The following is a 103,313-nucleotide window of genomic DNA, read 5'->3' as shown; positions in this document are numbered from 1 at the left end:
CCTGCTGAGGCAGTGATTACATACTGGAGAATTCCAGGTGCAAAGACTGCTTGGATAGTGTGGTCTGCTGTGACATTGGTGAAGGTGTAGGTGTAAGAACCTGTGGTATTTGTAGTCATACCAACAGGGAATACTATTACACCATCCACAAAAACTTTACTGAGGAAATAACCACGATTAGGTGTAATAGTAAAGGATTGATCATCGCCTTGTATTACTTCAACAACACCTGACGGTGTAATTGAACCATATTGAGGGTTATTTACATTTGCAGTTATGTAATACTTATTTGAGAATACTGCTGAGACTGTTGTATCACCTGTGATTGTAATGTCAAGAGGATTAGCTGTTGAGTCTGTACCATTTATGGTCCACTTAACGAAGTGGTAACCTGTAGATGGTGTTGCAGTGAGGGTAACTTGGGTGCCTGGCAAGTATTTATCACTTGAAGGTATTGCAACTATGGATCCGCTTCCAGAGGAAACAGAAGTACTCAGAGTATAAGTTGTCCCGCCTGAAACTGCCCAGTCATAGGCAAATGCTTTGTAATAATATTCAAAGCCTGCATTAGATTGGATTAGGATACCAAGCTCACGATTTGCACGAGACGCATTTTCAGAGCCATTGATAGAGGAAATATTTACATATCCTTTACCTCCAATTCGAGCAAGGAACATCTTATTATGAATTGGATATGAACCATTGCCAGAAGTAGGATTTCCAAGAAGAACGTGTATATTAGGATTATTAAGGCTATCTAAATAATTCTTTGTAGGTGTATTTGTTGTAGAACTGTTTACACTATCAAGTAGTATATAAACTTGTGCACCACGATTTGCTGCATTGATGAGAGCTTGCAGTCTTGGATTAATGTAGCTATTTGAAGGCCCCCAGTATAGTGTTTCGTATTGATTTTCATCAATTACAATATCACCTTGTTGAGCTTTGTTAATTAAACCAATAATTCCTTCGGTAGCCTTTATTGATGTGTCAGGCGATTGGATAAGTTCAAGCTCTTCGTATTCTGTTACAGTAAGCGGCTGTGGCTGTACTGGTGTATAACCAGATGGATTATCCATTGCAGGTGGTGTATACCCTGAAGGTGGTGCATCAGTTAGAGGATTATAAGGAGAAACATCATAGTAACCTATATTAAAATCATGGTTGAAAATACTTAGAACTCCTTGAACTATAACAGGATCATCTGTAAGTATTGTTGCACCTCTATTTCCTGCTGTTCCATCGGATAAGTTATCGCAAGGCATAGAACTCCGTGTTAAGTTATCAGCAGAAATAAATACCTTACTGTCGTCTATAATTATTGTCTTTATATGAACATTGTTGTATCTATCATGGGGGTATGGAGAGTTGGAAGGATTCCTAAGGAAGTAAGCAGTACCACCTTTATTAACAACCTGAGTCACAAACCATCTTACTTGGTCATATGTTCCACCAGCTGCACCATAAACCTCGCCATCCATAAGTACCTCAACCTTAACACCTGCATCCATTCTGGTAAGGATCTCTTGCATAAGTTCAAGGCTTGTTATTGTATAAAGTTCAATCTTTATTGAAGATTGAGCAGATCTTATTGCATCTCGTAGAGCATAGAATGCATTATCAGGAGAAAGTGCAAATGTTGTTGTAACGACACCTGAGTGTTTAACTGTTCTTGGGAATAAATCCCATGTATCCCATCCTGGATACATTATCTTGCAACCAGAAATCGGGTCGTTAGGGTCCCACGACCAATCAGTTGCCGTATTCGTATCAGAAATGGGTAATCCCGTTTCTTCATCAAGTTTTCTATAGGCAATATCGCCTTCGGGTGAGATATATGAATCAAAGATATATGGATTAATTTTTGCGCCAATCCAACCTGTGTTTGCATAGTCAGATGTACCCCATGCAACAACATCAACGATATTGTTTGATGCATCAAATACTGCACATTCATCACCTGTATTGTCAAATATAGGATACATACCATTAACATCTATTAAGTTCGGGACATTTGGATCCGTATCTTTGCCGTATTCAAAATTAGGTTTAAATCCAAACTCATTATAAAATTCAGTTGATTCTCTTGCAACCCAAATTCTTACATTAGGTGCTATATATGTGCCTTGTGGAAATTTGACAGTACCCTCAAAATCAGTAATAGTGTAATTTGAGATATCAATAGTCGATGAGCCTGTGTTCATAAGGCAAACTGCTTCGCCTTTTTCGTTTATAACTGGTTCAAGCGAATTATACATTATTGCAAAAATCTTCAATGAAGTATCTTGAGAGGTTGCAAACGGTGTTGTAGGAGATGGTGATTGTAATACAACTGTAGAGAATTGGAAGACATAATCACTTCCCATCGGATTGCCATTTGTGTCTTTTATATTCTTTGAAACTATAACTGTAATCCCTGGATCAAATGGAAGATTTGTGTTAGGAGTGAAGGTAAGGGTAAAGTTCGTATTATCATAAGATACAGTCCCAGCGATAATGTTACCATCTGAATCTTTTACAATAATGCTTGAAGTATCAATACTTGCAGGATCAAGAGCTCTGTCAAATGTAACAGAAATAGTGCTATTTAACGGCACTCCTGAAGCACCGTTAGTTGGATTTGTCGAAACAACCTGCGGCTTATTTAAAACAATATCACTTTGATATCTTGGCTGAATTTGATAATTTGCACCGTATTGTCCTAAGAAACCAGTTACTGTAATGCTATCACCAACAAGGATATTAGAAGTATTAATTCCTGTCTGAGAATACACATAAACTTGCCTATCATTTGTGCCATCTGTTATAATAATAGTTATGCTCGTTGTTCCACTCTTTGACTTTACTGTACCAGTCGTTTTTACAAGGCTTCCTTCATAGTTTTCGCCAATCTGGTCAAGGGTAAGAGTAATAGGATCAGGACAAACTCCGGAGTCAATTCGGTTAATGTACGTTACGGGAGAGATTTCAAGCAAATTATTATAGCTATAAAGAGTGCCTTTTACCTCAACGATATCCCCAAGTGAAATTCCTGATGGTGCAGATGAAGGATAAACATAAATTCCGCCTGTTGAATCCTGAATTGCAAAACCTCTATTAAAGGTATTGGGTACAACTGTGACATTGCCTCTCACATAGACTGTAGAACCTACAGGTTTTGCCCGTGCCTCTGCTATTGTTATAGGAAGTTCAACAGTTGTAAATGACCATGAGTAGTCTTGCACCATTGAATATCCTCTCGTATCCTGAATTGTTCCAGAAAGAGTTGCTGTGTAAGTAGTATTTGAAGAAAGTTTTGATGAAGGAGTAAATGTTGCAGTTTTTGTAGTGGAATCATAAGATACTGTTCCAGAAACTAAATTATTGGAAGAGTCCTTCAAGGTAAAAGTGGAGGGTGAAAGAGTTGAACTATCGATATCTCTATCAAATGTTGCAGAAACTGTCGTATCTAGAGGGACATTCGAAGCACCGTTTGTAGGATTTGTTGAAACAACCTGCGGTCCTTGAGGTCGAGTTGTAAAAGAAATTGAATAGTCACTTGCCATTGGGTTTCCCAGTGTATCCTTTACACCAGATAAACCGCCTAAAATCGTAAAAGTATAAGTTGTTGAAAAACTAAGGTATGCTGAAGGTTGAAAAGTCACAGTATTAGTAGATGAATCATAAGATACTGTTCCAGAAACTAAATTATTGGAAGAGTCCTTCAAAATAACTGTGCTTGTATTTATTGTATTTGAATCCATTGCCTTTGTAAATACAGCACTGATTGTAGCATTAACTGGAACATTTACTGCACCATTTGAAGGTGAAGTTGAAAATACTGAGGGTGGATAACTTGTTTGTGTGCCATTTACTATAACATTTGAAGTTGTCTCTCCTGCTTTTACAAAAACATCAGTTGTTGCAACACCAATTTTTGTATTTGTTAAAGGATCCCAAACTTCAACGGTATAGCCCCATCCAACTGGTGCTGGAACTTTGAAGTAGCCTGCTGATGAAGGATAACCTTCATTAACGCTATTATCTTCTGTTAGATATATTCCGATAACTGTCCCAGAAGAATTTTTAACAACAACCGGAGAGTTTGATGCAGGTGTAGTTCCATCGGATTTATAAGCCATTCCTTCAATCCAGCCGCCATCTGTATCAACCCATGAGGGAGGAGTAAAGCCTGAAATATGCATATTCATCATGTGCACACTATTATAAGTTGTAGTTATTTGAGTAGATGTATTGCTTGTCAAATAAAATCTAACTCTAATGTTTGGAATAAGTGTGTAGTCTTTATCTATTCTTGACTTAACAAAAATCCAGCCAGACCAATTACCAGATGCATCTGTTGTTATGACAGGATGACCAGAAGTAGAAGTTGGAGAAGAAGAAGTAGTTGCAATCCATTGTGAAGTTGTAGGATTCCAGATATAAGCTCCAGACGGGTATGTTCCATTGTAAAAGTAAGCATTCACATAATACTGAGTGCTTGGCGTTGCACCCGTCAATGAAACATAATAGGCAATCGGAGTTCCAGAAGTTAATGTTCCATCATAAGGAGCATAGTAATAAATAGGTGAAATAGTAGCAGTAGCTGCTCCTTTCACAACATTTCCAAGCGGGACAATGAGAGATACAACCAGTGCAATCGCCACCAATACCGAAAAAATTTTTCGTTTCATATTACCTCCTTCTTTTTATTTGTGGTACACATTCTACCACAAGAAAATTATAAAACAAAATATACAAAATTAGAACAAATAAAAACAAAAAATTAATAAAACTTAATTAAATTCAGCAAGAATTTTGAATAATATAATAAAATTATTAAAAAATTACAGACAAATTAAAGCGATAAAAAATTTGTAGAAAAGTTATAAAAACAAATGTGAAAGGTTCTGAGCCAATCGAGAGTGTAAAAGCCCCCATCAACCGTTGAAAAGGGGGTGCCCCCTTTCTAACTTATTCCACAAGGCTTTTCTCCAACTTCCCCCAAAAGAGGAGATTTCTCATTTACTCGAAGGGGTAAAAGTCCCCCTTCGAACTACCCCAGAAAGGAGGAGATTTCTCACTTCGTTCGAAATGACTCGTTGTGTCATTCCGAAGGCAATTTTTTGTCATTCCGAAGGCTTTAGCCTGAGGAATCTCCTCTGTTTCGGGGGAGTGTTGAGGGGGGTTGTTGCCCCCTCAAAATGGTTGTCATATCGAGCGAAGCGAGATATCTCCAATATTAGAAAGGGGGTACCCCCTTTCTAACTTACCCCCAAGGAAAAGTTATTATTTGGGGGAGTATTGAGGGGGGTTGTTGCCCCCTCAAGATATGGAGATTTCTCACATTCGTTCGAAATGAAGTTTCAATGTCATTCCGAAGCCGAAGGCGAGGAATCTCCTCAGTCTCGGGGGAGTGTTGAGGGGGGCGGTTTGGTGCCCCCTCAAAATATGGAAATTTCTCACTTCGTTCGAAATGACGTTTCAATGTCATTCCGAAGTGGCGAAGCCACGAGGAATCTCCTCTGTTTTGGGGGAGTGTTGAGGGGGTTGTTGCCCCCTCAAAATAGAGATTTCTCCTCACTACGTTTGTCGAAATGACTGGTTGTGTCATTCCGAAGCCGAAGGCGAGGAATCTCCTCAGTTTGATTATAAATGTGCTGTTTTTTTAACCACTCCAAAATCTAACAAACCTTTTTGCTTAGAATTTAATGAAAAGATTTAAAATACTTTCTTGTAAATTCCTCAAAATAAAGTGTACTTAAAAGATATCTTAAAGGATATTTAATCATTGTTTGATTATTTGTATAATATAGTATGAAAATGTGGAAAGTGCTTGTATTAATGGGTGTCTTGCTTATCATATTTGGGCTTATTGTTATGCTTTTTGAAAATTGGAAGTTTCGACTTCCAGGTGATATTTACGTTAAACGTGATAATTTTGAATTCTATTTTCCCATCACAACTTCAATTTTAATTAGCCTTTTGCTAACTCTAATCTTGAATCTAATCTTTAGAAAATGACTTTTCTTATTTTATATTTGTTTTGCTTAAGGATTTTTGGTTCTTTTAAATGAGATTAGCCATGTAAAGTTTTAAACTAAAGCAATCTTTTGATATTGACTTGAATAAAATTTAATAAAATTTTTCTATAGATATAATGTACTCAAAGTGAAGAAAGGAGGCATTATGGAATTACAAAAGAAAGTATTAGTGACTGTATTAGTTCTGTTGCTATTATCATCCTTGATGAGTTTTTCTTCTGCTCCAGTTAATGCAGTTGAAGCTTCAAAGTTGTCAAAGAGTTTTAACCAAACACAGCTCACAACAAACGACTATGTGAATGTAATTGTGGAATTAAAAGATGATCCTGTAATTATCTATTCCTTGAAGGAAAAAGGTGATTCAACACTTTTGTCTTTTGGAAGGAGTATTTCTGCTAATGATTATGAAAAAATGCTTACGGAGAAACAGCTTGAACTATTCAGACAGATTAAGACCATCTCACCTGACGCTAAACTTGGATATAGATACCAGTATACCTACAATGGTTTTGCTCTTTCCATAAGAGGTATAGATCTCAAGAAAATTTCACAATTAGACCTTGTTAAAAAGATCTATCCAGGCAGAACCTACACAATTTCTGACGATGTGAGTAATTCTGTGATAGGTGCAAATGCCGTTTCACAACAAATAAAAGATGCAAAAGGAAACCCTGTTGATGGCACTGGTATAGTTATTGCCATAATTGATACAGGTGTTGACTACACTCATCCAGATTTGGGCGGGGGATTTGGACCAAATTACAAAGTTATCGGCGGGTATGATTTTGGTGATAAAGATCCAGACCCTATGGATTTAAATGGGCATGGAACACATGTTGCAGGTATTGCAGCGGCAGATGGTAAAATAAAGGGTGTGGCGCCTAAAGCAAAAATTCTTGCATATAAGATCGTTGCAGGTGGTAGCGGAAATGCATCTACTGAGAATATTATTGCGGGAATTGAAAGGGCAGTAAAGGATGGAGCGAATGTTGCGAATCTTTCTTTTGGTTCGGGAAGTCTTGGTACCTCTGACCCTGAAGATCCTGAAAATAAAGCATTTGATACTGCAGCCGACGCTGGGGTTCTATCTTCAATTTCAGCCGGCAATCAGGGAGCAAGATGTCAAACAAAACCATATCCTTTAGGAGCTCCATCGGGTGCAAGGAAAGTGCTTTCAGTTGCAGCATCAGATGATGGTGTTCATCCTGCAATAAACATAATTTCTCCTAATGTTCCCTCAGGCCAAGGTTTGATTCTTGGAAATTATGCTGATCTTTCTCCTGCTTTCCCAAAAGATCAAGAATTTGAAGTAGTTCCATGTGGCTATGGAAGAACTTCCGATTTTGAAGGAGTGAATGTTAAAGGTAAAATTGCCCTCATATCTCGTGGTCCAATTGGTCCAAATGCAATTTATTTTAGAGATAAGGACTTAAATGCTAAAGAAGCAGGAGCGGTTGGTGTCATAATTTATAACAATATGCCTGGTATTGTTTCGCCTACCTTTAATGTATCTCCAGGTGATGAAAAAAAGAGTATATCCCTGCAATTTTTGTAACTCAAAGTGATGGCCTCTTCCTTAAAGATCTTGTAAATAAAGGATTGAAAATTAAATTTAGTGATATCTCAGGTCTTGGTACAATTGCTTCGTTTAGTTCTATGGGTCCTGCGGCTGATTTTTACTTTAAGCCAGAAATTGCAGCACCTGGTGTTGCAATATATTCTTCAATTCCTGGTGGTGCATATGCAAGTTGGAATGGTACCTCAATGGCAGCACCACATGTCGCAGGAGCAATTGCTCTTTTTAAACAGGCACATCCTGGTTTTGCTTCTGAAGATATAAAGGCCGCACTAATGAACACAGCAGTTATACTCAAGAACTATCAAAATAATGAAACTATAACATGGCTTTTACAAGGATCCGGTCGAGTAAATATTGCAAATGCAATAAATACTCCTGCAGTTATTAAGCCGTATGATATTTTAATGAAGACAGATTCGCTTGCCCCTGTTACCCTAACTATTAAAAATGTGAGTGGATCAAGCCAAACGTTCTCAGTTTCTTCAGAATTTACTCTTGGCAATTCTTCTGGATTAACTGTAAATATAGATCCAGCAAAAGTTACAGTTGCTTCTTACGAGTCTTCTACGATTAAAATCACCTTCTCGGTTGATAATACAAAACTTTCAAAAGGCCCACATGAGGGAGTTATTTGGTTTGATAATGGACAGACAAAGTTGCATGTACCATTTATAATCTGGAATGGCGATGTTGAAATTCCGGAAAAACTTTATGATGTTAGTGCTTCTTCAAATGTTCTTAAGATTGGAAGCAACACAATTGATTTTAACTTTGCTTTTGGATCGGGTTCTGTGATACCTCCAACTGAGCCTAACGAAAGACCTGAGAGTTCAAATATCATAGACCAGGTCGAAATAAGAATAAAAGATCTTTACGGAAATACTATTGGGGTAATCTACAATAAATCTTTACTTTTCCTTGGACATTATAAATTTACTTGGGATGGAAGAGATATTTACGGAAATTATTTCTTAAAGAATGGGACATATGTGTGGCAAGTTGCGGTTGTGGAATCTAATAATGATCAACAGAACCCTATAATTGAAGATACCGCAACTGTTGAAGGTAATTTTGAGATTCAGAATGCACCTCAAAACACTTGCTCAGTTTCACTTGATAAACGATCGATAGCTCAGGAGGAAACTTCGAATGCTACTTTAAGTGTTTCTTTAAGCGATGCGATATCTTCTGTCAATACAATAGTATATTTCAATGCCAATATTGTAAAGGCAGAAAATGTTGCACTCAGCAGTTCTTTAAAACCTGATGATGTCGATACTTATTCTTTAAAGGTTGATAATCTTACGGGCGAAATTTTTGTGAACATTAAATTTAAGCAAGGTCATGAATTGAAGGGAAACTCAAGTTTGGTCTCATTTACATTGAGAGGAAAAGTTTTAGGCACAACAAATGTAGGTTTCAAGGAATCCAGTGTAACTGGCATAAACAATAATGGCATCCTATCGGTATTTGTTCCAACGCAAATTACAATAAACAAAGCCGAAAACCCATGGGATCTTAATAGGGATAAAAAGGTTGATGATGTAGATCTTGCACTTTTTAAACAGGCATTTGGAAGTGAACCAAAGGATTCAAATTATTTACCTCTTGCCGATTTTAACATGGATGGAGTTATTGATGGAAAAGATTTAGTAATATTGCTCTCCCATTTTGGGGAGACATACCCATAGGAAGGGGTGAGGACAATGAAGAGGACATTTTCCTTGTTAATAACTATTGCATTACTCTTTACAAGTATATCATTCTCAACTATTACTAAAGCAGATACAAAACCTCTGTATCAGGTTGGACTTGTTGGTATTCTCCCTGATGATTATATTGGTGCTTTTACGCTTCATACCGCAAATACATATGAAAGTGATTACAAAAGCGATCTTTCTTTTCCAATGCAAGGAATGACATTTACTCCTGATGGGAACCTTGTTGTCCTTGATACAAGCTATGGTAGAGTTCATGTTCTCGACAAAAATCTATACAATATCCTAACATTTGGTGATTTAGGATATGGTGGAGGAAGACTCCAATATCCTGCTGATGTTGCAGTCGATAAAGATGGTAATTTTTACATTGCAGACTTCTTTAATAACTACTTTGCAAAATTTGACAAAAACGGAAAATGGATTTTTAATGCAGGATCTGAAGGTTCTGGGAATGGTCAGTTTAATGGTCCTTCTGGTATTGCAGTAGATTCTCTTGGAAATGTATATGTTTCTGATCAATTGAATGGGAGGATTGAAGTATTTGACACCAATGGCAATTTCAAAACAATTCTTCAAACAGACGTTGTTGCGCCCGGTGGAATGTGTGTAGATTCTTCGAACAATCTATATGTAGTTGATATGCGTTCTTCAGTTGTTTTTAAGCTTGACGGTACTGGAAAGACTTTGTTGAAGTTTGGAAGTGCTGGGACTAATGATGGTCAGTTTGTATATCCATTTGATGTTTCTGTTGATAAGCAAGGAAATATTTATGTATTAGACAGAGGATTAGGAAATAAAGAACATGCTTGCGTTCAGAAATTTGATCCAAACGGTAAATTCCTTATGAAATTTGGTGACAATGCAACAAAAATCCCACAGCCGAACGGAACCTTCCTTACTGCTGGCGGTTTCGCAGTTGACGATAATGGCAATGTATTTGTAATTGACTCTGGCTATTTCTACAGCCCTGGAAATCCATTTGGTTATCCTGTTGGGATAAGACTTACACAGTTTGACTCTAAAGGAAATTTTGTAAGTAAAATTGACTTTAGCGAATATTCCAAAGGAAGACTTATTAACCCTTGGGCTGCTTGCGAAGATTCAAAAGGAAACATTTGGGTTACAAGTTGGACCAATTTTAACAATGTAGGCGAAGTTGATATATTTACCCCCGATGGAAAATTCATTAAGTCAATAAAAGGAATAAGCGACAAAGAGCCATTTAAGGCAATTGGAGGTATTGCATCCGACCACAATGGAAGCATTTATGTAGGACTTAGAGATTTTATTGCCAAGTTCGACGAAAACTTCAATTTCGTAGCGAAAATTGGCGCAGGGAAAGTTTCGAATGTTTTTGGTGTTGCGGTTGATTTCTCAGGTAATGTTTGGGCAGCAAGTAACGGAACTCAATCTATTGTAGGTTTTAAGCCTGATGGTACTTTATTGGGTCAGTTTGCACCAGCACATGCTCCAGTTGGCCTTTATATTGATAAGAATGGTAATTTCTACATTACAACAACCGATGATAACAAAGTATATGTATATGATTCCTCTCAAAAACTTAAAGGCTCTTTTGGCGGTGGAGGAAGAGGAAAAGGTAAATTCTGGGTTCCTTACGGCATTATAGTCGATAATTCGGGAAATATAATAGTTTCAGATACTGAAAATGGAAGACTCCAAGCATTTAAGGGAGATACATTTGATCTTATTTGGTCAACTGAAAGAGAATTTTATGAGCCTGCAATGCTAAGCTTTACTAAAGATGGCAAAATTCTTGTTGCTGATTGCTTCCATAATGTTGTAAGAATCCTTTCTTTTACTGCTCCTGAGCTTCCAAAATATGATTTTACTGTTAGGAGTTCATTGTCAAATGTCAAAGCTAAAGCGGGAGATAGTTTCAATTTTAATATAGTGATTAAGAATACCGGAAGCTCTGATGACTCTTACTCATTGAAAGTTGAAAACCATCTTCCGTCTTCTTGGACCTTTGTTATCAATACAAATAATATTTCTGTGAAGTCTAATGAAGCGGTACTTTTACCAGTTTCAGTAACCGTTCCTGTAAGTGCAGCTCCTGAAGAAGGTGGCGAAGTTACTCTGACTTTTACCTCTAATGGTTCCACCAATCTATCAAAATCTATTACAATTTCTATCTTTACACCAGAAATTCCACCGGTTAAGGTTAGTTTTATAGGAGATAAAGTGCCACTTGGGAATACTGGAACGATCGATCTCTCAATTGATAAAGCAGAGGATCTCTATGGATTGGCAATTACAATTTCATACGACAATACAAAACTAAAAGTTTCGAAAGTTGAACCTGTCTTTAATCTTGGAGCAAATGCAGTTTTCTTGGAGAATCACGATAAGGCGGGCACAATTATTGTGGGGTACTCTCTTGTTGGTAAAGTTAGTGGTGTGTCTGCCTCAGGAAGCCTAATAAGAATTACGTTTACAGGAGTTTCTGAAGGTGACACAAATATAGTACCAACAGATGTTACTTTCTACAATAGTAAATTAGGTATCATAAGAACAGAAAGTAATCCAGTTACGCTATCAGTTTACAACCCTGCGCCGCCAACTCTCACTGTTGATTTTGAAAATGGAACTACAGTCAAAGATTCAAGTTTCTATATCACAGGAAAGACTGACCCAGGTTGCATAGTTACAATTAATAATACTAAAGTAAGTGTTGGAAGCGATGGTCGATTTGCTTACAGCATAATTTTAAGAGAAGGTGCCAATACAATAACAATTGTTTCAACAAATAAATATGGAATATCTAGTAAACTTACAAGAACTGTTTATCTTAAAACATCTACGGTCATAACATTGCAGATTGGATCATCTACATTTACAGTTAATGGTATTCCAGGAACACTTGATTCCCCAACAGTTATTAAGAATTCTCGTACACTTGTTCCGATAAGGGCTATTGTTGAAGCAATTGGTGGCTCCATATCTTGGGATGGGGCTACGAGGAAAGTTACCATTGAATTAGGTACAACTACTATTGAGTTATGGATTGGTAAACCACAGGCGAAGGTAAATGGTGTAACAAAGTGGATAGATGATACTAATCATAAGGTAATGCCAGAGATAATTAATGGAAGGACTATGCTACCTCTTAGGTTTGTTGCAGAATCTCTTGGTGCAAAGGTCGAATGGGATGGAACAACCAAGACGATAACGATAACTTATCCAGCACCTTAAAGATTTATTTGTTTTATGTACTGGCAGAAGATTTTCTTCTGCCAGTTTTTAATTCTATTTAAGCCTCGAATAGACCTTTTTCTCTTTTCCTAAAAGCAAAAATTATTAGTCGTGGAAGCATTGAGGGGGCGGTGTTGTGCCCCCTCAAAATAATTGTCATATCGAGCGAAGTAAGATATCTCCTCTGTTTATATTGGAGAGATTTACAAGTCTCCCCTTCGAACTTCCCCAAAAGGAGGAGATTTCTATTACTCGAAGGGGTAAAATTCCCCCATCAACCATTAGAAAGGGGTACCCCCTTTCTAACTTACCCCCAAGGCAAAATTATTATTAGGGGGAGTGTTGAGGGGGCGATTTATTGCCCTCTCAAAATAATTGTCATATCGAGCGAAGCGAGATATCTCCTCTGTTTATATTTTTATATTGGAGAGATTTACAAGTCTCCCCTTCTAACTACCCAGAAAGGAGGAGATTTCTCAGTCGCTTACGCTCCTTCGAAATGACAATCATTGGAAGAGGGCACATCCCCTTCCAACTTTCCCCTTAAAACAAAAAAATAACTTTTCACTTTCATTTGTCATTCCGAAGGCTTTAGCCTGAGGAATCTCCTCTGTTAGAAATTTAGGAAAAACAGAATTATTTGAATTTCTAAATTGGTTAATGAGAAATATCCTTTATTGAATATTTAAAGAATTTTTTGATATAGATCCTCCCAATTTGGATTAAACTCAGTTATAAGTCTAACTTTCTTTTCTCTTCTAAAATCTTTTAGTTGTTTCTCTCTTGTTATTGCATTAATTGGATCATTGAAAATCTCATAGTATACAAGTTTATTAACATTATACTTCTTTGTAAAACCATCAATGAATTTATTCTTATGTTCATATATCCTACGTTTTAAATCATTAGTAATACCAACATATAGAACATTGTTATATTTGTTTGATAGGATATACACATAGAATTTCTTTTCTTCCATTTTAAAGTGATTATATTAAAAACTATTGAAATTGAAAGGGGGAGATTTCTATTACTCGAAGGGGTAAAAGTCCCCCTTCGAACTACCCCAGAAAAGAGGAGATTTCTCCTCACTGCGTTCGTCGAAATGACGTCGCAATGTCATTCCGAAGGCTTTAGCCTGAGGAATCTCCTCTGTTTCTGGGGAGTATTGAGGGGGCGGTGTTGTGCCCCCTAAAATTTCTGAGAATCCTTTTCAATACATCACTGGAGTGAAGGAAAGTCTATTTTTCTTTTATGAAGCTTACAAGGTAAGCAGGATTTAAGGGTTCTTTTGTTGCAAATTCGACAAGGTCATCCCATCTAAGAGATGCGCCTTTCTTGAACACCCTCTCAACAAAAAATTCGCCAACCTGCGGCTTTATAAAGCCATCACCAAAATTAGCCTTTATATATGCACTAAATTGCGATGCAAGTATTTCACCCAAAAGGTAATTGTGATAATAAACAGGTGAAGACCCAAAGTGAATCTTTGATGCCCAATCAGGATAATTGCGTCTTTCGGGTAGATCAACATATTGAAGCTCATGCACTATGTCATACCAAAGGTTATTGAGGTCGCCATCTGGATTCTTATAGAGTTCCTTTTCAAAGAAAACAAAAGTAATAACCCAACGAGTTGTAATCGCAAGCTGGTATCTAAGAAGTTTCATCAAACGCGGTGAAATTTCTGATAGTTTCTCTTCGGGAATATTAAGGATTTTCTCGTAAAATTCAGGATGTCTTGCAAGTCGCCCAAAAAACATTGCAACAGCTTCTGTTGTGAATATATGTGCCGGATCTCTTAAAATAAATGGAAGGGATTTGTCAATGTATTTGTCATAAACAGCATGTCCATACTCGTGAAGAGTTGTTTCAAGCCACTTTACATCATTTCTAATATTCTCAAGTACCCTAACATCTTTCATCTTATCAATTGAAATCGTGAATGCATGCGGATTTTTTCCTTTTCTTTCATATAGATCAGAACGCTCAACTATATCTTTTATATCAAGACCAATTCGAGAATAAACTTCCATAACAAGCTTCACAATGTCCTTATCCTTTAGATATTCGTCGTAGTTGTAATCGTCAATTGATGGCACTTCTTGGAAGAATAGATCTTCATAAAGCCAAGGCTTTACTTCACTTTTTGGGACTCCAAACTTCTTTGCAATCACTGTATCGATGTCATCTTTAATTTCGGTAAATACTTCGTCTGTATCATTCTTAATCTTTGCAAAGAGTGAGCGAATCTCATCAGTTGAAAGCTCTTGAAGCTCCATCATCATATCGTAATAATTTGAAAAGCCAAGAGATTTTGCATTTTCATTTCGTATCTTTATAAGTTCTATTAGTTTTGGTGCAATTACTCCGCCTATTGATTTTGAGGCAAGGTATGCCTTTTTTCTCTCTTCGATATCTTTGCTTGTTTTTAAGATCTCAACAATGTCGTTTGTTGAAACTTCTTTACCATCGATTTGAGGTCTATAATTTGCGTATATAGTTTCAATCTCAACTTCCCTTTTAACAACTTCTTCAATTGCTTCTTTTGGAAGTTGGTTCGGAAGCATTTCATTAAATAGTATTGTTAATTGCCTTTTTTCAAGTGAATCCAGATTATCGCTGTATTTTTCAAGAGATTCCTTTATCATTTCGAAGAGGTCTCTATTCGATAGGTATAATTTTAACTCTACTTCGCTTTGTTCAAGCTCTTTTGCATATTCTTCTTTGCCTGTTGTTGCAAGATTCCAATATGCAATTGCTGAGGCCTTGTAAAGACGCTCAAGGTCGCTATTCACCTTGTTTAGAAGTTCTTTTATATCCATATGTTCACCACCTTTCTAAAACAATATCTTTCTAATTTAGTTTATCATAAAAATCATTTAAAAGAAAATTTTTCAATATAATTAATTCAATGGAAAGCGAAAATCGTGTAAAGTTAATACTTATACTTATTATTGGTGTTATAAGTGTTGGTGTATCATCAATCCTTATAAGGCTTACAGACGCAGAGCCAATTGTTATTGCAACTTACAGGCTTACCCTGAGTGCCCTTATTGTAACACCCCTTTACATCTTTTACTCTAAAAAGATCTCTTTCAAGGACTCTATAGTATTTGTGCCCCTTGCATTATTCTTATCAACTCACTTCGTCTTGTGGATTTACTCTCTTAAATATACAACGGTTGCAAGTTCAACAGTGCTTGTGACTACAAACCCCATTTTCGTGCCAATTTTTAGTTATATTTTCTTTAGAAAAAAGGTGAAAAGGGAGCTTCTTTTAGGTATTGCTATTGCAATATCAGGGAGCATACTTATTGGACTTTCTTCAAAAGGAAGTGTTGCAAAAGCACCCATTTTGGGGGATGTACTTGCATTACTGGGAGCAGTTGCAGTCTCGCTTTATCTAACCTTCACAAATAGAATAAGGCAGAGATTCGAACTCATTCCCTTTATATTCTTTACATACTCTTACACGGCCATTATCCTTATTATTGTTTCGATTATAACAAGACAAAACCTATTTCATTATCAAGCAAACACCTTCCTTATGTTTTTCCTAGTTGCATTTATTCCGCAGATTTTGGGACACACGGCATATAACTACTCCCTCAAATACTTAGACCCATCGTTTATTGCGGTAACAATCCTTGGAGAACCAATTATCGCAACAATTGGCGCATATTTTATCCTCAAAGAAACCCCATCAGTTTTAGAAATAGTAGGTGCAGTGCTTATCTTGTTTGGTATTTACATTTCAGCACGCGTTGAGGTATAATAAGTTGATATGGCAAAAGTAAAGATAAAAATGTATGCAACTATTAGAGAAAAGTTTAAAGAGGGTGAAGTTGAACTTGATGCCGAAACTGTTATTGATGCAATAAGAAAATTGGTTGAAAAATATCCAATTCTAAAAAATGAAGTGCTTGATGAAAACGACTCACTCAAAAATGACTATATATATTTAGTTAACGGAAGAAATGTCGAATTCCTTCAAAAAGGCAACACACCTCTAAAGGACGGCGATAAAATATCGATATTCCCACCTGTTGCAGGTGGATAAATTTTTGGTTTGGGGCTATTTACTCTCATCGCTTTCTTCACCTTCTGCAAGGGCAGTCCACTTTTTTGCAAGTTCATCTCTTCGAGGTTTATAAACCGCTTCATAAAAATACCTTTGAGAAAGTAAAACGCCTTTGTCATAACTTGAAACGATTTTTAATGCCTCCTCCCAAGCCTTGTCGAATTTCCCATTGAAGCGCCTTTCAACTTCCTTTGCAAAGTCTTCTTCTGTTTGAATTTCATTGCCTATGATGTAGTAAGTCTTTCCATCTAATTCCACTGCATAGGCAATCTCATCGCCAAGATTTACCACTTTGTAACTTTCTTGAATCTTTTTTATCTTATCTTCTGGAAGTTCAGTTTTGCCTATGACAACTTTTTCTGGAGGCTTTGCCCCTTTCGTAGCCTTAAATCCCTTTTTGGCTGCCGCATAGAATATAGCTCGGTTAAGCCCAAAACTCTTTGCTTCATGTAATGGTTTTCCCAACACATATGCCCTTGCCGCCTGAAGTGTTGCCATTACTTGAAATCTCCCAACTGCCATTTTTCACCTCCTACAATATTATAATGCGATAATTATTTAGGCTTTATCTTTCGCCACCATTGAGTTGCAATTGGTGCATCTGATCCAATTTCGTATTTTGAAGAAAGTTCTTTTATGACAATCCCCTCGAAACCTTTTGACAGTGATTCCTTAAGATGTTCTTCAAGGTTTTCCACCTTAAAATATGGCAAAATAAAGATAGGCGGTAAGAATTTAACTGAATTAAGAATTTCTTTCCTTTTCGACAATGGAAGATCTTCAAGAGACCTTCCGTTATAGAAGATTACATCAAAAACATATACAATTGGATCAGCCTTGCCATTATTTGCAAAGACAGATGGGACACCTCTTCTTCCGAGAGTTGAGTAAAGTTCAGCATCAAGCATGGATTTATCGGGGAGATTTTTGAAAGATTCATTAGGTATTATCCTATTAAGTTTATCAGTCCAATCTGGATTTTTCTCAAGTCTTCTCCCAAAATAGTAAATTTTTCCGCCGTTTTTTATGATTTGTAGCCTAAAGCCATCAACCTTGTATTCCCAAATCCAATTTCCTTCAAGCCTTTCTCCAAAATATGGGATAGGTTGCATAGGGTATACAGGGCGACCCGTAAACTGTTCAGGTTCATTTAATAGGGATGACTGCACCTTATTTGATTGTGATGTTCTGCTTGTTTTTTCCAAAATGGGGTATGATTTTTTAGAAAGGCTTTTTATAAAATTGAAGAGTTCAGGATCGTTTTTTAGAGGTGTATTGACATACAAAAATCTCGATATTCTATGTGGACGATTTTCTATTTCTTCACCTTTGATGTTTTTTGTCCCGATAACCCGCCCAATGCGAGGAAGATCATACATACTATCCAACCGCACATTGTATTTTTTAAAAAGCTCTTTATATTCAGAGCGAACATATTGCTCAAATGTTTGTAGGAGTTCAGTTATGTAATATCTGTTATCGTCTGTTATTTGAATTGGTTCTATTTTAAAATAAAGTGCAGCACCATTTCCTGTGGTTGCAATATGAGGCTTTAAAAAGCCCATGGAATTAAAACTTTCTGCAATTTCTGTTGCAATAGCAATTGCATTTTTGAGTTCAATATCATTTGAGGGATAATCCTTCTCTCTTATGGGGTCGAAGTCAAGCACAATGATTTGTAATTTTATAATGTCCTCTGCCTTTGCAGAGGTTTTAAGACCAGGTTTCCGCTCACGAAGGACAGTGTAAATGTTTCTCTTTCCGTTGTATTCCCTTGCAACTTGAACGAATTTTTCGATACCTTTTATAATTTTTATTATAGGATATGTACCATAATTTATAAGGCGAATTTCACTTTCATTCTCATGGGAAAGTATTTCGTAAAAGAGTCTTACATCACTTTCTATAAAGTCCTGTTCTTCCATGATTTTCTCCTTCAAAATATTATCGCACATTATAATACAAAAAGGAAATAAGGAGGAGATTCCTCAGGCTAAAGCCTTCGGAATGACAAATGAAAGTGAAAAGTTATTTTTTTGTTTTAAGGGGAAAGTTGGAAGGGGGATGTGCCCCCTTCCAATGATTGTCATTTCGACGAACGCAGTGAGGAGAAATCTCCTCCTTTTGGGGTAGTTCGAATGGGACTTTTACCCCTTCGAGTAATAGAAATCTCCTCCTTTTAGGGTAGTTCGAAGGGGGATTTTACTTCCTCCAATATAAACAGAGGAGATATCTTACTTCGCTCGATATGACAACCAGTTTGAGTGGGCAACAACCCCCTCAATACTCCCCCAAAAACACATCAAAGAATTGTCAATCCGAGGAACGAAGTGACGAGGATTCTCAGCCTTTTTAGGGGGGAGTTAGAGGGGGAGAATTTCAAATCCCCCTCTAAATAAGGTATTCCTCGTGGCTACGCGACTTCGGAATGACAACCATTTTGAGGGGGAAACAACCCCCCTCAATACTCCCCTGAAACAGAGGAGATTCCTCGCCTTCGGCTTCGGAATGACAAATGAAAATTGACTTTGGAATGACAACAAATTGCCTTCGGAATGACAAATGAAAATTGGCTTTGGAATGACAAACCATTGAGTGGAAGAACCGTATCCCCTTCTAAATTTGAAAATCTTCGAACTTCATTCAATAAACACTAAATAAAAACAATTTTAGGTTAATATATAAAGTGGAACCCTTTTCTTCTATTAGTTAATTGGATATTATACCCTTTTACAATCGGGTAATCCTATCTATTTTGATATAAGGATTGTCAAAGCAATTGAACGGAGTTTGGATTCGGCTTTATCTGCACGCGACGGTATCATAATAGGTCTTGAGGCTCCTACAACAGTCACTGCAAGTGGTTTTCCACCAATATACTCAACTGCTTTTCCAAGTATATTTCCTGACACTATATCGGGAGTTATAAGAATATCTGCATCACCTGCAACATCTGAAACAATACCTTTTTTCTCTTTTGCATAAACAGAAAGTGCATTGTCAAGTGCAAGCGGTCCATCAACTATACACCCTTTTATTTGGCCTCTCTCCCACATTTTTCTAAGCATAGCTGCATTCAAGGTTTCAGGCATATCAGGATTTACAACTTCAACTGCACAAAGTAGCGCAACCTTAGGCATAGGGTTTCCAAGTTTATTTGCAACAAAAACAGCATTATCAATTTCCTTAACAAGTGTATCAATGTCAGGGCGAATTAAAACTCCCCCGTCTGATAAGAGTATGATCTTTTCTCTTCCTTCATAATTTGATTCAAATGCTGCAACACTTGTAATAATTCTATCAGTTCTAAGCCCCCAATCTTTATTAAGAACTGCCTTTAAAAGGGTAGCAGTTTTTACTGAACCTTTTAGAAGTATGCCTTCGTTTTTAACAGTTTCAACTGCAATTTTGCACTTTTCTTCATCATCCTTTGAATCAATAACATCTTTTATAAATCCTTTATCTTCAAATTCCTCAAAAATCTTGTCAAACTTCTCCTTGCTTCCTATAAAAATACCAACACCAATTCCAATTTTGTAAGCATCGAATACTGCTTCGACTGCATCTCTATCTTCCCCCACAACAACAATTGGAGTTTTTCCAACGCCTTTGAGATGCTCAATAATTTCCTGGAAATTTTTAAACATAAAAACCTCCTTTTAGTCTTTAATAGGAATTCTTCTCATAAATGTAAGAGAAGCAAACGCCACAATAAAGGCAATCACAGATATAGGGAAAATAACAAATTTTGTCTTAAACGCATCAGCAAAACTACCAGCAAGAACAGGAGCAACGATATTTGCAGTTTGAGAGAAAAGATAATAGAAACCAGTGTATGTGCCTTGTGTTTCAGGTGTCCCAAAATCAATAACTGTTGGAATTGCATTCACAATGAAAAGATCCCACAAAATACCACCAAGTGCAAAAAGATACTTGTGAATAGAGTAATTCTTAACAAAAACAACAACTCCAAACACAAAAACAAGTCCCAAAAGACCAACAAGCATAGGAAGTTTTCTTCGATATTTTTTACCAAGAAAACCTGCAGGGATTGAAAAGGCAATAAATGTAATAAAGAAGATAGAAAGATTTAGTTTCGCCATCTGCTCGCCAACAGTTGGAGAAAGTCCAGATTCCATACTCATAAAAGCGGTGTAAAAAGTTTCAACGGTATTAACTCCAATCCAACCAAACGCAACTGAAAGAAGAAGAAACAAAAGAGAAACATTCTCTTTTTTAAATAAAAGCCCAAATGACTTAAATATACTAAAAGGCTCTTCGCTTTCACCTTCACTTCTATATATGGCATCTCTTTTTTCATTTACGGAAAAGAACACAACAAGTGCTCCAATTACAATAAAGATACTTGCAACGAAAAATCCTAAAAGTCTATTCACCGATGAGATCATTCCCACAACAAGTATTCCGAATATGCCACCAATACCTGTCATTAAGTTCATAATTGAGTTTGCAGGGGCCCTATCCTCTTTTGGGGTAATGTCTGCCATAAGAGCAATTGTCGGAGACCTTTGGACTGACATAGCCGATACGGCAAAAAATATTGCAAAAAATACATACATAAATGGCAACTCAAAATGTGCAAAAAGTGCTATAAGAAAGAAAAAGAAAGCTCCACCTAAAAGGCCACCAAGAATGTAGGGCATCCTTTTTCCGATTCTCGTGTTTGTCCTATCAGAAAGCATTCCTACAAGTGGAAGAAGTACAAGACCAAGAATGTTATCAATGTTCATAACCCAACCTGTAAGGGTATTAGAAAGGTGGTAAATTGTTTGCACAATAATTGGGATATCTGTGTTATAAATACCCCAAAAGAGTTGATCCGAAAATGAACTCATCCCCAAAAGGAATACCTTTTTGAAATTTGCCTTGGGTTTTATTTCAGCAGAATTCGTTTCCATTTTCCCTCCTTAAGATTGTCTTTATGAATTCAACACTTTTATTAAAAATAATCTCCTTGTCAAAATCCTCGGTTGCAACATGATATGAATTTTTAAGATGAACAAGGAAAATTTCATCAGAGCCAACGCTTCTAAGGGTAATTAAAACGCTTTCATATGGAATTACATGATCTTCAAGAGATTTGAAAATAAGAAGAGGTGCGCTTACATTTGGAAGTTCTTCTTTTATAACTTCCATAAGCTTCATAAACTCATAAAGTGCATTCAAAGAAATGTAATCATACGCAAGACCTGTTTTTGATTTATCTTTGATGTCAGACCCTGGATCATAGACAAATTTTATAAAATGCCTCAAAATTGGGACAAGCAACAATTTAAAACTCTTTTTGAGGATAAGCGCATGATTTACAAGGATAAGCCCTTTAATATCCTTAAACTTTGTTTGCAGATGAAGAGCAAGTGCTCCACCCATTGAAAGCCCAAAGGCAAATATTTTATCGGTTTTCTCACTTAACTTTCTATATGAATTTTCAACATCATTAAACCAATCTTCATAATTTACTTTTTCAAGATCCATGTAATTTGAATTATGTCCTGAAAGAGATGGCATTTCTATAATAAATCCATTATTTTCGAACTGATCCTTTAAATAGGATAGAGTTTTAAGATTTCCTGTAAAGCCGTGAATAAGTAAAATCCCTATATTTTTGTGCAAATCCATAATCTCCTCTTTAAGATTATAAATAAATGCAACAAAAAAACAAATATGTGTAAGTCTTTCAAAAAATTTCCTTAAAAAAATTAAAATAGTATCATCGAAGTCTTAAGAAAAACTTTTAATGAACCTTTCTCTTGACAAAAAATTTTTTTCTATTATAATTAAAGTGTAGTTTAGAAAAATTATAAATTAGGAGGTGGGTAAGATGGAAGAAATTAAGAGATTGCCTTTATTAGGAGAGAAATTCCCAGAATTTACTGTTAAAACAACTCATGGTGTTAAGAAATTACCAGATGACTACAAAGGAAAGTGGTTTATACTTTTCAGCCATCCTGCTGATTTTACCCCTGTTTGCACAACCGAGTTTGTAGCATTTGCAAAGAGGTATGAGCAATTTAAGAAACTTAATACTGAGCTTATTGGACTTTCAATTGACCAAGTTTTCTCTCACATTAAATGGGTTGAGTGGATTGAAAACACACTAAAAGTCCAAATCCCATTCCCTATAATTGCAGACGATAGAGGAGCAATTGCAGAAGCACTTGGAATGCTTCATCCAAGCAAGGGCACAAACACTGTTAGGGCTGTATTTGTAGTTGATGACAAAGGCATTTTAAGGACGATGCTCTACTATCCACAGGAACTTGGTAGAAATATGGATGAAATTCTAAGAATCGTTGAAGCACTACAAGTTTCTGACAAAGAAGGCGTAGCAATGCCTGCAAATTGGCCAAATAACGAACTCATTAAAGATGAGGTGATTATACCACCCGCAGATAATGTAGAGGCTGCCTCTAAGAGAATGAAGGAATACACTTGCTACGATTGGTGGTTCTGCCATAAGAAAGTAAAATAAGTCCCGAAAACCGATAAATATAAAAGGCGGGGTAATTACCCCGCCTGTATTTTAAATCCTCCTTTTTCTTATTTAAAGTTAGCTTCCCCTATTTCAAAACCTTTTTCAAATGCCTTAATATTCAAATTTACATACCGCGGCTTAAAACTCTCCTTTATTGCCTCAACAATGAATTCCTTTTTGAGAGGAAAATTTGGAACAGATGCACCTACTCCCAATATGACCATATTAGAAAGGATGCTATCCCCAACTTCTTTTGCAATAGCCTCAGCATTCACAGGAATAACAACCTTAAGATATTTTTTTAATTCAGAAAGATATTCGTCACTTGAAAGATATTCTGAAATTCCAAGTGACGCTGTAAATGGCACAATTTCTCCGGTATTAACAATTGCAAAAGTATTTTCATTTAATTTTGGAAGGGCACGCAAAGCCTCAAGAGGCTCAAAAGATAGAAGTAAATCTGCGCCTCCTTTTTTAATAATGGGGCCATTTACATCGCCTATTCTAACCTCAACTGGAACCACCCCTCCCCTTTGGGACATTCCATGAATTTCGGAGGTTACAACATTTAGGCCTTGTTTTATACAAGCTTGACCTATTACAATTGATGTCTTTACCACTCCCTGACCACCAACGCCTGTAATGTAAATATTATATTGCATCATATCACCTCAAGAATATGATAATAGCAACTTTAAAAATTTCAAAAAAATTTCAAAGTCATCATCTTAAAAGTTTAAATTTCGAGAGATACTTTTATTTATTCTTTAACTCTTTAAGCATCTCCTTTATTTCTTTGAGTTCTTGATAGCTCCTATATGCGTTAAGACTGATGTTATGAAGCCAAACAAATGGCAATACTGCAAGGGCAACTACAAGAATCACATAAATAAACAAAAGTCCTTCCATTTAAAACCTCCTTTTAAAATTTTCACATTAAAATTATAATGGAATGGAGGAAAATATGGAAACAATTCCAACGATTTATAAAAACCTATGTCCAAACTGCGGAAATGATATTGATGACGAAAGGTTAAAATTAGGGCTAACATGTAAAGTATGTCTTGAAAAAATTGTCCCAAAAGAACAAATCTGTAATTACCTTAAAATCGATCAATTTCAGCCTGTTTGTAATTTAAGAACACATATGCAAAGATTCAAAAAGACATTCGAAAACATTACAGGCTTTACACTATCCTCACTTCAGGAGATGTGGGCAACAAGGTTTTTCCTCGATAACTCCTTTGCACTCATTGCCCCAACGGGAATTGGCAAAACAACATTTGGGCTTGCGCTTTCAAAATATATCTCAGAAAATAACATTGGTTTTGTGTATCTAATTTTCCCAACAAACATCCTTGTAAAACTTGCAAAAGAAAAGTTATTAACTTTTGGAATTGAAGAAAACGATATCATCGCGTATGACTCAAATCTCCCCAAAAATACGCTTGAAGTTCTTAAATACCGTATCCAAGAAGGAGATTTTAAAATCCTCATAACAACTACAAACTTTCTATATAAAAACTTTGATATTGTGCCAAAAGGTTTTTACTCCCTTGTACTAATTGACGATGTTGATTCAATACTCAAGAATTCAAAAAATATCGACAAAGTGCTAAAACTCTTGAACTTTAACGATAATGATATAGAAAAAGCACTAAAACTCATTGATCTTAAGAGACTTTCAGTTAAAAATAAGGTTAACCCACAAACATTACAAAGTGCAATTGAAGAAGTAAACAAAATTAAGGAAAAAAAGAAAGGTGTTTTAATCGTTTCATCTGCAACAACAAACCCAAAGTCAAAGAAAGTTTTGCTCTTTAGAGAACTCCTTGACTTTGAAGTAGGGCGCGTTGTCTCAACCTTGAGAAACGTAGTCGATGCGTACAAAATTACACAGGATGACCTTACAAAAGCTGCTCTTTCAGAAATTAAGAAATTAGGAAAGGGTGGTCTTGTATTTTTAAATGCAGATTACACAAAAGAAGATCTTGAAAAATTCGTGCAATTGCTCAATAAAAATGGCGTAAAGGCAGCTTCCTATGAAAACCTTGCAAAAGTCTTAAAGGATTTTAAAGAAGGAAATCTTGATGTACTTGTAGGATTTTCCACTTACAGAAATCCACTTGCAAGAGGCATTGACCTCCCATCAGTTATAAGATATGCACTCTTTTTAGGTGTTCCAAAGATGAAGTTTTCGCTTAGCACAACGGAGGGAAATAGAGGCATATACTATGCAATTCTTTTGCTTATTCCACATATTACAAGAAAGAAAATCCTTCCTGAATCTGAAATGACAAAAATCTTTAGACACCTGAACATTCTTAAAAGATACTCAAATTTTGTTGAAGAGGGTATCGAAAGTCCTTATCAAAAGGCCTATAATGAAGCAATAAATTATTTCAAGGAACTACTTAATAGAGAAGATATTTTAAAAATTGTAGAAGAAACTCCTGATATTGCCCTTCACAGGAAAGGGAATGAACTTTCATTCATAGTTGTCGATATCACAGGCTACATACAGGCATCTGGAAGGACTTCACGCCTCATAGCAACAGGACTTACAAAAGGACTTTCTCTCATTTTGACAAATGATTTCAAAATGCTCTCAGTCTTAAGGAAAAAACTCAAATGGTTTATTGGAGAAGGAGATTTATTACCTTACGAGAGTCTTGACCTTGAAAGCATCCTTAGAGAAATTGATAACGACAGAGCACTTGCACAAAAAATAGAAAGTGGGTTTATCCCAAAAGAAGGTTTGAAGTTTAACACAAAACTCGTAATTGTTGAGTCTCCTAACAAGGCAAGGACAATTGCGTCTTTCTACGGTAAACCAGTAAGAAGGCGCATTTTAAATCTTGATGCATTTGAAATCATCATGAAGGACACAATCCTTACAATTGCTGCATCAAAGGGGCATGTCCTTGACCTTAACAAAACAGAAGGGTATTTCGGAGTTTTAAAGAATGGTGAAACATTCATTCCAATTTTTGAGCCAATTGATGAAGATAGAGAAAACATACTTAAGGCACTTAGGAGATTATCCTTGGAAGTTAATGAAGTTCTTCTTGCATCTGATCCAGATACAGAAGGAGAAAAGATAAGTTATGACCTTTTCCTTAATCTTTCGCCATATGCAAATAACATAAAAAGAATCGAATTTCATGAGATTACAAAGTATGCATTTGAAAATGCAATAAGAAACTCAAGAGAATTAAATATTAAACTTGTTAAGGCACAATTTTTAAGAAGGATTGCAGATAGATTTGTAGGCTTTACAGTTTCTCAATACATCCAGAAAGAAAAGGCTTTAAAAACACTTTCAGCAGGAAGAGTGCAAACGCCAGTCCTTGAATGGATTGTTAAAAGAGGAATTGAGGCATCAAAAAAATACCCTTATTTAAGAGTATTCTTTAATTCGAAGATGATTGAATTCAAGCTTGAAAGACCAATAAATAAAGAAGAGCTTGATAATATTAACGAGATCTCAGTAAAAATCCTTGAGACAAAAGATGAGAGAGTTTTTGTAAAGCCATTTGAAACCTACACGCTCTTAAAGGAGGCATCTAATAAACTAAAACTGCCCGTATACACAACCATGCAACTTGCCCAAGATCTCTTTGAAATGGGATTAATTACCTATCACAGAACTGACAGCATAAGAGTAAGCGATGCAGGTGTTAGAATTGCAAAAGAATACATAGAAGAACATTTTGGAAACGACTTTTTAAGCATCAGAACATACTCACAAATTGGCGGCGCACATGAATGCATTCGTCCCACAAAGGCAATGGATGTAGAAGATTTAAAGTCATACCTTACAATAAACACTATTTTAGGAATCACTCCACTTCACCTAAAACTCTACGATCTCATCTTCAGGCAATTCATTGCATCGCAAATGAAAGAGACGGTTTTGGAAGTTGGAAAAGTCTTGTTCTCACTTACTTTTGATGACCTTGTGCTTCAAAAAGAGGAAGACTTGAATATCAAAATTGTCCATGAAGGTTTTAATAAAATTTTACCTGTTGAGGTATATCCAATTGCCGAGGGAAATATACAAATTACAAATAAAATCCTTATAAGAAGAAGTGAAGTTCCATTTTATACGCATGCAACAATAATTCAAGAGATGCAAGAAAAAGGAATCGGTAGGCCATCCACATATGCGATCACAATTGAAAAGCTCATTGCAAGAAAGTATGTTATAGATAGAAAAGGTTTCTTAATTCCAACAAAACTTGGCATAGAAGTCTTAAACCTTATAAAGAAAAACAAAAAAATCTCACCTTTTGTAAGCGAAGAATACACGAAAGAGCTTGAAAAAAGAATGGATGAAATTGAACTTGGCATTCACGACTATAACAAAGAGATAGAAAAAATTTTCTACGACCTTGAACTTGAAAAATTGAAGGAAACAACAAGCTTAATACTGGAAGATTGAGTAATGTTTACTAAAGTTATGTTATAATTGAGTTATGGAAGAAAAATTTAATGAAATCGCAAATGAGTATGACAAATGGTTTGAAACTCCAGTTGGGCGCATCGTAAAAGAATTGGAATTAAATGCTCTTTTAGAGGCGATGGGAGAAATTAAAGGCAAAAAGATACTTGAAGTTGGTATAGGAACTGGTTTATTTGCTATGGAATTTAGAAAAAGAGGAGCAGATGTAATAGGTATTGATCCTGCGGAAAATATGCTTAAGATTGCAAAGTCTCGCGGTTTTGAAGTAAAGTTTGGTTATGGCGAAGCAATTCCATTTGAGGAAAATTCTTTTGACATTGTCTTGTCTATGACATCAATGGAAAATTCAAAAAACCCTGAAAAATTTGTGGGTGAAATGGTGCGTGTTGCAAAGCCTGAAGGTAAAATTGTTGTTGCAGTCTTGAATGCAATTTCTCTCTATGGCATATCAAGAAGGATAAGAGGATTATTTGATCCGAATGATCTTTTTAAAGGAATGCATTTCTATAATTTTTGGGAACTTAAAAACCTCTTGAAGAAACACTTATGTAATGTGGAAGTAAATTCTTCCGTTTTCTTTAATCCATCACCTCCAAAGTTTATTCTGGATAGGGCAAATGCACTTGAGAAATTTGGAAGAAAATATCTTAAGCCCTTCGGGGCATTGCTTATAGGAGGAGGCATAAAATGCTTATAACTGCACAATTTTCAGTATATCCTTTAAAGGTAGAAAATTACGGCGATTATGTGTATGAAGCAGTTCGTATCGTGAAAAGTTTTGGCCTTGATGTTACAGTTGGGGCAACAAGTTCTGTTACATACGGGGATTCTGAAACAATTTTTAAGGCATTTAATGAAGTTATAAAGCAGTTTGAAGGTAAAGTTCATTTTGTTTTCGTGATAACACTTTCAAATGCGTGCCCTAAACCATAAGTAGGTGCTAAAAATGGTATTTTTCTTTTATCCATCAAGAGAAACTCTTGAAGTAAGTTTAACGGGGACTGCATGTTCTCTTAACTGCAATCACTGTAATGCTCGGTATCTTTCGAGAATGAAAACAAAAGAGCAAATCCTTGAAATTCTTGAAAATCATCCAGGAAGGTTTAAAAGCATTCTCATTTCAGGTGGCTCAACAAAAGATGGAAAGGTGCCTATACTTGAACATATGGACTTTATAAAAAAGGTACACTCTATGGGACTTAAATTAAATTTCCATACAGGACTGCTAAGTGAAGAAGAGATAAGAGCAATAAAACCTTATGTTGAAAGAATATCCTTTGATTTTGTTTATGATGATAGAGTAATTCAAGAGGTATATCATTTAAAGGACAAAACAAAAGAAGATTTTGAAAAAACTTACCTTCTTATGAGAAGAATTATTGGAGGGCGTATTGAAAATGAGGAAGGTCTTCCACAGTCCCGCGTTGTGCCGCATATAACATTGGGAATCAAATGTGGTGAGATTGACGAAGGAGAAGAAGATACAATCGACGAACTTGCATTTATAAAGCCAACACTTATAGTAATAGATGTCTTTATTCCAACAAAAGGAACCCCTTTTGAAAATTGTCCTGTACCAGATTTAGACAAAGTATTAAAAATGGTTGATAAAGCCTATAGAAGGACATCACGCACAACTACACTTTTTTTGGGTTGTATGAGACCATTTGGAGAATATAGAGAACTTCTCGATGTTGAGGCATACAAGTTGGGCGTAAAGGGATTTGTCCTTCCATCAAAATCTTTAAGAGACCTTTTAAAAGAACAGGGGGAAGAAGTGAGGATTTTCAATGAATGTTGTGCCCTTATCTAAGGAAGAGGTACTTAAAAAAGACATAAGAGTTTCAATTGGAAGCCTCGCATTGCTTGGATTAAGGAATGTAAAAGTTTTTGCAAAGCCTACAACTATTTACCTAATGGTTGAGGAACATTGTTTATATAATTGTCTTTACTGTGCACAGGCAAAAGAATCAAAGGCAAACTTTGAAAATCTATCGAGGGTAACCTGGCCTAAAGAAAAATTTGAAAATGTGCTTGATGCACTCATAAAGCACAAAGATGACTACAAGAGGATTTGCTTTCAAGTTGTAAATGGAAAAAACTACTACGAAAATCTTATAGGGTTCTTAAAAGTCTTAAACGATGCAGAATTAAATGTCCCAATCTCAATTTCAATAAGAGAGCCAAATATTAATCGCATAAGAGAGCTTTTTTCTCTGGGAGTAGAACGCATTGGCCTTCCCATTGATGTTGTTTCAAAAGAAGACTTTTCTAAAATTCGAGGGGGAAATTTTGAAAAGACATTTTCCTTTATTCTTGATGTAGGAAAAGAATTTAAAGGAAAAATTACAACTCATATTATTGTTGGATTGAATGAAACAGATTTTGAACTATACGATGCAATGAAAAAGTTCTTTGATGGTAATGTGCTTATATCGTTGTTTTCATTCACACCTGTTAAAGGAACACTGTTAGAAAAACATCAAAAAGTCCCAATCGGACGATACAGGAAGTTCCAATTTATAAGGGCACTGTTTTTTAAGCGTATTCCTTTTGAACCAATTTTTGAAAATGGCATACTAATAGGTGCTAAAATCGATTTCACGAAAGAAAAGATTCTTGAGCTTGTTACGGACCCTTCAAACTACATAACTCAAGGATGTCCAAATTGCAATAGACCATTCTATAACGAAACACCTACAGGACCTCTCTACAATTTTCCTGTGAAGCCAGAGGATACAAGCTTTGTCTTCAATGACTTTGTTAAAGTAGTTATTGATGGAAAAGTCTTCTTCAAGTGATAGTAGAACTGTTAGGAACTTAATACTTCTTCTTGAAAGTGGAACATTCTTACACGACATCGGAAAACTTTCAAGATACTTTATCACATCAAAGGCAAAAGACATAAAAGGACTCGATTTTCACGGACAAATTCTTTACATTGATTTTTCGCTTAAAAGAGTCCCAGAAACCTTGTGGAAATTTCTCAATGTTGAGGTATATGAACTCCTTCAAATTGACCCTCACACTTTGCCATTTGAAACTGATTTTTACCTAATCCATATGATTTGCGCTCATCATGGTTGCAATAGATGTCTCAGAAGCCCTCCGTGTAATCTTAAAGACAAAATTGAGGACTACAAAATTATGGAACTTCTTAAAACTCTTGACCATATGGATGCGTCAAACCCACTTGATTCTCGGAAACAGGGATATAAAGAGGTATTTATTGATAGATTTTTTGAAATGAAAGAAAGAGTTGAAATTGAGAAGCTTGATTCTCTAAGGATTGAACTTTATAATAAACTTAATTCTGCACTTATTGAGGCAGGATTTGGAAGCAAAAATTTTGATATTATTTCCTTTAGAAGGAAGCTCTTTGAATACCTAAAAGAACCTTTCTTAAAAACTCTTTCTGAAACACGCCTTTTTGCAAACGATATAACGTTATTTGATCATTCACTTGCTACTTCAACACTTTTTAAGATGTATCTAAGCGCGTATTTTAAATTCGGCATACCTTTCCCAAAGAATTTTTCAGAAGTGAAATATTCGTTTGCTAAGTGCTATTCAACAAGCAAAACGCTTGTTGAAGAAGATTTTGCATTGTCAAATGTTATCATTGCAAATAACGATTTTATTGTATTTCCATATCCAGGACTTTCAAACAAAAAAATTAAAAAAGGGCTTAAAGAACTTATTAACGATTTTGAAGTGATAAGAGACCCTTACGATCTTTTTCCAAAATATAAGGAATACTTGCTGTCCCTTAAGGTAAAAAATGTAGAGGACATAAAAAAAGACTACACTTATAGTAAGGCAATTAAAGATGTTAAAAAAGTCATATACTTTGCACTCCTTAAAGAAAAGGAAGAGTTGTCAAAAAAGCTTAAAAGCTTTACAAGACACATAAGAAATGTTTCAAATGGCGTTTTGAAAGATAGAATAAATTTTATAAAATTTCTCAAAAAACTTGTAGAATTAAAGCGTCTTAAAAAACACTTAGACGCAAAGCCAACAATCGAGGAAATAAGAAAATTTTTAAAAGTGCATTCATCAAAGGAGATCGAGCCTCAAATTGAAGAGTATTTTGACCTTATCACTTCACCTATAAGACCCCCATCGCCAATTGAGATGTCAAAGATGTTTTTGAGATATTATAGAAAAACTCACTCTTACAAAAAAGTTCTCAATCACTTTGTTATAACAAGACCAATGACTTTAGGAAGGGTAATTGCATTTAACCGCATCATACAAGCTAAACAAACAGAAACGCTTAAGAATTACCCCGCTTCAAATCGTCCCTTTGAGAAGGATAAATTATCATAAAATTGTCTAATTCTTCCTTTGAAAAAGGAAAAACATATGTCAAAATACTTTTTAGGGGAAATGGATACAGAAACTCTTAAAGAAGTGATTTATACAAATTAGAAATGCATAAAAAGGTTGGAAGAAAAAAGAATTCCTAAAGGCAACCCCTTCTGATTTTGAAAATGGCATTCTTACAACCGAAAAAAGGTGATACTGAGACGAAGCTTTTCTGAATTCTTAGCATTGGGGGTTTTAAGGAGTCGAACTTCGCAAAAATTAGTCTGAAAGAAAGATCCTTAAAGAGTATTTTGAGGCGATGTTTTTTAAAGATCTCGTTATAATGGATGAGATGAGAGACACAGCTCTTTTAGATTTGCTTATTAATAATTTCTCTATACTAAAACCTTTTTAAGATATTGTCCTGTATAGGACCTGGGATTATTTGCAATCTCCTCAGGTGTACCTGTTCCCACAATATAGCCACCACGCTCTCCCCCTTCGGGGCCAAGGTCAATAATATAATCTGCCGACTTAATTACATCAAGATTATGCTCGATTATGATAACAGTATTCCCCTGATTAACAAGTCTTTGAAGAACATCAATCAACTTATGAACATCCGCAAAATGCAAGCCTGTTGTGGGCTCATCGAGGAAGTAAACAGTTCTTCCTGTCCCTCTTTTTTGAAGTTCTGCTGCAAGTTTTACACGTTGTGCCTCTCCACCTGAAAGTGTAGTTGCAGATTGCCCCAATTTTATGTAGCCCAAACCTACATCATCAAGAAATTGAAGTTTTCGCTTTATTTCAGGAATATTTTCAAAGAAAGATAATGCTTCTTTAACGCTCATTTCAAGAACATCTGCAATACTTTTTCCCTTGTATTTTATTTCAAGAGTTTCTCTGTTGTATCTTTTTCCGTGGCACACCTCACAAGGCACATAAACATCAGGTAAAAATTGCATTTCAACTTTTATATAGCCATTTCCCTCACAAGCTTCACACCTTCCGCCGGGGATATTAAAACTAAATCTTCCTGCCTTATATCCCCTTGCCTTTGCTTCGGGTAAACTTGCAAAAAGCTCTCTTATGGGAGTAAATGCTCCAGTGTAGGTTGCAGGATTTGAACGGGGTGTTCTCCCAATGGGAGATTGGTCAACCATCACTACCTTGTCAATATATTCAACACCTTCGATTTTGTCATGTTTTCCTGGTTCTTCCTTTGATTTGTAGAGTTTCTTCATAAGCGCCTTGTAAAGAATATCATAAATGAGAGTTGACTTTCCGGAGCCTGAAACACCTGTAACACAAATAAATGTATGAAGAGGAAATTGAACATCAATATTTTTGAGATTATGTTCTCTTGCACCTTTTACAACAAGAAATTCTCCGTTCCCTTTTCTTCTTTCAGTTGGGACTGGAATTTTCAATTCACCTTTCAAATATTGCCCTGTTAAAGATCTTTTTTCATTTATAATATCTTGAAGTGAACCAGTTTTTACGACATAGCCACCCTCTTCGCCTGCCCCAGGACCAATGTCTATGATGTAATCTGCTTCCCTTATTGTTTCTTCGTCGTGTTCAACAACAATTACAGTATTGCCAAGATCCCTTAATTCCTTTAAAGTATTCAAAAGTTTATCAGTATCTCTTGGATGAAGCCCAATTGATGGCTCATCAAGGACATATAAAACTCCCACAAGCTTTGAACCAACTTGTGTTGCAAGACGAATCCTCTGCGCTTCACCTCCTGCAAGAGTTTCCGAAGGTCTATCCAAAGTAAGGTAAGAAAGTCCCACATCAAGCAAAAATTTCAATCTATTTTTAATTTCTTTTATTATTTGATGAGCAATTAATCTCTCCTTTTCTGTGAGTTTCTTTTCAAGGTTTAAGAAAAACCTATACGCATACCCTACAGACATACTCGTTAAATCTGCAATATTTATGCCATCAACTGTCACTGCAAGGGCTTCAGGTTTGAGTCTTTTTCCGTGGCAAACAGGACACTCAACTCGTCTCATAAATTTTTCGTATTCCTCTTTCATACTTTCAGATTCAGTTTCGTTGTATCGCCTTTTAAGGAGATTTACAACTCCTTCAAAATAAGTTGAAAAACTATAAACCTCACCATTTTTTGATGTAATTCTTACGGGCATTTTTCCCTCAGTTCCATAAAAAATCAAGTCAAGCTCATCTTTTGAAAGCTCTTTCAAAGGCTTGTAGGTATCGATGCCGTATCTTTTTGCGGCTTGCAAAAGAATTTGAAAGGTGTATGTATCAAAGCCTCTAAAACCTGGAATCTGTATTGCGCCTTCTTCAAGGGATAAATTCCAATCGCGCACAATCAAATCTGGATCTGGTTCAATTTTAAAGCCAAGTCCCATACACTCTGGACATGCTCCGTACGGTGAATTAAAAGAAAATAATCTTGGCTCAATTTCTTCAATTGAAAACCCACATACAGGACAGGCAAACTTTGAAGAGTATAGATATTCTCTTCCATCTTCATCTCTTACCTTTACAACCCCCTCCCCTTCTTGAAGCGCAAGCTCAATTGAATCCTCGATACGACTTTTTTCTTCAGAAACTACAACAACTCTATCAACAACAAGATCAATATCGTGTTTTTTGTTTTTGTCAAGAGGAATCTCTTCCTGCAAAGAATACATATTTCCATCCACACGCACCCTTACATAACCTTTTTTTAGGTATTTTTCAAAAAGCGCCTTATATTCACCTTTTCTTCCCCTCACAAGCGGTGAAAGAATTTCAATCTTTTTATGCTCAAGATTTTTAAAAATCTGCTCTACAATTTCATCGGGTGTTTGTTTTTTAATTTCAGTGCCATCATTTGGGCAGTGTGGAACACCAATACGTGCATAGAGAAGCCTCAAATAATCATAAATCTCGGTCATTGTGCCAACGGTTGAGCGAGGGTTTTTGCTTGCACTCTTTTGATCTATTGCAATTGCAGGAGAAAGTCCCTCAATTACATCGACATCGGGCTTTTCCATAAGCCCTATAAATTGCCTTGCATAAGCCGAAAGAGATTCTACGTAACGCCTTTGACCTTCTGCGTAAATTGTATCAAAAGCAAGAGAAGATTTTCCCGAGCCAGAAACACCTGTTATAACAATAAGTTTATTTCTAGGGATGGTAAGGGTGATGTTCTTGAGATTATGAACCCTTGCTCCCTTTATAAATATGTCATCTCTCATACTCTGAAATCCAAATAAAGAAATATACGAAAACTATTACTGATATATAATTCAAAATAATAGGAATTATAATTTGGGAACTCGCAATGGCACCAAATACAGAAACTACTGCAACAATAATGGAATAAATGCTTCCAACTGTTGTAGCAGCCCTAAAGTATTTCTTGAAGTCAAAAAGACTCCTTTTAATAGCTTCAAAAAATGGATATTTGGTTAATTCAAAGGGAAGTCTTGCAAAAAGCACCATAGGAATTAACTGGCTTACAAAAATTAGAAGAATGACAACGTGAATATCCTCAAGGCGGTTTAATACAGGGACCATTACGAAGTAGTTAATAATAAACTTCAAGGCAACAATTGTAAGAATTCCATAGAAAGGGGCTATTTGGGAAAAGTTTTCAACAAACGGAATGCTTGCAAGAAATATTGTTTCAATACCAATATAGGTTATCGGAAGAAAAATATTGAAAACCTGTGATAAGAAATCTGGCATAGTTGATGCAAGTAGCCTTAATATAAAAACAATTGAATTTAACAAAAGCGATATTAAGAAAAGCTCTTTCACATCATTCTTTTCAATAAGGGTAATTAAAAGAAGAATTAATGAACTTAAAATATATTGACCTAATATCGTAAGTGTTGAGCCTACAAATGAAATTTCTGTTTTAAAACTCAAATATTGATTTAGAATTGAAGTAAGCGTTGGGATAAGCGCAACAAGCAGCGCCTCAAAAAAAATTCTTTTAGATACCTTAATAGTTTTGTCCATTTTTTAACTCCTGCAAATAATAATTATAAGGTAATTTATACTTTTTACAAGTATTTTTGAAAAATTTTGCTTTGAAAATTTTCGACACTCTTTCCATATTATTAAGTGAGAAAAATTGTTTGAATTGGAAAAATTTCAGAATTTTGTATATTTGTATATAATTATAAAAATTTATTATTTATGGTAAGTTGGGGTGAAAAATGTTAGAAAATATTTTTAGAAAGAAAGGAAAAAATTTATTTATTACAAGTTTTTTTGGCTCAAAGGAGTTTTTGTATTTTTACATTCTTCATCTTCTTAATGAAAGAGATATGTATGGTGAAGAAATTTCTAAGGCAATACTCATTGTTTCAAGAGGTATGTGGTATCCAAACCCGGGCTTCATATACCCAGTGCTAAAAAAATTAAATAGTAGTGGCTTTATAAAGGGCGACTGGATTATAGGGGAGACAAAGCATCCACGCCTTGTTTATAAGATTACCGAGAAAGGTAAAGCTTATTACAGAAATTTGAGAAAGGATTGGAAAGAAGGAATAAAAGAGTTTATCGAAATCCTAAAATTAATTGATGAGGAGGATTTATTATGAAAGTGGGAGTTGTATCAGACATCCATGGCGATTTTTTGTCGCTTAGGGCAGTTTTTTCGGAGTTTGAAAAATTAGATGTAAAACTTGTGCTCGTTTTAGGTGATGTGCTTTACCATGGGCCCAGAAATCCAATGCCTGAGGGATATAATCCAATGGGAGTTTCTGAGCTAATAAACAATGCTCCCTTTAACTTTATCTTTGTTAAAGGCAACTGCGATGCCGATGTAGACCAGCTTGTAATAAAATATCCAATGCTTCAAGAGTTTGCACTTGTGCATATCGAAGGGACTACACTTCTTTTAACGCATGGAGATAAAATTGAAAACTTTGAAGAGTTCATGAAAAAATATAAAGGTATAAAAGCACTTCTAACGGGACATACGCATATACCAGTTGTAGAAGAAAATAAATTTGGGTTGCATATTAATCCAGGCTCAATAAGTTTACCAAAAGATTCTTCTAAAAAGTCCTTTGCAATTCTTGATATCGAAAAGGACAAATTTCTTGTGGAATTTAAGGAGATAACATGATAACGATAACAATTGCAAATCAGAAGGGTGGAGTTGGTAAAACAACAACCGCAGTTAATCTTGCCTCTTTTATTGCAAGAAAAAACTTTAAAACTTTACTTATTGATCTCGATCCACAGGCAAATTCCTCGTTTGTATTTCTTGAGAATCCAACAAATATAAGCACCTATTCAGTTTTTGTAGAGGAGAATACAGATCCTGTGAAAATTATCCACGAAACTTCTGTTCCAAATCTATTTTTAATGCCATCTTCAATTCACCTTGCGAAAGTAGAGCGTGCACTTTCTGGCGTTTTCGATGCACCACTTAAATTAAGAAAAGTTATTAGTAAAATTGCAAATATGTTTAGCTTTGTTATTATTGACACACCCCCTTCTTTAGGACTTCTTACGGTAAACGCCCTTACAACCTCTGATTATGTAATAATTCCAATTACCCCATCGCCTTGGGCACTTGAAGGTGTACAAGACTTTTTGGATACATTTGAAGGCGTCAAAGAAACATTTAATGAAAAGCTAAAAATTTTAGGAGTTTTAATAACCATGTTTGATACAAGGACTACCCTTTCAAAGGATGCCTCTCTAAAAATAAAGGAACTTTTTGGAGATCTTGTTTTTGAAGAACCAATCGGGAGAAGTGTTCGCCTTGAGGAAAGTCCTGCCTTTAGAGAGGATATCTTTGCCTTTGCGCCAGATTCAAAAGGTGCACATGCATATATGCTTTTTGGAGAAAGTGTCTTAAAAAGATTAGGAAAGTAGGTGAAAAATGGAACCAAAAAAGGGTTTACCAAAAGATTTTAATTTACGTTTTGATAAAGGCTATGTTGAAGAACTTGTAAATGAAAAGATTCAGGCAAAAGTAATTGAACTGAATGTTAGAGATATAGTTACAGATCCAAATCAACCAAGAAAAACTTTTAATGAAGAGAGCTTGAAGGAACTTGCCGAAAGCATCGAAAGACATGGCGTTTTAGAGCCAATTCTCGTGCGTAAAGTTGGCACAAAGTATATGATTGTTGCAGGAGAAAGAAGATACAAAGCAACACTTCTTCTAAAAAAAGATACAATACCTGCAATCGTAATTGATCCAAAAAGCGACAGCATCGTAAGGGAAATCCAGATTGTTGAAAATTTACAACGAGAAGATATATCACCCATAGAGAGAGCAAAGGCAATTTACGAATACCTAAAGCCATATGCAAAGGATAAAAATGTTAAAACACTTCTTATTAACTACAGGATGGGAAGAAATGTCCCTGAAGATTTTGCGCTCACTGTGAGCGCACTGTGTAAGGCAATAGGAAAAACACCAATTACACTAATAAGGTGGATAAGTTTGCTTGATTTACCAGAGGACATTCAAAAAAAGATTGATGACCCTAACTCTCCTTTAACTTCAAGGCATGTTGAAAGTCTTCTTAAAGTAAAAGATCTTGATGTTATTAAAAAGGTTGTAAAGATTATTGAGGAAAATGAACTCTCCTCTCACGATGTAGCAAATGTAGTAAGCACCTTTAAGCATTTCAAACCTGCAACGCTTAAAGGTGCAATAAAAAATGTTGAAAATACAATAAATTTAATAGATTTCATTGATGATAAAAATAGAAAAAATTTAAAAGAGGAGCTAAAAACTCTCAAAGATCTGGTAAATGAACTTGAAGACAAATTAGGGGACTGACGGTGGACTTGTGGTTATTTCTGGAGAAATGTTTCCAAAACGCATAAGATACTTTCCATTTGGAAGTTCTGCATAAATAACATAGTTTGAACCATCTTTTGAACCATAGTAAAGCCCCAAGCCAAAAGGATTTTGCATATTCATAAGACTTTCGGGACGGAGAATATACTCTATACCTCCGCTTTCTCCCAGCAAAGTTTTGTTTTCCTTTTTGTTTATAAAAGCGTTTATCCCAAGTAGCTCTCTTGCAAGAAGAGATGTTGGAGCTTTACTATCAACCAAATATCCAAATTGTTCAGCTTGCACAACAGGATAAGGGTAAACACCCCAATCTTGTTTGTAATGTTCAAGGTCTCTTGCAAGGGAATCAAAGTTTGATAAGAGTTGCGCAATACGACCTCTATTTATGATATTTCCAAAAACAGGAACTGCAATCCCAGTAAGGATTATAATAATCGCAATTACAATCATTAATTCAATAAGAGTGAAGCCCTTTTTATTTTTCAAACCGATCATTTTCATAGACATTTGCGCTTCTTGAGTATCCCTTTTTCTCCCAATAACCTGGAATATCCTCTTCCATTACCTCAAACTCAACAACCCATTTTGCATCTTTATACGCATATTTCCCATTAACGACAAGCCTTAAAGGATATCCATTTGCAATATCAAGAGGCTTCCCATCCATTTCATATGCAAGAAATGCATCATTACTCAAAAGAAAATCAAGAGGCAAATCGGTTGAATAACCATCAAGAGTCTTTACCATAACAAATTTTCCACTTGGCAAAATCGAGACATCTTCAAATAAAACTTTGGGATATACACCTGAAAAAACAGGACCGAGATAGCTCCATCCATCAACACAATGAATATCAAATTGAACGCTTTCTTTATTCATATTAAAAATTTCTTTTAGGGAAATTACTTTTTCGCTCTTAATAAGACCAGTAATTTTAACAAAATAATTATCAATGTCAATTTCCTTAGGCTTTCCAAAAATTGAAATTGGATAAAGCCTTGCTGAAGGTTTTTGGCCTGGTGGCATTATAAATTCTCCCATTTTATCACCTCTACATATTATAATGGATTTACAATGTTTTAAAAGAAGGAGCTTAATGTTTTTTGAAAAAATTCATAAAGGAATCATTATCTCTCCGCTTTAAATAAAAGATCCATTTAGCGAGTTATTATAGGGGCTTACAAACCAAATTTTCTTTCTACATATTTAATAAAAGATCCCTTAGCAAGAAAATTCATAGCTATTACATACCTACATTAATTGAAAGAATTTACCCTTCTAACTCCCCCTAAAAGGAGGAGATTTCTCAGTCGCTTTCGCTCCTTCGAAATGACAATCGATGGAAGGAGGAAGTACCCCCTTTAACTTCCCCAAAGGAGGAGATTTCTCACTTTGTTCGAAATGACAATTATTGGAAGAGGGCACATCCCCCTTCCAACTTTCCCCTAAAAACAAAAAGAATAACTTTCCACTTTCATTTGTCATTCCGAAGTGGCGTAGCCACGAGGAATCTCCTCAGTCTCGGGAGAGTGTTGAGGGGGAGGTGTGTTGCCCCCTCAAAATATGGAGATTTCCATTAATCGAAGGGGTTAAAAGCCCCCCTTCGAACTACCCCAAAGAGGAGATTTCTCACTTTGTTCGAAATGACTGGTTATGTTTATTCTGAAGGTTATTTCTGTTTGTCATTCCGAAGCCGAAGGCGAGGAATCTCCTCAGTCTCGGGGGAGTGTTGAGGGGGAGGTGTGTTGCCCCCCAAAAGAGGAGATTTCTCCTCACTACGTTCGTCGAAATGACTGGTTGTGTCATTCCGAAAAATGTTTCTTTTTGTCATTCCGAAGGCTTTTGCCTGAGGAATCTCCTCTGTTTTGGGGGAGTATTATATATGGTGACAACCATTTTTAGGAAGCATTGAGGGTATTATACTCTTAAAATTCTATCTTATCTCTACTGCATCTGCAAATTGTTTCATCAATGCTTGAATATCTTGTAATTCTTTGTCTGTAAAAGTCTCAAATGGATAGTTTGGATTTAATACCTTATCAAAATGCGGTCTTTGAATGTAGTAGGCCTTTGCTCTATTTATAAGATTGCCCACAGAAACAAAGTCATCAATAGTCTTAAAGTAGTTTTTGAATACAGTTGTTCTAAATTCGTAATCCTTTTCTGAGGCTTTGATAATCTGGATACTTTCTTTTATTGTGTCACTCTCAATTTTTACACCTGTTGCCTCGCTGTATTTTTCAAGTGGTGCCTTTATATCCATTGCAATATAATCAACAAAAGGTAAGAGATCTATCAGCGTCTTTGGGAATGATCCATTGGTATCAAGTTTTACCAAAAAGCCCATATCTTTTATTCTCTTTATGGCGTCAATCAGTCCTTTGTGTATTAATGGCTCTCCGCCTGTAAATTCAACTGCATCAAGAAGTCCCTTGCGAGTATTAAGAAAATCAATAATGTCTTCAAAAGGAATTTCATTTGGAAACTCTTTTTCTAAGACAAGTTCCCTATTGTGGCAAAAAGGACAACGGAAATTACAACCTATTGTAAAGATAATCGCACAAGTTTTATCAGGATAATCTACAAGAGAAAACTTTTGCATTGCTCCGATTCTTATGTTGTTCATATAATATTACGCCTCACTCTATATTCAATATTTCTATCAGTATATCTTCTATTGAAATATTAAGCGCATCTTTTATTGAATCTTTAAGTTCTATAAATCTTTTTGCAAGTTCCGGATCAAACTGAATGCCTGCATTCTTTTCGATTTCTTTCATCGCTTCATCAACTGTTAATGCCTTTCTGTAAGGTCTTTCTGTTGTCATTGCATCAAAGGCATCAACTATTGATAATATCCTAGATAGGTATGGGATTTCTTCGCCCTTTAACTTATCAGGATAACCCTTTCCATCGCATCTTTCATGATGATGTCTCAATATTTTTGCCGAAGCTTCCAAGCCTTCAATTACAGAAATAATCTCATAACCTTTTTCTGGATGTATGTTTATGATTTTCCGCTCATCAGCTGTTAAAGGTCCGTTTTTAAGAAGAATTGACTCCTTTACACCAATTTTCCCTATATCATGTAGAATTGCTGCTAATACAAGTATTTTAAGATTTCTTTTATCAAGCCCAAGATGCCTTGCAAAGAAATACGCGTACTTTGTTACGTTTTCAGAGTGCGTCCTTGTGTAAGGATCTTTCGAGTCAATAGTTCTTGCAAATGCTATCATAATATCTGCAAAAAGCTTTGCTCTATCCTTGTATATAAAAAAGCTTTTCAAAACAGGCAATATTGATACTGATAACTGATTTATAATGTCTGAATTTTGTTCACTTCCTTCCTTTAAACCGAATTCGATTTTGTCTTTTCCAATCTCATAATATATCTTTTCGAAATTATTAATTTCCTTTTCTTCTTCAAATGTGTATTCACTCGATTTTGAATGAACTACATTAACAGAATCATCACAAGCAAAAACATGTATAAAACGATTTTCAATCTCAACTGATACTTTCATTGAGTTTAAATATTCAAAGGTTCTATTTAACAATTGGAAAACTTCTTTAAAGTAATTTTTTACACTCATCTCAAAATCGAGGTTTTTAGAAATTTCCGTTATTATTGAATCTATCTTTAGCTCATTTTCTAAATCTTCAAAGAGTTTCTTTGTCCTTAAAAATAGCGACCCAAGGTTTGAAATTGCTTCCATTATTTCGATATCTTGTGTGGTAAATGGATTTTGATCTTTTGTTGAATCAATGAAGATACCACCATAATACTCGTCTTCGATAAAGAAAGATGCAGTTATTGTGTATTTTATTCTGTCTAATCCTAACTTTTTTGCAAGCTCTCTTTGGCTTTCATCTAACCCGACAGCTTCTATAGATTCAATTATTTTAACTTTTCCTTTCTTAACAAGCTTTTCTTCTGTTTCAAGATCGATGTTTAATTCGTTAAGAAGAGACACATCATAACCAAATGAAGCTACATACTTAAGCTCGTTTTTAGTCCTCAGAAGGATACTTCCGTATTCCCCACCTTCTATTAATGAAAGTGTAAGCATCAAAAGTTTTGAAAAGAACTCTTCGTAATCCTCTTTAAAACTTGTTTTTGATAGAAAAACAAAAATATTTTCAAGTTTTGAAGCAAGACTTGCGTTTGTATCAACTTCTTTTTTAAGAGCCTTAAGTGCCACTTGAATCGAAAAATAGAATGAAATAATTTTAGCAACTGAATTTGCAATGGCTATTTCAACCTCATTGAAGTGAACACCTTCTTTAAAGATATCTAAAGAGAAGTGCCCCATATATTCATCTTTAACAGTAATTGGGATAATAAGAGTCTCTTTAATATCTCCCACTCCAAGCTTTTTTGCATAATCCCTGAGTTCTTCGGGGAATCCCGAGATTCCTATTTGTTCAATAATAATTGGCTTTTTCCAAAATCTCTCCTCCCTTTCTTTATCAAGAATTAGTTTTTTTAAAAGATCTACGTCATAGCCCACGGAAGCAACAGGCATAACTTTATCTCCAACAACAAACCATAAAACACCCTTCTCTATTTTTGGAACAAGACTTATTACTGTTTCTAAGAGTTTTTGAACAACCGTCTCTATTGGGGCGTCAATTGAGGTAGTAAATATGAAGTTGTTTAGTGTATTTAGTTTTTCTTGAGTATCTTTATACGCTTTTAACGCCTCTAATTCCCTTTTTAGGGTTTCTTCAAGCTCTAATGTAGTTTCCTTTTCCAATGCAAAAAGTCCATAAAGAACTGTTGCATAGAAAAGTAAAAATAAGAATATGAATGACCCATAAGTTAATACTGTGGTCAAAAAGACCCAATGCAATTTTTCGCTTAAATCACTTAGGCTTCCAAAGGTTTTAATTAAAAAAGAGCGTGAAAGATAAGTAAAGGAATAAGATTTTGAAATTGAATAGTTGGAAACGCTTCCTAAAACAGTATCTACATTTTTTAAGATGAATGAATCAGAAATGTTTGTTGCACACACTACTCCATCCTCTGACAAAATATATTTAAAAGGTGTAATTGCATTTGATAAATTTCTGGAAAGAGTATTAAGTTCAATTAATCCTGCAATAGTATAGGTAAATATTTTTCCTTTAAATATTGGTATATGTATTGCTATTGCATTAAAGCCCTGGACTGTCTTAAAAGGCAGTGATAGAGTTGTTTTTTTTGTTTTGAGAACTTCCTTTACATGAGGCTGATTTGAAATATTAGAGCCTATGGCGTATGTGTAGGGATATGTATATACAATTATGCCCTTATCATTCATAAGCGTAACTGATGCAAATATGGATTTATGGGTATTGTAGAATGTTTTTATTTGCAGTTTTGCATGATCTAAGTTATCTACATCAAGTGTTTCTGCAAGATATACAAGAGGACTTTCAAATGAATCAAGCAAGTATTGATTGAGTTTGTCAGCAATTACAAACGATGCATTCTGAACAGTATAATTTAAATCAGATATAATTTGTTCCTTTTGGCTTCTGTATGAGTTAAATCCAAAAGAAGATGCAATTGATGTTATAATTGCTGCAGTAAGTGATATTGCAACAAGTCTTGTAAAGATTGAAAGTTTTTCTTTAAAAATCTCCTTTTCTAAAGGACGACTGGGCATCCTTGCGCCTATGTTTTTAAGAATAAATACGCCGTGAAGAAAAGACAAAAACATCAAGGTAAGCGAAATATAGATTGTTGGTTTAAGAGGAAGATAATCCGTATAATATAGAAGTTTCAAGAATACCGAAATTGCCGAAAAGAGCACCACTAAAACATACGTTCTTTTTTCATGAGAAGAGCCATATTTTGAATATACAAATCCCCTCACAAGGTGAATAATAGCAATTCCTATAATGCCCCAAGAGATATAGTCCAAGGCGCGCATTATGTTTCCAAGCAAAAAGGAAGATAAAATAAGCATTAAAATGCCTATTATTTCAATTGAATTTGGCTTAGCATACGTCTTTCCTGTTGTTTCAAGAATCGTGATATAGATAAATGTAGAAATTCCGATTGCAAATATGAGATTTATAGTTAAAAACGCACTTTCATTTGGACCTAACTCTAATATATAAAAGACTTTTATAAGGGATAGTATCACAACAATCGGAAATAAAAATGCCACTATGAATAGAACTCTCTCGTATGTTCTTTTTTGTATAAACCATCTAAACGATAGTATAAATCCTAAAAAGATTGGGATTGTGAATATAGAAAACTCAAGTATTATAAGTAACCAGTCTATTTTCATTTCCACAGATAAATTATACTGATTGTTAAGAAATTTACAATTTCTTTTAAAATTTTTTAGCAAATTTTTTAATCGAGTGATAATTTGTAAAATCTTAAATACCCCTCAAAATGGTTGTCACCATATATAATACTCCCCCGAAACAGAGGAGATTCCTCAGGCTAAAGCCTTCGGAATGACAAATGAAAGTGGAAAGTTATTCTTTTTGTTTTTAGGGGAAAGTTGGAAGGGGGATGTGCCCTCTTCCAATAATTGTCATTTCGAAGTAGCGTAAGCGACTGAGAAATCTCAATATTTTGAGGGGGCAACAAATCGCCCCCTCAATACTCCCCAAAAACACATCAAAGAATTGTCAATCCGAGGAACGAAGTGACGAGGATTCTCCTCCAAATGGAGGAGGGACACCCTCCCAGAACTCCACCCATACGACGGAGATTCCTCTTGGCTTCGCCACTTCGGAATGACAATTATTTTGAGGGGGCAACAAATCGCCCCCTCAACACTTTCCTAAATAATAATTTTTACCTTGGGGGTAAGTTAGAAAGGGGTGTGCCCCATTCTAATATTGGAGATTTTATCTATTAAAGAACATCAATACATCAATGCCATCAATTTTGAGGTTTGAATCAAGATCGCACTGAGGTAAAAAATCCTCATTCATATAAGTCTTTCCAAATGATTTTTTAAGTATCTCAAAGTCTTTATCATCAATTGCTTTGTCAAAATTAAAATCCCTCATATCAAAACCGTAGAGTATAACCGAATAATGATTCTCAAACATATTTCCTTTTACCACAATATCTCCTTGAACTTTACCTCTTATAACACCCTTAATTACAAGCGCATTTGAGAAATTAGACCTTACGATATTAAAAAACCAGTCGAAAATGGGCGAATTTTTTGAATCTTCGTAATAAACATTCTTTATAAAAAGACCTTTTGGTAGGATAACAAAATAAGGCTCACTATCCTTTACTGTTATTTTAAATTCATTAGTTGTCGTATTAAAATCGAAATCAAAAAATAAATCTTTCTTTGCGTGATTTTCAGCAATTTCTTCTTTAAATCTCACATAGTTTAAAGTTATCAAAGGTAAACCGTAAATATTAAAATCATATATGTTAAGAAGTCCACTTTCAACAGGATCTTCTAAATCTGCATAGAGCAAATTGGCATAAAAGTATTTGAAGGCATCATAAAGAGCATTTCCTATGTTTTCACCTTGGGAGAGATTCTTTACAAAGTAATACATAATGCTTGAAGAACCGCCGTCTTCTGGCCTATAGAAGTATGAAGGTGAATATGATACCTCTCTTGACCCAATGAAGGCAGTTGAACCGTTTTTAAGAAACGCATACCCAAGATTATCATACCCTTGGAGATTAAGACAACTCAAGGAAAACACAATGGAATTTGTCGAAAAATTATCCGATGTCGACACAAAAGGCGTAAATACAAATTCGCTATTTTCTGGGATCCCATTTTTGTTTTTATCAAGCCAAATTTGGCTATAGGCTGCACTTTGTGAGCCGTGTGCATCCCAAAGAATAAGCGTTGCTTCCTTTGAAGCACTAATAAAGTTTTCCTTATTTAAAGCTCCATTGCAATTGTAAATTGATGGAAAATCACCACCCTTTTCGTAAAAAGTTATCGAATCTGGAAAGAAATCATTTTTTATAAGTTCCATAAGGCGTGCTCCATCACCTGAAAGTATTTTGCCCCCATCATAGGTTTCGCTAGGAAAGGATATAAAAGACGAAGCAAGCAAAACCTTAGGCCTTTTTTCCATAAATGCATTTAGATTATCGAAATACTTCTTGAAATCCTCTTTATTTTCAAATGGTAGCCTTGAAACAATGAATCTAAATTTTAAACCACTCTTCAATATATCGTCGTAAAACTCACCAAATTTCCCGTCATTATCAAAGTCAAGATTTTCAATCGAATAAAAAATATCAGATTTAACAGTTTTTGGAGAAAACTTACCTCCCTCACTTATTGTTAAAGTACCTGCTTCTAAATCTTTCTCTCTTAAAGCGATAAGAAGATACCCAGAATTAAAATGAGAAAAAAGATATGCCCTTACTCTTATTGGGTCATTAGAACCAATGTCTTCAATTGGTATGTAAAAATATTTATACTGTGGATATAATTTTTCGATTGGTTTCAAGTCCGTAATGAACTCTCTTTTTGTTAAAATTATGAAATTTTCTTCTTTAAAATTATCGAAATTGCCCTTAAATAAAGTCGTTTTTGCAGATAAATTTGAGTTTAAAGTAGTACTAAAAAGTATAATGAAAACAACAAAAAGTTTTTTAAATTTGTGACTTATGCAAATTCTCCCCACTTTTTAAGATCTCTTAGCATTGAAGAATAACTTCTTGGATAACGCCAAGGAGTGTGCCACTCCTTTCTAATTGAAACTATATAGCGCTCTATTGAATCATTTAACTTATAAGGAAATATTTTTTCAATCGAGCCGCCTAACTCTTCGATAAAAATTTTGAATATATCAATTTTTTCAATATCTTTAGCTCCTTTGTATAAGAGTAAATGCCCGCCTAACTTGACAAAAGGAAGCCCAACCTCAAGATTTATTGGGATTTTACCAAATTCACGTTCGCACACCACATCGAAACTCTCTCTTAAGTTATCCCTTGCAAGTTCCTCTGCACGTGCATTATATACCTTTGCATCAGTAAATGTTAGACGTTCAAGAAGAATTTCAAGAAAAGTTGCCTTTTTCTTTTGCGACTCTATAAGAGAAAGTGCAATTTCCCTTTTAATTATCTTTACAGGGACCCCTGGGAATCCCGCTCCGCTTCCAACATCAAGAAGACTTAAAAAATTATCCACAACCTTTAAGACCATAAGAGAATCTACAAAATGCTTGTAAATAATACCATCTTCATCTCTTATTGCGGTAAGATTCATATGGGCATTCCAATCAAAAAGAAGATTCTTATATACTTCAAAATATGCCAAAGAAGATTCATCGAATGGAAGGGAGGCCGATAGCAAAGCCTCCCTCAGTTTATCAGTAAATTCGCTCATTTAAGCCTAAATTTAACCTCTCCTTTATCCATATAGGCAACAATTTCTCCCTTTTCTATATCCTCTCTAAGGATAAATTCTGCAAGCGGATTTTCAATGTATTTTTGAATTGCACGCCTTAAAGGACGCGCACCATAAACAGGATCATATCCTTTGTTTATAATGAACGTCTTCACATCCTCTTCAAATTCCACAAGAATTCCCTTTTCTTTGAGTTTCTCGTTTGTCTTTGAAAGCAGTAAATCAACAATTGCCCTAAGTTCTCTAATTGTAAGAGGATTAAAGACCACTATTTCATCAATCCTGTTGAGGAACTCTGGACGGAATATATGCCTCATCTCCTCATAAACTCTTTCAACAACTCTTTCGTACTGTTCTTTGTATTCTGCTGTGCCAGGAATTGCATTAATTTCAGAAATATACTTACTTCCAATGTTTGAAGTCATAATAATTATAGTATTTTTGAAATCAACAGTCCTTCCTTTTGAATCGGTAAGTCTTCCGTCATCAAGTACCTGAAGAAGTATATTAAATACATCGGGATGTGCCTTTTCTATCTCATCAAGAAGAATAACAGAATAAGGTTGCCTCCTTACTGCCTCGGTTAGTTGTCCTCCTTCTTCATAACCAACATAACCTGGAGGGGCACCAATAAGTCTTGATACAGAAAACTTCTCCATATACTCAGACATATCAATTCTAATAAGTGCTTTTTCGGTGTCAAAAAGTGCTTCAGCAAGAGCCTTTGCAAGTTCAGTCTTTCCAACACCAGTTGGTCCAAGGAAGATAAATGAACCAATAGGTCTATTTGGATCTGATAACCCTGCCCTTGCTCTCCTTATTGCATTTGATACTGCTTCAACTGCCTGATCTTGTCCTACGACACGCTTCTTTAAAGTCTCTTCAAGATTTAGGAGTTTTTCCTTTTCGGTCTTTAGCATTCTTGAAACAGGTATGCCCGTCCATTTAGATACAACTTGTGCAACCTCTTCTTCACCAACTTCTTCTTTAAGAAGTGGGTTATCTCCCTGTACTTGCTTTAACTCTTCATACTTTGCCTCAAGTTGCTTATTTAGTGTAGGTATATCTCCGTAGAGAATTTTTGCTGCCGTATCCAAGTCACCTTGACTCTGTGCAAGATTTGCCTTTGTCTTAAGATCCTCTATTTGGGCTTTTATTTTTCGTATCTCTTCAATTATTGATTTCTCTTTTTTCCACTTCAAGGTAAGCGAGTCAACAGATTCTTTAAGGTTTGCAATCTCTTTTTCAATTTCTTGAAGTCTTGCTTTTGATTCTTCATCTGTTTCTTTTTCAAGGGCTCTCTTTTCCATCTCGAGAAGTTTTAACTTTCTTGTTAGTTCATCAAGTTCAACAGGCATACTATCTATCTGCATTCTCAAAAGTGAGGCTGCTTCATCAATAAGATCAATTGCTTTATCTGGAAGGAATCTATCTGTTATATATCTATGAGAAAGTTTTGCTGCTGCAACAAGAGCAGAATCCTTAATTCTAACTCCGTGATGGACTTCGTATCGCTCTTTAAGTCCTCTTAAGATTGCGATGGTCTCTTCAACTGACGGTTCTTTCACAAGAACAGGTTGGAATCTTCTCTGCAAAGCTGCATCCTTTTCGATATACTTTCTGTATTCGTCAATTGTTGTTGCACCAATTGTTCGTATCTCACCTCTTGCAAGTGCTGGTTTTAACATATTTGAGGCATCCATACCTCCTTCACCTGTTGCACCAGCACCCACGATTGTATGGATTTCATCGATAAAAAGTATAATTTGTCCTTCGGATTTTTTAAGTTCATCCAGGACTGCCTTTAATCTATCTTCAAATTCGCCTCTAAATTTTGTTCCTGCAATGAGAGCACCCATATCAAGTTGGAAGATTGTTTTGTCTTTAAGAGTCTCTGGCACATCGCCCGAAACGATTCTCTGTGCAATACCTTCTACAATTGCAGTTTTTCCAACACCTGCTTCACCTATGAGAATTGGGTTGTTTTTAGTTCTTCTTGAAAGAATTTGAATTGTTCTTCTTATCTCCTCATCTCTCCCAATTACTGGGTCAAGTTTACCTTCCTTTGCAAGTTTAACAAGGTCTCTTCCATATTTTTCGAGTACCTTTACCTTTTCTTCTGGAGTTCTATCTTCCACTTTTTTACCTCCTCTAATGCTTTGAATTGCATTTAAAACATTCTGTCTATTTATACCATACTTTGCGTATACTTGGCCAATTTCATAATCAGTTAATGATGCCAAAAACAAGTGTTCAGTTGAGATAAATTCATCTTGAAGAGCCTTTGCTTCAGATTCTGCCCTCACAAAAAGTGAATTTAATCTATTTGTTATATAGAACTGAGATTCTTGTGTAACATGTGATTTTGGAAATCGTTCAATCCTTGAATATAACTCTTTTAAAATATCGTTTTTGGGGGCACCGATACTTTCAAGAATCATCGGAACAAATCCATCTTTTTGGTTAATAAGTGCAACAAGCACGTGTTCAACATCAACTGCTTCATTACCGTAATTTACTGCAATGTTTTTTGCCTCAAGTAATGCCTCCTGTACTTTTTCCGTAAACTTATTTTGATCCACTCAACATCACCTCCTTAATCACTATAAGATGGTATTTTATTTCCGAGATTTTTAAACTCACTATACTACACTTTAAATTATACTCTTTATCTTGAAACTTTACACCTTCGATAAAAACTTCAGAGTTATGAGAATTTTCAAGACAATTAGCAACTTGTTTCAGACCTTCTATTTCTTCCAATTTTTTTGCATAAATTTTTCTTAAGTCAATATTGAAAATATCTACAAATGCTTCATTTACACGAAGAACTTTGAATTCATCATCAACTATCATCTGTGGAAGAGGCGATTTATCAAATACAAGTCTAAACATAATATCCCTTGCCTTTAGATCGGAAATTACCTTAAGACGCTTTTCTTCAATCTCTTTAGAGTAGAACATAAAGTTATTTGTGCCCACGGCTTTTGCATTATACATTACTATGTCCCCTTTTCTTAAAAGCTCTTCCAGGGTTGTTCCATCATCTGGATAAACTGCAATACCAACATTAATCCCAACATCAATACTAAGCCCATCGATTTCAAAAGGTTTTGAAAATGCGTTAACAACCTTTATTGCAATGGAAACAATATCCTCAATCTGTTTAACTTCATCAAATACTATTACAAACTCATCTCCACCAAAACGAACAACAGAATCAGTCTTTCGAACACTTTTTACAAGTTTATCTGCAACAAATTTGATAACCCTATCTCCAATTTCATGCCCGTAGGTGTCGTTTATATCTTTAAACCTATTAATATCAATAAAGAAAAGAGCAACCTTAGAGCCCGATCTATCTGCCCTGGCTTTTTCAATATTAAACCTATCCTCAAGAAGATATCTATTTGGAAGAGAAGTTAGGATATCATGAGTTGCTTGGTAGTAAAGAGCCTGTTGAATCTTTTTTATATCTCTTATATCTTCATAAACACCTATTATGCCAATAGTATCGCCTAAAATTTTAAACGGTGCACCAGATACAAGAACAGGAATCCTCTTCCCATATTTATTGAGTCGCTCTCTTTCAACTCTTATATATCCGGTTTTTTTTGCAATTTTATCAAGATTAAATCCGTCTTGAATTTCATCCTTTGGAACAATAAGTTCGTTGAGATTTTTTCCGATAATTTCCCCTCTTTTAAATCCAAAGAGCCTTTCAAATTGAGGGTTTGCATCGAGGATTTTAGAATCATTATCAAGCAAAACTGTTGCAACGGGCAAATTGTAATTTGTTTCCCTAAATATCGTTATAATGTCCCGTTCTATTAGTCGAAAAATAATAGAAAATGGTTTATAAGAATATTCAGAAATTTCAAGAACATACTCTTTTTCTCCAAATTTTATTGGGAATGTTATTTGTCTTCCTAAAACAGCATATGCTTTTAAGGCACGCAATAAAAAATCATTTTGCAAGACGAGATCCTTTAGAGTTTCGCACCTTTTTAATGAAAGGGTTTTAAAAAAATTCTTTTCTTCTTTTAACACACCATTAAGAAAACCCCTCAAGGTCTTAACTTTTCGCTTAAATACAAACACCGCAAAAGAACTAATATCCACGCTGTTCTCCTTTGTAAAGTTTTTCTAATTTCATTATAAGAGATTTTGCATTTCAATAAAAATAAATATAATCATAAAATTTCTATGTAAGGAGGTTAAGCATGGTGGAATCAAAATTCATTTATTTTAAAGGAGAATTTGTAGAGTGGGACAAGGCTAAGATTCACATCCTTTCGCATGTTATACAATATGGCTCTGGGGTTTTTGAAGGTATTAGAGCATACGAGACAAAAATGGGCACTGCAATTTTCAGAGCGTACGACCACTATAAAAGACTAAAAGAATCAATGAAAATGTATCGAATGGAAACAAGCGAAAGCATTGAGGATTATATAAACATCACTAAAGAACTTCTCATTAAAAATGGATTAAAAAGTGCATATATAAGACCTGTTGTTTATAGGGGACTTGGTCCAATTTCACCAAATCCATTACATGCACCTATTGAAACAGCAATTGCAGCCTTCGAAATGCCAAATCTCTTTAACGAGAAGGTAGAAAAAGGAATAAAAGTATGCGTTTCTTCATATAGAAGATTTGCACCAGATACAATACCTGCAGTTGCTAAGGCAACGGGAAATTACCTCAATTCACAACTTGCAATGATGGAAGCAGAATTAAATGGTTTTGATGAAGCAATAATGCTTGACGTATATGGATATATTTCGGAGGGACCAGGTGAGAATATATTCCTTGTGAAAGATGGAGCACTTTATACACCATCTCTTACAAACTCAATTTTAAAAGGTATAACAAGAGATTCAATTATTAAAATTGCAGGACTTTTAAATATCCCTGTGTTTGAACAAAACCTCCCAAGAGAGATGCTCTATGCAGCAGATGAAATTTTCTTCTGTGGAACTGCTGCAGAAATAACACCAATAGTTTCTGTAGATAAAATTCCTGTCGGTAATGGGCAGGTTGGTAAGATAACAAAAATGCTCATAGAAAAATTTAGAGAAATAGTTTACGAGGGAAAAGATACATTTGGATGGCTTGAATTTGTAGAGGCTAAAGGTTGGTAAGATAGGTCTGAGAAGGATTATGCTTTAAGGTTTCCTAAAAAATTTTCTAAAAATGTATTGACTTAAATATTCCTTTTGTGGTATAATTCTTGCGTATTTTTAAAAAAATCTATGGGAGGTAGGAGATGCAAACTATTGCATTGTCAAGGTTTGAAAGGAAAATTTTAAGCCTGAGTGTGTTAGGTAAAGTTGTATTAATGCTAACTTTTGTGGTTTTAACATCTCTTTCTTCTCAATTAAAAATCTTCCTTCCATTTTCACCTGTTCCAATAACAATGCAAACATTTGCTGTAATTCTTTCGGGAATTGTGTTAAAGGAAGAAGGGGCAATTTCACAAATACTTTATCTTATATTCGGCCTTCTTGGGATTGGAATATTTGCAAAGGGAAGTGGAATAAGCTATGTTTACTCAGGAACTTTTGGGTACATCGTTGGGTTTATACTTGCTTCATACCTTGCAGGTTTCTTCACAAGAAAGTATTCTAATTCTAAAATGCTTTTTTGGGGACTTGCTCTTGCAGATCTTTCGATCTACGTGCCAGGGCTTTTGTGGCTTTATGTTATTTTATCAAGAAGTGGAAGCGTAAGCTTTTGGTACATCCTTTCTATTGGTTTCTTCCCATTTATGGTTGGCGACATCATCAAGATTCTTGCATCTTTCGGTTTTGCAAAGGCAATAAAAAGAATATAAGAAACCACTTTGAGAAGAAAATAAATTTTACTCAACACTCCCATAAATAATGATTTTTGCTTTGGAAGTAAATCAAGGGGTTTGTTTCTTTTATTTGTCACCCTGAGGAGTAAGCAACCTCTGAGCTCCAATTTAATGGAGAAGGTAAATTTACTCTCCAACTCCACCCATACGACGGAGATTCCTCGTGGCTACGCCACTTCGGAATGACAACCATTTTGAGGGGGCAACAACCCCCTCAATACTCCCCCAAATAATAACTTTGATTTGGGGGTAAGTTAGAAAGGGGGGGGCACCCCCTTTCTAATACTGGAGATTCCTCGTGGCTACGCCACTTCGGAATGACACGGAAAAATTGACTTCGGAATGACAATTATTTTGAGGGGGAAAAACACCGCCCCATCAATACTTTCCTAAAATAATAATTTTGCCCTTGAAGAAATTTAAGGGATGCTTATCCTCATCAAATAATTAGATGCTCCTTACATTAAAACCTTTAAAAAGGAGTAATTACTTATTTTTTAAATTTTTCTTATCTTCTATGAAACAGACAGGACAGAGTTTTCCAGGGCCTTTAAAAAGTGCGCCACACTTAGCACACTTTTTATAGCCAAGTTTCTCCATCCTTTTTTCGGCAATTTTATAAGCAACAAGAACATTCCTAAAAGACTCTTTTAAGTTTTTATTACCTCTAAAATGCAACACGAGAGAATCAATCCACTTGTAATCAGATTCATCTAACTCTACATTAATACTCTCAATATTTTCTTTTTCTGATGTTTCTCTTTTTTTAACCTTTAGCTTTCCGTCTTCAACTGCAATTAATCTAAAATTCAAAAACTGAATAGGCGTATCCTCTCCACTTTTTTCCTTTATCATTCTTATCAAATCATCCTTCATTATTTCAAGTTCCCTTTTGAAAAGTGGGGAAGTTACCCCAATAGTAAGAGTGCCATCCTGATATTTTAAAGGCTTTGTATACTTAGCAAGTTGCTCGCCTACAATTTCATCCCATTTGACGATGGGATAAAAGCCTTTAATTTTTTTAAGAAGCCCTCTCTTTTCAAGAAATTCATTAATTCCACTTTTAATTATTTTCATTCAGAACATCCTCAAGTATTATAACATTTGCACTATTGAGAATACTTTTTGAAACATCATTAGTACTAACGGAAGTTAGTATCACTTCATTATTCTTTATATAATTCAATATTTTTTCCCTTTTAACCTCATCAAGGTGAGAAAAAAAGTCATCAAGAAGAAGTATAGGTGTAGTACTTTTATACCTTTCAATTAATTCACTTTCAACAAGCTTTAAAATAAATCCAATACTGTAAGCCTCTCCCAATGATGCAAACTCTCTTAAATTAATCTGTCCATCAAAAATTTCAATCTCGTCAAGATGGATACCGTAAAGAGTTCTCTTTCTTCTTATCTCTTCTGTAATAGAATCTGGGTCAAGCAATTTTTCAAGTTTTGAAGGGCGATATACAATCGAAAGCTCAGATTTTTTATCAAAAATAATATAAAATATATCTCTAATTCTTTCATTGAAGTCATTTATTATTTTTTCACGTTTTTCCATAATCTTTATTCCGTAATCGTAGAGTTCGTGAGAAAGAAATAACAGTAAATCCATTGTAAATTTACCGTCTTTAAGATATTCATTTCTTCGTTCGAGAAACGAGTAGTATTTTAAAATATTCTTATAGTAATCCTCATCGGTGAATGTTAAAACATGGTTGATAAAATCTCTTCTTTTTGATGGACCATCTTTAACGAGCTCAACAAGTGCATAATCTGTAACAATTACAGGAAACTTCCCTATAATCAGAGAAAACGCCTTAACTTTTCTTTTATTGAGATGTACTACCTTCTTATCTTTGCTAAAAAGTATTGAAAGGGTATTCTGACTTTGATCTAACTTGCTTACATTATTAAAGACTCCCTCAACAAAAAAATAATCCTCACTTACATTTACACAATTTTGGACGGCACTTGTTACAAAACTTTTTCCTGTTGATAATAAGTATATTGCTTCAAGTATAGTTGTTTTTCCGCTTCCATTTTTTCCAATAACTATATTGAAGCCGTTACTAAAATTGAATTTTTTTTCTTTAAATCTTCTAAAGTTTTGTAAAAGTAATTTTTCGATTATCATTCAATTGGTTTCTGCGGCATTATCACATAAAGATAATCGTTAGATTCAACCCCTTTTACTAAAACAGGGTGAAGTGGTCCTTGAATTCCAAAGAATACTGTATCATCTTTTACATGCTCTATACCATCAATAATTTTTTCGGCATAGAATTGCAGCGATACCTCTGCATTTGTTTCACAAGGGATTATCTTTTTTCCTTGTCCTATATCCGATGAACTTGATTCAACAATAAGACTTCCATGTGTGAATGTAAAAATAATTCTTCCTGTACCCTTCTTTGCAAATACCTCAATTATATCAAGTGCATCCATAAGGACGTTCTTTGCAACTTTACCATAAAATTCAGGATCCTGTGGAATCACACTTTCATACTGGGGAAATTGTCCGTTAATTAAGAGGCTTGTAAGTGATAGATTTGGAAGTGAAAATTTAATATTGGATTCAGCAATTTCTATTTTAACAGTGGTTTCATTCTCATAGGAAAGATGAATAAAAATATCAAGCGCTTTCCATGGTACAATAAAACTTGTTTTTGGAAGTCCTGCCTCATTAATTCTATTTAAGGCAAGTGCAGTACTATCTGTCGCAACTAAATTTACATATTCATCTTTTATATCAAAGTAAACTCCTTTAAATTCACGCCTGCTTTCTTCTTTTTTAGCGGCAGCAAAAATAGTATTTTCAATAAGCTCTTTAAGTGTCCCAAAAGTAAGTGTAAAATTTATAATTCCCTCTACCTCAGGAATAACAGCAAAGGCTTCAGGATTAAAAGTATGAAGTGTAAATTCTCCACTATCTTCTTTTATTGTTGCCTTCTTCTCTTTTATATCAAGTTGAACATACTCTCCTTTAAATTTTGGTACAATATCCCGTAAAATATCGTATGGAAGAATTGTTTTTAATTCTTCTCCAAATTCTTCTACTTCCACATCAATAGAGTATTTCATTGCCTGTTCGAGATTCGTAGTTGTAAGAGTCAATTTATTATTTACCTCTAATAGAATATTTTCTAAAATAAGGTCAACTGATTTACCTGAAATTACTTTTCCAACATTACTTACTGCCTTTGTAAGCTCACTTGTCTTTGCCTTTATCCTCATAATTCACCTCTCTTTTATTATTAATTATTTAAAAAATATTGAAAAAATCATAATCATCTTAATAATGCATGTGGAATATGTGGAGAACCATAGACATAACATATGATTTGCAAGTTCTGTTTGTGTAAAAATCTGTTAATAGATTGTCTAAGTTTTCCACTTTTCCACAACCTCGCTTAGAATCCACAATATATCCACACTTATCCACAGAATTATCCACATTTTGCACAATTATCCACACCTATCCTTTTAACTTGTTTATAATTTCGTCCACGAGTGCACGCATTGTTTCAGTTTTATTTACTTCCTCTTTTATCTTTGCGTATGCGTGCATCACTGTTGTGTGATCTCTCCCACCAAAGGCATCTCCAATCTGGGGAAGAGAGAGGTCGGTAAATTCTCTTGTAAGATACATCGCAATTTGCCTTGGAAGAACAATGCTTTGTGTTCTTCTTTTGTCAGATAGGCTATCAACATCCACGTTAAAATATTCTGCAACAACTTTCTTTATTCTGTCAACGGTGATGGGTTCTGAAGTTTGTTTTATAATATCGGAGAGTGCATTCTTTGCAAACTCAACTGTGATATTTTCATTTAATAGCGATGCCTTTGCAACAAGCCTGATAAGAGCACCTTCGAGTTCTCTTATGTTTGAAAATATGTTATTTGCAATATAGGCTAATACTTCATCCGAAATTGTAATATTTTCTTTTTGAGCTTTCTTCCTTAAAATGGCAATCCTTGTTTCATAATCAGGTGGTTGAATGTCCGTTATAAGACCCCATTCAAAACGAGATCTAAGGCGTTCTTCAAGCGTTGCAAGTTCTTTCGGTGGCACATCGGAGGTAATCACAATTTGCTTACCTGCCTCGTGGAGGGCGTTAAAGGTGTGGAAAAATTCTTCCTGTGTTCGCTCTTTTCCCACAAGAAATTGGATATCGTCAATGAGCAGCACGTCTGTTGTTCTGTATTTCTTATGGAATCTATCAATAAGATCACTATTACTCTGTGCATTTTGTATTGCAAAGATAACTTCGTTTGTAAATTTTTCTGCAGTGGTGTAGATGATTTTAATATCCTTAAAGTTTCTTATAAGTTCATGCCCTATTGCATGAAGAAGGTGTGTTTTACCCAAACCAACTTTTCCATAAATGTAGAGAGGATTATACACCTTTCCCGGATTTGATGCAACGGCTTTTGCTGCGGCATAAGAGAGCCTATTTCCGCTGCCAACTACAAATTCTTCAAATGTGTAATCCTTATTAAGAGTAATGTTATTTACAATAATAACGGGCGGCGTTTTTGGTTTTTTCTCTTCAACGAGGATATTTAAGGAAATGTTCCTCCCGGTTACCTCTTTTAAGGTTGAGTTAACTAAGCTTGCATATTTTGTTTCAAGCATTTCTTTTACAAAAATGGAAGGTGCCTTTAAGGTAATTTCAGAATCGCTTTCTGAAACAAATTCCACAGGTCTTATAAATGTTTCAAAAGCAGGCACGCTTAAAATTTCTTTTAGTTGTTCTAAAACTTTTTCCCAGGTATTCATACAAAAGTATTATATGAAAGTTTTCCACAAATAAAAAAGGTTTTAAAGCATTGGTTTTATGAATATCCACATGAAAGTTTTTATCTGAAAACAGTTTTGTTTATAATTTAAAAGATGAATTTGAAAGGAGGCTTTTAGATGGACTTTTCAATCTTTATCGGAGGTCAAGCTGGCGAAGGCATCAAGCGTGGCTCAATGCTCATTGGTAAGGTATTCAATAGATATGGTTACCATGTATTTATTATGAACGATTATGGATCGATTATACGCGGAGGAACAGATTACTCGGAGATAAGAGTCTCAACGAAGGAAATCCACACATCCTTCAATAGATTTGACTATATGTTTGCCTTCCATATGGATGTATTTGAAAAATATAAGGATAAAGCAAAAGAAAATTGTTTTACTTTAACTCTAAATGATTTTCCATATGATGAAGTTATAAAAAAAGCAGATGCTGAACCTTTTATGAAGCCGTCGATTGTGTTAGGAGTTCTCACATTTATGTTGGGTATTCCACAGAACTTTGTTGAAGATGTAATCGAAGACGACCTTGGAAAAAATGCACCAAAGAACATCGAACTTTTTAGAATTGGTTTTGAATACGCAAGGGAGAAAAATTTCAACAATATTCATCTTATCAAAGGCGAGAAAACACCAAAGCCTCTTCTGTATGGAAATGATGCAATAGGGCTTGGGGCAGTACGCTCAGGAATGAAGGTGTATGCAGCATATCCTATCACTCCATCTTCAACTTTACTTGAATTTCTTGCAAAGAATGCGGATAGGTTAGGAATTATTGCACTTCAACTTGAAGATGAGATTGCTGCGATAAACCTTGCGTTGGGAAGTGCCTATGCAGGAGTCCCCTCAATGGTTGGAACATCTGGTGCAGGGCTTGACCTTATGGGGGAGACGATAAGTCTTGCAGGTGCGGTTGAATTACCTATTGTTATTCTTGATGTGCAAAGGGTTGGACCTTCAACAGGTGCGCCAACTTACACTGAGCAAAGCGATTTAAACCTTGCTTTAAATATTGGGCATGGGGAATTTCCGCGTATTGTACTTGCACCAGGAGATATTGAAGAGGCATTTGAGTTAACTGCAAAGGCATTTCAATTTGCTTTATGGTATCAGACACCTGTAATAGTACTTTCAGATAAGCACATTTCAGAAAGTGCAAGAACAACAGATATTCCTTTCTCAAACAATTATCCACTGATGATAAAAACCTACGATAAAGACTTCGATGGACCTTACCATAGATATAAAATTACAATAGATGGTATTTCTCCATTTGCACCCCCGGGAACACCTGATGTTATTGTGCATGTAAATTCAACAGAGCATACAGAAGAAGGTTATTCATCAAGTTTGCCTGAAACCTTGATCAAGATGAAAGAAAAGCGTCTCTTAAAAATGAAAACAATTGAGGAAGATTTCAAATTGATGAAATTTATAAATGTTTTTAATGAAGGGGATATTGCAGTTGTATCTTTTGGGTCTCCTAAGGGTGCAATCCTTGAGGCAATAGAAGGTTTTCCAATAAAGTTTATTCAGGTTGTTTCTTTAGAGCCATTTCCTAAAGAGGCAGTTTTAGAAGAGATTGCCCATGTCAAAAAAATCATATCTGTTGAGCAAAATTCATTCGGTCAGTTTGCAGACCTTTTCGAGAGAAAAATAGGAAGGAATATTGATAAAAGGGTTTTAAAATATGATGGAAGGCCATTTAGCCCTTGGGAATTAAGAAGCATATTTGAGGAGGTGTTGAAATGAACCTTGCAACGGATAGGAAAATTCAATGGTGTCCTGGTTGTGGAAATTTTGGAATATACAATGCCCTTAAAAGTGTTTTAGAAAAAGAGATAGAAGAAGGATCAATTAAAAAGGAAAATATTGTGCTTGTTTCAGGTATCGGTTGTTATGGATATATAACAAACTACTATCACTTGAATTCATTTCATACAATTCATGGGCGTGTACCTCCACTTTTAACAGGCATAAAGCTTGCAAATCCGTCACTAATTCCAATTGGGTTTGTTGGCGATGGCGATGCGTTTGCCGAAGGAATGTCACATACTATCCACATAGCAAGAAGAAATTCTAACGCTAAGCTTATTCTTCACAATAACTCAGTTTATGGTCTTACAACAGGGCAATTTACTCCAACTTCTCCAAAGGGATTTAAAAGTAGGTCAACTCCATATGGCAATCCTGAAAACCCAATAAATCCTATAACTCTTATGCTTGTATCACAGGCAACATTTGTTGCAAGAGGTTTTTCGGGAGATATAAAACACCTTCAATACATATTCGAAGAAATGATGAAACATAAGGGTTTCGCTTTTGTTGAGGTACTTCAGCCTTGTGTCACATTTAATAACACTTACCAATACTATAAAGAGCGAGTTTATAAGTTAGAAGATACAGATTATAAACCTAATGATTTTAATGTGGCACTTCAAAAATCACTTGAATGGGGTGAAAAGATTCCAACAGGCATATTCTTTAAAAATGAACTTCCAACTTATGAAGATTTAGTTTTGAAAGAAAAAAATCTTTTCTATGAGCGGAACATCCCAGACCTCAAGGATATTGTAAATGAATTTGTTTAGTTAGAAGTAGATTAATCAATTTTTGCAAGCTTTGTATGTAATAAATTTTGCATATAATAAAAATAGATGTAAAAAATTAAAAATTATATGGTATATTAGGAGGAATTATGAAAAATAAACTCTTAACTGCTTTAATTATTTTTGCATTAATATTTTTATCGGTTGGTTGTGCAAGAGTTTCAACTTCTCCCAACTTAACTTCGTCAACTTACACGGTATCTTACATGAATCTAAATTCAGAAGTGAATTTAACAGGTACAGTTTTCTATATTGATGAAGAAAATGTGTATCCCAAGGTATCAGGAATTGTAAAAAATGTTTTTGTAAGTGAAGGTTCACTTGTAAGAAGGGGCGAAAAGATTCTCGAAATTGATTCAACACAGGCAAATCTATCATATCAAAATGCAAATGCAAACTATCAAAATGCAAAAGTTTCTTATGAACTTACCTTAAAATCGAAGGCAGATCTTGAAAATAGCGTTAAACAAGCAGAAAATAACCTTAAAGTCGCACAGGCTTCCTATGATGTAGCAAAGGCAAATTATGATTCTGTAATGGGAAGTGATAAGGCAACAGACATGCAAAAGAAACAAGCAGAGCAACAGTTGATTCAAGCTGAGTCAACACTCAATAATGCAAAAATTCAAGTTGATAATGCAAAAAGACAACTTGATAATTTCAATCTTAAATTAGAACAAGTAAAAATACAGCTTGATCAAGCAAAGGCATCTTTAGATGTAGCAGCAAAGTCGCTTAATGATTATGTTATAAGAAGTCCAATTGATGGTATCGTCCTAACAATGAATGCATCAGTGAATGCGCCAGTTCAAGTGGGCATGCCTGTTGCTATTGTTGGTAATCCAAGGGGATTTCTTATCACTGCCTATGCAGATGAAATTGATATGCCGAAACTAAGAGTAGGAGAGAATGCAACAATTACCTTTGATGCAGTACCTCAAATAACTCTTAAAGGTCAAGTTTCGTTTGTTGGACTTAAAAAAATGAACATTCAAGGTGGCTCTGCATATGTTGTGAAGGTTCAAGTGGATGAATCAAATCCAAATATAAAATCTGGAATGTCAGCAAATATTCTTGTTATTACAAGTTCTAAGAAACATGTTCTTGCTGTGCCAATTTCATCAGTTGTAACTCTTGCAGACGGGCGTACATTTGTGGATAAAGTTGTAAATGGTAAGGTTCAAAGGGTTGAGGTGAAGACAGGGATTTCCTCAAATGCATATGTTGAAATTGTAAGCGGATTAAGTGAAGGAGATACAATTCTTCTTATACCAAATGCAAATAGCACAACTTCGAATTCACCTTTTGGAGGATAGGGCATGTCTTACTTAATTGAAGCAAGAAATCTTATGAAGGTTTACACATTAGGTGAAGTTGAGATTCCTGCGCTAAGAGGTGTGAGTCTAAATGTACAAGAGGGAGAACTCATTTCAATTATTGGACCATCTGGCTCTGGAAAATCCACGTTGATGCATATCTTAGGTTGTCTCGATACACCTACAAGTGGTGAGTATCTTCTTATGGGAGTTAATGTATCTAAACTCAATGATTATGAGTTATCTCGTATTAGAAACGAAAAAATAGGTTTTGTATTTCAGACTTTTAACCTTCTTCCACATCTTACCGTGCTTGAAAATGTGCTTTTGCCTGTGCAGTATAGTCCAAACGGAGATTTAAGAAGTGCAACAAAAAGGGCATATGAACTTCTTGAAAAATTCGGACTGAAAAATAGAGTAAGAAATCGTTCTACTCAACTTTCAGGTGGTGAGATGCAGAGAGTTGCAATTGCAAGGGCATTAATAAACAATCCAAAAATTCTTTTTGCAGATGAACCAACAGGAAACCTTGATTCGAAGACTGGGCTTGAGATTCTAAAGATTTTAAAGGAGCTTCATAAAGAAGGTATGACAGAGATCATAGTAACACATGACCTTAATATCACAAGATTTACTGAGAGGATAATTAAGATAAAAGACGGACTTATTGAAGGTGAAGAAATTAATAGGGCCGTTTATGAAGTCGAGGGGGATATATATGAAAATTCTTAGAATTCTCAGAATGGCGTTTAATTCTCTGAGGCTTAATAGATTAAGATCTATCCTCTCAACGCTTGGTATTATTGTGGGTGTTGCGTCTCTTATACTCATTACTTCTTTTGGATATGGTGCGCAAAGAGAAATCCTTTCAAGCATTAATAAGATTGGTTCTGATGCAATAATTATTACTCCAGGGAAGGTAAGTGATGTAAGAAGAGCATTTTCTTCGATTGGAAGTACTGTTACAAAACCTATAACCTATTATGATTTGAAGTTTCTTAAAGGCCAAATTCCGGGAGTTGTTGCAACTCCATCTCTTACAACGGCAAGAGCTACAGTTAAAGTCGGCGCAAATGAAATTACAGTTACGGTAAGTGGAGTTAATGAGGATTTTCTTGTAGCACTTGGGTATGATCTTGCCTTAGGAAGAGGATTTACTTCAACTGATGTTAATAGTTTTATGAACTATGCAATTCTTGGATCAAAAATTGCAAATGATCTATTTGGAACAGAACCGCCGGTTGGGAAAAGCATAACTCTTCTCAATACCAAATTCTATATAATTGGTGTCCTTGCGCCTCAGGGTAATACTATGTTTGGGAGCGTTGATAGAAATGTTTATATACCGATCACTAAACTCATTTCACTAACTAATACTAATTCATTGGGTGCAATTTATATGAAACCACCGAAAGGAATGTCAAAGGATGTGCTTATTGCATTAGTGACAACATTTCTTAAAAACAGACACGGTGTTGAAAATTTTACAATCTCGGATATGGAGCAATTTGCTAATCTTGCAAATACTGCAACTTCAATTTTGACAACTGCATTGACTCTTATTGGACTTATTGCTTTAATTGTGGGCGGTATTGGTATTATGAATATTATGCTTGCAACAGTTGCGGAGCGGACCCGCGAAATTGGGATAAGAAAGGCAGTTGGCGCAAATTCGATGGATATTTTGCTTCAGTTTTTATTTGAGTCAATTGTTATTACTGTTGTAGGTGGTATGATAGGTATTGTTATCGGAGTGCTTGGAGCACAACTTGCAAGTAGATTATCACCTACAGCTATAACGCCAAACTCAATAATTGTGGGTTTTACTGTTTCAGTCGCAGTGGGTGTATTCTTTGGAGTGTATCCTGCAGTAAAGGCTTCTAAACTTAATCCTGTTGAAGCACTGAGGTATGAATAAAAAATGTAGGGGAAGAGAATCTAACATTAACCCCCTCTAACTTCTCTAAAAGGAGAATCCTCGCTTACTCGAAGGGGTAAAAGTCTCCCCCTTCTAACTTCCCCAAAAAGAGGAGATTTCTCAGTCGCTTACGCTCCTTCGAAATGACAATTATTGGAAGAGGACACATTCTCCTTCCAACTTTCCCCTAAAAACAAAAAGAATAACTTTCCACTTTCATTTGTCATTCCGAAGCCGAAGGCGAGGAATCTCCTCAGTCTCGGGGGAGTATTGAGGGGGCGATTTGTTGCCCCCCTCAAAATGTTTGTCATTCCGAAGTGGCAAAGCCACGAGGAATCTCCTCTGTTTACATTGGAGGATTAAAGTCTCCCCCTTCTAACTTTCCCAAAAGGAGGAGATTTCTCAGTCGCTTACGCTCCTTCGAAATGACAATCGATGGAAGGAGGAAGTGCCCCTTTAACTTCCCCAAAGGAGGAGATTTCTCACTTCGTTCGTCGAAATGACAATCATTGGAAGAGTGACTTCGAAATGACAATCATGTAAAGAAGACACATAATACATCAGCCATTATGGAGAGAAGTATGCTTCCACTTTTAACTCACTCCATATAGTCAAAATAAGGAAGTAATTATCTTCTTTTCCTTTCTTTTGTTTAAATTGACAAAGTCAAAATTAAGCGTATAATAAAGAGTAAATTTTAATGGAGGTGAAAAAATGAAAGGTTGTCCTATCCCAAATGAAGGAAATGTTGACAGAATTATAAGGATAATTGTAGGACTTGTGCTTATTCTTATTTCAATATTTGCTTCACTTAATCCTACCCTCAGGGTTATTTTTATTATCATTGGTGTTATTGCGCTTGTTACCGGTCTTACTGGTTTTTGTCTTGTATATCAACTTCTTGGCATTTCAACAAGAAAGTAAAATTCTAACTTTTATAATTGGGAGGGTGTAAAAAGCCCTCCTTTTATTTTTTAAAAATGTAATTTTCATATAAAATGTGGTGGCATGATAGGAAAGGGGTGGAAAAATGCATCCATTGATTTCTAAAAAAAGTGGAGAAAGGTTATTTTTGCTTGGAAATGAGGCCGTTGTTAGAGGAGCAATTGAGGGTGGAGTTGCAGTTACAGCAACATATCCCGGTACACCTTCCTCTGAAATTGGCGATACCTTTTATGAAATTTACAAGGAATTAGGTATATACTTTGAATTTTCTGTAAACGAAAAAGTTGCGCTTGAAGTTGCAGCATCTGGCTCTGTATCGGGGTTGAGAAGTTTTGTTTGGTTTAAACATGTGGGGCTTAACGTTGCATCGGACTCGTTTATGTCACTTGCCTATACGGATATTAGGGGTGGGCTTGTTGTATTGTCAGCAGATGATCCTTCAATGTTTTCTTCGCAAAACGAACAAGATAATAGGCATTATGCAAGACTGGGGAATGTAGTGCTCATTGAACCGTCAACTCCACAGGAAATGAAAGACTTAATGCCTTATGCCTTTATGGTTTCAGAGAAGGTAAGGCTTCCGATTCTTTTTAGAACTACAACCCGTGTTGCCCACATGAGAGGTGTAGTTGAACTGGGCGATATATTTACAAATTTTCCTCAAGGCGAGTTTATAAGAGATCCAGCAAAACTAGTGCCTGTACCTTCCAATGCATACAGATCAAAGGGAGAAATCATAGAAAAACTCAAAAAGGCAGAATATATTGCAAACGAAAGCGTATTTAACAAACTGATTGAGGTTGACGGCAAAATTGATACAGGGCTTCTTATTATCGTATCTGGGGTTTCTTTCAATTACATAATGGATGCACTTGCCGAAAGAAACCTCAAAGCAATGGTTCTTAAACTTACGCTTACCTATCCTTTCCCTGAGAAACTTGTGATGGAGGCGATGAAAAATAAAGAGAAAATCCTTGTTGTTGAAGAAGTCGATCCTATAATGGAAAAAGAGATCTATTATATTCTTGGAAGATATGGACTAAATAAAAAAGTTTATGGAAAACTTGATGGAACATTACCAATTGCCTATGAATACAACCAGGATATAATCGAAAGCGCCTTGGAGCATATTTTAGGAGTAAACTTCGAACGGCCAAAACCATTAAAGACAGAGTTGCCACTTGCAGTACGTCCTCCTGTTTTTTGCCCAGGATGTCCACATAGAGGGATGTATGATGCAGTGAAAAGAGCAGTTAATGAATTAGGGATTGATGCAATTTATCCAAACGATATTGGGTGTTACACGCTTTCCATAAATGCACCATTTAATATGGCTGATTATCTTCTTTCGATGGGTTCAAGTGTAGGCACTGCATCGGGATTATCAAAATTTTCTGGTAAGAAAGTCATTGCTTTCATAGGCGATTCAACATTCTTCCATGCAGGGATTCCTGCGCTTATAAATGCGGTTCACAACAAAGACAATTTTACATTAGTTATTCTTGATAATAGGACTACCGCAATGACAGGCGCTCAGCCGAACCCAGGTCTTGACGAAGAGGGTAAAAGAAAAATTGATATTGAAAGTGTTGTTAAGGGAATTGGTGTTGATTATGTGAAAACGGTTGATCCTTATAATCTAAAAATGTCAACTGAAGCCGTAAAAGAGGCACTCAATACAGAAGGCGTGAGTGTAGTAATTTCAAAGAGGGAGTGTGCGCTTATTGTCCCAAAGAAAAAATATACCTTTGTTGTTGACCTTGAAAAGTGCACTGGTTGTATGAATTGCATAAATGAGATTGCGTGTCCTGCAATGTATGTAACGGAGGATCATAAGGTTCAGATTGATGAGTTTCTGTGTGATGGCTGTGCTGTGTGCGTGCAGACCTGCCCTGAAAAAGCCATAAAAGTGCGAAAGATTTAGGATTTATTTTCTTCCTCTTTCCTTGTTCTTCCCAATGGGTCTATGTGCACAGTAACATTGTATGCGCCTGTTGCCTTTTGAACGACTTCTTCTACTGAATTTGCAATATTGTGTGCTTCCTCAACGGTTAGGTCGTCTTTGACTTCTACATGTAGTGATATAATTTTGTTTGTGACATAATCATGCACGTAAATCTCGTGGATGTTTGTAACCCCCGGGACTGTAAAAGCGGCATCGTGTATCTTATTAATTAGATTAGGGTCTGGTGCAACTCCTATAAGAGAATTGCTTGAACTTATTAGAAGTTGAACTGCAACCCATACAATGAGTAAGGCAACACCCAACGCAAGAATACCATCTACCCTGTATATCCCAAACTTCGAGAATATGAGGCCAACTGCAACAAACAGTGTTGCAATTGCATCAGATCGGTGGTGCCATGCATCTGCGATAAGTGAACTTGAGTTTATTCTTCGTCCCAAGAATATTGAAAAGTGCGCCATCCACTCCTTAAATAAAGCAGATAGAATCAAAACTATGAGTATTATCAAATTAAATTCTACATGCTCTGGCTTTATAATCCTAAATATTGCAGATTTTCCTAAATCATATGCTACAATTCCAAGCAATAGCGCTATTAAAAAAGTAGCCAAAAGTTCGAATCTTCCATGTCCGAAAGGGTGCTCTTTGTCCGGAGGCTTTTCGCCGACCTTAAATCCTACAAGGACAATAACTGAAGTTAAGACATCTGAAAGTGAATGCCACGCATCGGCAATTAGCGAAAGGCTATTGAGGAATATTCCTGCAACAAATTTGAAAAAAGCAAGGGCAACATTTCCTATGATACTTACCCAGGCCTCAAGATAACCTATTTGTTTCCTTGTTTCTTTACCTTTTGTGAAAATTTTTAAAAGCCAAGCGTTAAAAAGGTCAAAAATTTTCATAACGATGATATTATATCAGCCTAACTGTAAAAGTCAAAACGATTTTATCGAATCTCTTTTACCATTCTAAAAAAGCTGAAAACTTCTCCAAGATCGAGTGTTTTTTCTTCTGTGATTTTGTATCCTAATTTTTTATAAAGATTTATTGCTGTTTCGTTTTCACGTTCAACATCAAGCGAGAGATATTTTAAATTCCTTTTTGATGCAGTTTGCTCTGCATAGAGCATAAGTTTTGTACCAAGACCACTTCCTCTAAATTCTGGGTATATGGCAACATTTGATATATAGTATTCATCCCTTAACACCTTTCCTATTTTTGTGTATGCCTTAATGAGGTTTTTAAGGATTATAAATGTGTTTCCTTTTGTAACATGTATAATGTTAAAGAATGTGCTAATTGATTCCTCTTTTGCTTCTCTATATTCATATCCAACAAGTAGTCCTCCAATTTTTCCGTTTACTTCGATGAATATTGTGTGTTTAAAACTATAGAGATTTTTCTCGTTTTGGTAAAGTGCTTTTAAAACATCTTTTGTGTGATCTTTAAATATAGAATCAAGGACTTTACCTGAAGCAAAATATACGAGATTGTAAAAATCCTGAAAATTAGACTTTTGTGCCTTTCTTATAAAAATTTCGAACATTTCCCCACCTATAAAAATTATAGTGGAAAATAAAAAAGAGAGAATTTTTTCATATTCCCTTCACATTGTTTTTTTATACTTGGGTAGTAGTAAAAATTAAAAAATTTACTTTAGGAGGTAAAAATGAAAAAGTTTAAATGGCTCTTAGTAGGAGTTTTAGCAGTAGCAGTTTTGTTTGGAAGTATCGCGTTGGTGGGTGCTGCAACAGGAAATGGTTCAGCAGGTAGAACTGGATTTAGAAATGGGTATGGTGTTGCAATTGGGCAAAAATTTGAAAATTTTGAAAGTGACATTGCAACTTACCTTGGAATTTCTGTTGAAACTCTTCAATCAGAGAGGATTTCTGGTAAATCCTTGGCAACCATTGCAGTAGAGCATGGAAGAACTGAAGAAAGTCTTATACAGTTTATCGTTTCTAAGAAGACAACCTATTTAAACGAATTGCTTTCACAGGGTAAAATTACACAAGCTCAGTATGACAATGCAGTAAAGACTCTAACTGAAAGGACAAAGACAATGGTTGAAAGGATTGAGACAGGCAGACCTTCCGAGAGAGGCACAAACGGAAATGCAGGTTTTGTTAAAGGGAACGGAGTAATGAGAGGTCAAGGAAACGGCACCTGCATTAATACCCAAACCAATCCATAAATTTTTGCTAAATAAAAAATATGAGGCAGGCTTTTGCCTGCCTTTATCAATTTTAATCCCTTATTAAGATATCTCAATTATATATGGGGGAATAGGAAAAAGAATTCCGCTTGTTTGTAGGTAGATTCTGTATGAGCCCTTGTTTGCCTCATCGTCAATTTGTATCGGTCCAAGAATTATTTGTGGATTTTCCTCGGGAAATTTTGAATTTTCAGTTTTTATAAGGGCAAAATGTCTTATTTTAAATGTTGTTACATCATCTCCTGAATAGAAGACTGTCTCAAAACTATAAGGATATTTAGGAGTGTTTGGTTCTGGGTACATAATGAAACTTACTTCACCTATATTTCCAAGTGCTTTAGGTGCATTTAAATCGAAAACCAATTCAACTTCTTCACCTCTTTTTACCTTGTTTGGTATAGCAATCTTTATGTTTTTAAATAGTTCTGGGTTTGTTTCAACATAGTTTGCAATAAGAGAGTCGGTTTCAAAAGACTTTGAGAGTTTATATCCGTCGTTTCTTTTAATTAGGTAAAAAATCATAAATGTATCTTTCTCTCTTTCAAGAACTCCAAGTTCAGCGCTTTTTTGAGTTGGCTTTAGGTGTATCTGTGTTACAATTTCGACTTCATCAGGACTATTCCCTAAGTTAACAGGTTCGCTGATGCTTTCTAAATTCACCACGACAAATTTGTCTTTAATCTTTGAATTTGTAAGTTGTTCTATTAAGCTTATTCCAGGCCAAACAATTGCAAGCTTTGAATCAACAAGAGTAAGAGTTTTTTCATAATTTGCATCGTTTATTAAATTTATGTAGGCTTTAACTACACTTTTTGCGTTGAATTTGTCGAATTTCTCCTCATTTGATACACTTTTTCCACAAGAGGCAAATAGTACTAAAGCTATTATTAATAGGATTAATATCTTTTTCATCTTCCACCTCCAACTACATTATATTGCAAAAAAACCTTTACAAAAAATTTTTCAAAAAGTCTTTTATATCATATAATAGGTTAGTTTCTATATTTGAGGTTTTTAGGTGAAAAATGGATGAACGAACTCACTCTGGATTGACTGCTGTAAAAATTGCAATGGCAGTTAATACCTTTCTTGCCATATTGAAAGTTCTTTTGGGCGTTATTGCAAATTCCATTGCACTTATTGGAGATGGACTTGATACAACAGTCGATGTTGTAAAGAACATTATTGTGTACAAAGGTACACAAATTGCTTCACGCCCGCCGGATTTTGATCATCCCTATGGACATGGTAGGGCAGAGACTATTTCATCAAGTATAATTGGCATTTCTGTTGTCCTCGCAGGTGCATTCGTCATGTATGAGGCAATTGCTCGCTTTGGTAAAACTGAGGCACTTGATATCCTTATGATGATCGGTGCTACGATTAGCATCGTAGGGAAAATATTTTTGTCTGCATATATGAACATTGTTGGAAAAAGAATTTCAAACCAGGCACTTATTGCAAATGCAAAAGATTATTTTGGCGATATTCTTTCATCCATCTCGGTTCTTCTTGGAGGAATTCTTATAAGATTTACAGGTAAAAGTTATTTTGATAGCATTGCATCGTTTTTCGTTGCGATAATAATCATTTATATGGGTTACGATATTTTGAAACCTGTCATTTCAGAGATAATGGAAGAAACTGACGAAAGTATTGCTGATGAAGTTCAGAAAATTATTTCCAGTTTTGATAGCGTTTGCAATCCACATCAAATTAGAGTAAGAAAATTTGGGTCTTACTATGTTATTGACCTTCACCTTGAATTTCCAAAAGATATGAGCGTAGGTGATGCACATTCAATTGCAACTGAAATAGAAGAAACTATCAAAAAGAACATAAAGAACATATCGGAAGTAATCATTCATATTGAGCCGTGTAGCAAACTTTAAAAATTTGAAACAATCTACAAGGCGATAGGGTTTGAAGAGCAATCTTCAAGCCTGCCTTCTTTGCAAAGAAGCCTAAATTGGGCTTCTTATTTTTTTTAAAAAAATTTTAAAGGAGGTGCTTTATGTTAGGTGGCTACATGGGTAAGATTTTAAGGGTTAACATCTCAACAAAGGAGGTTAAGGTAGAACCAATTAACGAAGAACTTGCAAGGAAATTCATCGGTGCAAGAGGCTATGCTGCAAAGATTATCTTTGATGAAGTCCCAAGAAATGCAGATCCACTTGGTCCGGAAAATAAATTGATTTTTGCAACAGGTCCTCTTACTCTTACTACAGCACCAACAGGTGGTCGTTACGATGTTGTAACCAAATCACCATTGAATAATGTAATTGCAGCATCAAACTCTGGGGGATTTTTTGGTCCTGAATTAAAGAAAGCTGGTTTTGATATGCTCATTGTTGAGGGAAAATCCGATAAACCTGTTTACCTTTGGATTAATGACGGAAAAGTTGAAATTAGAGATGCGTCTCACCTTTGGGGGAAGGATACCTATGAGACAACAGATATGCTCCTTGAAGAGGTTTCCGATAAAACTGCAAAGGTTGCATGCATTGGCCCTGCAGGGGAAAAACTTTCGATGCAAGCATGCGTAATTAACGACAAGGCAAGGGCTGCAGGAAGAACTGGTGTTGGTGCAGTTATGGGATCTAAGATGCTAAAGGCAGTTGTTGCAAAAGGAACTGGAAGAGCCCCTATTGCAGATAACGAGGCATTTAAAGAGGCATTGCGAGTTGCTATGGATAAAATTAAAACAAATGGTGTAACTTCGCAAGGGCTTCCAACATATGGAACAATGGTTTTAAACCATATTATTGATGAGCATGGATTGTATCCTACAAACAACTTCCAAAAAGGTACATTTGAATATGTTGATGAAGTTTCTGGAGAAAAACTCAAAGAAACATATCTTATAAGAAATAAGGCTTGTTTTGCATGTCCAATAGGTTGTGGTCGTGTTGTAAGGATTCCTGAAATCGAAGAAGAAGTGGAAGGTCCAGAATATGAAACAAGCTGGGCATTCAGTGCTGATTGTGGCGTAAGCGACCTTAAAGCAGTTATTACTGCAAACCATTTATGTAATAAACTTGGGCTTGATACAATTGCAACAGGTGCAACAATTGCAGCTCTTATGGAACTTTATGAGAAAGGGTATGTGCCAAAAGATCATATTGGCGAACTTCCAGAACCAAAGTTTGGAAATGCAGAAGCTATCGTTGAATATACAAAGGCAATTGGTTTAAGAAAAGGAATCGGAGATAAACTTGCAAAAGGTTCTCATGATTTTGCAACAGAGTATGGACATCCAGAACTTTCAATGAGTGTAAGGAAACAGGAACTCCCAGCATACGATCCAAGGGGTGCACAGGGGCATGCACTTGAATATGCAACGTCCAACCGTGGTGGATGCCATGTGAGAGGATATATGATTTCGCCCGAAATTTTAGGATTACCGGAGAAACTCGACCCATTTGCAACCGAAGGAAAGGCACAATGGGTTAAGATTTTCCAGGATCTTACGGCAGTAATTGATTCTGAAGGCTTATGCCTCTTTACATCATTTGCATTAGGATTACCTGAATATACAGCAATACTTAAGGCGGCAACAGGTTTTGACTATACAGAAGATGAGGTTATTAAAGCAGGTGAAAGGATATGGAATCTTGAAAGATTGTGGAATATAGATGTTGGTGTTGGACCTGAAGAAGATAAACTTCCTGAAAGATTCCTCAAAGAACCACTTCCTGAAGGTGCTGCGAAGGGACAGGTTGTTAAACTCCATATAACTCTTCCTGATTATTACAGAGTAAGAGGCTGGAGCGAAAAAGGAATTCCAACTGAAGAAAAGTTAAAAGAACTTGCTTTGAAATAGTCATTATAATCTTTATATGGGGGGTAAGCCCCCCAATTTTTTATATTAAGGAGAAATTATGGGACTACTTGAACTTAAATTTCAAGGATACACAGTTCAAATACCCGACGGAAGAGATATAAAGAAGGCTTATGTTGAAATAACTACTTTTTGTAATTTAAACTGTAAGATGTGTTTTAGAAGATTTTGGAAGGATAAAATTTTGGAAATGTCCCTATCAGATTATTTTAGAGTTCTTGATAACTTTAAGGATTTTCCACAACTTGAAACAGTATATCTTGGAGGAATTGGTGAACCTCTCGTGCATCCTGAAATTGTTGAAATTATTAAAGAGACCAAGAAAAGAGGTTATCACGTAGAGTTTGGTACAAACGGAACCCTTCTGAATAAATATGCAAAGGAACTTATAAATCTTGGTGTCGATAAAATTACAGTTTCAATTGATGCACCAGAAAAGGAAATATATATGGATATTCGAGGAACAGATTTTAATAGAGTTGAGGATAATGTTATGTACCTTCAATCCTTAAAAAAGGAACTTAAAAGGTCTAATCCAGAGATTTGGCTTGAAGTAGTTTTAATGAAAAGCAACATAAATATCGTAGAGAATCTTTTACCTCTTGCAGATAAATTAGGGATTACAACAATTCTTATGTCAAACCTTATGCCATTTTCAAAGGAACTTTCCAAAGAAATAATATATGATGGATCTTTTGATGATACTATTTTTATTGATAGGCTCAATACAAAAATAGGAAAATACAGAGTTAGGATTATTTTTCCAAGATTTAAATTGCTAACCGAAAGAAAGTGCCAGTTTATTGAAAACAACTCAACCGTTATAGGTGTTGATATGGGTGTTTATCCATGTTATAGACTTCTTCATTCATATACAGAATATATCTACGGAAGAGAAAAATTTGTTAACAAATATTCTTTTGGATCGCTCAATGAAAAGAGCCTTTTTGAAATATGGAATTCCGATGAATACAAGAGATTTAGGTTTAATGTGAAGAATGCGCTTTTCCCTTCATGTACTGATTGTCCGCTTGAAAATGTATGCGATTTCTGTCTTACAAGCGATTCGGATTGCTATAATAATACGCCATCTTGTGCAGACTGTCTTTGGTATAGAGGTATCGTTCAATGTCCATAAACTGACTTTAAGTGGTAAAATAATACTTAGAGGTGATTAACAATGGGTATTAGAGATTGCCTTAGGTTAAAAGATCCTGAAGAAGTTACAAATACAATAGTGAAATTCATAATGAAACAAGTTGAAAAACTCAATGCAAATGGTGTAATTTTCGGGCTTTCTGGAGGTATTGATTCTTCTCTTGTTGCATTTTTGCTTAGAAGGGCACTTCCAAACGACAAAATCCTTGCACTTTTTATGGGTGAGCGTGATACTCACCCACAGAGTTTAAAACATGCACGCATAGTTTCCGATGCCCTTCATATAGAACTAAAAGAAATAAATATAACTGGAATTCTTAAGGCTATAGGTGTTTATTCTCTTGAGCCACCTACTTTGTTTATTCCACGCAAATTTCAAGAACGTTACACTATAAATAAATATTTACAAAATCAGGATGAAAAAGAAACCACCTTTTTGAAATCCCTCAAAGGTGGAGCGGGAAATATTGAGATAATGAAAGGTAATGCGTATTTACACACAAAGCACCGAATAAGAGCAGTACTGTTGTACTTTTATGGAGAACAAATGAACTACATTGTTGCAGGATGTTGCAACAAAACAGAAAAACTCACAGGATATTTTGTGAAATATGGAGATTCGGCATCAGACTTTGACCCTATTGCAGACTTATACAAAACTCAGGTAAGAGAGTTGTCGGAATTTTTGGGCGTGCCAAAAGAAATTATTGAAAAACCACCTTCGCCTGACCTTGCACCTGGTTTAACCGATGAGTTTGCACTACAAATGCCATACGAAAAGATTGATATGATATTATATGCACTTGAGCACAATCTTGAAAGCGAACTCAAAAATGAAAATATAACTGAGAAAGAAATCGAATATATCAAGACTCTCAGGGAATTATCATCTCACATGAGGGAACTTCCACCATACCCAGAGATTGAAAATTAAGTAAGGTTAATTAAAAGCCAATAAATATAAGAGCATATGAGTAAGTTTTAACCAATATTTTTTTGAATTTTTTATTTTTTTTTAATTTGATTTGATATGTGATTCAGGTATTGACAAAAAAATTTTTTCTATATAGAATTTAATAGATGAATCATATATCAAAAATAAGGAGGAGGTTATGGAAGATTTGCCAAAGATTTTAGAGGGTGTTAAAGCATGGTTTGTTGAGACACCCAGGCTTAAACAGTTTGTTAGAGTTCCTGAGAGAAAAGGTTCTGATGTACCTGTTCTCTTTGTGCATGGTAATTTTACTTCTGGTACTTATTTTGAAGAAACAATTGTTTCTTTATCAGACAAATTCTATGGAATTGTACCTGATTTACGAGGTTACGGTCTTACTGAAGACAAAGTTATCGATGCAACTCTAGGGTTTAGAGATTGGTCAAATGATTTGAAAGAGCTATTAGATGCTCTAAATTTAAAAAATGTCCACCTTGTTGGTTGGTCTATGGGAAGTGGAATTGCAATGCAATTCACAATTGATTACCCGGAGATTGTGCGATCTCTTACACTTATTTCTCCTGTTTCGCCTTTTGGTTTTGGAGGGACAAAGGACTTAAAAGGAACTCCCTGCTATGAAGATTTTGCAGGTTCCGGTGGTGGCACGGTTAATCCAGATTTTGTTCAAAGGATAAAGGAACATGATACAAGTGATCTTGACCCCAACTCTCCAAGAAATGTTATAAATAATTTCTATTATAAGCCACCATTTAGGGCAAAAAGAGAAGAAGATTATTTGAGAGCATCTCTTCTTATTAAGATTGGCCCCGATAGATATCCTGGTGATTTTGTTCCATCTCCAAATTGGCCGAACGTTGCACCAGGCAAATTTGGCCCTGTCAATGCAATGTCTCCAAAATATGTAAATTTGAGTAGTATTACAAAAATTAAAAATAAAATCCCTATTTTGTGGGTTAGAGGTGAAGCAGATCTTATTGTTTCAGATAATTCTTTCTTTGACTTTGGATACCTTGGAAAGATGGGATTCATTCCTAATTATCCAGGCGAGGATGTTTACCCCCCACAACCAATGGTATCACAAATGAGATTTGTTCTTGAACAATACAAAGAAAATGGTGGCAAATACTTTGAAGAGGTTATGAAAGATTGTGCCCATTCACCTCACATTGAGAAGTTCGAAGAGTTTAATAGGTTGTTAACTAAGTTTATAGAAGAAAATAACTAGGAGGAATTATGGAAAGGTATGCAAAGATTCTTGCAACTGGGATGTATCTTCCTGAGAAAGTTATTACTAATGAGGAACTTTCTCAAAGGTATGGTTTTGATGTCAGTCAATATCTATCAGGGATTACCTTAAGACACATTGCGGCAGAAAATGAAAGCGCATCAGATCTTGCAGTGAAGGCTGCAGAAGATGCTCTCAAAAAAGCTAATATGAAGCCAGAAGAGATCGATCTTCTCATCATGACAACCGATGCACCAGATTACATAACACCACCCACTGCACCTGCTATTGCCTATAAATTGGGAGCTAAAAATGCAGGAGCTTTTGATGTTAATGCTGCATGCGCTGATGCTGTTATTGGTATGAGTATTGGAGCTCAGCATATTATGTTCGATAAAACCGTTAACAACGTCCTTGTCGTTGCACCCTATGCAATGTCAAAGTGGATTGATTGGGATAACAAGGTCTTGGCGCCTATGCTTGGAGACGGAGCATCTGCTCTCATTCTTACAAAATCTGATGAGCCAGGGTATATCGCATCAACGATTGTTGCAGATGGGCAATACTGGGATTCTTATGGCATATATGTTGGTACAAAATACCACATTACAAAGGAAATGGTTGAAAAGAAGGAACATCTTTTAAGATTTCATCCTAATTTTCACAAGTATCCACCTGATGTAAACTATGGAAACTGGCCTAATGTTATCAAAAAAACGCTTGCAAAAACTAATTACAAAGTAGAAGACCTTGATATGGTCATTTTTACACAAGTGAGGTTAATTGACATCCAAAAATCGATGGAGGCACTTGGACTTCCAATGGAGAAGACTCACACCATTATGCAAAAATATGGTTATACTGGCTCTGCTTGTGCATTTATGGCACTCGACGATGCAATAAGAGAAGGAAAGATAAAACATGGTGATCTTATTGCGTTTTGTACGTCTGGTGTAGGGTACGTAATGAGTTCTGCTTTGTTTAGGTGGGTTTAAGGAGGTTTTTATGGATAGATTGAAAGGGAAGGTAGTAATAATTACAGGTGGTGCCTCTGGTATTGGGAGAGAAACTGCCCAGATTTTTGCAAAAGAAGGTGGAAGGATTGCAATTTTTGACATGAATGAAGCGGGACTAAGAGAAGTAGAAGATGAAATCAGAGCTACAGGCGGTGAGTGTATTGGCTATAAAGTTGATGTGTCAGACTTTGAGAGCGTGAACTCTGCCGTTCAAAAGGTTTTAAATGATTTTCATACTATTGACGTTCTTGTTAATAACGCAGGAATTACAAGAGATAACTTCCTTGTTAAGATGGATATAGAGGACTGGAATAGAGTTATTGCAATTAATCTAACGGGCACTTTTAATTGCGGGAAGGCGGTACTTCCCATTATGATGGAGAAGATGAGTGGCGTTGTCGTTAATGTTTCTTCCGTTGTCGGTGTTTACGGAAATATTGGTCAAAGCAATTATGCAGCAAGTAAGGCTGGCGTAATAGGTCTTACAAAGACATGGGCAAAAGAGTTTGGAAAAAAGGGAATTCGTGTGAATGCTGTTGCGCCTGGTTTCATTAAAACTCCAATGACTGAAAAAGTTCCTGATAAGGTTATCGAATATATGGTTTCAAAGACACCAATGGGACGTATGGGTGAAGCAAGAGAGGTTGCAAATGCAATTTTATTCCTTGCTTCAGATGAAGCATCATTTATCACAGGGCATATCCTCCATGTCGATGGGGGACTTGTAATATAAAAATTCAAGAGGAGGAAAGCATGAAAAAGGTATTAGTAATTTTGTTAGTCTTAGCGATGGTTTTTGGAGGAGTTGTTTTTCCAAAACCGGTTCAAGCGCAAAAGGAATTTTTCCTTACGCTTGTTGTGGGTATAAACCTCTATCAACTTAATGGTGTTAGTAAAACTGCAGATGTCCCTCCTGTAATTGTAAACGGAAGAACGTTTGTACCAGTGAGGCTTGTTTCCGAATCATTTGGGGCTGATGTTTCCTGGGACAATGCAACAAGAACTGTAACAATCAGAAGTGATAATACGACTATCACTTTGAAGGTCGGAAGCAAAACTGCAACAGTAAACGGGAAGCCATATACACTTGATGCAGCACCCTACATTTTGGGCGGAAGAACGATGGTTCCTATAAGATTCATTTCAGAGGCATTGGGACTCTACGTATATTATGAGCCACAGAAGAGGGTTATTTATATAAGTGCAAAGCCATCCTATACGGTTCCTGGTGTCACCGATACAGAGATAAAGATTGGAACATTTTCTGCTCTTTCTGGGCCTCTTGCAGTAGTTGGTGTTCCGTTCTATCATGGATTCCAATCTTATATTAATTGGATAAACGATCAGGGTGGAATTTATGGAAGAAAGATTACAGTGCTTGTGGCAGACGATCAATTTAACCCAGCACTTACGGTAACAGCAGTTAAGAAATTTGTTGAAGAGGATAAAGTTTTTGCAGTAGTTGCAGGGCTTGGTACCCCAGGTTGTCTTGCAGTGATGGATTATCTTAATAATAATGGAGTTCCATTTGTTTACCAGGGATCTGGGTCATCTAAACTTTCAATACCTCCCAAAAAGTATGTCTTTGCAGTTCAACCAAACTACTATAACGAAGGACAGATTTTTGTAAAATATGCAAAAACTCTTGGACTTAATAATTATGCACTTCTCTACCAAGATGATGATGCAGGTAATGAAGGTGCACAAGGTGTTGCACAAGGAATTGCAAAATTTGGGGGAAATCTTGTTTATAAATCATCTTTCCCCGGAACTGAGACAGATTTTACCCCATACCTATTGAAAGTTAAAAATTCTAATGCTGATGTACTTTTCGTATATGCGCCAGCAAACACAAGTATTGGTGCAAATATTGTTAAAACCGCAAAGTCTCTTGGATTAACTCAAAAGATATTCCTTCCTTATTCCTATTCAGGCATTGTGGCAACAGCTGGCTCTGCTTCTGAGGGTGTTTATGTAACAGGATGGGTAGACTTCTCAAATCCTGAGGATCCAGGCGTTAAGAAGTTCTTTGAAATCTGGAAAAAATATTATCCAAATGATAACTCACTTCTTTACTCTTATGCGGTTGCAGGCTTTGTTGCAGGAGAAGTATTCGTCGAGGCATTGAAAAGGGCAGGCAAGTATCCGACAAGAGATGCAATTGTTTGGGCGCTTGAAACATTCTATGGATGGAGTGGTTTGCTTGCAAAGGACATAAGTTATGGACCAAACGAAAGAGCAGGTAAATACTCGATGTTCTTCATGCAGGTAAAAAACGGGCAACTTGTAAAAGTCTCTGATTGGATTTCTGTTTTGAAATAATTTAAAAATACGAGGGAAGGGGGAACCCTTCCCTTTTAAATCAAATAAAGGAGTAGATATGCTTGAGATAAAAAACTTAACGGTAAAATTCGGCAACCTTGTTGCAGTTAACGATTTTAGCATGGTGGTTTCTGAGGGAACAATTCACTCTTTGATAGGACCAAATGGTGCAGGAAAAACAACTGTTTTTAACGCAGTGTTCAATCTTGTTCCCTATGGTGGTAGTATTAGTTTTTTAGGAACGGATCTTAGGAAAGTTCCAACTCATGATAGACTTTCTTTTGGTCTTATGAGGACTTACCAAAACCTTAGTATTTTTTATTCAATGACTGTTGAGGAAAATATAAAAATGGGGCTTCAACCAAAATTAAAAACCAACTTATTGAAGGATTTTATCGGGTTTGACGTATTTAATACCAAGGAAACTAAAGAAAAGGTAGATTTCGTTTTAGATCTTTTACAGATAAGGCATTTAGCAAAGGCATTTCCTATGTACCTTCCATACGGCACTCAAAAACTTGTAGAACTTGGAAGAGCAATCGTCTCAATGCCTAAACTCGTTCTGCTTGATGAACCTGCTGCAGGGCTTAATGATGAAGAAAAAGAAGAGATGAAAAAAATTCTTCTGCACCTTAAGGAAATTGGCATTACATTAGTTGTTGTGGAGCATGATATGGGAATAGTCATGGATCTTTCTGATGTTGTTACAGTGATGAATTATGGATTGAAGATAGCAGAAGGTAATCCCCAAAGCGTTTTGCAAAACCCCGAAGTAATTGAAGCATATCTGGGGGTGGAAGATGCTTAGGATAATTGATCTTGTTTCTGGATATGGACCAATTGATGTCCTCCATGATATAAATATTGACTTTAAAGACGCAAAGATTGTATCGGTACTTGGTGCAAATGGTGCAGGTAAGTCAACTCTTCTTAAAACAATTTCCCATATCGTAAAGCCAAAAAGAGGTTCCATAATTTTTGATGGTGTTGATATAACTCACTTTGAGCCATCGCAAATTGCAAAGATAGGTATTGCTCATGTTCCAGAAGGACGTCACATATTTCCAAATCTCTCTGTGAAGGAAAATCTTTTAGTGGGCGGGTATTTTAGAAACAAATTTGAAAATGAAGAGACGTTGAATTTTGTTTTTGAACTCTTCCCTGTGCTGAAGGAAAGAATAAACCAGGAGGCAGGTACTCTATCTGGTGGCGAGGCACAGATGCTTGCAATTGGGAGAGGGCTTATGGCAAAACCAAAACTCCTTCTTTTAGATGAACCTTCCTTGGGTCTTGCTCCAAAAATTATTTCGGAAATATTCCATGTGATAAGAAAGCTTGCAGACGGAACAGACTTAAAGGTTCTTCTTGTCGAGCAAAATGCAAGAAAGGCTCTTGACATTTCAGATTATGCATATATCCTTGTTCTTGGACGCATTGCACTTCACGGACCTCCCTTAGATCTAAAGGAAAATGACGAAGTAAAAAAATTGTACCTCGGAGGAAAATATGTTTAGTCTCATTTTTAGAGGAATTGCAACTGGCTCTATCTATAGTCTTACTGCGGTAGGCATCGTCTTGATTCTCTCTACAACAAATGTTATGAATTTTGCACAGGGCGATGTAGGAATGTTTCTGACTTATATTGCTTTTCTTTTTATTGCACGTCAAGTCCCACCATACCTTACACTTCCAGTAGTTGTTGTTGCAGGAATACTTCTTGGTGTTCTGCTTGATAGAGGTCTTATGACTAAGGCAAGAAAGAGTTCACACCTTGGTATGGTTATGATAACTCTTGCACTTACAATGATTCTCGAGGGGGTTGTTGCAACTTTCTTTGGTAATATCCCATTATATTTTCCACCGATTATCCAAGGAGATCCAATTGTTATAGGGAACGTTATAATGGATAGGCAAAATATATTAACAATTTTTATTGCTCTTATCATATTTGCTATGCTTTTTCTAATCCTCTATAGAACTAAAATTGGCATTGCAGCACGAAGTATTGCAGATGATGAGTATGGAGCAACTGTTTTAGGGGTACCCATTAATAGAATTACAACTTTTATCTGGGCACTATCATTTGGCATTGCAGGAATTGCAGGGCTTATGACGGCACCAAGATTATCTTTAGAACCTACATTTATGATAGTTGTGCAACTCAAGGCTTTTATTGCTGCAGTCCTTGGAGGCATGGGCTCAGTTACGGGCGCAATCTTTGGTGGTCTTATTCTTGGTGTACTTGAAAACTTCATTGCTTATTATATACCCTCTATAAAGGAAAGTTTTTCTCTAATTCTTGTTGTTGTAATTCTGCTATTTCTACCTCACGGTATTTTTGGAAGACGTGAAGCAAGGAGGGCATGATGAAGAAGAATCTCATATACATAATTTTAGGTGTAGTTGTTCTTGTGATTCCTATATTACTTAAAAATAGGCCGTCTCTTGTAGGATACCTAAACCTTGTAATGATATATTCAATTGCTGTTATTGGACTTAATCTCCTTTTGGGAATTGCAGGACAAATATCTTTGGGACATGCAGCATTTATGGCTATTGGTGGTTATACATCTGCGATTCTTGTTATGAATCTTAATCTACCATCTTTATTGGGGATTCTCTTAGGTGTTATTTTTGCAGCATTTTTTGGTTTTTTGATAGGCTTTCCTTCCTTGAGGTTAAAGGGGTTTTATCTTGCAATTGCAACTATGGCACTAAGTACTGCAATAACGGATATAATTAAAAGACTACAAATAACAGGGAGTGATCATGGCCTTATGAATATACCCCCTATAAGTATTTTCAATTTCTCATTTTCAAGCGAGATTTCAAAATACTATTTATTCCTTGTATTTCTTGTGATCACTATCATCCTCATTAGGAATTTCTTAAGAGGCAAGAGTGGCATGGCGCTTAGAGCAATGAGGGATTCTGAATATGGAGCACTTGCCTGTGGAATAAATATATCTTATTATAAAATCCTTGCCTTTGTCATTTCATCTGCTCTTGCGGGACTTGCAGGTGCGCTTTATGCCCACTCTATATCATATCTGCACCCAATGAATTTTGGATTAGGACTATCAATTGATTTTCTTGCAATTACAATTATCGGTGGTCTTGGAACACTCTTTGGACCAATCCTTGGGTCATTTTTGTGGATAATTCTTCCAAGATTTTTTGGCACTCATCTTGAATCTATGGCAACAGTGGTTTTCGGTATAATCCTCATAATCATTGTACTTTTTCTGCCAAGGGGACTTTATGAGATTATTGAAAAGTTTGATAGAATACTCAAAAGACCAGTAGGAGCAAAATAAGTGAGAAAAACTTCCGATAGGAAAGAAGAAATAATTAAAGAAGCAATAAACGTCTTCAAAGAAAAACGTTTTGATAATTGTTCAATAAGTGAGATTGCTCGTCGTTTGGGCGTACGTACTTCTCTTATTTATTATTATTTCAAAAACAAAGATGAAATTTTTAGAGAAATTGTCGGATATTTTAGAGATGAACTTTGCAAAAAGATAGAAGTGGCATCCACAGTTGATGGAACTCCATTTGATAAAATTTCTTCCATCCTTTTAGCATACAAGGATTATACAAAGACTGAGCGAACACTTTATGATATTTTTAGGGAAGTTGAATTTGTGGATAGAGATCTCGCCTTTGATTTCTATGAAAGACTTACTGGAAGAATTAAAGATGCTTTAAAACAAAGTCTTATTGAGGGACTCGACTCTGAAGCAATATCTTATGCAATCCTTGGGAGTATATATTTTGTTGTTATAAAGAATCTTATCTGGGAGAACAAGCCTGATATTGAAAAGGAGTTTGAGGTAGTTAAACTCGTGCTTAAAAATGGCATTGATAAAATTGGTAACTTTGCTCCTTACATTATTCCTAAAAAGGAACTTTCTCTTGAAGAAACCCAGTCATTTGAATCAAGAGGCGAAAAAACACGGTATAGCCTCATTAAGGCTGCTGAAAAACTCTTTGGAGATCGTGGCTACAACGAAACGCAGATTTCAGATATTGCATATCATGCGCATGTTGGACTGGGTACTTTCTATCTTTACTTTAATAGTAAAAAAGATGCCCTAAAAGAGGTAGTACAGTTTGTAAACAAAATGTTAAGGAAAAATTCCTGGTACTATTGCAAGGATTTTACAGATAGGCGTGAGATAGAAAATGCAGGGATTCAGGCATTTTTTTATCAATTTAAGACAATGGGAAATGATTATAGAATTGTGCGTGAGTCAGAGTTCATTGATAAAGATATTGGCGTTTGGTACTACACAAGAATTGCATCATCTTATGCAAAGGGTCTTCTTGAAGGGATGAGTAGGGGAGAGATAATTGAAACCGATCCCGAAACTCTTGCATATATTCTTATGGGTATCTCTCATACGGTTGGTATAAGATGGTTTGTCCTTAATAAAAAGAAAGGACTATCCGATAAATCAATTCTCTCAGTACTTGAATTTATAATGCACGGATTAAAAGGAATCTTAAAGGAGGATTAAATGGACGTAAAAGAAGAATACAAGAGAAAACTCCTCGATATTGAAGGAGTTTTAAATAGGATTAAATCTTTTGATAATGTAGTCGTTGCGCTTGGTGCATCACAACCAGTCTCGTTTCTTTCAAATTTGCACCTTATAAAAGATAGGGTGCAGGGAGTTAATATTATTTCGTGCTTGCTTCTTAAGGAATATGAATTTTACAAATATATTGACAGAGAAAACGCGCCATTTACGCTTGAGAGTTGGTATCTTGGAAATTTTGAGCGTGCTCTTTACAAGCAGGGTAAAGCAACATACATTCCAAATAACCTTCATGCAGCATCGACTGATAAGATCCAATCAAAACATGTAAATGTTTTTGTAGGCACTGCAACACCAATGGATAGAAACGGATATTTTTCGCTTTCACTTGGTCTTGTTTATGAGAAAGATATGGTCGAGAATGCCGATATTGTTATCCTTGAAGTAAATGAAAACACGCCAAAGACATTTGGAGATACGCATGTGCATATAAGCGAAGTGGACTATGTTTTTGAAAGTAAGGAGCCCATTATTGAAGTACCTTCAGTAGAAGCAACCGAAGTTGAAAAAAGGATTGGTGAGTTTATTTCTGAACTTATTGAAGATGGCTCAACAATCCAACTTGGAATAGGAGGGATTCCTAATGCAATTTCAAAATTCCTTGAAGGCAAAAAAGATCTTGGCATTCACACTGAGATGATGACAGAGGGAATGGTTGATTTAATTGAGAAAGGAATTGTAACAAATACAAAGAAAAACCTTTTCAAAGGTAAAACTGTTGCAGCGTTTGTCATGGGAACTAAAAAGCTTTACGACTATGTAGACGAGAACATTTCAGTTGAAATACACAGAGGGAAATTTGTAAACGACCCGTATGTAGTCTCTCAAAATGAAAAAATGGTAAGCATAAATACGAGTTTGGCAGTTGACCTTACAGGACAGGTTTGTTCGGAGTCCTTTGGATTCGAGCAATATACAGGAACTGGCGGACAACTTGATATGCATAGAGGCGCAGTAATGTCTAAAGGTGGGAAAGGTATCATTGCTATGCGCTCATCAGTAAAGAATGATACTATCTCAACAATTGTCCCGATGCTTCCCTTGGAAAGTTTTATTACAATCCCCCGGCAAGATGTCGATTACATTGTGACCGAATATGGTATTGCTCATCTTCGAGGTAAAAACCTTAGAGAACGTGCACTAGAATTGATAAACATTGCTCATCCAAATTTTAGAGATTACCTTTCAAGCGAAGCAAAAAAGATGAATCTAATTTAAGGAGGAAGAACTAATGAAAGATGTCTATATCAGTTTACCTTTAAGAAGTCCTACAGGAAAATTTGGCGGAAGTTTAAAGGATATTCCTGCAACAAAAATTGCAGGTGCAATTGTGAAAAAGATTCTTGAGGAGACAAAAATCCCGAACGATGTGTTTGATGATGTAATTTTCGGGAATGTGCTTCTTACTGGAGAAAAGATGAACCCGGCAAGGCAGGCTGCAATATTTGGGGGTGTAAGCGAAACCGTGCCTGCAATGACAATAAACAGGGTTTGTGGCTCTGGTCTACAGGCAATTGTATCGGCTACAATGGAAATTCAATCGGGGTATGCATCATCTATTATTGCAGGAGGAATGGAGAATATGGATCAGGCGCCATATATCCTTCCTAATGCAAGATACGGGTTTAGACTTGGTGACACAAAACTTTATGATGAAATTCTTTTGGACGGTCTCAATGACGCATTTACAAATAAACACTCAGGACTTATCACAGATGAGTATCTCGTTCCCAAGTATGGGATTACACGCGCACAGCAGGATGAATTTGCCTACGAAAGTCATATGAAAGCAGCAAAGGCGATTAACGACGGTAAGTTCAAAAGTCAGATTGTCCCAATAACTTTGCCAAATGGAAATGTATTTGACACAGATGAAACTGTGCGTCCCGACACAACAATCGAAAAACTTTCAACACTTAAACCTGCTTTCAAAGAGGGTGGCACAATTACTGCAGGAAATGCTCCATCTCTAAATAGTGGAGCAGCATCAATGATTATTTCAGATGAAGATGCTGTTAAAAAATATAATCTCCCTGTGTTTGGGCGTGTTGTGTCTTATGCGATTTCAGCAGTTGATCCAAATTTCTTCGGCATTGCACCTGTTTTTGCAATTAGAAAGGCGTTAGGTTTAGCAGGCCTTGAGATTAATGATATCGACCTTTTTGAAATTAATGAGGCCTTTGCTGCAATTGCTCTTGCAATTCAAAAGGAGCTTAATATTCCCAGAGAGAAACTTAATGTTAATGGCGGTGCAATTGCTTTGGGACACCCGATTGGCGCAACAGGTGCAATCCTCACAACGAAAATTCTTCACGAGTTAAAATTACGCAATGCAAAGTACGGACTTGTGTCACTTTGTATTGGCGGTGGGCAGGGTATAGCGGTAATCTTTGAAAGGGTATAGAAGGGTAAGAACAAAACTATTTTCTTCATACTTTTGTTGAAGGAAAGCATAGCCTTCCTTTAACTTTATTGCTAAAAGTATCCTTGCCTTTAAGTGAAAGTTTTGAGTGATGAATGCTTTACATTATTATTTTAACAATTTAACAAGCTCATTTACTTCCTGGGGGAGAGTAAAATTTCCATCTGACCCAGGTTCAAATTCAATTGTTTTCACAACAGCATCAAGATTAAGTGCTCCGTAAATGTGTGGATAATAGTCATATCCACCACTTTCAAAACGAATGTGAGCCTTAACTTTTGAGGAATCAATACAGAGCAAAACTAAACCTTTTTCATTCTTAAAATTAGAATTAGCTATTTTGATTATCTGTTCAGGAGTAGAACAGTGAATAAAACCTTCAAGAGACAAACTTACCGGGCTATATTCGCCCTTTGTCAAGGCATTCTCCCAATCTTCATGTTTTGCAATATGCAAAATCAACATAGCTATCACCTCTTAGCTCATTTTACCAAAATGTTAATGTGTGTTCAATTTTTTAAGCGATCTTATGTTTATTATATAATTAAATAATGTAATTGAACTTAACTTTGAGTTCACCTAACTTACGGTATGTATTGCAATACCTAAAATGATAATCATTTTGATGAGAGCATCTCCATTAAAACTCACCCAATTCAAATAGAGGATAGTCATTTACTTGCCACTCGAAATGTAGTGAGTAGCCTTTTCTTTTAATCTGAAGAAGGAAATTGTCTACCCAATGATTTACCAAAACTGAGGAGATATCTCCTCTGTTTATATTGGAGGGGGTAAAAGTCCCCCATCAACCATTAGAAAGGGGTACCCCCTTTCTAACTTACCCCCCAAGGCAAAATTATTATTAGGGGGAGTGTTGAGGGGGCGGTTTTCAATTTAGAGGGGGATTTGAAATTCTCCCCCTCTAACTCCCCCTAAAAGGAGGAGATTTCTATTACTCGAAGGGGTAAAAGTCCCCCTTCGGACTACCCCAAAAGGAGGAGATTTCTCCTCACTACGTTCGTCGAAATGACAATCGATGGAAGGGGGGTGTGCCCCCTTCTAACTTTCCCCCTAAAAACAAAAAGAATAACTTTTCACTTTCATTTGTCATTCAGAAGCCAATTTTTCCTTGTCATTCCGAAAGCAATTTCTGTCATTCTGAAGCCGATTTTTATTTGTCGTTCCGAAGCCGAAGGCGAGGAATCTCCTCAGTTTTGGGGGAGTATTGAGGGGGGTTGTTGCCCCCTCAAAATGGTTGTCATTCCGAAGTGGCGTAGCCATGAGAGCTTTTAGAATTTTCAAGTTTTTGTTAATATCTTAAAACTCCTTGACTAATCTTTACTTTAAAGTAATATTCCTTCTTCTTTTAATTTTTGCTCAATTCTATCAAGGATTTCCTCTGATTCTCCACCGATGTGGTGAAGGTGAATACCATGGGAGAGTGTTAAAAGAGGTTCAGCGTGAGAAGTTTCCATAGCGGTAATAAATGCTTTTACATCATCAAGTGTCTTTAAATTGAGGTATCCTTTTATCTCTCCGTATACGGGATGCTCAACAATAACATCTAACACCTCTCCCCCGTTTGAAACAATAATTTCCAGTTCTTTTCTTATATCGCTTTTCTCATGCTTGACTGCAACAAGTCTTACAAACTTTGGTGTTTTGCTATTTAATATGTATCCCCTTGCAGTTGAGATAATGTTATAGCCTCTGCTTTTAAGGACCGCAATGTCCTGTACGATTATTTGTCGTGTTACTCCAAGTTTGTTTGCAAGGACAGTGCCACTTATAGGCACGTTATCTTCAAGTAATTTTAAAATCTCTTTAATACGTCCTTCTTTTTCTTTCATCCTATACTTTCACCTTTAGTTTCTTTTCCTATTATAAGGACAAGAATACCACCTATTACAAGTATAACTCCAAGCGTTGAGATTGCAAAAGCTAAATTTTTAAATTGAGAAGATATGAATATTGGTGCAAGGATTCCAGCGACTCTTGCGAGTGCTCCAGCAGAGCCATTTGCAGTTGCTCTAAATTCTGTTGGATAAAGTTCAGGCGTATATGCATAGATTATTCCCCAGGCACTCATACAGAAAATCGTAAGAAGACTTCCATTTATTAAAATTTGATTTGGTGTCTTTGATGTTGTAAAGATAAATGCCATAATGGATGTTCCTAAAAGGGATATAAACAAACTCTTTTTTCGTCCAATTGCTTCAATTAGGTATGCACCAAGCAAATATCCCGGAAGTTGCATTACTAACATTGTGAAGGTATAGTTTATCGATTTTGTGATTTCTGTTCCAATTAAACTTGAAATAACTTTAGGAAGCCATGTAAAGAATGCGTAATAAGAAAAAGATATGACAAACCAAACATAGAAAATCATAAGTGTTGTTGGAAAATATTTTTCTCTAAACAAATTTAAAAATGGTAATTGAAGAACTTCCTCTTTCGTAATCTCTAAAGTTCCCCCATAGTCTATTCCCAAAAGTTTTAGATTTTTCTTTGCTTCATCAATTTTTCCTTTCTTAAGAAGAAATTTTATTGATTCAGGGATAAACTTGAGGAAGATAAGCGTTAAAAGTCCCAGTAGAAATACAACATAAGTTATGGAATAATTGGTTTTTCCAATGGTAATTGCAACAATACCTATGATTATTGAGCCGATTGCCCAACTGCCTTCAAGAATTACAAGAAGTCTCCCTCTTACGAGTTTTGGCAAAAATTCTGTTAGATATGCATTTACAACAGGTAAAAGCCCTCCAAGACCAAGTCCTGTGATAAATCTAATTAAAATAAGTATTGAGAAATTAACTTTTAATCCTGTAAGAGCGCTAAAAATGGACACAATCGAAACAAGAACTCCCATTAAAGGCTTCCTTCCTATTATGTCTGCAATATTCCCAGAAATAATTGCACCTATAAGCATTCCGAGGAATGTAAAAGATGCAATGAGGCTTGCAACAGTACTTTGTAAACCATAAGTTTGAGCAATTTTTGGAAGTGTGAGGCTTAAAACCATTACTCCTCCCGCAACGAAACTCCAATAAGTTGAAGCGATTAACACTAATTTTGTTTGTATGCTTTTTGAGCCCCTTTTTTCCAAAAATTCTTCTATATCCATTCTATCAACCTCCGCCATATTATACATATGTATATACACTTGTCAAAGAGCTGTAGGATTTTTGATTTCTTTGAATACCTTGACATATTGGCAAAAAAGTGTATAATTTACTGACTATTGAGATGCCAAAATGAAAAAAATTGAATTTAGTAGTAGTTTGCCTAATTTAAAGATTGCTCTTACGGGCACTATTGGAATTGGAAAAACAACTGTCCTAAATAAAGTATTGTCTCATTTGAATGAGCAACCGTTTGGTTTTAGGACTGTGCCTATCATTAAAGAAAGTGCTCTTAAAGGCTTCGAAATAGTTAACCTTAGGACTCTTGAAAAAGGGACAATTGGCTATTTTGATGAAAATTTTGTTATTCGTCCTATTATAGACTCTTTTGAAACTGTTGGAGTGAAAGCACTTCATGATGCGCTTCAATACGGTAAGGCAATTGTTATGGATGAACTTGGATTTCTCGAAAAAGAAGCCTTACGCTTTAAAGAAATGGTTTTTAAGGTACTTGAAAGTGATAAACTGGTTTTTTATGTTGTAAAATCCGAATTAAACGAATTTTTGGAAAATACTTTAAAAAAGGCTGATAGTATTTTTGAAGTAAACAAAGAAAATAGGGACACTTTGCCCGAAGAAATCTGGAGGTATGTATGGGACTATATGAAGACCTCATCGAAAACGTAAAGGCATACCATTATGAGGTTATAAAAGATGTCAGGGTAGGCGTTGTTTGGAGTGCAGTTCAATCGAAAGGTGTTGGTATTTCTCTTACTTACTCAAGTATTTATGATGAAGTTGAAGATGCAGGAAATCTCATCGGAAAAAGCGTAAAAGAGCTTCTTAATTATATGCTTACATTTAATCTTACAAAGGTATCAATTGGTGTTGCAACGCTTAATTCTCTTTTTGATGTGCCTCAAAATTATGAAGATTTAAACATGCTCGATTACATAGAGAGCATTTCTTATGATAAGCGCGTTGTCTTTGTCGGACATTTTCCAATTTCCGAATCTCTGAGGGCTAAGGCTAAAGAAATTATTGTGCTTGAGCGTTCTCCACGTGAGGGCGATACAATTGATACTGCTGCATATTACATCATTCCTGAAGCAGATATTGTTGCTATAACTGGTTCAACTCTTGCAAACAAAAGCCTTGAAAGTCTTCTTTCACTTAAACGAAAGGGAATAACTATTGTTTTTGGACCTTCAACACCACTATCACCTGTTCTATTTGATTATGGCGTTGATGTGATTGGCGCCTCTGTTGTTAAACATCCGCAATTTGTGCTTAATGCAATTTCACAAGGTGGAAAGCTTTCAAATTTTAAGAAGTATATTGAATATATTGTTTTAAAGAAGGAGGTAAGATAAATGAAAAGATTTTTTGCTTTAATTCTTATTTTTGCACTTATTCTTAGTATTTTTCCAAATGCACCTCTTAAAGGAGCTTCGTATGTGCCAACTGGAACCTTCGCATTTAAGGAAGGCTCAAGCATTTTTAAGATTGATAATTTTGAAAAAAAACTTGATGTTGCACCAATTCTAAAAGGAGATATGCTTTTTATCCCCGTAAGGGCAGTTGTAGAAGAATTAGGTGGAACAATTTCCTATAACCCAAAGGAAAAGTCAATTTCAATTACTCTAAATGATACAAAAGTTAATCTATGGGTTAATAAAAGCACCGTGATATTAAACGGAAAGAATGACGAAATTGAAATGCCTATTCTTAAAAATGGACGAATGCTTCTATCTTTAAAAGATATTGTAAATCTTTTTGGTGGGACTATTATTTCAAGTAATTCTTTTGAGCTTCCAAAGCAACTTGTGGAGGCATATGATACAACTGGAAGAAAAATAATAGTGCCAAAGAAGATTAATAAAATTGTTTCTCTATATCCTATGGCAACTCTCCTTCTGTTTCCTTTAAAGAAAGAGGATTGTATTGTTGCAATTCCTACTGCGAAGGTCTTTAATATGGATAATTTTTCAAAAGTTTTTCCAAAGGCAAAAAGCGTACCCGATGGAAGTAGTTTTAAAGATCCAAATGTGGAAACAATCCTAAAGTTTAAACCGGATCTTGTCATAACAAATGCCACTACACCAATTAAAAAGATAGTTGAAGTAGGGATTCCTGTTGCTTTGCTTGATGTAGAGTCTGTTTCGGGTATTCTTAAATCAATCCAGTTTTTGGGAACAATTCTTGGCACTCCTACAGAAGCAAAAAATGCCCTTATATATTTGAATTCAAAACTTAATTACATTGATAGCAAAACAAAATATTTACAGAATAAAAAGAAGGTCTATTTTGCACTTGGTAGACTTACTCAAACGGCAGGCTCATCGCTTATCCAAAACGAAATTATCGCTCGCTCTAACGGAGTAAGTGTTACATCAACACTTAAAGGCGGAAAAGTAGATGTATCTATTGAGCAAATCTTAAACTACAATTCTGATTACATCATCCTTGCGCCATATTGTAATGACACGGTGCAGTCGGTCCTTTCAAATAGCGTGCTTCAAAATGTAAATGCAGTTAAGAACAAGAATGTTTATGTGATGCCGCAGTTCATAGGCTCTTATGACCTTCCTGAGCCAGAGTCAATACTTGGCATTATGTGGCTTTCAAATATCCTCTATCCAAATGAAGTCAATTTCAATTTGAAAAATGAAGCAAAAGAGTTTTACAAAGCAATATTTAACTATAATTTGACTGATGAGGATTTAAAGTATATACTTGGAAGTTAATATGATAAAAATCGAAAATTTGAATTTTGGTTATTTTGATACGGAGGTACTCAAAGGTCTCTCGATAGAGGTTAAGGAGGGCGAAACGCTCGCCCTCCTTGGCCCAAATGGAAGCGGAAAGACAACATTTTTAAAGTTGCTTTCAAAAATTCTTGAGCCGAGGGGTGGTACTGTGCTTATCCTTGGGAAAGATATAAGGCGATACTCCTATAATGAACTTGCAAAAACAGTTTCATTGGTGCCACAAATTCATAGAGCAACACAACCTTACACGGTTTTTGATGTGGTTTTAATGGGAAGAAATCCGCAGATGGATGCAATGTTCCCAAAGGAATCTGACAAAAGAATTGCGCTTTCGATTTTAGAAGAGCTTGGAATTTATCATCTTAAAGATAGACCTTACACAGATATAAGCGGTGGCGAGTTAAGGCTTGTTCTCATTGCAAGAGCGTTAGCACAGGAATCAAAAGTCATGCTTTTTGATGAGCCTACTGCATTTCTTGACTTTAAGAATGCTTCTCTGGTACTTCAAAAAATTATAGAACTCAAAGAAAAGAAAGGGAAAACAATTGTTGTGACTCTTCATGATCCAAATGAAGCGCTTCAGGTATCAGATCGCATACTTCTTATGAAAAAGGGAGAAATGGTTGCAATAGGCAAACCTGAGGAAGTTCTAACTGAAAAAAATCTTAAATATGTTTATGGTATTGATGTCGAAAAGGTAAGTATCAATGGAAGGACCTTCATCTACGCAAAATAGTAATGTTAGAGTAATAGTTTCAAAGGAAAGCCGTTTTTTTGGTGTTTTGATACTTTCAATTATCATAAACATTGGTCTTATAATTTTTTCAATTCTGTTGGGGCGTTTTAATATAAGCATTAGGGATGTCTTTTTATTTTTTGCTGGTAAACTTGAAGGAGTTCCCAAATCCGTTATCCTCGATGTAAGGATTCCAAGAATCATTGCAGCGCTTCTTATTGGTGCAACACTTTCTGAAACTGGTGCTGTTTATCAAGGCATATTCAATAACCCTCTTGTTTCTTCTTATATTTTGGGTGTCTCTTCTGGTGCTGGATTTGGAGCTGCGTTAGGCATTCTTATTTCAAATAATTTGGTTGTTGTTGAATTACTTGCATTTGCGTTTGGTATTCTTTCAGTATTGCTAACTCTGAGCGCTTCAAGAATAAAAAATGATAATATAACGCTTGTCCTTGCGGGCTTTGTAGTTGGAAGTCTTTTTCAATCTTTTACCTCATTTTTAAAGTATGTCGCAGACCCATTTTCAAAGTTGCCGCAGATAGTTTTTTGGCTTATGGGAAGTTTGTCCCAAATTACCCTTAAGGAAGTCTATACTTTTAGTCCAATTCTTATTTTGTTTTTATTGATTGTTGCTTTCTTTGGATGGAAGCTTAATATTCTTTCTTTCGGAGAAGAAGAAGCAATAAGTCTTGGAGAAAATCCAAAGGTACTAAAACGAACACTTATCGCTATAACAACGCTTCAGACTGCAATAGTTGTCTCTTTAGGGGGTGTCATAGGTTGGGTTGGGCTTGTCGTTCCACATATTGTGAGGTTTGTCATAGGTTATGATAATAGATTTGTATTGCCATTATCGGCACTTTTTGGTAGCGCTTTTTTATTGTTAATCGATACAATTTCAAGGACTACATTCCCTTCAGAAATTCCTATTGGGATTCTTACAGGTCTTGTGGGCGCCCCGTTCTTCGTTGCCTTAATGAGAAGGAAAAATTAGAGAAGATATTTACCTAAATCTTTTTTGAAACATTTTTACCTTTTAATGCCTTTTTGAATGCAAGCATTTATTTAGTTCCAAAAATAAGAACTGGTTTATTTTTTGCTATGTTGGACAAGTGTATTACTTCCCTTACTTTGTTATCTTAATGAACAAAACTTATCTCACTTTAACGTAGTGAGAAGACTCCACTTTTGGAGAAGTTCTCTTATTACGCAAGATTAAAAGAATTTATTCTGTTTTTTTAAAAATTCTTCAATTATTTTCATTATAAACGAATGGAATAAAAGAATCTAAAAATCGAAAGTTTGCATTATCTGGAACATAATAAAAAATGCTCATAAGCATACCTTTTTTGGAAAAGGTAAAGATACCTAATTTACAATCTTTTTCTTCTGTATTTTGAAGTTTTGGAATTGAAACTCCTATTTTATCAAAATTGTTTTTTAAAACGCTTATTGGGAGATGTAAATCGTCATAAAATAGGTTCGATTTCAAATTTAACTGCTGATCATATTGGAAAAACACTTCTATAAATTCAGCATCCTTAGTGCTATAAAAAATAGTTTTAAAACAAGTTGGATAACCTTTAAAAGCCTGTTTTTGATCAGGATATTGATATGAAATTTCTACTGGATCAACCCCAAATTCCTTTGCCAACTTTTTACTTTTTTTCATCTAATTTATCTTCGCTTATTAGTTTAGGATCCACTTTAAGATAGGTATTATATTTTTTGAGATTATTAATATCAATTAAACCTGTGACAAGTACAGAGTGAGTAACAAAGTAAGAAGGATCTGTTAGGCTATATATTTTATAATCTTCGCTTACAAATTTTGAAATTCTTACAATCTCTTGAAGGAAGCTACCGTATGTTATCTTCTCAGAATTTTTCAACGAAAAATTTAATGTTACAATCGATGCTACAACAATAATTACTATTAGAAAACTAATTAAAGTGGTTGTAAATAATTTTGTTTTCATCTTAAGATCCTCCTTACTCTTTTAAATTATGGCTGTGTTGACCCTTGATGTGCATCAAAATAGATTAGTGAAAAACCACTACTTGCAACTCTTGGGGTTACCGCAAGGTTTTGCTGTAATTCCAGTGTTTCCATTTGTATCAATCCATTTGGAATATGCCGTTCCTGATGAAGAAACAGATGGATACCAGGCAGTGATAGTCCATTCTTGGTATGCAGGAACATTTATAGAATATGTTGCCTGTGTACCTGTTTCGTATGACTTGTAGAAAGTTACAGTAACACCCATCTTAGATTCGATTTTACTTACTATGGCACTCTTCAGAGAAGCTGTTATCTCTGCATTCACTGAAACGCTACCGCTAAGTGCCTGGATTTCATTCACAGTTAAAGTTAAAGGGGAAGGATAAGGTAAAGGATTGTTTGCCGATATGGACTTTATCCAATATCCCTTATTATTAACAAAACCACTTCCAAAGTCGTAATGATCGAACGTATAACTATAAGCAACTACATCATCTATCGAAAACTTTGGTCTTGTAGATAGATTATTCTTATTTAAGAGAATTGCTTTATCTAATGCTTCATTCAGAAGTTCTTGAGTATGCTTAAGGTTGTATGCGTCAACATATGATTGACTATACTCATCATTTGCTTTGACTTTAAAACTTCCTGAATTAGCCAAAACCAAAACAAACAATAAAATTGCAACTATTATTAGTCTTTTTGCTTTCAAATTAACCTCCTTATTAAAGATTTTATTTTAATTTCCCTTTTCTTAAAAATTTCTTTTTAAATTTGTTTTACTTTCTTTTCGCTTTTCTTTTTCCCTTTTTACCTCCCTTATCTCCGGAGCCTTGCCCTCGCTTTTTTGGGTTAAGGTACCCCCTCAACACTCCCCCAAAACTGAGGAGATTCCTCGCCTTCGGCTTCGGAACGACAAATAAAAATTGGCTTCAGAATGACAAATGAAAGTGAAAAGTTATTCTTTTTGTTTTTAGGGGAAAGTTGGAAGGGGGATGTGCCCTCTTCCAATTATTGTCATTTCGAAGGAGCGAAAGCGACTGAGAAATCTCCTCCTTTTGGGAAAGTTCAAAGGGAAGCTTTTACCCCCTCTATTGAGGTATTTTGCTCCTCTTGTTACGCAAGTAGATACTTTAAAACTATTTTTCCTTGAGTTCTCTCCTTTTTTCAAAGTTAATAATTTTCTTTTTCACTACATTTTATCAAACTCTTATGTCAAGTAGTTTAAAAAAATTCCTTAAAACTTTTTCTCTCATATATTAGACCTACAAACTCACAAAAAAGTTCCTTAAAATTTTGGGAATTTTGCTAAGTTTTTAAAAAACCGTCTTTTTAGAAATAATTTAAATCTTCTTTCTATAACTTACATTTATAGCAAAAAATGAAGTTAGCCTTCTTAAATAACTTTTCGCTTAGCATCTTGAACTTAACAAAATCTACATTTCCAATTGATAGTGTTGTGATGTTTGTTAAGCAAGATAAAAAATATTAATACCATAAATACCATATATTTAGAAGAATTCCTCAAAATATTAATTCAAGATTTAAATTTTTTTACTTCAAAAACTTTGAAATTATTTAAAAAAATCCAAAAAGTGCTATAATATGACTGACCAGTCAGTCAAAGAGATTGGAAGATTTAAAGCACATTTGATAGTGATAAGTTATATTTAAAAATGAGTGCATGAGGATAGGATTTATGAGTGTGATTGTTTGTTTGATTCTTATGACTTAAATTTGGAGATATTGATGAATGAGATAAACAAAAGAGAGCAAATTATTGAAGTAAGCGAGAAGCTTTTTCTTGAAAAAGGATTCCCTAATACCTCAGTTGAGGATATTACAACGTTTTAGGAATTGCAAAAGGGAGTTTCTACACTTACTTTTCTTCAAAAGAAGAACTATTGAAGGAAATTGTTTCAAAGACTCTTAAAAATATTTATGAAGAGTTGTCGCAATTCTCATTTGAAAACAAAGACGTCGAAAAATCTTTTGAAGAATTTGTTTCACTTAATATAGAACTTGCAAAATCTTATGGGCCATCAATTATTGTATCTCTAAGAGACTTTGGTATGTTTTTAGAAAACGGAAGCGAAAAAGCTCTTGGAAATGTAATCTTCGATAGCATCAAAAAACTCATTGAAGAATTTCTAAGAAATACCATCCAAAATGCAGACGAAGAAAGTGTCATATACATTACAGGTATTTCTCTTTCAATTTGGATAGAAACATTTTTCTTCAAAAAAGAAATTAACAAACAAAAAATGGAAAAACTCATCTTAGATGGATTAAGGAGGAGTAAATGATAGCAGTGATAGGAGGAACAGGACACCTTGGCAATGTCCTTATAAGAGAACTTCTAAAAAGAGGAGAAAAAGTAATTTGCATAGTCCCAAAAGGTGAGGATCTTACTCCACTTAATGGGCTTGACGTTGAAGTTAGATTTTCCGATATAACTGATTTTGAAAGCATAAATAAGATGCTTTTTGGTGTTGATTACGTTTATCATACAGCAGGCATTGTCTCGATAATCAAAGGAGAATGGGAAAAGTTATACAAAGTAAATGTTTTGGGTACGAGGAATGTGGTTGAAGCATGTATCAAAAACAAAGTTAAGAGGCTTGTCTATACAAGTTCGATTCACGCATTTAAAGAGCCACCTAATCAAGTACCTATAACAGAGGGTACTCCACTTGATCCTGAATATGGTGAATATGCAAAGTCTAAAGCGCTTGCAACTATTGAAGTGCTTAAAGGTGTAGAAAATGGGCTTAATGCAGTAATAGTTGCACCTACTGGAATTATTGGTCCATATGATTTTAAGATATCAGAAATGGGAACACTTATTCTTAAATACATAAAAAGCAAAGTATTTTTCTATGTTGATGGTGCTTATGATTTTGTTGATGTAAGGGATGTTGCAATAGGTGAAATCCTTGCAATGGAAAGAGGAAAAACGGGTCAAATTTATATTCTTTCAGGAGAAAAAATAACCGTTAAAGAAATTCTCAACACTCTAAGAAGCATTTCAGGAAAGAAGATTCCACATATAAAAATCCCATACTCTTTTGCCAAATTCACTGCACTTTTAACTCCTATTATTTCACGAATCACACATGAAAAGCCTCTTTTTACCCTTTATTCTCTTTCGGTTCTCAAATCAAACTGTAATGTGCAAAAAGACAAGGCAACCAGAGAGTTAGGATACTCATCAAGGCCATTACAAAAATCACTCAAAGATGCATATATGTGGTTTAAAGAAAATTATAGAGGGAATAAGCCTTTTAAGAAACTTTCAACGAATGTATTGCAGTAATTTTAAACGTAAGATAAACTTTTCCTCCTAACTGTATGTTTAATTCCTCAAAGGATCTTTTAGTAATAAGGGCATTAATGCAAAAGTTTTCAGCAATTTTTACCGTGATTGTTGCAATTCCATTTTTATTTACAATTTTATAAACAATTCCTTCAAATTGATTTCTTGCAGAAGACTGAAAAGGAGTTTTTGAAAGGGTTATATCCTGTGGATGAATAAATACCACAACACTATCTCCCACGTTGTATTCTTGCAAAACATAAATATATTCATTTCCAATATCTATCTTTGAAATATTCCCTTCAACTTCTATGACATAACCTTTTATGACATTTACACCTGTAAGATAGGCAACCTCAACATTCTCAGGGGTGAAGAAAATTTCAGAAGGTTCTCCGATTTGAAGTAACTCACCTTTACTTAAAACGGCAATTCTATCACCTACGATACTTGCTTCATCAAGGCTATGTGTTACAAAAAGAGCGCTTTTTTTAAATGTTTTTATAATTTCTTTTATTTCAAATGCAATGCGCTCCTTTTCTCTTGGTGAAAGTTGAGAAGTTGGCTCATCAAAGAGGATTAAAGGTGGATCAAGAATAAGCGTTCGTGCAATGGCTACCTTTTGTTTTTCTCCACCACTCAGTTCTTCAGGATATCTTTTGAGAAGACTTTCGAGTTTAAAAAAATTGACAAGTTCGTTAAATCGGGTTGAAGCATCTTTAACAGACCTAAAACGCAAGCCAAACTTTATATTTTGCTCAACATTTAAGTGAGGAAAGAGCGCAAGCGTCTGGAATATATATCCTATGTTTCTATCTTCAGGTTCTTTTCTTGCAATGTCAATCCCGTCAAGGATAATGCGACCTTTATCTATGGGTAAAAATCCTGCAATGGTGTTAAGTAGTGTTGTTTTTCCAGACCCATTTTCCCCAAGTATTGCAATAATTTCGCCCTTGTTTAATTCTATGCTTATATCTTTTAAAGAAAATTTGCCAATATGTGCATAGAGATTTTGTATCGAAAGTAAAACACTCATTTTACTCTCCTTCCAATTATTCTGAGGATGACAAAAATAAGAAGGGATATTATAAGAAGGGTCGCAGCAATTGATATTGAAGTTTCGAGATTGTATTGCGTATAAGCATCATATATACGAATTGGTGCAGTCATTGGATAGTATGCAACAATAATTACTGCGCCAAACTCTGAAATCGCTCTTGCGAATGCCGAAAGAAATCCAGAAATAATATGTCCTTTTATAAGAGGAATATTAACAAGAAAAAAAGTATGCAATTCGCCTGCACCTAAGATTCGTGATGCGTTTTCAAGAGATTGGTCCATATTTTTAAAGCCTTCCTTTACAGTATCCACAAAAAATGGGAATGAAAGATACATCATCGCAATGACAACTGCAAAACCTGTCCCCATCAATTTTATATTGAGTGTATTATAGAGAATTTTTCCAATAAGACCATCCTTTCCAAACACAAGAAGAAGGGCGATGCCAGCAACAATATGAGGTGTTGCTAAAGGTGTATCACAGATTGCTTCAATAATACTTCCAAGCTTTCCAAAGTGGTCTTTTGCAATAAGATAGGCAAGAGGGATGCCGAATATGACACTCAAGATAGAGGATATAAATGCAAAAAATATGCTATTAAAAATTGCTTTTAAATTAAGTGGGTCTCTCAAAGATGATACTATAAGCGTAAGTTTAGGATAAGTAATGAGTCTCAAAAGTGGAAAAATTATAAATAGTATACTAATCAAAGCAAATACCGCAAGTATCCATCTAAAAAACACTTTCATAGATTAATTATAATAAAAGAGATATTTTTTTAAATATCTTTATATAAATTTGAGTGTGCCCTAAAACCTCCTTCGAAAAATGAGCAAAGAAGCTGTGACGTCAAGCAAAATGAGACATACCTAAATCTAGAGGGGCTTACGATTTTCCCCCTTCGAACTTCCCCAGAAAGAGGAGATTTCTCACTTCGTTCGAAATGACTGGTTATGTTTATTCTGAAGGTTATTTCTGTTTGTCATTCCGAAGGCTTTAGCCTGAGGAATCTCCGTCGTATGGGTGGAGTTGGAGGAGGGTCTCCCTCCTCCATTTGGAGGAGAATCCTCGTCGCTTCGTTCCTCGGATTGACAATTCTTTGGTGTATTTGGGGGAGTATTGAGGGGGCAGTTTTTTGCCCCCTCAAAATGGTTGTCATTCCGAAGCCGCTTTTAACCAATATTCTAAATCATCATTCGAATTGAATTTCGCAAAGAAGACATCTTTTTGTACAATATCTTCAGCTATTTTTATTTTGCCTTTAATAAAGTAGCCTCCATCGGATATTAGCACAATTGAGTTTCCTTCCTATGAGTCTATTCCCCCCAAATGTTCTTAAAAAGCCTGTTTTACAGTGCCTTTAGTAATTTTGATGTTAGATGAAAAAGTCCTCGAAAAAGCTACACTGAAAGAGAATTCAACAAAAGAAAAAAGGATTACCAAAATTAATACAATTTTTAATCAGTTTCATAAAAAACACCCCCTCTTTTTTAACTTTATTATTCCCCCTGCAATTTATTGCAGGGGGAAATCAAGAGTAGGTGAAGTAATTATTGAAAATTTTATTTCATAATCCCCATTCTTACAGGTGCAGGTAATTTATAAATATCTGGATATGCTTTGAATGGAACAAAAGGTTGCCCTGATTTCTCAAAAACACTTTGACCGTATTTAAGTAAATATAGTACAAATCTTTGTGCAAACTCTTTTTCTGGTGCATTGTTTGGAATCGTAAGTCCATATAGAATTGGCGCACCTTTTACAACTGTACCATCCTTTAGTGTTAAAGATGCTTTTTCATACCAGTCCGTAAGATCAGGATTTCCGAGATTGAGTTCGTCTGGAAAAGAGATATATTTTAGATTATTTTGCACGGCAACTGACTCATATTCAAAGGCATAGTCAAGCTCATTTGCTTGAAGTAAAGCAACGAGCTCAACTGATTTTGGACGAATATTTTTCGGTTTAGTTGCATTTAAAAGGCTTTGGTAGAGTCCAGGCTTTTTATAATACTGCTCTGCAAGTTGGAACATAAGAAGTGTCCTATAACCACATGGATCTGAGTTTGGTTCTGAATATCCAAAATCAACATCTTTTCTTAATAGTATTTCATACCAATTATTTGAATTTATTTCATTTGCATATTTGCTCTTATCGGTATAGCACAATACAAGTTTGTTTGTGGCAAAAACGATGTACCAATCAGTGTACTTTGGTATAAGATACTGTGGAATAAGGAAAAAATCAGCAAGTGCAACAACATCATATTCTTTTTTTAGTTCAGTTATCTGTTTTACTGCATCAACGCTTCCTGCTGAAAAATCCTCAAAAGTAATATCTACATTTAGTTTTGCATAATAATTCTTGAAATTGTTTTCAAGACTTCTTAAAGGTTGTGTTAGGCTTCCTGCATGAATTACCTTTAATGTCAAAGATTTTTTATTTGCAAGTGGTTTCTGTTGGTAAATAATTTTGATCGTCCTATTTGAGGGATTCCATTCCACATTTGCACCAATTGATTCCGAAATAAATCTCACTGGCACAAGCGTTCTTCCTGATTGTTTTTCAATAAAGGGAGCAATATCAAGTGGTAATTCTTTTCCGTCAACAATTGCAACCTTTGATCCAATCTTTAGGATAATTGTATGCAAATCGAAAACAAGAGTAATAGTTTTGTCATTTGGATTGTAATCTACATAGCCGCCGAAAGCTTCGGATACAAATCTTAAAGGAACAAGAGTTCTTCCATTTTGAATAATAGGTTTACTCTCAAGAGGAACCGGTTTAAAATTCACAGAAGCAACATTTTTTCCAATTGAAAGCTCAACAACACCGTTTGAATCACCGAGAGCAACTTTGCTACCAAATGAAAAGTTAAAACTGACAGTTAGAAGGAAAACTAACAACAGCAAAACATTTAATACTTTTTTCATCTCTTACCTCCTTTGCAAAATGGCAGGTATAATAGTTTCCCGTTATACCCTATCGCCAAAGCACCATGAGGTTTCCCTTTTAGGTATCTTTGGTCGGAGTTATCTTATTATAACAATTTTTGTATAATCTCAAAATATCC

Annotated in this window: 85 protein-coding genes and 1 riboswitch; of the genes, 49 read left to right on the top strand and 36 right to left on the bottom strand. The window is 35.4% G+C overall.

The window, feature by feature from the left end; translation table 11 throughout:
- On the bottom strand, positions 1 to 4,673 hold a 4,673-nt coding region (locus tag ACMV0E_RS05340), incomplete at its 3' end, for an Ig-like domain-containing protein (RefSeq protein WP_416085347.1).
- 1,123 nt (positions 4,674 to 5,796) lie between these two features.
- Between ACMV0E_RS05340 and ACMV0E_RS05335 the strand changes: the two genes are divergently transcribed.
- The 4 genes from ACMV0E_RS05335 (at position 5,797) to ACMV0E_RS05320 (ending at position 12,536) form a co-directional block, all read left to right on the top strand.
- Positions 5,797 to 6,003, top strand: a complete 207-nt coding sequence (locus ACMV0E_RS05335) for a DUF2905 domain-containing protein (RefSeq protein WP_416085346.1) — start codon at positions 5,797 to 5,799, stop codon at positions 6,001 to 6,003.
- Positions 6,004 to 6,168: 165 nt separating this feature from the next.
- Entirely contained in the window at positions 6,169 to 7,578 is a 1,410-nt protein-coding gene (locus ACMV0E_RS05330; RefSeq protein ID WP_416085345.1) for a S8 family serine peptidase, read from the top strand.
- Positions 7,579 to 7,622: 44 nt separating this feature from the next.
- Positions 7,623 to 9,293 carry a S8 family serine peptidase gene (locus ACMV0E_RS05325; protein WP_416085344.1) on the top strand — a complete coding sequence of 557 codons (1,671 nt, stop codon included), beginning with the start codon at positions 7,623 to 7,625 and terminating at the stop codon, positions 9,291 to 9,293.
- 15 nt (positions 9,294 to 9,308) lie between these two features.
- On the top strand, positions 9,309 to 12,536 hold the full coding sequence (locus ACMV0E_RS05320) for a stalk domain-containing protein (protein ID WP_416085343.1): 3,228 nt from the start codon (positions 9,309 to 9,311) through the stop codon (positions 12,534 to 12,536).
- A gap of 685 nt (positions 12,537 to 13,221) precedes the next feature.
- On the opposite strand, the gene ACMV0E_RS05315 is transcribed toward ACMV0E_RS05320, so the two are convergent.
- Together ACMV0E_RS05315 and ACMV0E_RS05310 are read right to left on the bottom strand one after the other, a co-directional pair.
- Positions 13,222 to 13,515 (bottom strand): GIY-YIG nuclease family protein, encoded by a 294-nt coding sequence (locus tag ACMV0E_RS05315; protein ID WP_416085342.1) that lies wholly within the window; start codon positions 13,513 to 13,515, stop codon positions 13,222 to 13,224.
- Positions 13,516 to 13,777: 262 nt separating this feature from the next.
- Entirely contained in the window at positions 13,778 to 15,361 is a 1,584-nt protein-coding gene (locus ACMV0E_RS05310; RefSeq protein ID WP_416085341.1) for a M2 family metallopeptidase, read from the bottom strand.
- 89 nt (positions 15,362 to 15,450) lie between these two features.
- On the opposite strand from ACMV0E_RS05310, the gene ACMV0E_RS05305 reads away from it, so the two are divergent.
- The gene (locus ACMV0E_RS05305; RefSeq protein ID WP_416085340.1) at positions 15,451 to 16,314 is read left to right on the top strand and encodes a DMT family transporter; all 864 of its coding nucleotides are present in this window, start codon (positions 15,451 to 15,453) and stop codon (positions 16,312 to 16,314) included.
- Positions 16,315 to 16,323: 9 nt separating this feature from the next.
- Positions 16,324 to 16,599: a ubiquitin-like small modifier protein 1 gene (locus ACMV0E_RS05300; RefSeq protein WP_416085339.1), complete on the top strand. Its 276-nt coding sequence runs from the start codon at positions 16,324 to 16,326 to the stop codon at positions 16,597 to 16,599.
- A gap of 15 nt (positions 16,600 to 16,614) precedes the next feature.
- Here the strand turns inward: ACMV0E_RS05300 and ACMV0E_RS05295 are convergent, their stop codons facing one another.
- From ACMV0E_RS05295 to ACMV0E_RS05275, 5 genes are all read right to left on the bottom strand, one after another.
- The gene (locus ACMV0E_RS05295) at positions 16,615 to 17,142 is read right to left on the bottom strand and encodes a hypothetical protein (RefSeq protein WP_416085338.1); all 528 of its coding nucleotides are present in this window, start codon (positions 17,140 to 17,142) and stop codon (positions 16,615 to 16,617) included.
- 32 nt (positions 17,143 to 17,174) lie between these two features.
- Positions 17,175 to 18,545 carry an ATP-dependent DNA ligase gene (locus ACMV0E_RS05290; RefSeq protein ID WP_416085337.1) on the bottom strand — a complete coding sequence of 457 codons (1,371 nt, stop codon included), beginning with the start codon at positions 18,543 to 18,545 and terminating at the stop codon, positions 17,175 to 17,177.
- 825 nt (positions 18,546 to 19,370) lie between these two features.
- A complete protein-coding gene (locus ACMV0E_RS05285; protein WP_416085336.1) occupies positions 19,371 to 20,267 on the bottom strand; it encodes a phosphate acyltransferase in 897 nt (298 codons plus the stop codon).
- 12 nt (positions 20,268 to 20,279) lie between these two features.
- Positions 20,280 to 21,539 (bottom strand): MFS transporter, encoded by a 1,260-nt coding sequence (locus tag ACMV0E_RS05280; protein ID WP_416085335.1) that lies wholly within the window; start codon positions 21,537 to 21,539, stop codon positions 20,280 to 20,282.
- Positions 21,520 to 22,260, bottom strand: a complete 741-nt coding sequence (locus tag ACMV0E_RS05275) for an alpha/beta hydrolase (protein WP_416085334.1) — start codon at positions 22,258 to 22,260, stop codon at positions 21,520 to 21,522. The genes ACMV0E_RS05280 and ACMV0E_RS05275 overlap by 20 nt, the downstream gene beginning before the upstream one ends.
- A gap of 202 nt (positions 22,261 to 22,462) precedes the next feature.
- On the opposite strand from ACMV0E_RS05275, the gene ACMV0E_RS05270 reads away from it, so the two are divergent.
- Positions 22,463 to 23,113 (top strand): peroxiredoxin, encoded by a 651-nt coding sequence (locus ACMV0E_RS05270; protein WP_416085333.1) that lies wholly within the window; start codon positions 22,463 to 22,465, stop codon positions 23,111 to 23,113.
- 68 nt (positions 23,114 to 23,181) lie between these two features.
- On the opposite strand, the gene iorB is transcribed toward ACMV0E_RS05270, so the two are convergent.
- A complete protein-coding gene (gene iorB / locus ACMV0E_RS05265) occupies positions 23,182 to 23,781 on the bottom strand; it encodes an indolepyruvate ferredoxin oxidoreductase subunit beta (protein WP_416085332.1) in 600 nt (199 codons plus the stop codon).
- A 91-nt stretch (positions 23,782 to 23,872) separates the two neighbouring features.
- On the bottom strand, positions 23,873 to 24,025 hold the full coding sequence (locus ACMV0E_RS05260) for a hypothetical protein (protein ID WP_416085331.1): 153 nt from the start codon (positions 24,023 to 24,025) through the stop codon (positions 23,873 to 23,875).
- 55 nt (positions 24,026 to 24,080) lie between these two features.
- Here ACMV0E_RS05260 and rgy point away from each other — a divergent pair, with 55 nt between their 5' ends.
- From rgy to ACMV0E_RS05230, 6 genes are read left to right on the top strand one after another with little or no spacing between them, the layout of a single operon-like run.
- Positions 24,081 to 27,560 carry a reverse gyrase gene (rgy, locus tag ACMV0E_RS05255; RefSeq protein WP_416085330.1) on the top strand — a complete coding sequence of 1,160 codons (3,480 nt, stop codon included), beginning with the start codon at positions 24,081 to 24,083 and terminating at the stop codon, positions 27,558 to 27,560.
- 34 nt (positions 27,561 to 27,594) lie between these two features.
- On the top strand, positions 27,595 to 28,278 hold the full coding sequence (locus ACMV0E_RS05250; protein WP_416085329.1) for a class I SAM-dependent methyltransferase: 684 nt from the start codon (positions 27,595 to 27,597) through the stop codon (positions 28,276 to 28,278).
- On the top strand, positions 28,269 to 28,514 hold the full coding sequence (locus tag ACMV0E_RS05245) for a YkoF family thiamine/hydroxymethylpyrimidine-binding protein (protein WP_416085328.1): 246 nt from the start codon (positions 28,269 to 28,271) through the stop codon (positions 28,512 to 28,514). The genes ACMV0E_RS05250 and ACMV0E_RS05245 overlap by 10 nt, the downstream gene beginning before the upstream one ends.
- Positions 28,515 to 28,527: 13 nt before the next feature.
- Positions 28,528 to 29,394, top strand: a complete 867-nt coding sequence (gene lipS1 / locus ACMV0E_RS05240) for a LipS1 family lipoyl synthase (RefSeq protein ID WP_416085327.1) — start codon at positions 28,528 to 28,530, stop codon at positions 29,392 to 29,394.
- On the top strand, positions 29,372 to 30,382 hold the full coding sequence (lipS2, locus tag ACMV0E_RS05235) for a LipS2 family lipoyl synthase (RefSeq protein WP_416085326.1): 1,011 nt from the start codon (positions 29,372 to 29,374) through the stop codon (positions 30,380 to 30,382). The genes lipS1 and lipS2 overlap by 23 nt, the downstream gene beginning before the upstream one ends.
- Entirely contained in the window at positions 30,360 to 31,910 is a 1,551-nt protein-coding gene (locus tag ACMV0E_RS05230) for a hypothetical protein (protein ID WP_416085325.1), read from the top strand. Before lipS2 ends, ACMV0E_RS05230 begins: the two co-directional genes overlap by 23 nt.
- Before the next feature lie 374 nt (positions 31,911 to 32,284).
- Here ACMV0E_RS05230 and uvrA read toward each other — a convergent pair whose 3' ends face one another.
- Positions 32,285 to 35,107 (bottom strand): excinuclease ABC subunit UvrA, encoded by a 2,823-nt coding sequence (gene uvrA / locus ACMV0E_RS05225; protein ID WP_416085324.1) that lies wholly within the window; start codon positions 35,105 to 35,107, stop codon positions 32,285 to 32,287.
- Complete coding sequence (locus ACMV0E_RS05220; RefSeq protein WP_416085323.1) at positions 35,097 to 35,876, bottom strand: hypothetical protein; 780 nt, start codon at positions 35,874 to 35,876, stop codon at positions 35,097 to 35,099. Before ACMV0E_RS05220 ends, uvrA begins: the two co-directional genes overlap by 11 nt.
- A gap of 200 nt (positions 35,877 to 36,076) precedes the next feature.
- Here ACMV0E_RS05220 and ACMV0E_RS05215 point away from each other — a divergent pair, with 200 nt between their 5' ends.
- The 4 genes from ACMV0E_RS05215 to ACMV0E_RS05200 are packed head-to-tail and all read left to right on the top strand — an operon-like array spanning position 36,077 to position 38,670.
- Positions 36,077 to 36,463 (top strand): PadR family transcriptional regulator, encoded by a 387-nt coding sequence (locus ACMV0E_RS05215; protein ID WP_416085322.1) that lies wholly within the window; start codon positions 36,077 to 36,079, stop codon positions 36,461 to 36,463.
- Positions 36,460 to 36,993 (top strand): phosphodiesterase, encoded by a 534-nt coding sequence (gene yfcE / locus ACMV0E_RS05210; RefSeq protein WP_416085321.1) that lies wholly within the window; start codon positions 36,460 to 36,462, stop codon positions 36,991 to 36,993. The genes ACMV0E_RS05215 and yfcE overlap by 4 nt, the downstream gene beginning before the upstream one ends.
- Positions 36,990 to 37,751: a ParA family protein gene (locus tag ACMV0E_RS05205; protein ID WP_416085320.1), complete on the top strand. Its 762-nt coding sequence runs from the start codon at positions 36,990 to 36,992 to the stop codon at positions 37,749 to 37,751. The genes yfcE and ACMV0E_RS05205 overlap by 4 nt, the downstream gene beginning before the upstream one ends.
- Positions 37,752 to 37,758: 7 nt before the next feature.
- Complete coding sequence (locus ACMV0E_RS05200; protein WP_416085319.1) at positions 37,759 to 38,670, top strand: ParB/RepB/Spo0J family partition protein; 912 nt, start codon at positions 37,759 to 37,761, stop codon at positions 38,668 to 38,670.
- Here the strand turns inward: ACMV0E_RS05200 and ACMV0E_RS05195 are convergent.
- From ACMV0E_RS05195 to ACMV0E_RS05160, 8 genes are all read right to left on the bottom strand, one after another.
- On the bottom strand, positions 38,659 to 39,177 hold the full coding sequence (locus ACMV0E_RS05195; protein WP_416085318.1) for a type II secretion system protein: 519 nt from the start codon (positions 39,175 to 39,177) through the stop codon (positions 38,659 to 38,661). The genes ACMV0E_RS05200 and ACMV0E_RS05195 overlap by 12 nt on opposite strands.
- The gene (locus ACMV0E_RS05190; protein ID WP_416085317.1) at positions 39,167 to 39,733 is read right to left on the bottom strand and encodes a molybdopterin-dependent oxidoreductase; all 567 of its coding nucleotides are present in this window, start codon (positions 39,731 to 39,733) and stop codon (positions 39,167 to 39,169) included. Before ACMV0E_RS05190 ends, ACMV0E_RS05195 begins: the two co-directional genes overlap by 11 nt.
- 892 nt (positions 39,734 to 40,625) lie before the next feature.
- Positions 40,626 to 41,318: an anaerobic ribonucleoside-triphosphate reductase activating protein gene (locus ACMV0E_RS05185; RefSeq protein ID WP_416085316.1), complete on the bottom strand. Its 693-nt coding sequence runs from the start codon at positions 41,316 to 41,318 to the stop codon at positions 40,626 to 40,628.
- Positions 41,319 to 41,331: 13 nt separating this feature from the next.
- Positions 41,332 to 44,976, bottom strand: coding sequence for an HD domain-containing phosphohydrolase (locus ACMV0E_RS05180; protein ID WP_416085348.1), 3,645 nt, complete (start codon positions 44,974 to 44,976; stop codon positions 41,332 to 41,334).
- Between the two features lie 574 nt (positions 44,977 to 45,550).
- Positions 45,551 to 47,323: a C25 family cysteine peptidase gene (locus ACMV0E_RS05175; protein ID WP_416085315.1), complete on the bottom strand. Its 1,773-nt coding sequence runs from the start codon at positions 47,321 to 47,323 to the stop codon at positions 45,551 to 45,553.
- Positions 47,305 to 48,030: a 16S rRNA (guanine(527)-N(7))-methyltransferase RsmG gene (gene rsmG / locus ACMV0E_RS05170; protein WP_416085314.1), complete on the bottom strand. Its 726-nt coding sequence runs from the start codon at positions 48,028 to 48,030 to the stop codon at positions 47,305 to 47,307. The genes ACMV0E_RS05175 and rsmG overlap by 19 nt, the downstream gene beginning before the upstream one ends.
- Entirely contained in the window at positions 48,027 to 50,633 is a 2,607-nt protein-coding gene (clpB, locus tag ACMV0E_RS05165; protein WP_416085313.1) for an ATP-dependent chaperone ClpB, read from the bottom strand. Before clpB ends, rsmG begins: the two co-directional genes overlap by 4 nt.
- Positions 50,620 to 52,173, bottom strand: a complete 1,554-nt coding sequence (locus tag ACMV0E_RS05160) for a diguanylate cyclase domain-containing protein (protein WP_416085312.1) — start codon at positions 52,171 to 52,173, stop codon at positions 50,620 to 50,622. Before ACMV0E_RS05160 ends, clpB begins: the two co-directional genes overlap by 14 nt.
- Before the next feature lie 101 nt (positions 52,174 to 52,274).
- On the opposite strand from ACMV0E_RS05160, the gene ACMV0E_RS05155 reads away from it, so the two are divergent.
- Both ACMV0E_RS05155 and ACMV0E_RS05150 read left to right on the top strand, forming a co-directional pair.
- The gene (locus ACMV0E_RS05155) at positions 52,275 to 53,198 is read left to right on the top strand and encodes a branched-chain amino acid transaminase (protein WP_416085311.1); all 924 of its coding nucleotides are present in this window, start codon (positions 52,275 to 52,277) and stop codon (positions 53,196 to 53,198) included.
- Between the two features lie 125 nt (positions 53,199 to 53,323).
- Positions 53,324 to 53,890: a biotin transporter BioY gene (locus tag ACMV0E_RS05150; RefSeq protein WP_416085310.1), complete on the top strand. Its 567-nt coding sequence runs from the start codon at positions 53,324 to 53,326 to the stop codon at positions 53,888 to 53,890.
- Between the two features lie 510 nt (positions 53,891 to 54,400).
- On the opposite strand, the gene ACMV0E_RS05145 is transcribed toward ACMV0E_RS05150, so the two are convergent.
- The 4 genes from ACMV0E_RS05145 to dnaA form a co-directional block, all read right to left on the bottom strand.
- The gene (locus ACMV0E_RS05145; protein WP_416085309.1) at positions 54,401 to 54,991 is read right to left on the bottom strand and encodes a DciA family protein; all 591 of its coding nucleotides are present in this window, start codon (positions 54,989 to 54,991) and stop codon (positions 54,401 to 54,403) included.
- Positions 54,978 to 56,051: a DNA replication/repair protein RecF gene (gene recF / locus ACMV0E_RS05140; RefSeq protein ID WP_416085308.1), complete on the bottom strand. Its 1,074-nt coding sequence runs from the start codon at positions 56,049 to 56,051 to the stop codon at positions 54,978 to 54,980. Before recF ends, ACMV0E_RS05145 begins: the two co-directional genes overlap by 14 nt.
- Positions 56,048 to 57,151: a DNA polymerase III subunit beta gene (gene dnaN / locus ACMV0E_RS05135; protein WP_416085307.1), complete on the bottom strand. Its 1,104-nt coding sequence runs from the start codon at positions 57,149 to 57,151 to the stop codon at positions 56,048 to 56,050. Before dnaN ends, recF begins: the two co-directional genes overlap by 4 nt.
- Positions 57,152 to 57,392: 241 nt before the next feature.
- Complete coding sequence (gene dnaA, locus ACMV0E_RS05130) at positions 57,393 to 58,697, bottom strand: chromosomal replication initiator protein DnaA (protein WP_416085306.1); 1,305 nt, start codon at positions 58,695 to 58,697, stop codon at positions 57,393 to 57,395.
- Positions 58,698 to 58,835: 138 nt separating this feature from the next.
- Between dnaA and ACMV0E_RS05125 the strand changes: the two genes are divergently transcribed.
- The 7 genes from ACMV0E_RS05125 to iorA all read left to right on the top strand — a co-directional run bounded on the left by ACMV0E_RS05125 (position 58,836) and on the right by iorA (position 67,433).
- On the top strand, positions 58,836 to 60,473 hold the full coding sequence (locus ACMV0E_RS05125) for a 2-oxoacid:acceptor oxidoreductase subunit alpha (protein WP_416085305.1): 1,638 nt from the start codon (positions 58,836 to 58,838) through the stop codon (positions 60,471 to 60,473).
- The gene (locus ACMV0E_RS05120) at positions 60,470 to 61,312 is read left to right on the top strand and encodes a thiamine pyrophosphate-dependent enzyme (protein WP_416085304.1); all 843 of its coding nucleotides are present in this window, start codon (positions 60,470 to 60,472) and stop codon (positions 61,310 to 61,312) included. The genes ACMV0E_RS05125 and ACMV0E_RS05120 overlap by 4 nt, the downstream gene beginning before the upstream one ends.
- A 107-nt stretch (positions 61,313 to 61,419) precedes the next feature.
- Positions 61,420 to 62,646 (top strand): efflux RND transporter periplasmic adaptor subunit, encoded by a 1,227-nt coding sequence (locus ACMV0E_RS05115; protein ID WP_416085303.1) that lies wholly within the window; start codon positions 61,420 to 61,422, stop codon positions 62,644 to 62,646.
- Between the two features lie 3 nt (positions 62,647 to 62,649).
- Positions 62,650 to 63,378 carry an ABC transporter ATP-binding protein gene (locus ACMV0E_RS05110; protein ID WP_416085302.1) on the top strand — a complete coding sequence of 243 codons (729 nt, stop codon included), beginning with the start codon at positions 62,650 to 62,652 and terminating at the stop codon, positions 63,376 to 63,378.
- A complete protein-coding gene (locus ACMV0E_RS05105) occupies positions 63,365 to 64,564 on the top strand; it encodes an ABC transporter permease (RefSeq protein ID WP_416085301.1) in 1,200 nt (399 codons plus the stop codon). The genes ACMV0E_RS05110 and ACMV0E_RS05105 overlap by 14 nt, the downstream gene beginning before the upstream one ends.
- A 714-nt stretch (positions 64,565 to 65,278) precedes the next feature.
- On the top strand, positions 65,279 to 65,488 hold the full coding sequence (locus ACMV0E_RS05100; protein ID WP_416085300.1) for a YgaP family membrane protein: 210 nt from the start codon (positions 65,279 to 65,281) through the stop codon (positions 65,486 to 65,488).
- Positions 65,489 to 65,594: 106 nt separating this feature from the next.
- Positions 65,595 to 67,433 carry an indolepyruvate ferredoxin oxidoreductase subunit alpha gene (iorA, locus tag ACMV0E_RS05095; RefSeq protein WP_416085299.1) on the top strand — a complete coding sequence of 613 codons (1,839 nt, stop codon included), beginning with the start codon at positions 65,595 to 65,597 and terminating at the stop codon, positions 67,431 to 67,433.
- Here the strand turns inward: iorA and ACMV0E_RS05090 are convergent.
- Positions 67,430 to 68,377 carry a cation diffusion facilitator family transporter gene (locus tag ACMV0E_RS05090; protein ID WP_416085298.1) on the bottom strand — a complete coding sequence of 316 codons (948 nt, stop codon included), beginning with the start codon at positions 68,375 to 68,377 and terminating at the stop codon, positions 67,430 to 67,432. The two genes, iorA and ACMV0E_RS05090, sit on opposite strands and share 4 nt — an antisense overlap.
- A gap of 44 nt (positions 68,378 to 68,421) precedes the next feature.
- Positions 68,422 to 69,021 (bottom strand): GNAT family N-acetyltransferase, encoded by a 600-nt coding sequence (locus ACMV0E_RS05085; RefSeq protein ID WP_416085297.1) that lies wholly within the window; start codon positions 69,019 to 69,021, stop codon positions 68,422 to 68,424.
- 123 nt (positions 69,022 to 69,144) lie between these two features.
- Here ACMV0E_RS05085 and ACMV0E_RS05080 point away from each other — a divergent pair, with 123 nt between their 5' ends.
- The gene (locus ACMV0E_RS05080; protein WP_416085296.1) at positions 69,145 to 69,669 is read left to right on the top strand and encodes a hypothetical protein; all 525 of its coding nucleotides are present in this window, start codon (positions 69,145 to 69,147) and stop codon (positions 69,667 to 69,669) included.
- 63 nt (positions 69,670 to 69,732) lie between these two features.
- Here ACMV0E_RS05080 and ACMV0E_RS05075 read toward each other — a convergent pair whose 3' ends face one another.
- Complete coding sequence (locus ACMV0E_RS05075) at positions 69,733 to 70,602, bottom strand: hypothetical protein (RefSeq protein WP_416085295.1); 870 nt, start codon at positions 70,600 to 70,602, stop codon at positions 69,733 to 69,735.
- A 113-nt stretch (positions 70,603 to 70,715) separates the two neighbouring features.
- Between ACMV0E_RS05075 and ACMV0E_RS05070 the strand changes: the two genes are divergently transcribed.
- From ACMV0E_RS05070 to ACMV0E_RS05000, 15 genes are all read left to right on the top strand, one after another.
- On the top strand, positions 70,716 to 71,582 hold the full coding sequence (locus tag ACMV0E_RS05070) for a cation diffusion facilitator family transporter (protein WP_416085294.1): 867 nt from the start codon (positions 70,716 to 70,718) through the stop codon (positions 71,580 to 71,582).
- Between the two features lie 122 nt (positions 71,583 to 71,704).
- Entirely contained in the window at positions 71,705 to 73,513 is a 1,809-nt protein-coding gene (locus ACMV0E_RS05065) for an aldehyde ferredoxin oxidoreductase family protein (protein WP_416085293.1), read from the top strand.
- 58 nt (positions 73,514 to 73,571) lie between these two features.
- Positions 73,572 to 74,669: a tungsten cofactor oxidoreductase radical SAM maturase gene (locus ACMV0E_RS05060; RefSeq protein WP_416085292.1), complete on the top strand. Its 1,098-nt coding sequence runs from the start codon at positions 73,572 to 73,574 to the stop codon at positions 74,667 to 74,669.
- 42 nt (positions 74,670 to 74,711) lie between these two features.
- Positions 74,712 to 75,623 carry an NAD(+) synthase gene (gene nadE / locus ACMV0E_RS05055; protein WP_416085291.1) on the top strand — a complete coding sequence of 304 codons (912 nt, stop codon included), beginning with the start codon at positions 74,712 to 74,714 and terminating at the stop codon, positions 75,621 to 75,623.
- Positions 75,624 to 75,801: 178 nt separating this feature from the next.
- Complete coding sequence (locus ACMV0E_RS05050; RefSeq protein ID WP_416085290.1) at positions 75,802 to 76,869, top strand: alpha/beta hydrolase; 1,068 nt, start codon at positions 75,802 to 75,804, stop codon at positions 76,867 to 76,869.
- Positions 76,870 to 76,877: 8 nt separating this feature from the next.
- Positions 76,878 to 77,864, top strand: coding sequence for a 3-oxoacyl-ACP synthase III family protein (locus ACMV0E_RS05045; RefSeq protein WP_416085289.1), 987 nt, complete (start codon positions 76,878 to 76,880; stop codon positions 77,862 to 77,864).
- A gap of 10 nt (positions 77,865 to 77,874) precedes the next feature.
- Positions 77,875 to 78,618 carry a 3-oxoacyl-[acyl-carrier-protein] reductase gene (gene fabG / locus ACMV0E_RS05040; protein WP_416085288.1) on the top strand — a complete coding sequence of 248 codons (744 nt, stop codon included), beginning with the start codon at positions 77,875 to 77,877 and terminating at the stop codon, positions 78,616 to 78,618.
- 20 nt (positions 78,619 to 78,638) lie between these two features.
- Positions 78,639 to 80,207, top strand: coding sequence for an ABC transporter substrate-binding protein (locus ACMV0E_RS05035; RefSeq protein ID WP_416085287.1), 1,569 nt, complete (start codon positions 78,639 to 78,641; stop codon positions 80,205 to 80,207).
- A 58-nt stretch (positions 80,208 to 80,265) separates the two neighbouring features.
- The gene (locus tag ACMV0E_RS05030; RefSeq protein ID WP_416085286.1) at positions 80,266 to 81,015 is read left to right on the top strand and encodes an ABC transporter ATP-binding protein; all 750 of its coding nucleotides are present in this window, start codon (positions 80,266 to 80,268) and stop codon (positions 81,013 to 81,015) included.
- Positions 81,008 to 81,721, top strand: a complete 714-nt coding sequence (locus ACMV0E_RS05025; RefSeq protein WP_416085285.1) for an ABC transporter ATP-binding protein — start codon at positions 81,008 to 81,010, stop codon at positions 81,719 to 81,721. Before ACMV0E_RS05030 ends, ACMV0E_RS05025 begins: the two co-directional genes overlap by 8 nt.
- Positions 81,714 to 82,574, top strand: a complete 861-nt coding sequence (locus ACMV0E_RS05020; RefSeq protein ID WP_416085284.1) for a branched-chain amino acid ABC transporter permease — start codon at positions 81,714 to 81,716, stop codon at positions 82,572 to 82,574. The genes ACMV0E_RS05025 and ACMV0E_RS05020 overlap by 8 nt, the downstream gene beginning before the upstream one ends.
- A complete protein-coding gene (locus ACMV0E_RS05015) occupies positions 82,574 to 83,524 on the top strand; it encodes a branched-chain amino acid ABC transporter permease (protein WP_416085283.1) in 951 nt (316 codons plus the stop codon). Before ACMV0E_RS05020 ends, ACMV0E_RS05015 begins: the two co-directional genes overlap by 1 nt.
- Positions 83,525 to 84,727, top strand: coding sequence for a TetR/AcrR family transcriptional regulator (locus ACMV0E_RS05010; RefSeq protein WP_416085282.1), 1,203 nt, complete (start codon positions 83,525 to 83,527; stop codon positions 84,725 to 84,727).
- Positions 84,728 to 86,026 carry an acetyl-CoA hydrolase/transferase family protein gene (locus ACMV0E_RS05005; protein ID WP_416085281.1) on the top strand — a complete coding sequence of 433 codons (1,299 nt, stop codon included), beginning with the start codon at positions 84,728 to 84,730 and terminating at the stop codon, positions 86,024 to 86,026. It abuts the gene before it with no gap.
- 13 nt (positions 86,027 to 86,039) lie between these two features.
- Positions 86,040 to 87,212 (top strand): thiolase family protein, encoded by a 1,173-nt coding sequence (locus ACMV0E_RS05000; RefSeq protein ID WP_416085280.1) that lies wholly within the window; start codon positions 86,040 to 86,042, stop codon positions 87,210 to 87,212.
- Positions 87,213 to 87,338: 126 nt separating this feature from the next.
- On the opposite strand, the gene ACMV0E_RS04995 is transcribed toward ACMV0E_RS05000, so the two are convergent.
- From ACMV0E_RS04995 to ACMV0E_RS04985, 3 genes are all read right to left on the bottom strand, one after another.
- Positions 87,339 to 87,695, bottom strand: coding sequence for a DUF952 domain-containing protein (locus ACMV0E_RS04995; RefSeq protein WP_416085279.1), 357 nt, complete (start codon positions 87,693 to 87,695; stop codon positions 87,339 to 87,341).
- Between the two features lie 878 nt (positions 87,696 to 88,573).
- Positions 88,574 to 89,080 (bottom strand): transcription repressor NadR, encoded by a 507-nt coding sequence (locus ACMV0E_RS04990; protein WP_416085278.1) that lies wholly within the window; start codon positions 89,078 to 89,080, stop codon positions 88,574 to 88,576.
- Positions 89,077 to 90,357 (bottom strand): MFS transporter, encoded by a 1,281-nt coding sequence (locus ACMV0E_RS04985; protein ID WP_416085277.1) that lies wholly within the window; start codon positions 90,355 to 90,357, stop codon positions 89,077 to 89,079. Before ACMV0E_RS04985 ends, ACMV0E_RS04990 begins: the two co-directional genes overlap by 4 nt.
- A gap of 130 nt (positions 90,358 to 90,487) precedes the next feature.
- Here ACMV0E_RS04985 and ACMV0E_RS04980 point away from each other — a divergent pair, with 130 nt between their 5' ends.
- Genes ACMV0E_RS04980 through ACMV0E_RS04960 form a run of 5 tightly spaced genes read left to right on the top strand, consistent with a single transcriptional unit; the run spans position 90,488 to position 94,856 of the window.
- Positions 90,488 to 91,042: a nucleoside-triphosphatase gene (locus tag ACMV0E_RS04980; protein ID WP_416085276.1), complete on the top strand. Its 555-nt coding sequence runs from the start codon at positions 90,488 to 90,490 to the stop codon at positions 91,040 to 91,042.
- Complete coding sequence (locus tag ACMV0E_RS04975; protein ID WP_416085275.1) at positions 91,009 to 91,728, top strand: DUF364 domain-containing protein; 720 nt, start codon at positions 91,009 to 91,011, stop codon at positions 91,726 to 91,728. Before ACMV0E_RS04980 ends, ACMV0E_RS04975 begins: the two co-directional genes overlap by 34 nt.
- On the top strand, positions 91,729 to 93,102 hold the full coding sequence (locus ACMV0E_RS04970) for an ABC transporter substrate-binding protein (protein ID WP_416085274.1): 1,374 nt from the start codon (positions 91,729 to 91,731) through the stop codon (positions 93,100 to 93,102).
- Position 93,103: 1 nt separating this feature from the next.
- Complete coding sequence (locus tag ACMV0E_RS04965; protein ID WP_416085273.1) at positions 93,104 to 93,862, top strand: ABC transporter ATP-binding protein; 759 nt, start codon at positions 93,104 to 93,106, stop codon at positions 93,860 to 93,862.
- Positions 93,834 to 94,856, top strand: coding sequence for a FecCD family ABC transporter permease (locus tag ACMV0E_RS04960; RefSeq protein WP_416085271.1), 1,023 nt, complete (start codon positions 93,834 to 93,836; stop codon positions 94,854 to 94,856). The genes ACMV0E_RS04965 and ACMV0E_RS04960 overlap by 29 nt, the downstream gene beginning before the upstream one ends.
- 255 nt (positions 94,857 to 95,111) lie before the next feature.
- Here ACMV0E_RS04960 and ACMV0E_RS04955 read toward each other — a convergent pair whose 3' ends face one another.
- From ACMV0E_RS04955 to ACMV0E_RS04945, 3 genes are all read right to left on the bottom strand, one after another.
- The gene (locus tag ACMV0E_RS04955) at positions 95,112 to 95,534 is read right to left on the bottom strand and encodes a hypothetical protein (protein ID WP_416085270.1); all 423 of its coding nucleotides are present in this window, start codon (positions 95,532 to 95,534) and stop codon (positions 95,112 to 95,114) included.
- Positions 95,521 to 95,841 (bottom strand): hypothetical protein, encoded by a 321-nt coding sequence (locus ACMV0E_RS04950; RefSeq protein ID WP_416085269.1) that lies wholly within the window; start codon positions 95,839 to 95,841, stop codon positions 95,521 to 95,523. The genes ACMV0E_RS04955 and ACMV0E_RS04950 overlap by 14 nt, the downstream gene beginning before the upstream one ends.
- A gap of 78 nt (positions 95,842 to 95,919) precedes the next feature.
- Positions 95,920 to 96,525, bottom strand: coding sequence for a hypothetical protein (locus ACMV0E_RS04945; RefSeq protein ID WP_416085268.1), 606 nt, complete (start codon positions 96,523 to 96,525; stop codon positions 95,920 to 95,922).
- Between the two features lie 1,243 nt (positions 96,526 to 97,768).
- On the opposite strand from ACMV0E_RS04945, the gene ACMV0E_RS04940 reads away from it, so the two are divergent.
- Entirely contained in the window at positions 97,769 to 98,170 is a 402-nt protein-coding gene (locus ACMV0E_RS04940) for a hypothetical protein (RefSeq protein ID WP_416085267.1), read from the top strand.
- Positions 98,167 to 99,180: an SDR family oxidoreductase gene (locus ACMV0E_RS04935; RefSeq protein ID WP_416085266.1), complete on the top strand. Its 1,014-nt coding sequence runs from the start codon at positions 98,167 to 98,169 to the stop codon at positions 99,178 to 99,180. The genes ACMV0E_RS04940 and ACMV0E_RS04935 overlap by 4 nt, the downstream gene beginning before the upstream one ends.
- Here the strand turns inward: ACMV0E_RS04935 and ACMV0E_RS04930 are convergent.
- From ACMV0E_RS04930 to ACMV0E_RS04920, 3 genes are all read right to left on the bottom strand, one after another.
- A complete protein-coding gene (locus tag ACMV0E_RS04930; RefSeq protein ID WP_416085265.1) occupies positions 99,149 to 100,216 on the bottom strand; it encodes an ABC transporter ATP-binding protein in 1,068 nt (355 codons plus the stop codon). The two genes, ACMV0E_RS04935 and ACMV0E_RS04930, sit on opposite strands and share 32 nt — an antisense overlap.
- Positions 100,213 to 100,989, bottom strand: coding sequence for an ABC transporter permease subunit (locus tag ACMV0E_RS04925; RefSeq protein WP_416085264.1), 777 nt, complete (start codon positions 100,987 to 100,989; stop codon positions 100,213 to 100,215). Before ACMV0E_RS04925 ends, ACMV0E_RS04930 begins: the two co-directional genes overlap by 4 nt.
- A gap of 813 nt (positions 100,990 to 101,802) precedes the next feature.
- Positions 101,803 to 103,173 (bottom strand): extracellular solute-binding protein, encoded by a 1,371-nt coding sequence (locus tag ACMV0E_RS04920; protein ID WP_416085263.1) that lies wholly within the window; start codon positions 103,171 to 103,173, stop codon positions 101,803 to 101,805.
- Positions 103,165 to 103,284, bottom strand: a riboswitch (molybdenum cofactor riboswitch). (Overlaps the previous gene by 9 nt.)
- Positions 103,285 to 103,313: the final 29 nt, after the last annotated feature.

Origin of the sequence: Caldisericum insulae (assembly GCF_047785965.1) — a bacterium.
GTDB lineage: Bacteria > Caldisericota > Caldisericia > Caldisericales > Caldisericaceae > Caldisericum > Caldisericum exile_A.
This window is presented reverse-complemented; position numbering and strand designations above follow the sequence as displayed.

What these genes read in the sequence shown, in the direction of transcription:
- ACMV0E_RS05245 (WP_416085328.1), top strand. Translation starts at nt 28,269, where the DNA reads ATGCTTATAACTGCACAATTTTCAGTATATCCTTTAAAGGTAGAAAAT.
- ACMV0E_RS05030 (WP_416085286.1), top strand. Translation starts at nt 80,266, where the DNA reads ATGCTTGAGATAAAAAACTTAACGGTAAAATTCGGCAACCTTGTTGCA.
- ACMV0E_RS04980 (WP_416085276.1), top strand. Translation starts at nt 90,488, where the DNA reads ATGAAAAAAATTGAATTTAGTAGTAGTTTGCCTAATTTAAAGATTGCT.
- ACMV0E_RS05290 (WP_416085337.1), bottom strand. Translation starts at nt 18,545, where the DNA reads ATGGAAGAACAGGACTTTATAGAAAGTGATGTAAGACTCTTTTACGAA.
- ACMV0E_RS04970 (WP_416085274.1), top strand. Translation starts at nt 91,729, where the DNA reads ATGAAAAGATTTTTTGCTTTAATTCTTATTTTTGCACTTATTCTTAGT.
- iorA (WP_416085299.1), top strand. Translation starts at nt 65,595, where the DNA reads ATGCATCCATTGATTTCTAAAAAAAGTGGAGAAAGGTTATTTTTGCTT.
- uvrA (WP_416085324.1), bottom strand. Translation starts at nt 35,107, where the DNA reads ATGAGAGATGACATATTTATAAAGGGAGCAAGGGTTCATAATCTCAAG.
- ACMV0E_RS05100 (WP_416085300.1), top strand. Translation starts at nt 65,279, where the DNA reads ATGAAAGGTTGTCCTATCCCAAATGAAGGAAATGTTGACAGAATTATA.
- ACMV0E_RS05090 (WP_416085298.1), bottom strand. Translation starts at nt 68,377, where the DNA reads ATGAAAATTTTTGACCTTTTTAACGCTTGGCTTTTAAAAATTTTCACA.
- ACMV0E_RS05155 (WP_416085311.1), top strand. Translation starts at nt 52,275, where the DNA reads ATGGTGGAATCAAAATTCATTTATTTTAAAGGAGAATTTGTAGAGTGG.
- ACMV0E_RS05295 (WP_416085338.1), bottom strand. Translation starts at nt 17,142, where the DNA reads ATGGCAGTTGGGAGATTTCAAGTAATGGCAACACTTCAGGCGGCAAGG.
- ACMV0E_RS05315 (WP_416085342.1), bottom strand. Translation starts at nt 13,515, where the DNA reads ATGGAAGAAAAGAAATTCTATGTGTATATCCTATCAAACAAATATAAC.
- ACMV0E_RS05020 (WP_416085284.1), top strand. Translation starts at nt 81,714, where the DNA reads ATGTTTAGTCTCATTTTTAGAGGAATTGCAACTGGCTCTATCTATAGT.
- ACMV0E_RS05305 (WP_416085340.1), top strand. Translation starts at nt 15,451, where the DNA reads ATGGAAAGCGAAAATCGTGTAAAGTTAATACTTATACTTATTATTGGT.
- ACMV0E_RS05000 (WP_416085280.1), top strand. Translation starts at nt 86,040, where the DNA reads ATGAAAGATGTCTATATCAGTTTACCTTTAAGAAGTCCTACAGGAAAA.
- ACMV0E_RS05180 (WP_416085348.1), bottom strand. Translation starts at nt 44,976, where the DNA reads ATGAAAATAGACTGGTTACTTATAATACTTGAGTTTTCTATATTCACA.
- ACMV0E_RS05005 (WP_416085281.1), top strand. Translation starts at nt 84,728, where the DNA reads ATGGACGTAAAAGAAGAATACAAGAGAAAACTCCTCGATATTGAAGGA.
- ACMV0E_RS05280 (WP_416085335.1), bottom strand. Translation starts at nt 21,539, where the DNA reads ATGGAAACGAATTCTGCTGAAATAAAACCCAAGGCAAATTTCAAAAAG.
- ACMV0E_RS05220 (WP_416085323.1), bottom strand. Translation starts at nt 35,876, where the DNA reads ATGGACAAAACTATTAAGGTATCTAAAAGAATTTTTTTTGAGGCGCTG.
- ACMV0E_RS05275 (WP_416085334.1), bottom strand. Translation starts at nt 22,260, where the DNA reads ATGGATTTGCACAAAAATATAGGGATTTTACTTATTCACGGCTTTACA.
- dnaN (WP_416085307.1), bottom strand. Translation starts at nt 57,151, where the DNA reads ATGAGGATAAAGGCAAAGACAAGTGAGCTTACAAAGGCAGTAAGTAAT.
- ACMV0E_RS04985 (WP_416085277.1), bottom strand. Translation starts at nt 90,357, where the DNA reads ATGGATATAGAAGAATTTTTGGAAAAAAGGGGCTCAAAAAGCATACAA.
- ACMV0E_RS04930 (WP_416085265.1), bottom strand. Translation starts at nt 100,216, where the DNA reads ATGAGTGTTTTACTTTCGATACAAAATCTCTATGCACATATTGGCAAA.
- ACMV0E_RS04950 (WP_416085269.1), bottom strand. Translation starts at nt 95,841, where the DNA reads ATGAAAACAAAATTATTTACAACCACTTTAATTAGTTTTCTAATAGTA.
- ACMV0E_RS05310 (WP_416085341.1), bottom strand. Translation starts at nt 15,361, where the DNA reads ATGGATATAAAAGAACTTCTAAACAAGGTGAATAGCGACCTTGAGCGT.
- ACMV0E_RS05190 (WP_416085317.1), bottom strand. Translation starts at nt 39,733, where the DNA reads ATGGGAGAATTTATAATGCCACCAGGCCAAAAACCTTCAGCAAGGCTT.
- ACMV0E_RS05125 (WP_416085305.1), top strand. Translation starts at nt 58,836, where the DNA reads ATGGACTTTTCAATCTTTATCGGAGGTCAAGCTGGCGAAGGCATCAAG.
- rgy (WP_416085330.1), top strand. Translation starts at nt 24,081, where the DNA reads ATGGAAACAATTCCAACGATTTATAAAAACCTATGTCCAAACTGCGGA.
- dnaA (WP_416085306.1), bottom strand. Translation starts at nt 58,697, where the DNA reads ATGAATACCTGGGAAAAAGTTTTAGAACAACTAAAAGAAATTTTAAGC.
- ACMV0E_RS05285 (WP_416085336.1), bottom strand. Translation starts at nt 20,267, where the DNA reads ATGTTTAAAAATTTCCAGGAAATTATTGAGCATCTCAAAGGCGTTGGA.
- ACMV0E_RS05150 (WP_416085310.1), top strand. Translation starts at nt 53,324, where the DNA reads ATGCAAACTATTGCATTGTCAAGGTTTGAAAGGAAAATTTTAAGCCTG.
- ACMV0E_RS05145 (WP_416085309.1), bottom strand. Translation starts at nt 54,991, where the DNA reads ATGAAAATAATTAAAAGTGGAATTAATGAATTTCTTGAAAAGAGAGGG.
- ACMV0E_RS05015 (WP_416085283.1), top strand. Translation starts at nt 82,574, where the DNA reads ATGAAGAAGAATCTCATATACATAATTTTAGGTGTAGTTGTTCTTGTG.
- ACMV0E_RS04990 (WP_416085278.1), bottom strand. Translation starts at nt 89,080, where the DNA reads ATGAAAGAAAAAGAAGGACGTATTAAAGAGATTTTAAAATTACTTGAA.
- ACMV0E_RS04960 (WP_416085271.1), top strand. Translation starts at nt 93,834, where the DNA reads ATGGAAGGACCTTCATCTACGCAAAATAGTAATGTTAGAGTAATAGTT.
- ACMV0E_RS05335 (WP_416085346.1), top strand. Translation starts at nt 5,797, where the DNA reads ATGAAAATGTGGAAAGTGCTTGTATTAATGGGTGTCTTGCTTATCATA.
- ACMV0E_RS05215 (WP_416085322.1), top strand. Translation starts at nt 36,077, where the DNA reads ATGTTAGAAAATATTTTTAGAAAGAAAGGAAAAAATTTATTTATTACA.
- ACMV0E_RS05185 (WP_416085316.1), bottom strand. Translation starts at nt 41,318, where the DNA reads ATGAACAACATAAGAATCGGAGCAATGCAAAAGTTTTCTCTTGTAGAT.
- ACMV0E_RS05075 (WP_416085295.1), bottom strand. Translation starts at nt 70,602, where the DNA reads ATGAAAAAGATATTAATCCTATTAATAATAGCTTTAGTACTATTTGCC.
- ACMV0E_RS05250 (WP_416085329.1), top strand. Translation starts at nt 27,595, where the DNA reads ATGGAAGAAAAATTTAATGAAATCGCAAATGAGTATGACAAATGGTTT.
- rsmG (WP_416085314.1), bottom strand. Translation starts at nt 48,030, where the DNA reads ATGAGCGAATTTACTGATAAACTGAGGGAGGCTTTGCTATCGGCCTCC.
- ACMV0E_RS05035 (WP_416085287.1), top strand. Translation starts at nt 78,639, where the DNA reads ATGAAAAAGGTATTAGTAATTTTGTTAGTCTTAGCGATGGTTTTTGGA.
- nadE (WP_416085291.1), top strand. Translation starts at nt 74,712, where the DNA reads ATGGGTATTAGAGATTGCCTTAGGTTAAAAGATCCTGAAGAAGTTACA.
- fabG (WP_416085288.1), top strand. Translation starts at nt 77,875, where the DNA reads ATGGATAGATTGAAAGGGAAGGTAGTAATAATTACAGGTGGTGCCTCT.
- ACMV0E_RS05050 (WP_416085290.1), top strand. Translation starts at nt 75,802, where the DNA reads ATGGAAGATTTGCCAAAGATTTTAGAGGGTGTTAAAGCATGGTTTGTT.
- ACMV0E_RS05060 (WP_416085292.1), top strand. Translation starts at nt 73,572, where the DNA reads ATGGGACTACTTGAACTTAAATTTCAAGGATACACAGTTCAAATACCC.
- ACMV0E_RS05085 (WP_416085297.1), bottom strand. Translation starts at nt 69,021, where the DNA reads ATGTTCGAAATTTTTATAAGAAAGGCACAAAAGTCTAATTTTCAGGAT.
- ACMV0E_RS05330 (WP_416085345.1), top strand. Translation starts at nt 6,169, where the DNA reads ATGGAATTACAAAAGAAAGTATTAGTGACTGTATTAGTTCTGTTGCTA.
- ACMV0E_RS05115 (WP_416085303.1), top strand. Translation starts at nt 61,420, where the DNA reads ATGAAAAATAAACTCTTAACTGCTTTAATTATTTTTGCATTAATATTT.
- ACMV0E_RS05300 (WP_416085339.1), top strand. Translation starts at nt 16,324, where the DNA reads ATGGCAAAAGTAAAGATAAAAATGTATGCAACTATTAGAGAAAAGTTT.
- ACMV0E_RS05260 (WP_416085331.1), bottom strand. Translation starts at nt 24,025, where the DNA reads ATGGAAGGACTTTTGTTTATTTATGTGATTCTTGTAGTTGCCCTTGCA.
- ACMV0E_RS04920 (WP_416085263.1), bottom strand. Translation starts at nt 103,173, where the DNA reads ATGAAAAAAGTATTAAATGTTTTGCTGTTGTTAGTTTTCCTTCTAACT.
- ACMV0E_RS05065 (WP_416085293.1), top strand. Translation starts at nt 71,705, where the DNA reads ATGTTAGGTGGCTACATGGGTAAGATTTTAAGGGTTAACATCTCAACA.
- ACMV0E_RS05120 (WP_416085304.1), top strand. Translation starts at nt 60,470, where the DNA reads ATGAACCTTGCAACGGATAGGAAAATTCAATGGTGTCCTGGTTGTGGA.
- ACMV0E_RS05080 (WP_416085296.1), top strand. Translation starts at nt 69,145, where the DNA reads ATGAAAAAGTTTAAATGGCTCTTAGTAGGAGTTTTAGCAGTAGCAGTT.
- ACMV0E_RS05270 (WP_416085333.1), top strand. Translation starts at nt 22,463, where the DNA reads ATGGAAGAAATTAAGAGATTGCCTTTATTAGGAGAGAAATTCCCAGAA.
- ACMV0E_RS05070 (WP_416085294.1), top strand. Translation starts at nt 70,716, where the DNA reads ATGGATGAACGAACTCACTCTGGATTGACTGCTGTAAAAATTGCAATG.
- ACMV0E_RS05205 (WP_416085320.1), top strand. Translation starts at nt 36,990, where the DNA reads ATGATAACGATAACAATTGCAAATCAGAAGGGTGGAGTTGGTAAAACA.
- ACMV0E_RS04995 (WP_416085279.1), bottom strand. Translation starts at nt 87,695, where the DNA reads ATGTTGATTTTGCATATTGCAAAACATGAAGATTGGGAGAATGCCTTG.
- ACMV0E_RS04925 (WP_416085264.1), bottom strand. Translation starts at nt 100,989, where the DNA reads ATGAAAGTGTTTTTTAGATGGATACTTGCGGTATTTGCTTTGATTAGT.
- yfcE (WP_416085321.1), top strand. Translation starts at nt 36,460, where the DNA reads ATGAAAGTGGGAGTTGTATCAGACATCCATGGCGATTTTTTGTCGCTT.
- ACMV0E_RS05025 (WP_416085285.1), top strand. Translation starts at nt 81,008, where the DNA reads ATGCTTAGGATAATTGATCTTGTTTCTGGATATGGACCAATTGATGTC.
- ACMV0E_RS05320 (WP_416085343.1), top strand. Translation starts at nt 9,309, where the DNA reads ATGAAGAGGACATTTTCCTTGTTAATAACTATTGCATTACTCTTTACA.
- ACMV0E_RS05200 (WP_416085319.1), top strand. Translation starts at nt 37,759, where the DNA reads ATGGAACCAAAAAAGGGTTTACCAAAAGATTTTAATTTACGTTTTGAT.
- iorB (WP_416085332.1), bottom strand. Translation starts at nt 23,781, where the DNA reads ATGATGCAATATAATATTTACATTACAGGCGTTGGTGGTCAGGGAGTG.
- lipS2 (WP_416085326.1), top strand. Translation starts at nt 29,372, where the DNA reads ATGAATGTTGTGCCCTTATCTAAGGAAGAGGTACTTAAAAAAGACATA.
- recF (WP_416085308.1), bottom strand. Translation starts at nt 56,051, where the DNA reads ATGATAATCGAAAAATTACTTTTACAAAACTTTAGAAGATTTAAAGAA.
- lipS1 (WP_416085327.1), top strand. Translation starts at nt 28,528, where the DNA reads ATGGTATTTTTCTTTTATCCATCAAGAGAAACTCTTGAAGTAAGTTTA.
- ACMV0E_RS04965 (WP_416085273.1), top strand. Translation starts at nt 93,104, where the DNA reads ATGATAAAAATCGAAAATTTGAATTTTGGTTATTTTGATACGGAGGTA.
- ACMV0E_RS04935 (WP_416085266.1), top strand. Translation starts at nt 98,167, where the DNA reads ATGATAGCAGTGATAGGAGGAACAGGACACCTTGGCAATGTCCTTATA.
- ACMV0E_RS04975 (WP_416085275.1), top strand. Translation starts at nt 91,009, where the DNA reads ATGGGACTATATGAAGACCTCATCGAAAACGTAAAGGCATACCATTAT.
- ACMV0E_RS05105 (WP_416085301.1), top strand. Translation starts at nt 63,365, where the DNA reads ATGAAAATTCTTAGAATTCTCAGAATGGCGTTTAATTCTCTGAGGCTT.
- ACMV0E_RS05045 (WP_416085289.1), top strand. Translation starts at nt 76,878, where the DNA reads ATGGAAAGGTATGCAAAGATTCTTGCAACTGGGATGTATCTTCCTGAG.
- ACMV0E_RS04955 (WP_416085270.1), bottom strand. Translation starts at nt 95,534, where the DNA reads ATGAAAAAAAGTAAAAAGTTGGCAAAGGAATTTGGGGTTGATCCAGTA.
- ACMV0E_RS05230 (WP_416085325.1), top strand. Translation starts at nt 30,360, where the DNA reads ATGGAAAAGTCTTCTTCAAGTGATAGTAGAACTGTTAGGAACTTAATA.
- ACMV0E_RS05110 (WP_416085302.1), top strand. Translation starts at nt 62,650, where the DNA reads ATGTCTTACTTAATTGAAGCAAGAAATCTTATGAAGGTTTACACATTA.